This window comes from Bradyrhizobium sp. WSM4872 (genome assembly GCF_055811715.1).
In genome coordinates this window covers 229,597-318,480 of sequence record NZ_JBVVPT010000005.1, presented here as the reverse complement: position 1 = coordinate 318,480, position 88,884 = coordinate 229,597, and the positions used below count along the sequence as shown (strand labels likewise).

Sequence of the window (88,884 nt, the reverse complement as noted above, 5' to 3'; positions counted from 1 at the left end):
CCGACATCGTCGTCTTCCCTGAAACCACGCAGGAGGTCGCGGAGATCGTCAAGCTGTGCGCGGGCGCGAATATGCCCCTCGTGGGCGGGGGGGGGGGCGGCGGCGCGCCCGGGCGCGCCACGTCCTTGTCGATGCCGCCAGTGGCGTTCACGTCGTTGTCGACATCGCCTTCGATCGTGTTCTCGCCCAGAGCGTCCTCGAGGTCCTCAGGCGAGATACCGGCCATCGTTGCGCCCTTCGATCCGCCGATCAGGGGATTTTCGCGCAGATCCTTTTCAGTCGGTGCGTCGAGTTTGGGTTGCTTATTGGTCATGTCTCACTTGCCTCCGCCTTTTCCGGCCTCGTCATGCCTGTGGTGTGAATCGTGCTCACCACCTCCGCCGGATACGCGGCTGTGGTTGCGCTGCGGCTCGTCCGCTGGTGGCTTCTTCACTTCAAGCGGTGCCTTCGCGTTCTCATGCGATGCGCCCGGTCCGCCTTGGCGGATGCTGTTCGGTGTCTTGGTGGACGTCGACATGTCCCCTCCTCAGCGATCTTGCTGATAGCCTTGGTTGGTGGTGTTCTGCTTGGCGTTGCCTTGCTGCCCATGCTGGTCCGGATTTTGCGCACGCTGCTGGCCGCGGGCAGTCGAGGACACTTGCTTGCTGTCGCCGGTTCCCTTCGGGCTTTGGTTCTCGGCGGGAACAGGTGGCATCTTGCCGGTCATGATGCTGTCTCCTGTTGTTGGTCTGCGACATCGACCGGAGGAACTCATCGCGGCTTTTGATGTCGCAGAAACAACCAGAGCAACGGCATGCCGTTCCTACCGACGAATGCAGAGAAATTCCGCAAGGGTATAAGGCTCAGTAAGCCGCTGGCTGGGAACGAACCATCATCGATCCAGCTGCTCCGTGACCGTCCGGCACGACAGGGAGGTTCGCGATCGCGCGCATGCCCGGTCGCTTGCGCCAGTGGATCTGAGACACGTCCACAGCAAAGCCAAGTTTTGGCCATCGCACAAAGAGCGCTTCCAGAGCGCACGCGGCCTCGATCCGCGCAAGTTGATGACCGAGGCAGAAATGGATGCCCGTTCCGAAGGACATGTGACGGTTCGGCTTGCGCGCGAGATCGAGGCTCTCGGGACGCTCATGCATCGCCGGGTCCATGTTCGCGGCGGCGAGCATCACCATGACGCGATCGCCCTTGTTGAGACGCACGCCCGCGAGCTCGATATCCCGCCTCACATAGCGCGGCTTGGAGAACTGCACCGGCGACACGAAGCGCAGGAATTCCTCCACCGCGAACCCGACGCGGCTCCAGTCCTGGGCCAGCCAGTCGCGGACGCCGGGATTTCTGAGGAGTTCGTAGACAGAACCGCTGATGAGATGCGTGGTGGTCTCGGAGCCAGCCGCGAGCAGCAGGAACACCATCGACACCATTTCGTCCGGCGTGATCTGGCCGCCCTCGCGCTCGACCTGGACCAGCTCCGCGATCAGGCCCTCGCCGCCCCGCACCCGCGCAATCTGTAACTGCCGTTCGAGGTAGGCTCGCATCTTGCGGAACGCGAACAGCAGGCGGAAGAAGCTGGCAACGTTCGTGAGAGAGGACATCGTATTGGCCCAGGCGATGAAGCGAGGGCGATCGGCCAGCGGCAATCCGAGCAGCTCGGAGATCACCGCGAGCGGCAGGATGCGGGCGTAGCGCTGCACGAGATCGGCCGGGCTTCCCGCCGAGAACAGCTCGTCGGCGAGACCGTCCGCGATGGCGCGGATGCGCGGCTCCATCGCGACGATCGCGCGGCGCCGGAACGCCTCGTCCACGATGCTGCGCAGCCTTGTGTGGTCGGGCTCGTCCATCGTCAGCATATTGTTGGCGATGGTTCTAACGGAGTTCGGCATCCACCAGCGCAAACCTGCGACGTTGCCATCCTCCTTGCGCAGCGTGAAACTGGTGCCGTCCTTCAGGACTTGCGCCGTGGCCTCATGGGTCGTGGTGATCCAGACATCCCCGACGAACGGAAATCGCGCCGCGACCACAGGACCGGACATGCGCAACGTTGCGATCGCCTTGGGCGGATCGCGAAAGAAAGCCTCGCTGGTGAAATCGAGGCGTGGTGCCATGTGATCACCGGAGCGGTTGATGGCGCCTCACCGAAATGGTGCGCGTCATTGCCCGCGCAAGGGGTACGGAACTTCGCTTCGGCAGCGCTGGCGTAGCGACGACGAGTCTACCCCCGCCCCGGTGAGCGCGGGCCGATCTTGCGCTGCTGCTGATTGGTGTAAGCGTCCCAATTGCTCCAGCTGCCGTTGCTGAGGCTCTGCAGGTCGGTAGTGAGCGGACGGCGCGTGCGCTTGTCGTGATCGGCGATGGCGCGCTCGGACTGCGCGATCTTGCGCTTGAGTTCCCCGACCGCCTTCTGGGTTTGGCCGTTCCGCTTCGAAGACGCGATCTCGCCCATCGTGAAGCGCGCGGTCTCGAGCGCCTTCAGCTCGGCGCGGTTCTTCTTCAACTGAACCCGGTGCCAGGCGATGTTGCTGTCGCTGTCCGCAACCATGTGGGAACTCCGCTGATTCGCTCCCGCAGTGTATCGCGCGCCGAATCGGCGCCGCAACGGGCGTCCGGCGGCGAAAATACGGTCTTATTGCGTGAAAATTCCGGGCCTAGCGTTCGGCGAAGGCCTTTTCGACCACGAATTGGGCCGGCTCGCCGTGATTGCCCTCGACAAGCCCCCGCTCGCCGAGGAGCACGCGCGTATCCGCCACCAGCGCCGGGCTGCCGCAGATCATGACGCGGTCGTGGGCGGCTTCAAGTGCCGGCAGGCCGATATCGGAAAACAGCTTGCCCGAGGTGATGAGGTCGGTGATGCGGCCGCGATTGCGGAAGGGATCGCGCGTCACGGTCGGATAGTAGATCAACTGATTGCGGATGTACTCGCCGATCAGCTCGTCCTTGGGCAGCGTTTCGGTGATCATCTCGCCATAGGCGAGCTCCTTGACGTGCCGGCAACCGTGCAGCAGCACGACCTTCTCGAACCGCTCGTAGGTTTCGGGGTCCTTGATCACGCTCAGGAACGGCGCAAGGCCCGTACCGGTGCCGATGAGGTAGAGGTTGCGGCCGTCCTCCAGATTGTCGATGACCAGCGTGCCGGTGGCCTTGCGGCTGACGATGATCTCGTCGCCTTCCTTCAGATGCTGGAGCCGGGAGGTGAGCGGGCCGTCCGGCACCTTGATCGAGAAGAACTCCAGCGTGTCCTCGTAATTGGCGCTGGCGACGCTGTAGGCCCGCAGCAGCGGCTTCTCGCCGACCTTGAGCCCGATCATGGTGAATTCGCCGTTGCGGAAGCGGAAGGTCGGGCTGCGGGTGGTCTTGAAGGAAAACAGCGTGTCGGTCCAGTGGTGGACGCTTAAAACGGCTTCCTGATTGAAATTGCTCATCTCACCCTTCCGTGGCGTGTCGTGGCGGTTTTCAAGGCGGCAGCTATGCGTCGTTTGTACACGATCATTTGTATACTAATGAATAATCCGGCTTGATCCCGCGGTCAAGGCTGCCCAAGATCGGAAGCGTTGCAGTTAAGGACAAGGACCCATTCCATGGCGCATGACGCACCCCAGGCCACCGGACCCTCGAAGCTCGTGATCCGCAATATCGGCCTGATCCTGTCCGGCGCGCTGGAAAAGCCGATCCTGGACGGCGACACCATCGTCGCCGAGAACGGCAAGATCACCGCGATCGGCCGCTTCAAGGACCTCAACACCGAAGGCGCGACCACCATCGTCGAGGCCAACGGCACCACGGTGGCGCCCGGCCTGATCGACAGCCATGTCCACCCGGTTGCGGGCGACTGGACGCCGCGCCAGAACCAGATCGGCTGGATCGACAGCAATTTGCATGGCGGCGTCACCACGATGATTTCCGCCGGCGAAGTGCATATGCCCGGCCGCCCGCGCGACGTCGTCGGGTTGAAGGCGATGGCCATCTTCGCACAGCGCGCATTCTGGAATCTGCGGCCCGGCGGGGTGAAGGTTCACGCCGGCGCGCCTGTGATCGAATGCGAGATGGTGGAGGAGGACTTCAAGGAGTTGGCCGCAGCCGGCGTCAAGCTGCTCGGCGAAGTCGGCCTGGGCGGCGTCAAGGACGGCCCCACGGCGCGAAAAATGGTCGGCTGGGCCCGCAAATATGGCATCCAGAGCACCATCCACACCGGCGGTCCCTCGATCCCCGGCTCCGGATTGATCGACAAGGACGTGGTGCTGGAGGCCGACACCGATGTGGTCGGCCACATCAATGGTGGCCACACGGCGCTTCCCGACGATCAGATCCGCTGCATCTGCGAGGGCTGCAAGCGCGGCCTCGAGCTCGTGCACAACGGCAATGAGCGCTCGGCGCTGTTCACGTTGCGCATTGCGCGCGAGATGGGCGATCTGCACCGCGTCATCCTCGGCACCGATGCGCCGGCCGGCTCCGGCGTGCAGCCGCTCGGCATTCTGCGCATGGTGTCGATGCTGTCCTCGCTTGGCGACCTACCGGCCGAGGTCGCGTTTTGCCTTGCCACCGGCAACACGGCGCGGATGCGCGAGCTCGATTGCGGCCTCATCGAAGTCGGCCGTTCCGCCGACTTCGTCATCATGGACAAGGCGCAGCATTCGGCCGGCAAGAACATTTTGGACAGCGTCCAGCTCGGCGACCTCCCCGGCATCGGTATGACCATCATCGATGGTATCGTGCGCACGCAGCGCAGCCGCAACACCCCGCCGGCCGGCCGGGTGCCGGAGGTGGTGGCGAAGTGACGCAGCCGGAGCGGTTCACCGCTCCGCGCGGTCCCTCGGGAAAAGCTGATCACCCAATCAACGGCGCTTTGCGATTTCGCAACGCACGTAGGTCTGGCGCTTGCCTGGCCCGACCGGGCTGTTGTCCATCACCAGCTTGCCATCCGCGGCAATGGAAACCCGGGGACTAGAGCGATACTTCTCGCCCTCGCCTTCGCAGGCGAGCTTCATTTTCCAGCTGAGCTTTCCATCGGCGGTGATCTCGCTGGCGCGGCACCTGGTCTCGTACCAATAGAGGCGGTTGCCGCCCTCGATGCTCATGCGGTTGGCGCTGTCCTGGTCGCGGCAGTCCTTTTTGGTTGACGCCCAGAACCCCTCATAGGCTTGCGCCGCCAGGGCGGGCGCACACTGGCCCGCCAGCACCGCACTCATACTCAGAACCATCGCAAAGCGGGTCGCCGCTCTCATACCGAAAAACCTCGACAAGACCTTCATCGAGGTTAGTCGCGCCTCACCGCAGCTTGTTCAACAGCGCCATGAGCATATCGCGCTCCCTTGCCTCGAGCGGGGCCAGCGTCTCCCGTGTGATCGCGAGCGCATTCGGAGCGACCTTTTCCGCCAGCTGCTGCCCCGCGCGCGTCAGGCTGACCAGAAGCCGTCGTCCGTCCTCGGGATCCTGGCTGGTCTCGGTGAGGCCGCGCGCCGTCAAACGATCGATCACGCCCTTGATGGTCGCCACATCCATCGCCGTGAGGCGCCCGAGCTGGTTCTGCGAGCATGGCCCGGCCTCGGCCAGCTTCGATAGCGCTGCCCATTGCGTCGGCGTGATATTGGTGCCGATCTCGCGAGAGAAGATCGCGCTGTGGCGCTGCCAGACCTGGCGAAGGATGAAGCCAACCTGCTCATCGAGCACGTAAGGCGGCTTTGCTGGTTTGACGCTTTTCTTCGCCGCGACGCTTCTCGCCATCCGCTCGATACCCTTGCCCTTTGCCTTCACAACGACAAATGTGCGTCGCGGATATCCGGACGCGCGTCGAGCTCGGCCATGGTGCCGCCGAAACAGATGCGGCCGCGCTCGATGATATAGGCGCGATCGGAGATCAGCCGCGCAAAGTGCAGATTCTGCTCGGAGACGACGATGCTGACGCCCTCCTTCTTCATGGTCAGGATGGCATCGACCATCTGCTCCACGATCTTCGGCGACAGGCCTTCCGAGGGCTCGTCCAGCAGCACCAGCGACGGATTGCCCATCAGTGTGCGTGCGATGGTGAGCATCTGCTGCTCGCCGCCGCTCATGCGCCCGCCCGGGCGATTTTTCATCTCGCCGAGGTTTGGGAACAACGAAAACAGCTTGTCGCGGGTCCAGTGCGGCGCGTTCGGGCGCTTCGGCTGGCGGCCCACCTCCAGATTCTCTTCGACCGTCAAATCAGTGAAGATGCGCCGCTCCTCCGGCACGTAGCCAAGCCCATCCCGCACGATCTCATGTGTGGGACGTGCCGAGACGTCCTTGCCTTCGAACATGATCCGTCCCGAGCGCTGCGCGACAAGTCCGACGATCGAACGGAACGTCGTCGACTTGCCGGCGCCGTTGCGGCCGAGCAACGCCACGACTTCCCCCTCGCCGACCTCGAAGCCGATGTCGAACAGGATATGGGCCGGGCCGTAGTGACTATTGAGGTCCTGCACCGTGAGCTTCATGCCGATGCTCCCTCGCGATGCCCGGCCTCGTAAAGCAGGCCCTCGCCGAGATAGACCGCCTGCACCTGCGGATTGCCGCGGACCTCGGCGGGCGAGCCCTCGGCGATCAGCGTGCCGCGGTTGAGCACGATGATACGATCGGCATGCTCGAACACCACGTCCATGTCGTGCTCGGTGAAGAGAACGCCGATCGATTTTTCCCGGGCGATCTGCGCGGTCAGTCGCATCAAGTCGACGCGCTCGCGCGGCGCCATGCCGGCGGTCGGCTCGTCCATCAGCAGCAGCTTTGGCTGGTTGGCGAGCGCGACGGCAAGCTCGAGCCGCTTGAGATCGCCATAGGCAAGCTCGCCGCAAGGGCGATCCGCATAGCCGCCCATGCCGACCAGCTCGAGCAGTCGCCCGGCTTCGCCGCGGTCGAAGTTCGGCGCCGAGCCCCAAAGATTGTACAATTGCTTGCCGTGCGAGATCAGCGCGACCTGCACATTCTCCCGCACCGTCATGGTCGCGAAGGTCGCGGTGATCTGGAAGGTGCGGCCCACGCCCATCCGCCAGATCTCGCGCGGCTTCCTGCCGGTTGTGTCCTCGCCGAGCAGGCGGACGTGGCCGGTATCAGGCTTGTTCTGTCCGTTGAGCATGTCGAAACAGGTGCTCTTGCCCGCACCGTTCGGCCCGATCAGCGCCAGGATTTCGCCTGATCTCAACGAGAAGGAGACGCCGCGCACGGCGTGCACGCCGCCATAGGATTTGGTCAGTCCTTCGACCGCGAGAAGTGGTGGGGCGACGCTCATTCGGCGGACTCGATCGGCTTGGCAAGCAAGGGTGATCCCGGCGGCGATGCTTTCCTGCGGCGCTGCGCCAGCATCTCCAGCATACCGACGATGCCCTTGGGGAAGACGACGACGATCAGAACGATGAAGCCGCCTAGCACGAGTTTTGACAGATCGGTCTGGCTGACCAGCCAGATGTTCAAGGCCTTGTAGACGATGGCGCCGATCACCGCGCCCGAGACCGTCTCGACGCCGCCGAGCAGCACCATGACGAGCGCATCGACCGAGAGCGAGATGCCGAGATTCTCCGGGAAGACGCTGCCCTTGAGGTAGGCGAACAGCGCACCGCCGATGCCCGCGGTCGTGCCCGCGATCACGAAGGCCGTCCACTGGATGCGCTTGGCGTTGATGCCGACCGCTTCGCTGCGTAGCAGCGAGTCGCGCGTCGCCCTTAGCGCATAGCCGAACGGCGAGAACACCATCGCCCGCAACGCGATCGTCACGAGCGCCGCAACGCCGAGCGACAGCCAATAGAAATGCGATGGGCTCGCGGCCCAGCTCGCGGGCCAGACGCCCAGAATGCCGTTGTCACCGCCGGTGACGCTCACCCATTGGAACGCGATCGACCAGACGATCTGCGCGAAGGCGAGCGTCAGCATGGCGAAATAGACGCCGGAGAGCTGTACCGCGAAGAAGCCGAACACGGCAGCGCCCATGCAGCCGAGCAGCGGACCGAGTAAGAGGCAGACGATCATCGGCAGTCCCGCCATCTTGGCGAGGAAAGCGACGCCGTAGGCGCCGAGGCCGAAATAGGCGGCGTGACCAAAGGAGGCAAGCCCGCCGACCGACATCAGGAAATGCAGGCTGACGGCGAAGATCACTGAGATCGCGATCTCCGAGCCGACGGTCAGCGCATAGTTGCCGGCAAACAGCGGCAGCGTCGCCGCGATGACAAGCGCTGCAAGCGCAGCAACCCGCTCATGCGACGTCAGCGGCCGCCAGGGATTGACGGTGAGGCCCGGTGTCTTGCGCGCCGGCGCCTCGGGCCTGCCGAACAGGCCCCAGGGCCGCACGATCAGCACCGCCGCCATCACCAGGAAGACCAGGATGATGGAGATTTTTGGAAAGATCAGGATGCCGAAGGCATTGAGCTCGGAGACCAGCACCGCTGCGACGAAAGCACCGATGATGCTGCCGAGGCCTCCGATCACCACGACAACGAAGACCTCGACGATGATGCGCAAATCCATCGCATGATGCACGGCATCGCGCGGGATCTGGAGCGCACCGCCGAGAGCGGCGAGGAAAACGCCGACCGCAAACACGCTCGTGAACAGCCATTTCTGATTGACGCCGAGCGCTGCGACCATGTCGCGGTCCTGCGTCGCTGCGCGCACCAGCACGCCCCAGCGCGTGCGCTGGAACAGGAGCCAGAGAATGCCGAGCACGACCGGGCTGAGCACGATCAGGAACAAATCATAGCTCGGGATGTTTTGGCCGAAAAAGTCGATCGCCCCCTTGAATCCGGGTGCACGGCGCCCGACGAGATCGTCTGGGCCCCAGATCAGGACGACCAGGTCCTCGACCATCAAGGTCAGGCCGAAGGTCGCAAGCAGCTGGAACAGCTCGGGCGCGTGATAGATGCGCCGGAGTAGCACCATCTCGACAATGACGCCGATCACCGCCACGGCAAGCGCTGCGATGACGATCCCGCCCCAGAAGCCGAACGTCCCCGATAGGCGCTCCGTCAGCGTGAAGGCGATATAGGCGCCGATCATGTAGAAGGCACCATGCGCGAAATTCACGATCCGCGTCACGCCAAAGATGATCGACAGGCCCGACGCCACCAGGAACAGCGATGCTGCGCTCGCGAGACCGGTCAGAAACTGTACGACGTAAAAGGCCATCGGCGGTCCGGGTTAAGCATAGTTCTCAATATTGGGCTTCATCCTTCGAGACGGCGCTACGCGCCTCCTCAGGATGAGGTCCGGGACCCTCATGGTGAGGGGCGCGGCTGCGCCGCGCGTCTCGAACCATGAGGCCCCGGTCTCTCTTTGCATCAATCCTTCGGACGCAGCTTCTCGACTTCGGCATCACTTGGCAGATAGTCCGCGCCCTTCTTGTAGGACGAGTCCACCATCACGCCCTTGCCGTCCTTCAGCGCGGTCTTGCCGACATAGGCACCAAGCGTCGACTGGTGATCGATCTTGCGGAAGGTGATCTCGCCCAGCGGCGACGGCATCGACAGTCCTTCCGCCGCAGTGATCAGCTTCTCCGGATCGGTCGAATTGGCCTTCGCCAGGATCGCCGCAGCCGACTTGATGGTCTGGTAGCCGACGATCGAGCCGAGGCGCGGATAGTCGTTGTACTTGGCCCGATAGGCCTTCAGGAACGCGTCGTGCTCGGGCGTCTTGATCGAGTACCAGGGATAGCCGGTGACGATCCAGCCCTCGGGCGTCTCCTCCTTGAGCGGGTCGAGATATTCGGGCTCGCCGGTGAGGAACGAGACCACCTCGCGTCCCTTGAACAGACCGCGGGTGTTGCCCTCACGTACGAGCTTGACGAGATCCGCGCCGAAGGTGACGTTGAGGATCGCTTCCGGATTGGCCGCGGCAACCGCCTGCACCACCGGACCGGCGTCGATCTTGCCCTGCGGCGGCCACTGCTCGTCGACCCACTGGATGTCGGGCCGCTTCTCCGACATCAGCTTCTTGAATACGGCAACCGCCGATTGGCCGTATTCATAGTTCGGCGCGATCGTCGCCCAGCGCTTTGCCGGTAGCTTGCTGGCTGCTTCCACCAGCATCGCCGCCTGCATGTAATTGGAAGGACGCAGTCGGAACGTGTACTTGTTGCCCTTCGACCAGGTGATGGCGTCCGTCAGAGGCTCGGCCGCCAGGAAGAACACCTTCTTCTGGTTGGCGAAATCGCTGACCGCAAGACCGATGTTCGACAGGAACGTACCCGTCAGCATCGCCACGCCCTCGCTCGACACCAGCTCGTTGGCCGCGGTCTGCGCATCCGCCGGCTTGCCGCCGTCGTCCTTGGACACGACGACGAGCTTCTTGCCGTTGATGCCGCCGGCTGCGTTGATCTCTTCGACCGCGAGCTGCCAGCCCTTGCGATAGGGCTCGGTGAACGCCGGCAGCAGCGAATAACTATTGATCTCGCCGATCTTGATGTCCTGCGCCAGGGCCGAATGAGCCATGCCGCTTGCCAACAGCGCGAACGCCGCACCGACAAAATACTTCTTTGCTTGCATCCCAACCTCCACTTTTCTGAAAAGATTAACGCAGTCCGTCTTCGCCCTTGATCTCCGCAGCCGTCAGCCCGCCGACCCGCGGCAAAGGACGCCCGCTGTCGGTGACGGCAACCGCGACCATGATCTCGTTGGCGCGCGGCGCGTCGTTGATCTGCACTTCCATGCCGTCGAAATGACTGCGCACGAAAGCTGCATCCTTGTGGCCCAGCGGAATGTCCAACGTCGTGCCGGGTCCACTGCGCTTCTTCGACGACGGGATCAGCGCAGCGCCCTTGCTCAGCACTTTACGCACCGGCGCGCCCATTTTTGGGTGAAGGATGGCGGCTGCATGCTCCAGCTCGCCGTTTTCGCCGACGGCCGCAGCCTTGCCATAGCTCTGCGCCTTGGACCCGTCGATGCCGAGCGCCGCCACCGCACGCTTCGACAGCAGCTCGCCGAGCTCCTCGCCAATCGCGATCAGCGGCGAGAGATCCTCGACATACTTTCCAGCAAACGGGTTCTCGATCACGGCGATTGCCGCCGCACGCCGCGTCGGCGGCGAGACCTGGCGGCCCATCTCCATCTGCGTCTCTTCGACGACGGTGACGATCTTGCGGATGATCGCGCTCATGATTGTTTCCTCAAGCCGCTTCCCTGTTCAGGCATGAACCGCGATTTCCGGCACAAGCGGGTGCGATCGTTGCCGTTCAATATCTTTGGTCCCGATGACAAGCATATCACCACAAAGCTGCAACACGGCACCCTCGATCAATCCGCGATCGAATAGTTGCCGTGCACATTCCGCGCCAGATTCGAGCGCGGTGGTGATCTCGTTCTGCGACAATCCCCTGACGTCACGGGTCACGAGCCGCGCGCCGAGATCGCTGTCGGGCTGAAGCTCGCTGGCTGGCTTGCGGACGATGGCGGGATGCCCCGGCAAATCGACGGCGTTCGCAATGATCGTCGCGGCGGCATCGGCTTGCGACGCCGTTCCGGCCAACACGGTCACCGCATCGGCAATCCCGAGCGAAAAGCTGCGGCCGTGCCGCCCACTGGTCGCGATGCCGCGCACGGGATCATCGGCGCCCACCTTGATTGTCCGCATCACCCCGTCGCGATCGGGCCGGTCCATGAGGCCGACCGAAAAATGCTGGTCGTCGCAGAGATGCAGGGCGATGTCGCCGCCATTGTTGACATAGGCCCGTTCGAGCGCCGCAACGTTCAGCATCGCGCCCAACACCTCCTCCGCCACGCTGCCGGCCACAGCGGCCATCGGCGTGATGAAGCCGTCAGCGGCATAGGGCGCCACCGCGGCGTGCATACGACGCGCCACAACGCCTCTCAACGAAGTTGGGCCGTCGACGGCGGTCCGCAGTTCCGGCAGTTCCGCGCAGAGTTCGTCGAGTAACCCCGTGAAGCGCCGGGCGGCAGCCTCATAGGCTGCACGCACTGCGTCGGCGGCCCCCGTCGCCTCGGCGACCAAATCAATCGGTCCATCCTGCAAATGCAGCCGCCGGCCGTCAGACAGCAACGCGATTTGCGGGAGCCTTGTCATGCCCGAGGTCCCGGAATCGGGTTCTGCCACGGCAATTGGCGGACGTCGTCGCCGCGCTGAACTTCGGCGAGCGGTTTCACATAATCCATGTGCCCGCCGAGCGCCGCATAGTCCGACAGCTTCATCGTGAATTCGATCGGCGCGACCAGCGCCGGCGTCGGCACGTAACCGAATGCGCCCGCCGGCATCTGCGTCACATCGACCATGTAGGTGATGCCGCCGCCCGGCCAGACATAAACAGGTGCGCCGCCACTTGTGACGCGCGTCAGAGCGTCCTTCACCGAGCGCGTCAGCCGCACCGGATTATCGGTCACGCCCGCCCGCAAGGAACCACCGGCGCCCGCCATGAACAGCACCGTACACAGCGCCGGCTCGCAATTCTCCTGAATGCGCTCGACCGAAAACTTGAGGTCATCCGGCATCTCGGTCTCGACCGGCTTCAAGGCTTCGTCGAGCACGTAATAGGACGAATGCTCGCCCGTCGTGGAGACCATCAGCATGGAGAGGCCAGGCCTGGCCTCCGTCGCGTCGAACGGCCCGAGGATCGCGAGCGGATCGGAGATATTGGTGCCGCCCCAACCCGTGCCGGGATCGGCGACCTGGAAATAGCGGCCGGGCGTCGAGCGGCGCCCCTTCATCTTGATGCCGGTGTCGGCGATGTCGAGCAGCTTGCCGGCCTGGTGCTCCGAGAGCACGCCGGTGATATGGTCGTCGACCACGACGACCTCGTCGACCTTGCCGTGCCATTGCTTGGCGAACATGCCGATCGTCGCCGAGCCGCAGCCGACGCGCATGCGCTCTTCTTTCATGCCGTTGACGATCGGCGGCTGGCCGGCCTGCACCACCACGCTCGCGCCGCCGTCGATGGTGAGCTCGACCGCCTTGCAATTTGCGAGGTCCATCAGCGTGTCGCAGGTGACGCGGCCTTCCTTCTTGGAGCCGCCGGTCAGATGGTGCACGCCGCCGAGCGACAGCATCTGCGAACCGTATTCGCTGGTGGTGACATGACCGACCACCTCGCCTTGTGCACGGACGGTCGCGGTCTCCGGCCCGAGATAGCGGTCGGTGTCGATCTTCACCTTGATGCCGCAATAGGAGAAGATGCCCTCGGTGACGACAGTCACCATGTCGACGCCGTCGACCTCCGCCGAGACGATGAACGGCGCCGGCTTGTAGTCGGGATAGGTCGTACCCGCGCCGATCGCCGTTACAAAGGTGGAAGGCTCGTGGACGATCTTGCCGTCCCAATCCTCGGTGCGGCTGAACGGAACGAGCTTGCCGCCATGCGACACGGTGCGCTCCAGGATCACATGCGGATCGACGCGGACGAGCTTGCCCTCGTGATTGGCATAGCGGTCGCAGGCGCCCGCCGCGCCCGGCTTGATGTAGCACATCACCGGACACGCATCGCAGCGGATCTTGTCGATGGCGGCGCTCGTAGGTTCAGTCACCATGTCAAAGCCAGCCGACAGTGCAGTTATCATTTGTACACGAACGATGTTGCGCGCCCTCCCGATGACTGTCAAGCGGCGGTGCGGCGCAAAACATAGGCCTGCCGCATAAAACCTCATTTGCCTATCCGCCCTGTCCACAAAGAAGGCATTCGCGCTGCACTGCGGCATGCACCGCTTGCACGTTTGTGTACAAACGGTATCGTCGCAACGTAGATTTTGAGCGGACTTGGAATTTCGCGAAGCTTTGGCCGCGGCGCTCAACGAGTCGATTTGGGAACGAGGATGACGCAGACACCGATCCGCATCACCGTGAACGGCAGGATCCACGAGATCACTGCGGCGCGAGACACGCCGCTGCTCTACGTGCTGCGCAACGATCTCGCGCTCAACGGCCCGAAATACGGTTGCGGCCTCGGTGAATGCGGCACCTGCACTGTCCTGATCGATGGCGCGGCGGCGCGCTCCTGCGTCATTCCGATCAGCGGCTGTGGCGGCCGCGACATCGTGACGCTCGAGGGGCTCGGCACCCGCGACAAGCCGGATGTGGTGCAGCAGGCTTTCATCGACGAGCAGGCCGCGCAATGCGGCTACTGCCTCAACGGCATGATCATGACCACCAAGGCGCTGCTTGCGACCAACCCGCGGCCCACCGAGCAGGAGGCGTTGGCGGCGCTGCGCTACAATCTCTGTCGCTGCGGCACGCATATCGAAATCCTTCGCGCCGTAATGCGTGCGTCTGGCCAGCTCGCCGAGGCCGGTGATTGATGGCCTCCCCGCATCCGAACGGAGCTGAGCTGCAATCCGGCTCGCTCGTCGTCGTCCGCACCGTGGACGAGTGCACATCCGAGACCTTCGTCCGCATCACCGCGGACGGTTCGGTCACAGCCTACAATGGTCATGTCGATCTCGGCACCGGCATCCGCACGGCGCTTGGCCAGATCGTGGCTGAAGAGCTCGACGTCTCCTTTGCCCGCGTCGTCGTGGTGCTCGGCGATACCGCGGTGGTGCCGAACCAGGGCGCGACGATCGCGAGCGAGACCATCCAGATCACCGCCGTTCCCCTGCGCAAGGCCGCCGCGCAGGCGCGACACTTCCTGATCGCACGTGCGGCCGAGCGCCTGGAGCTGCCGGCAGCCGATCTCAGGATCGAAGACGGCCTTGTGCGCGGGCACGACAATCGCAGCGTCAGCTATGGCGAGTTGATCGGCGGAGAGACCATTCGTCTCGAGCTTGCCGACGACGTCGCCGTCAAGCCGGTCGGCGATTACGCCATTGTCGGCCAATCGATGCCCCGCGTTGACCTGCCGGCCAAGGCCACGGGTGAGCTGGCCTTCGTGCACGACATCCGTGTGTCAGGCATGCTGCACGGCCGCGTGGTGCGCCCGCCCTATGCCGGCGTTGACGCCGGCCCGTTCGTCGGCACCAGCCTGATTTCGGTCGATGAATCCTCGGTGCGCGACATTCCCGGCATCATAGCCGTGGTGCGCATCGGCGATTTCGTCGGCGTCGTCGCGGAGCGCGAGGAGAACGCGATCCGAGCGGCGGAGCAGCTTGCGGTGAGCTGGCGACCGACGCCTGAACTGAGGGATCTCGCCGACGTCGAGACGGCGCTTCGCGCCAATCCATCGACGCCGCGCACGCTGATCGAGAAGGGCGACGTCGATGCTGCCATTGCCGGCGCGGCCAAGCCGATGCAGCGCACTTACGTCTGGCCATATCAGATGCATGCCTCGATCGGCCCGTCCTGCGCGGTCGCCGACTTCCAGGACGGCAACATCCGCGTCTGGTCGGGCACGCAAAACCCGCACTTGCTGCGCGCAGACCTGGCGCTGCTGATCGAGCGTCCCGACAGCGAGATCGAGGTGATCAGGCTGGAGGCCGCCGGCTGCTACGGCCGCAACTGCGCCGACGATGTCACTGCGGACGCGCTGTTGCTCTCGCGCGCCGTCGGCCGGCCCGTGCGCGTGCAGCTGACGCGCGAACAGGAACACGCCTGGGAGCCCAAGGGCGCCGCGCAGCTCATCGACGTCAATGGCGGCCTGGACGCGGCGGGCGACATCGCTGCTTACGATCTCGCCACGCGCTATCCGTCGAATGCCGCTCCGACGTTGGCGCTGTTGCTGACGGGGCGGATATCGCCGAAGCCGGACGTCCTCCAGATGGGCGACCGCACCGCGATTCCGCCTTACGATTACGACCACATGCGCGTCGTGGCGCACGACATGGCGCCGATCGTGCGCGCGTCCTGGTTTCGCGGCGTCTCGGCCCTGCCGAACACCTTTGCGCATGAATCCTATATCGACGAAGCCGCGACTGAGGCCGGCGTCGACCCGATCGAATATCGCCTGCGTTACCTGAAGGACCAGCGTGCCGTCGATCTCGTCCACGCGGTCGCCGAGCGCGCGGGCTGGACGCCGCGACCGGTGCGCGAAGAGAAAGACGGCGAGATCGTCCATGGGCGCGGCTTTGCCTATGCGCTCTACGTCCACAGCAAATTTCCCGGCTATGGCGCGGCGTGGTCGGCCTGGGTCACCGACGTTGCCGTGAACAAGGCGACCGGCGACGTCAGCGTGACGCGCGTGGTCGCCGGGCAGGACTCCGGATTGATGATCAACCCGGACGGCGTGCGCCACCAGATCCACGGCAACGTCATCCAGTCCACCAGCCGCGCGCTGATGGAGGAGGTCTCGTTCGAGCGCGGCGCAGTCGTGGCGCGGGAATGGGGCGCCTACCCGATCATCCCCTTCCCTGACGTGCCCAAGATCGACGTGTTGTTGCTGCCGCGGCCGGACCAGCCGCCGCTCGGCGTCGGCGAATCCGCCTCGGTCCCGAGTGCGGCTGCGATTGCGAACGCGATCTTCGATGCCACCGGCGTGCGATTTCGCGAGCCGCCGTTCACGCCCGAGCGCATCCTGAAGGGGCTGCACGGCGGCGCACCGGCCACGCCGCAGGCGCTGCCCGCTCCGCCTGCGCCACAACCGTCCCGTATCTGGGAGAATCCGTTCGCCAAACGCGCCGGCATCTTCGCGACCATCGCGGCGATCTGCACCGCGGCGATCAGCATCGGCGCGGCTCTTTTGCCTGGCCGCGCCATCGCGCCGATCGCGCGGCCTGACCCATCGGTCTATTCCGCAGCGACGATCGCGCGCGGGCAACAACTGGCCGCACTCGGCAATTGCGCGGAGTGCCACACCATGATCGGCGGCGCGCTCAACGCCGGTGGCCGCGCGCTGGAGACGCCGTTCGGCACGATCTACGCGACCAACATCACGCCCGACGTCGAGACCGGCATCGGCGCCTGGTCCTATCCAGCGTTCGAGCGCGCGATGCGCGACGGGCTGCATCGCGACGGACGGCAACTCTATCCCGCCTTCCCCTACACGCATTTTTCGAAGACCGGCGACGCCGACATGCAGGCGCTTTATGCCTACCTGATGGCACAGCCGGCGGTGCGCACGACGCAGCCTGCGAATACGCTCGCCTTCCCGTTCAATCTCCGTCCGCTACTTGCCGGATGGAATGCGCTGTTCCACCAGACGCGGGAGTTCAAGCCCGACCCTGCCAAGTCCGAAGTCTGGAATCGCGGCGCTTATCTCGTCGAAGGTCTCGGCCATTGCAGCGCCTGCCATTCGCCGCGCAACGCGCTCGGCGCCGAGCAGCGTGGCGCCTATCTCGCCGGCGGCTTTGCGGAGGGCTGGGAGGCGCCGCCGCTGACCTCGCTCTCGCATGCGCCGATCCCATGGAGCGAGGACGAGCTTTTCGCCTATTTGCGCACGGGCCACTCGCGATATCATGGTGTCGCCGCCGGACCGATGGCGCCGATCGTCAGGGATCTCGCGGCCCTGCCCGACCAGGACATCCGCGCCATGGCCGTCTATCTCAACTCGTTCAATGATGCCGCGACCGACGGGAAAGCCCAGGATGCGATTGCTCTGAAGCTTGAAGCTTCAACGCAAGTCGGGATGGCGTCCTCAACCGGCGCGCGACTCTATCAGGGCGCCTGCGCCGTCTGCCACGAGGTCGGCGGCCTGCCGCTGTTCGGCAGCCGCCCCTCGCTCGCGCTCAACAGCAATCTGCACAGCGCGACATCGGACAATCTCGTACAGATCATCCTGCACGGCATCGCCGAGCCGGTGTCGAGCGATCTCGGCTACATGCCGGCCTTCAAGAACAGCATGAGCGATGGGCAGGTCGCGGAACTCGTCACCTTCCTGCGCAAGCAGTTCGCACCGGACAGGCCGGCATGGACCGGCGTGCGCGAGACAGTCACGCGCCTCCGGACCTCAGCACATTAAGCGTGCTTCTTCACGTCCACCGGCGGCGTGCCGTGCGTATGGAACGACTCGATCGTCTTCAGGCCCCACGCCTGCCCCTTCTTGCGTTCTTCTTCGGTCCACACGATTGGCTTCCAGTCCGGTGCGAGAATGAGGCGCGCGCCCGCATTAGCGACCTCGACGCGGTTGCCGCCGGGTTCGTAGACATAGAGGAAGAAGGTTTGCTGGATCGCGTGCTTGTGCGGCCCGGTCTCGATGTGGATGCCGTTCTCCAGGAAGATGTCGGCGGCGCGAAGAATCTCTTCGCGGCTGTCGAGCGCGTAGGTGACGTGGTGGAAGCGGCCGGGCGTGCCGGAATGGTCGAGCGAATAGGCGAAATCGTAGCTCTTGTTCGACATGGTCAGCCACATCGCCGCTTCGCGGCCATCGTTCAGCACGATCTGCTCGGTGAGCCGGCAGCCGAGATAGTTCTCGAAGAACTCGCGGTTGGCCTTGATGTCGGTGGCGAGGCAGTTGAGGTGGTCGAGGCGGCGGACGTTGACGCCGCGCGCGGGAAAGCGCTGCGCCTGGTTCTTCAGCGCCGGCTTCAGCTCGGGCGGCGCCTGATACCATTCGGTCTCGTAATAGAGCTCGACGATGTGGCCATCGGGATCGCGGCAGCGGAAGGTCGGCCCCTGCCCCATGTCGCCGTCGATCCAGCCGATGTCGAAACCGGACCCCTTCAGCGCCGCGACGCGTCGCTCAAGCGCCTGCTGGCTGCGCGCGCGCAATGCCATGTGCTCCATGCCTGATGTCTTCGACGCCGTCAGTTTGAGCGAATAGCGCTCGTAATCGTCCCAGCCGCGCAAATAGACCGAGTCGCCCTTTTGTCCGCTGACGGTCATGCCCATTACGTCGACGAAGAATTTCAGGCTCTCGTCCGGCTTCGGCGTCAGCAGTTCCATGTGGCCGAGATGAGCGAGATCGAGGATCGGTTCGGGCTGCATGGTGTCCTCCAAGACGTGGCTTGCGATCCGCTGGACCGGATCCCCGCGATCCGGCGCAGGCTGCAATCCGCTCACGCCCCGGTGGGCGATACCGAGGCCGGTTCATTTGTACCAATGTACAAATGATTAGGTTCCGTCAACAAACCAAACATCGCCCCCGAGAGCGAATGACGGGCCATCCAGGATGACAACCCGTCTCAGGACGGCGGACCGACTGCCCGAATGGTAAAATCTTCCTTAAACACTCCCAAGCCCCGCCGGCCGGGAAAAAGCAGCATTTTCCGACCGCTTCTGCCTGAAAGTATGCATTGGGAACAAACTTCTCACCCGAATTGTCGCGGATTTAACGAAGCGCCGGCGCCTCCCGTTTAACCGTTTGTCCAGCGACGGCCGTGCATAGTCCAGGACAACCCGTTGCTCTTGCCAGGTTCATTCATTGTGACATCCTTTGGACGCGTGATTTCAGTTCGCGGGTCGCTCGCCCGGGTCGGGCTGCTGGCTGAAAGCCGGATGCCGGTCTCGGAAGTTCGGGCCACTGTCGGACGTTTCGTCAGCATACGCTGCGCCAGCTCGGTCATCGTCGCGATGATTACCGAGGTGTCGTGCGAGAACCTCTCGAGCAACGACAATTTGATCGCCATCGCCTCGGTCGACCTGCTGGGCGAAATTCTCAACGCGACCGGCAAGGCCAAATTCCAGCGCGGCGTCACCAACTATCCGACCATCGGCGATTCCGTCGACCTGATCACGAGCCAAGAGCTGCGCACGATCTACGCGCCCACCGGTTCCGACCAGATCAATGTCGGCTTCCTTCAGCAGGACAGCTCCGTCGTCGCCTATGTCGACATCGAGGAAATGCTCTCCAAGCACTTTGCCGTGCTGGGGTCGACCGGCGTCGGTAAATCGACTGGCGTGTCGCTGTTGCTCAACGAGATCCTCAAGGCACGCCCGAATTTGCGCATCTTCCTGCTCGATGTGCACAACGAATATGGCCGCTGTTTCGGCGACCGCGCGCTGGTGCTCAACCCGCGCAATTTGAAACTGCCGTTCTGGCTGTTCAATTTCGAGGAAATCGTCGACGTGCTGTTCGGTGGCCGCGCCGGCGTGCCCGAGGAGCTCGACGTCCTCGCCGAGGTCATTCCGCTCGCCAAGGGCGTCTACACCCAGTACCAGAACGCCGACCGCATTGGCCTGAAGCGCATCGATCCCAAGCAGATCGGCTACACCGTCGATACGCCGGTGCCCTATCGCTTAGTCGATCTGATGTCGCTGATCGACGAGCGCATGGGCAAGCTCGAGAACCGCTCCTCGCGCATCATCTATCACAAGCTGATCTCCCGCATCGAGGCGGTCCGCAACGACCCGCGCTACGCCTTCATGTTCGACAACGCCAATGTCGGCGGTGACACCATGGCCGAGGTGATCAGTCATCTGTTTCGCCTGCCGGCCAACGGCAAGCCGATGACGGTGATGCAGCTCGCCGGCTTCCCGGCCGAGGTCATCGATTCCGTCGTCTCGGTGCTCTGCCGCATGGCCTTCGACTTCGGCCTGTGGAGCGACGGCGTTTCGCCGATGCTGTTCGTCTGCGAAGAGGCTCACCGTTATGCCTCCGCCGATCGCAATGTCGGCTTCGGGCCGACCCGCAAGGCGGTGTCGCGCATCGCCAAGGAAGGCCGCAAATACGGAGTCTATCTCGGCCTCATCACCCAGCGTCCGGCCGAGCTCGACGCCACCATCATCTCCCAGTGCAACACGCTGTTCACGATGCGCCTTGCCAACGAGCGCGACCAGGCGCTGCTGCGCGCCGCGGTGTCGGACGCGGCCGCGAACCTGCTCTCGTTCGTGCCCTCGCTCGGCACCCGCGAAGTGCTGGCCTTCGGCGAAGGTGTCGCGCTGCCGACGCGGCTGCGCTTCAAGGAGGTGCCGCCGCATCAATTGCCGCGCGGCGAAGCCACCATCAGCAGCGTGCCGTCCGTCACCTCCGGTCACGACATGCATTTCGTCGGCGCCGTGCTCGAGCGCTGGCGCGGTGCCACCTCGCAGCGCGACGTGCCGAACGATCCGGTGTTCTCGGCGCCGCCCGCGAAGACGCTCTCCAACGTCGAAGCCCCGATGCTGCAACCGTCTATGGGGCTGGATCCGGACCGCTTCTCGCTGCTGAAGAAGCCGCTGCGGTAAGGGGCGGATACCGCTTCGGCAAACTCCGCCGTCATGCCCGCGAAAGCGGGCATCCAGTACGCCGCGGCTTCTCCGCATCCCATCGCTGTCTCTGGAATACTGGATCGCCCGATTAAATCGGGCGATGACACTGAGTGTGTGGCACGTTGAGGCGACCGCCAGCATCGACTAATGTTCGGTGCCCCCGATCCGGAAAACAAGCCAATGACAAAAACCGCCGCGCAACGCTTCGCCGCTCCCGCCCTCGATGCGCTCCCCGACGACATCCGCACACGTCTCCTCGCCGTGCAGGAGAAGAGCGGCTTCGTGCCGAACGTATTCTTGACGCTCGCCTACCGCCCGGATGAGTTCCGTGCCTTCTTCGCCTATCACGACGCACTGATGGAGAAGGACGGCGGCCTCACCAAGACCGAGCGCGAGATGATCGTGGTCGCGACCTCGGCAGCCAATCAGTGCCAGTATTGCGTGATTGCGCATGGCGCGATCCTGCGCATCCGCGCCAAGAACCCGCTGATCGCCGACCAGATCGCCACGAACTACCGCAAGGCCGACATCACGCCGCGGCAAAAGGCGATGCTCGACTTCGCGATGAAGGTCTCGGCCGATGCGCAGCGGATTTCCGAGGACGATTTCACCGCGCTCGCGCCGCACGGCTTCAACGACGACGACATCTGGGACATCGCCGCAATCTCCGCCTTCTTTGCGCTGTCGAACCGGCTGGCGAATTTCACCGGCATGCGGCCGAACGACGAATTCTATCTGATGGGACGGCTGCCGAAGAAATGATCGACCGCCGCAAGCGCGGAAGGAACGCATAGCCGACAAACGCAGTGGATGAGTTCCCGTTTGACGGGAACTCTGCGTTTTCGCAATCGTACACGTTTAATTAAGAATCTCACCCTCAACTAGCACAAACGCTTTGGCACAACTTGCGCAGTTTCCGTCAACGGGGACGCGGATGAGTCGTGCCTGTTGGGGGCTTCTCATGAACGTGCGGGCATTTGTGATCGCGACCTGTATCGGCACGGCATTCTTCGCGGCCGGATACGCATGGAACTATCAGCCGGAGATCATCAACGCGAACGAGATATGGAGCATGTTCGAATCGGAGCATGGCAAGGCACGGGCTGCCGTCTTACGCGTCCTCATTGCGCCGAATTCAGCTCACTTCAACGGCCTGCGAACGATCGATGCAGACCAGGCAAAATACGTATGCGGCTCCGTAAAGGCGTTGGACAAGGAGAGGCAGTATGTCGAGGCCGCGTTCGTTTATACCGTCGCGATCGATTTTGCGCGTATCGACGACGACGGCCGGATGACGTCGCAGCGTTCTCCTTACAAGCCCTGCCCAGGCGCGGCCGATGACAAAATTGCCGACCAGAACACGCTGATATCGCCAGGCGCGCTGTCGATGATCAAGACCGTCGAAAAAATCATCCCCAAGTCCAGCGGCGGAACGATGGAGCAACAGCTTGGCCAGCTAGCGGGACAGACAGCGGCGGTCGCGCCAGGTTCGGCGGTCCCGCGGAGATCAACCGGCTCGTCAGGTTCGGCAGCCTCAGCAGGGGCAGGATGGGCGCCAGCAGCACAGCATTCAAATTCGGCGGTGGAGGCGCGACAAGCAGATGAACTGACATGGCGTGTCGACCAACCGCCAGCCGCATGGCCGAATTTCCCCTCGGACCATCCGCTGGCGAAATCGACCCAGAAGCGGACGAGCGCCGAGGCCCTGGCTTTCGCGAAAGATATCGAGGGTCGATGGGAGCAAGCCAAGTCATCCGGGACTCCGGCCAAGCGTCCTTCGCCTGAGGAGATCAAGGAAGCATGCCGCGCGCTACTTGCGATTGATCCCACGGACAAGGATTATCCGCGGGCCTGGGCCGCCTTTGTGCGGCTGCGCAAAATCGATCACGACGCTGCTGGTTGAACCGACGGGCCTCGCTCACGCCTTGCGCCGCAGGCTCCAAAGGCTCCCGAGAGCCACGACGTCGCAACTGCATTGCCAGCGGCTGCGCAGCACTATGGCGCTGGACTAGCGCTTCGCCATCAACTCGAGCGCCGGGGCAAAGCGCTCGGAAAACGTCAACGTCTTGGCATGGTGAACTGCGGCAAATGATGCCGAGATCCCGGCTGAAGCAACCACGAGCAGGGCAACGGCGAAAACCAGACGGCGCATTTCGGCCTCCTGTGTGAGCTCGACACTCGTACAGATGGCACGGCTTTGTTTCAGCACGGCTTCGTGCGGACGGAAGATGGTTTCGCTCAAGAGGCTGTGATCAGATCCGGCTTGCCGGGCCGCATGCCGGACTGCTGCGAGCGTTGCGCCTAATCATCCTCCGCCGGTCCGCACCAGCCGGGCAGATAGATCGCGTCCTTGCTCTTGGCTGAGAACATCGCCTTCTCGAGCGCCTTGTCGAAATTGGCATCCACGGCCTTGCGCGACAGCTTTCGGCGCAGATAATCGGCCCACAGGAATTCGGAGAAGGGCGTGGTGTCCTTGGCGAAGCCGCCCATACGGCGCAGCTCGCCGGCAAGGCTCCGAAAGGGATCGTCCTTGAGATCGACGACGGATTTGGGCAAATCGCGGAATGGTCGCCGTTCGCCTTTGGCGTCGTAGGGGTAAACCCAGCGCTTGTTGTCCATCACGCCCCAGAACGCTTCGCGCTCGACCATCCTGAGGTCACCGACGATGGTGACCAGCACCTCCTTGACGCCCTCGTCGTGCAGCGCGCGACCGAGATGATGATGGTCGATCACGTAATAGCGCTCGTCGGGGCCGTGCACGACGGGGATCATATGCTTGCCGAGCAGATCGGCCTGCTTCTTCTTGTCGTGCTCGCGCCAGCGCTTGCGCTTCTCCTTGACCTCGCGCATCCCGACCGTCATCTGCGTCGGCCGCAGCGACAGGATCGGCACCGGATGCACTCTCGGTTCGCGCGTATTGGTCATGATCGAAAGGCCCTTAATATGGTTGCAGCTGCGTGGTCAGGTTCCCTGGACTATGCCATGGGCATCGCGCCGGCAATGCATTCGGCTCGGCGGAGATTATTGCATCGCACCCTCTGCATGCCGGAACGATCAGGGTTCCGCGGTCCTTCGTTCGCAGCCCTGCAGGATAGTGCAAACGCGCAATGTACGTGCGTGTTGAGAAGATTTTCTGCAACGCGTTCACCACGTATGCTATCTAAAAATCGCTGCTTCGGAGTGATCCCTGCGCCATGACAACCCAGCGGCCCATAAGCTCGGATGACGAGCACCGGGTGCTCCAGTTCAGGCCGCGCACCTCGCCTTCCCCGACGGGCTACCGCGGCAACGGTAGCGTGCAGCAATTGCGCGTCGCGCCCGAGCCGCTCGACCTGTCGCGCTACGAGCAGCCCCGCAGTGAGCCGGACGATTTCCGCCATCGCATGCTCGCCAACATCGCGGCGCTAGCCTTCACCATTGCACTGACCGCGATCGGGATATGGCTCGCGGTGAGCATCGCCGACCTGCGCCGGACCCAGGATTGCGTGCTGATGGGCCGCCGCGACTGCGTCAAAATCACGACGCCGCACATCTAGGCAAAACATTTGGCAGGCAAGACGTCTGGCGCGGCCCGCCGACGGTGCTTCGGCGGAAACGGCTCAGCCTGGCATCCCCAGCCCTGTGCCCACACCCGCCGGCTCCATTGAACTCAGGGCGGCGCTCCGATATACGGGCTTTCGACCCGGCCAGAGGGGGGGGTGAGGGCGTCATCGGGGCGCGATGCCCACCCACCGTTCCACTCTGGAAAATCTGACAAATATCTGCAATATATCAAAGGCTTAGTGATGTCCTCCACATTCGATCAGGTCGCTACGATCATCGCTGAAACCTGCGACATCCCGCGCGACACGATCACGCCGGATAGCCATGCCATCGATGACCTCGGCATCGACAGCCTCGATTTCCTGGACATCGCGTTCGCGATCGACAAGCAGTTCGGTATCAAGCTGCCGCTGGAAAAGTGGACCCAGGAGGTCAACGACGGCAAAGCGACCACCGAGCAGTATTTCGTGCTGAAAAACCTGTGCGCCCGCATCGACGAACTGGTTGCGGCCAAGGGCGCGAGCGCCTAAGCGCGCGGTCATGCAACTCGAATACTTCCACATGATAGATCGCGTCGTCGACCTCAACGTCGACGCGAAGACGATTGTCGTCGAGGCTCAGGTCCCGATGGAGAGCACCATCTTCGAGGGGCACTTCCCGGGCTATCCCCTGATGCCCGGCGTGCTCCTGATCGAATCGATGGCGCAGGCCTCGGGCTGGCTTCAGCTTGGCGTGCTCAAATTCGAGCGCATGCCGATCCTGGCTGCCGTCAAGGAGGCCAAGGTCCGCGGCTCGGTCTTCCCCGGCGATCTCATGAGCATCGAGGCGAGCCTGGCCCATCAGGGCTCGGGCTACGCCGTGACCGAAGCCAAGATCAAGGTCGGCGGCAAGCTGCGCGCGAATTCGACGCTGACCTTCACGCAGATTCCCTTTCCCCATGCGGATATGCGTGCCCACATGGACGCGGTCGCCAAACGCGTCGGCTTTCCGCAACAGGCCGTATCGCCATGACCGAGACTGCTTCGAAGCCCGCCCAGACGGAAGTCTGGATCACGGGCATTGGCCTGGCCACTTCGCTCGGCGAGGGCCTGGACGCCAACTGGGCCGCGCTTCAGGAGAAGCGCATCAATGTCGACGAGAAGGGGTTTGCGCCCTACATCGTGCACCCCCTGATGCCCGTTACCTTCGACAGCCAGATTCCGAAGAAGGGCGACCAGCGCCAGATGGAAGCCTGGCAGCGCATCGGCACCTATGCGGCCGGGCTTGCGCTCGACTCCGCCGGGATCAAGGGCAACAAGGATATCCTGTCGAAGATCGACATGGTGGTCGCCGCCGGCGGCGGCGAGCGCGATCTCAACGTCGACACCGGTGTGCTCACGGCCGAGGCCAAGGGCGCCAACGCGCCGGGCTTCCTCAACGAGCGGCTGATGAGCGATCTCAGGCCGACGCTGTTCCTGGCCCAGCTCTCCAACCTGCTCGCCGGCAACATCGCCATCGTGCACGGCATTGGCGGCACCTCCCGCACCTTCATGGGTGAAGAGGTTGCCGGCGCCGATGCCGCCCGCATCGCATTGTCGCGCATCGCCTCCGGCGAGAGCGACATCGCGTTGATCGGCGGCTCGCACAATGGCGAGCGCAAGGACCTGATGGTCCTCTACGAATTCGGCGACTTCAATCTGAAGGACAACTTCGCCCCCGTGTGGGCGCGCAAGGACCACGCCGGTTTCGCGCTCGGCTCGGCTGGCGCGTTCCTGGTGCTGGAATCGAAGGCGCATGCGGAAGCGCGCGGCGCAAAGCCGTTCGCAAAGCTGTCGAGCGTCGTTGCCGACCTCGCCCGGCGCAAGACCCCCGGCGACATGGCGGCGACGCTGGAGAAGCTTTGGGCAAAGTTGCCGAAGCGCGACGGCAAGGGCGCGATCATATCCGGTGCGACCGGCGCCGAGCCGGCGACATCAGAAGAGCGCGGATTCCTGAAGGGCCACGCCGAGTTCCCGGTGCGCTCGACCGGCACGATGTTCGGCCACACCATGGAGACGCAATTCCCGCTCGGCATCGCGCTCGCCGCGCTGTCGATCTCTCGCGGCGCGCTGTTTCCGCCGAACGATTCCACGGGCACCGAGATTGAAATGCAGGGAGCGCCCACCCAGATTGTGGTGGTGGGGGCCGGACACTGGCGCGGCGAAGGCATGGCGCTGGTCGAGGCAGTAAGCTAAAGCGCGTTGCGCTTTGGCGGGTTATTGTTTGGGCATGATCTTCTCGAAAAACCGCGTCACGCTTTTTCGGATCATGCTCCAGCTCAAGCGGGGATCGACATGACTGCACCACGCGACAAACTCGGGCGTCCCGTCGTCGTCGTCACCGGCATGGGCATCATGACCTCGCTCGGCAACGGCAAGACCGACAATTGGGCGAAGCTCGTCGCCGGCGAATCCGGCATCCGCACCATCACGCGCTTTCCGGTCGACGGCCTGAAAACCACGATGGCCGGCACGGTGGATTTCGTCAGCGTCGATCCGTTCTCCTCCACCGCCCTGTCGGAGCGGATGGCCGAACTGGTGACGCAGGAGGCGCTGGACCAGGCCGGCATCGGCGCCAAGGCGGATTTCCCGGGTCCTCTCTTCCTTGCGGTCGCACCTGTCGAAGTCGAATGGCCGCAGCGCCGCGAGCTCGGCCGTGCTGTCGGTAAGCTCGACTTCAATTATGACGATCTGCTGCGCATCTCCGGGGGCGGCAAGTACAGCGCCTATCACCACCGCTTCATGTTCGGTTCGGTCGCGGCCTACCTCGCCGAGACTTTCGGCACCAAGGGCTCGCCGATCTCGTTGTCGACGGCCTGTGCTTCGGGCGCAACCTCGATCCAGCTCGGCGTCGAGGCGATCCGCCGCGGCGAGACCGATGCCGCGCTGTGCGTGGCGACCGACGGCACCGTGAATCCGGAGGCGCTGGTGCGCTTCTCGCTGCTCTCGGCGCTGTCGACCCAGAACGATCCGCCGCAGGCGGCCTCCCGTCCCTTCTCCAAGAACCGCGACGGTTTTGTCATGGCCGAAGGCGCAGGTGCGCTGGTACTCGAGAGCTATGAAGCCGCCACCGCGCGCGGCGCAAAAATTCTCGGCGTGATCGCCGGCTGCGGCGAGCTCACCGATTCCTTCCATCGTACCCGCTCCTCGCCCGACGGCAAGCCGATCATCGGCTGCATGAACAAGACGCTGGCCGATGCCGGCATGTTGCCGGACCAGATCGACCACATCAACGCGCACGGCACCGCGACGCCCGAGAACGACAAGATGGAGTACAACACGACATCGGCCGTGTTCGGCGATCTCATCTCGAAGATTCCGGTCACCTCCAACAAGTCGATGGTCGGCCACACCATCTCGGCCGCCGGCGCGGTCGAGGCGATCTTCTCGCTGCTGACGCTGGAGCATCAGCGTATCCCGCCGACGATCAACTACGACAATCCGGATCCCACGATCCTGTTCGACGTCGTCGGCAACAAGGCACGCGATGCCCGCGTCACCGCAGTGATGTCGAACTCGTTCGGCTTCGGTGGCCAGAACGCCTCGCTGATCCTGACCCGCGAACCGGCCTGACCGGACGCATGGCGCTGCTTCCTGCGAGGACGAAGGCCCGCGCGCGGGAGACGGCCAAGTCGATTGGTGGAGGCCTGATCGGCGCTGCCACCGTCGGCATGTTGCGCACCACGCGTTATTTCGATCCGGCCAAGACCTCGGACTTTTTCGCACGCGTCACCAAGCTGATCGGGCCCCGCCTTCGCGAGCACCGCATCGGCCGCGCCAACCTCGCCGCTGCGTTTCCGGACAAGTCGCCCGAAGAAATCGAATCCATCCTGATGGGCGTCTGGGACAATCTCGGTCGCGTCGGCGCCGAATTCGCCCATATGGATCACGTCTGGGATTACGACCGCGATCATCCGGAAAACAGTCGGATCGAACTGCCCAGCCGCAGCATCGAGCTGTTCGACTGCATCCGTGACGACGGCAAGCCGGCGCTGATCTTCGCCGCGCATCTGGCCAATTGGGAATTGCCGGCGCTCGCCGCCGTCGCACACGGGCTCGACGCGGCGATCCTCTACCGGCGCCCGAATATTGCGTCTGCCGACCGCATCATCCAGGAGATGCGCCAGGTCAACATGGGCACGCTGATCCCGGCGGGGCGCGACGCGCCGCTGCGGCTCGCGCAGGCGCTCAAGGACGGCAAGCACGTCGCCATGCTGATCGACCAGTATCTGACCGGCGGGGTCGAGGTCACCTTCTTCGGCCGCAAGACCCGCGCCAATCCGATGCTGGCGCGCCTGTTGCGCCAGGTCGAATGCCCAATCCACGGCGTCCGCGTCATCCGCCTGCCCGGCGGCCGCTTCACCGCCGAGATCACCGAAGAGGTCCAGCCGGTGCGCGACGCCGACGGCAAGATCGACATCCAGGGCACCACGCAGGCGATCACGAGCGTGGTGGAAGGCTGGGTCCGCGAGCATCCGGAGCAGTGGTTGTGGCTGCACCGCAGGTGGCGGTAGCGGTCGCGGGCGCAACTCTTCCCGTCATGGCCGGGCCTGTTCCGGCCATCCACGCATCGCCACACAGCAGGAAAGACGTGGATGCCCGGGACAAGCCCGGGCACGACGACTGAGCAAGGTGTGCGTCCGCTTCCTGTCAGCGTCTTACCGCCCCGTCTTCACCCTGGTCCAGAGCCTATTGATGACCCGCTGGGTCGCCGGCTCGCGCGCCGTGATGACGAACAGGTTTGCGAGCGTTGCCTCGTCCGGATAGATATTCTTGTCGTTCAGGATCTTCGGATCGACCAGCTTCTGGCTGGCGAAATTGCCGTTGGCGTAGGACAGGAAGTCCGTATTCCTGGCGGCCACGTCCGGACGGTAGAGATAGTTGATCAGCTCGTAGGCTTCCCTAACGTTCCTGGCGTCCGCGGGGATTGCGAGATTGTCGAAGAACATCTGCGCGCCCTCCTTCGGGATGGCGAAGCCGATCTCGATGCCGCTTTTGGCTTCGGAAGCGCGGGCGCGGGCCTGCATGATGTCGCCGGACCAGCCGACCACGAAGCAGATCTCGCCGGTCGCGAGCGCGCTTAGATATTCGGACGAATGAAACTTGCGCACGGAGGGCCGCACCTTGGCGACGACGTCGGCGGCCTTCTCGAGGTCGGCCTGCTTGGTCGAGTTCGGATCGAGCCCGAGATAATTCAACGCCGCCGGAAAGATGTCGTCGGCGGAATCCAGCATGTGGACGCCGCAGTCCTTGAATTTCGCGAGGTTCTCCGGCTTGAACACGATGTCCCAGCTCTCGATCTTCGCATCTGCTCCGAGAATCTGCTTCAGCTTGGCGACGTTGTAGCCGATGCCCGTCGTGCCCCACATGTAATTGGCGGCGTAGACATTGCCGGGGTCGTAGATCGCGAGACGTTCGGTCACCACCGGCCAGGCATTGGCCAGGTTCGGCAGCTTCGACTTGTCGAGCTTCTGGAAGATGTTGGCCTTGATCTGGCGCTGGAGGAAATAGGCGGTGGGCACCACGACGTCATAGCCGGACTTGCCGGCCATCAGGCGCGTCTCTAGCGTCTCGTTGGCGTCAAAGGTGTCGTAGACCACCTTGATGCCGGTCTCCCTGGTGAAGGCCTCGAGGACGTCGGGCGCCACGTAGTTCGACCAATTGTAGAAGTTGACGACCCGCTCCTCGGCCCCGGCGGGGGCGGAGAGCAACGTCAGCGCGGCGGCGATCGCGAGGCCAAAACCAAAGCGGCTGACGTTGATCATCTCCCTACCTCTTGCGCCCGCGCACCGCGTCCGACAGCCGCTCCAGCGCGGTGTCGAGCGTCTCGTCCTTCTTGGCAAAGCAGAAGCGCACCACCGAGGTCACCGGGTCCTGCTCGTAGAAGGCCGACACCGGAATTGCCGCGACCTTGTAGTCCTTCACGATCCGCCAGCAGAATTCGGTGTCGCTCTCGTTCAGCCCGAGCGGGGACAGGTCGACGGTGAGGAAGTAGGTGCCCTGTGACTTCAGCACCGGGAAGCCGAGGCTCTCCAGCCCCTTGGCGAGGCGGTCCCTGCTCCGCGCCAGGTCCTTGCGCATCGACAGGAAGTAATCGTCGGGCTTGCCGAGGCCATACGCGACGGCGGCCTGGAGGTTCGGCGCGGTGGTGAAGGTCAGGAACTGGTGCACCTTGGCGGCAACGCGCAGCAACGGCGGCGCGGCGCAGACGAAGCCGATCTTCCAGCCGGTCAACGAGAAGATCTTGCCGGCAGAGCCGACCTTGATCGTGCGGTCCCGCATGCCGGGGATGGTGATCAGCGGGATGTGCTTGTGCTCGTCGAAAGTGACGTGCTCCCAGACCTCGTCGCAGATCGCGATGACGTCGAACTCCTGGCAGTAGCGCGCCAGCAGCTCGAGGTCCTCGCGCGGAAACACCACCGCAGACGGATTCAGGGGATTGTTGAAGAGCACCGCCTTGGTCTTTGAATTGAAGACGCTTTTCAGCATGTCCTCATTCAGCCGCCAGTGCGGCGGCTCGAGCCGGACCAGGCGCGGAATGCCGCCGGCCTGCCGGATGATCGGCAGATAGGAATCGTAAACCGGCTGGAAGCACACCACCTCGTCGCCGGGCTGGACAACGGCGAGGATGGCCGAGGTCAGGGCCTCGGTGCCGCCGGAGGTCACCATCACCTCGCTCATCGGATCGAGCTCGAGGCCATGCCAGTGGCCGTAATGGGTCGCGATCGCCTGGCGTAGTTCCGGCAGGCCCATCATTGACGGGTACTGATTGTAGCCGTTCAGTGAGGCCTCGGCCGCAGCGCGGCGGATGTCCTCAGGCCCGGGATCGTCGGGAAAGCCCTGCCCGAGATTGATGGCGGCATTGTCGCGCGCGGCCTGCGACATTGCCTCGAAGATGGTGACGGGAAGGTCCGCGAAGACCTTGTTGAGGGACGAGCTCCTGGACATCGGCGGGGTCAGCCGCCGACCTTGCTGGGAAGACCCGCCGCCTTCCAGCCGAGCATGCCGCCCGCCAGATGCTTGTCGTAAGGCAGGCCCACGGCCTGCGCCGCCAGCGAGGCCGTCACCGAACGCTTGCCCGAGCGGCAGGCGAACACGACCTCCTTACCCTCGGGATCGGGGATCGCTTTGGGATCGAAGGTCGAGAGCGGCACGACCACACCGTAGGGATAGGCCTCGGCCTCGACCTCGTTCGGCTCGCGCACGTCGACGAGGAGATAGCGCCCTTCCGCGACACCCTTGGAGACCTCGTCCGGGGTCAGATCCTGTACTTGATTTGCCACATCATCCTCCAACGTCGCGGGCCGCTGCCGGGGCGATCCCGGCGGGCGGCAACCTCGCCTCTCGGCCGGTGAAAATCAAGCGCTACAAAGGCTTGAGCTGCCTTGCGCAAGTTAAAGCTAAATCGCAGCGACTTGAAGCGCGACCTTCAGATGGAGGATCAGATCGTCACTTCAGATGGTGACCTGGGTGCCGACCTCGACGACGCGGCCGGAGGGGATCTGGAAATAGTCGGTGGCGTCGTTGGCGGAACGGCTGAGCGAGATGAACAGCCGGTCCTGCCAGCGTGGCATGCCGGAATGGGCCGCCGGCTTGAGCGCCCGCCGCGAGAGGAAGAACGAGGTGGACATGATGTCGAACTGCCAGCCGAGCTTGCGGGCGATCGCCAGTGCCTTCGGCACGTTGGGCGATTCCATGAAGCCGAACTTCAGCGTCACCTTGGAGAAGGTCGGCGAGATCTGTTCCAGCTTCACCCGCTCGGCCGGATCGATGCGCGGGGTCTGCGCGGTCTCGATGGTCAGAATGACATTCTTCTCGTGCAGCACCTTGTAGTGCTTCAAACTATGCATCAAGGCGGTCGGGGCACTGAGGGGATCGCTGGTCAGGAACACGGCGGTGCCGGGCACGCGCTGCGGCGGCCGCTTCTCCAGCATGGCCACGAGGTCGGCGAGCGGGAATTCGAGCTTGCGCGACTTCTCGAACAGCAGCCGGCTGCCGCGCCGCCACGTGTACATCAGGATGATCATGAGCGCGCCGAGCGCCAGCGGCACCCAGCCGCCCTCGAACACCTTGAGCAGATTGGCGGCGAGGAAGGTGAGGTCGAGGAACAGGAACGGCGCGATCAGGGCGGCAGCCGTGAACGGCGACCACCGCCAGACCTTCCAGATCACCACGAAGCCCATCAACGCCGTGACCACCATGGTCCCGGTAACGGAGATGCCGTAGGCCGAGGCCAGCGCGCTGGAGGAGCGGAACAAAAGCACCAGCAGGACCACCGCGACCAGCAGGAGCTGGTTGATGCGCGGGATGAAGATCTGGCCCGAATGGGCTTCAGACGTATGGCGAATTTCAAAGCGCGGCAACAGGCCGAGCTGGATCGCCTGACGCGTCAGCGAATAGGCACCGGTGATGACCGCCTGGCTCGCGATAACCGTTGCGGCGGTCGCCAGCACGACCATGCAGCCGCGGAAAAAACCTTGCGGAAAGAGCTGGAAGAACGGGCTCACGATCGCGCCGGGGTCGCCGAGCACGAGGGCACCCTGCCCCAGATAGTTCAATGCCAGCGACGGCACCACGATGAACAGCCAGGCGGTCTGGATCGGCCGCTTGCCGAAATGGCCGAGGTCGGCGTAGAGCGCCTCGGCACCGGTGACCGCCAGGAACACCGCGCCGAGCGTCACGAAGCCGATGATGCCGTGGTGGATCATGAAGGACACGGCGTAGAGCGGATTCAGCGCGAACAGCACCTGCGGCTGCTGGATGATCGGGTGGATCGCCGCGATCGCGATCACCGCGAACCAGACGCACATGATCGGGCCGAAGAAGGCGGCGACGCGCGCGGTGCCGCGGGACTGCACGGCAAACAGACCGACCAGGATGATCACGGTCAGCGGTACGATGTAGGGCTCGAAGTGCAGCGTGATATCCTTCATGCCTTCGATCGCCGACAGCACCGAGAGCGCCGGCGTGATCACGGCGTCGCCGTAGAACAGGGCGCCGGAAATGATGCCGAGCATGACGATGGTTGTTCCGCGGGTGCCGACTGCGCGCTGGGCCAGCGCCATCAGCGCCAGCGTGCCGCCCTCGCCGTTGTTGTCCGCGCGGAGCAGGATCACGACGTATTTGAGCGTCACCACGACGATGAGCGCCCACAGGATCAGGGAGAGCACGCCGAGCACCGCCGCCGGCGTCGGCAACCCCTCCGCGCCAGAAGCCGCCATCACCGCCTCGCGGAACGCGTAGAGCGGACTGGTGCCGATGTCACCGTAGACGACGCCGATGCTGCCGAGCGTCAGCGCACCGAAGCCGGCGGTGGTGTGGGCATCGCCATGCCCATTGGCCGCCGCCGTTTCCGGGGCGGAAATCGCTACGTCACTTGTCATGGGAGAGCCTGATGGCCTCTAAAAATGCTTCGCTGCACAACGGCGAGGAGCGCGCGGCTTATAGGCCTGCGCTGCCGGCATAGCCTAGCCCGATTTCGGGCCTTAGACATGCAATTTTGCATGCCTCTGCCGATCGCCGTTTAGATGGTGACTTGGGTTCCGACTTCAACCACGCGTCCGGTGGGAATCTGGAAATAGTCGGTAGCGTCGTTGGCGGACCGGCTCAGCGCGATGAACAAATGGTCCTGCCAAAGCGGCATGCCGGACTGCGCCGACGCCTTCAGCGAACGCCGCGACACGAAGAACGAGGTCGACATGATGTCGAACTGCCAGCCCTGCTTGCGCGCGATCGCGAGCGCCTTGGGCACGTTCGGCTGCTCCATGTAGCCGAAGCGCAGGCGGACCTTGAAGAACTTGTCGCTGATCTTCTCCATCCGGAAACGCTCCGACAGGTCGACCCGCGGCGTATGCGCGGTCTCGATGGTCAGGACCACGTTGTGCTCGTGCAGCACCTTATTGTGCTTGAGATTGTGCAGCAGCGCGGTCGGCACGAAGGAGGGATCGCTGGTCAGGAATACCGCGGTGCCCTTGACGATGTGCGGCGGCCGCTTCTCCAGGCTCCGGATCAGATCGTCCAGCGGCACCTCGATACGGCGCGTTTTCTGGATCAGGATCCCGGACCCTCGCCGCCAGGTCCAGATTGTCCCGGCCATGATCACGCCGAACAGCAGCGGCACCCAGGCGCCTTCCAGCAGCTTCAGAAGGTTCGCGCTGAAGAAGCTGATGTCGACCACGACGAAGGGCAGGATCACGGCTGCGGCCGTCGCGGCGCGCCAGTTCCACAATTTCCAGATCACGATGAAGCCCATGATGCCGTCGGCAACCATGGTGGTGGAAACCGCAATGCCGTAGGCCGAAGCCAGATTGCTGGGGGTGTGGAACAACAGCACCAGCAGCATCACACCGATCAGGAGCAGCCGGTTGACACGCGGCAGATAGATCTGGCCGGCATGAGTTTCCGAGGTGAAGCGCACCTCGAAGCGCGGCAGGAGACCGAGCTGCACAGCCTGATAGACCAGAGAATAGGCCCCTGTGATCACCGCCTGGCTCGCGATCACGGTCGCGGCGGTCGCAAGCCCGACCAGTGGCAGCACGAAATGCTCGGGCACCATGCGATAGAAAGAGTGCTCGATCGCGCTGGGATCTGACAGCACCAGCGCGCCCTGCCCGAAATAGTTGATCAGGAGCGAGGGCAGCACGAAGAACATCCAGGCCGACTGGATCGGCTTGCGGCCGAAATGGCCCAGATCTGCGTAGAGCGCCTCACCGCCGGTCACCGCGAGGAACACCGCGCCCAGCGTCACCAGGCCGATGGTGCCGTGCGACAGCAGGAATTGCAGCGCGTAATAGGGATTGATCGCTGCCAGCACCGACGGATCGTCGGCGATGTGAATGGCGCCCAACACGGCAAGAACGGTGAACCAGACGACCATCACCGGCCCGAAGGCCGAGGCGACCAGCGCCGTCCCCTTGCTCTGCACCGCGAACAGCAGCGCCAGGATGAGAACGGTCAGGGGAACGACATAGTGCTCGAAGGCGGGGGTCGCGAGCTTCAGACCCTCGACCGCCGACAGCACCGAGATCGCCGGCGTGATCATGGAATCGCCAATGAACATGGAGGCGCCGACAACGCCGAGCGCCATCAGGAACCAGCTCCGCCGCCCGAGCGCGCGCTGGCCGAGCGCCATGAGGGAAAGCGTGCCGCCCTCCCCGTTGTTGTCGGCGCGCAGCAGCAGCAGCACGTATTTGGCGGTGACGACGATCAGCAGCGCCCAGAGGATCAGCGAGAGCACGCCGAGCACCATGACGCGCGAGACCGGCTGACCGTGGGCCGCGCCCCTGACGGCCTCGTGGAATGCGTAGAGCGGCGAGGTGCCGATGTCGCCGAAGACAACGCCGATGCTCCCGAGCGTCAGGCCCCAGAAACCCGAGGTGACCGGCCCGTCCGGAGCTTCGGTCGATGTGATGCTCGCCGTCATATGAAACTGGAACGCTTCTGCCCGAGAATTGATCCGGCGCCTTTTGACGGTTCCGGCGCGCCTGTCAATTGGCACGTCACCATAGCAGGCGCCGGGGCGGATGCTGTGACGACGCAGCAACGGTCGCCGCCCACGCGACGACATGCCTCAGGTAAGATGGTGGCACAACAGCCCTGAGACTTTCCGTCCCCGACTGAAGGGGGATTGGCTCTACATGCTTGTTTTGTCGTGCTTTCTTCGTACGAAACGGGGTCCACTTCGCTCGAATGCGCCCTACGGCTTCAGATTCGGGGGCAGCGGCGGATCTTCGCGCATCAGGGTGATGGTCACCCGCCGGTTGGCCGCGAGCGAGGGATCGTCCGGAAACAGCGGCTGGGTGTCCGCCTTGCCGGAGACTGCAAAGACATGGGCGCCCGGCAGGCCCTCGCGTTCGAGAATCTGACGCACGGCATTGGCGCGGTCGGCCGACAGGTCGAAGGCGCCGTAGTCGCTGCGGGTCGGCACGAACCCAGCCGCGGTGTGGCCGGCGATGGAGACGCGCAGCGGCGTCGCCTTGAGCGGGACAGCGAGCTTCTCGATCAGGCGCCGGGTGCGGTCATAGGGCACTTTGGAGCCGTCGGCGAACATCGAGCGGCCGTCCTGGTCCACGATCTCGAGGTTGAGGCCCTGCTTGGTCTCCTCAAACATGATGTGCTTGGACATCTCGGTCAGTTCCGGCATGTCCTGCAGCGCCTGGCGCAGCGACGCCGCCGCCAGTGCAAAATTGCGGTCGACCTTGATCTTCGCGCCCGACGTGCGGTCACGATCCTCCTGGTCCGGCGTCGGCGTATTGGAGGAGTCCTCAGGCTGAATGTGATCGACGTTCTTCAGCCGAGGGCGGGTCGGCAGCCCGTCGGACTCGACAATGCCGGAATAGCGCGCTTCGGTCTGGACACCGAAGGCGTCGCGCATGGAGCCCGCGACGACCTTCAGCTTGTTGGCATCCTGGGTCGAAAACGCGACGAGCATCACGAAGAAGCTCATCATCAGGCCCATCAGGTCGGCGAAGGTCACGAACCAGCCGTGACCGCCTCCGTGTGAATCGCCGCGCTTCTTCTTGGCCATATCTCAAACCCCGACGCGCGGCCTCAGGCCGGCACCGGCTCGCCTTCGGCGTGGCGGTGCTTCTCGGGCAGATAGGCCAGCAGCATTTCCCGGACCAGCGTCGGGCTCTTGGAATCGCGGATCATCAGGATGCCGTCGATGATCAGCGTGCGGTTGGTCTCTTCGTCCAGGAGCTTGCCATGCAGCTTGTCGGCGATCGGGATACAGAACAGGTTGGCGACCAGCGCGCCGTAGAGAGTCGCGAGCAGCGCGGTCGCCATGAACGGGCCGAGCTTTGACGGGTCGGTCATGTTTGCGAACATCTGCACCATGCCGATCAGCGTGCCGACCATGCCGAAGGCCGGCGCGCAGTCGCCGATCGCGCGGTAGATCTTGCTGCCTTCGTCCAGATGCATCAGGAAATTGTCGCGGTCGCGCTCGAGATTGTCGCGAATGAAATCGAGGTCGTAGCCGTCGGCGACGTAGCGGATGCCTTTGGCGAGGAACGGCTCGTCGGTCTCGACCTTTTCCAAACCCACCGGCCCCTGCTTGCGGGCGATCTCGGCGATGCGGGCGAGCTCGTCGACCAGATCGTGCGCCGACAGACGGCTCATCGTGAAGGCAAACTTGGCGCCGAGCGGCAGGCCGTGGATCAGCGTCGAGAGCGGAAAGCGGATCATGGTCGCAGCGGTCGAGCCGCCGAAGATGATGATCATCGCATGCTCGGAAATGAACATGTGGAGATCGCCGCCCAGCAGCATCATCGTCGCGATGACGACAATGCCCGCCACGAGCCCGATGCTCGTCATGATATCCATGGGAGACTCCAACGCGAACGCAACAACGGCCGTCCTGGCCGATGGCGCGGCCCAACCCCGAACCGCATCGGAACCCTAGTGAGCCGCGATTAAAGACGCGTAAAGGTTAAGTCGAGCCGGCGCGCCGGGCGGCCGTAGCGCGCTGAAAGGCGCCGGCTTTTGCCGACCGCCGACACTGATTTCAACAATTTGCTAACCATACGGCGGCGCGCGCACCGATCACTCAAGGCCGCGCGCGCGAAGTCTTCGGATGCGCTGCCGCGGTGCTCGGTGAGCCGGATCAGGCCGCCCTATTCCTGACGGAACAGAGCAGCCTGCGAGCAGCGTCGCAGCCGTAGATCGTTCCGGTCCGGCCGTTAGTGGATCTCCGCAGAGCGCTTCAGCGCAGCCTTCAACTTCTCCAGCGAGAAGTCCGGGCTGCGGGCGATCTCGAGGATCGGCGTCTCGCGGCGGCCACAGAGCTCGGCAGCCTCAGGCAGCTTTGCGGCGATATCGTGCGGAATCACGATGGCGCCGTGCAGATCGGCGTGGATCAAATCGTCCGACTTCACGGTCATGCCGGCGACGCGCACCTCGCCGCCAAAGCTCTCGGCATGCACCCATGCATGCGACGGGCCGATCGAGCCGGCCAGCGCCTGGAAACCCGGTGCCCATTGCGGGATGTCGCGGATCGAACCGTCGGTGATGACGCCGAGGCAGCCGAGCGCCTTGTGCACGTTGCTCTGCACCTCGCCCCAGAACGCTCCGTAGCCGACGTCGGGACCGTCGATGTCCTGGATCACCGAGATGCGCGGACCGTGGCCTGTACCGACATATTCGTAATAGTCGATGCGGCGCTTGGACTGCTCTTCCGGCGGTAGCGAATTTTTCAGCACCGAGCGGATCGCGACCGTGCGGGCATAGCCGACGATCGGGGGCAGATCGGGAAATGGGCAGACCAGCGGCTTGGTGGTGTAGCCGATCAGCCGGCGCTCGGGCGCCACGATCTCCATGGCATTGCAGATCGTCGGCGTGTCATAGCGGCCCAGCGCTTCGAGGACGGAAGCGGGCAGCGGCCCGGTCGCGTTATTCGTCACGGCGTTCTCTCCCAGATTGGCGGCCGCTGTTGGCGCGGTGCCGCCGTCATCAGGCGATATAGCCGAGATCGGGCCTCAACCCAACTCAGGGCGCCTCATGGCAGATATCCAAGTCTCGCTGCTCGAGGTTTTGCCGCTCAGGGCCTTGCCGTTCAGTGCAGCCGGTCGGGCCGGTCATCGTCCCGCGGCGGCTCCGACAGGTTTGTCAGCGTCGGTGCCGACGGCGGCGACGAGACCTCGCCTCCCGCCGGCGCGGTGGCTTCCATCGCGCGCGCCTGGTCGCGATAGGATTTGTAGCCGAGCGGCAATGCGAGCAGATACAGCACCGTGCCGATCGACAGCACGTGCCAGGGATAGGCGATCAGCAGCGCGATGAAGACGATCACCGCGACGAACGCAGGCAGCACCAGTTCGGGCGGCACGCGCATGCGCTTGGTCTTGCCTGAGAACACCGGCAGGCGCGACACCATCAGGAAGGCGATCAGCAGCGTATACGCAGCCGTCACCGCCGCAGGCAGCCGGCCGAGATCGAGGAACGCGACATAGATCGGCAGCAGCACCGTGATCGCGCCCGCCGGCGCCGGCACGCCGGTGAAGAAATTGGCGGCGAAGGCCGGCTTGTTGGGATCGTCCATGGTGGCATTGAAGCGCGCCAGGCGGAGGCCACCGGAGATCGCAAACACCATGGCGGCGATCCAGCCGGCATTGCCAAGCTCGTGCAGCTGCCAGAAATACAGCATCAGGCCGGGCGCCACGCCGAAATTGACGAAGTCGGCGAGGCTGTCGAGCTCGGCGCCGAACTTGGACTGCCCCTTGATCATGCGCGCGATGCGGCCGTCGATGCCGTCGAGCGCCGCCGCGAACACGATGGCGTAGACCGCGAGCGACATCCGCCCTTCGATCGAGAGCCGGATCGAGGTCAGGCCGGCGCAGATCGCCAGCAGCGTGATGACGTTGGGCACCAGCATGCGCACCGGGATCGGGCGGAACCGCCGGCGGCGCACGTCAGGATCTTTGAAGTCATAGGGCGTCATGGCTCGTCCTCACCTTGGGGCGAGATATAGCAAGCCGCGTTCCCCTCCGCCATTGCGGCGGAAGACCCCTCGGGCCGACTTATTGGTTAATTGGAGCGGTAGGCGCGGCTCGGGTCATCTCCGGCGAGATCGGCCAGAATCGTCTCGCCGGCGATCGCGGTCTGCCCTTCCGAGACCAGCGCCCTGGTGCCCAGCGGCAAATAGACGTCGAGCCGTGAGCCGAAGCGGATCAAACCGAAGCGCTCACCGGCGCCGATTGCCTGCCCCTCTTTGACGAAGCAGACGATGCGCTTGGCGACGAGCCCTGCGATCTGGACCACGCCGATCCGCGCCGTCGGCGTCGTGATCGCCAGCGAGTTGCGCTCATTGTCCTCGCTCGCCTTGTCCAGCTCGGCATTGATGAAGAGGCCGGGCCGGTAGGCGATACGGTCCACCCGGCCTGCGATCGGGCTGCGGTTCACATGGCAGTTGAACACGCTCATGAACACCGAGATGCGCGGCAGCGGCCGATCGCCGAGCCCGAGTTCGGCGGGCGGCAGCGCCATGGTGATCATCGAGACGCGGCCGTCGGCTGGCGACACCACGAGCCCCTCGCGCACCGGGGTCACGCGCACCGGATCGCGGAAGAACAGCGCGCACCACACGGTCAGGATGGTGCCGATCCACCCCAACGGCGACCAAAGCCAGAACAGGATCAGGCTTGCCAGCGCAAAGCCTCCGATGAAGGGATAACCCTCCTTGTGGATCGGCGGGATCTGACGCTGGATCGAATCGAGAATGGACATCGTTATCTGCCGCTCAGGGTTGATGGCGCAGGTCGTCCCGCGCGGTGGTGTTGTTTAGGCCAGAGTTGGGACCGGAGACAAGGTCACTCCGCCGCCGCAGGCGCCGTCAGGACATCGGCAACCGGCGGTGGCTCCCGGTTCGGCGCCTCGCCGGAATCGGCCATCCTGGCCAGTTTCTCGCGCGCCGCCTCGGCCTCGCGCTGCCTGTTCCACATGCTGGCGTAAAGGCCCCCCTCCGCGAGCAGTTTCGCGTGGGTGCCGCGCTCCGCGATGCGACCCTGGTCCAGCACGATGATCTCGTCGGCGCCGACGATGGTCGAGAGCCGATGGGCGATCACCAGCGAGGTGCGGTTCTTCGCCACGCGTTCGAGCGCCCCCTGGATTTCGTGCTCGGTGTGGGTGTCCAGCGCGGAGGTCGCCTCGTCCAGCACCAGGATCGGCGGCGCCTTCAAAACGGTGCGCGCGATCGCGACCCGTTGTTTTTCACCACCGGACAATTTCAGCCCGCGCTCGCCGACCTGGGTCTCGTAGCCTTTCGGCGCCATGCGGATGAAATGATCGATCTGCGCCAGCTGCGCCGCCTGCTCGACCTCGGCATCGCTGGCGTCCCAACGGCCGTAGCGGATGTTGTAGCGGATGGTGTCGTTGAACAGCACCGTGTCCTGCGGCACCATACCGATGGACGCGCGCAAGCTCGCCTGCGTGACTTCGCGAATATCCTGGCCGTCGATCAGGATCTTGCCGCCGGAGATGTCGTAGAGCCGAAACAAAAGCCGCGAGATGGTCGACTTGCCCGCACCGGATGGGCCGACGATCGCGACCGTCTTGCCGGCCGGCACCTCGAAGCTGATGCCCTTGAGGATCGGACGGGACGGCTCATAGGCAAAGCGCACGTCCTCGAAACGCACATTGCCCGCGGAGACCGCCAGCGGCTTCGCGCCCGGCGCATCCTTGATCTCGGCCTCGCGCCCCAGCACGTTGAACATCTTCTCGATATCGATGATCGCCTGCTTGATCTCGCGATAGACCATGCCCATGAAGTTCAAGGGCTGGTAAAGCTGGATCATCATGGCGTTGACCAGCACGAAATCGCCGACGGTGTTGGTGCCGTTGCGCACGCCGATCGCGCACATCAGCATGGTCGCGGTCAGCCCCAGCGTGAAGATCACGGCTTGCCCGGTGTTGAGCACGGCCAGCGAAGTGTAAGCCTGGACGCTCGACTCCTCGTAACGCGCGACCGATCGGTCGTAGCGCTGCGACTCACGGGCCTCGGCGCTGAAATATTTGACGGTCTCATAGTTGAGCAGCGAGTCGATCGCCTTGGTGTTCGCCTCGGTGTCGGCATCGTTCATCTTGCGGCGGATGCCGATCCGCCACTCGGTCGCGATGTAGGTGTAGTACATGTAGACCGCGACAGTGACGAGGGTCGCGAGCACGTAGCGCCAATCGAACTGCCACAGCAGCACGGCCATCAGCAGCGAGACCTCGACGATGGTCGGGATCAGCTGCAGGATCACCATGCGTACGATGACCTCGATGCCCTCGCGGCCGCGCTCGAGCACGCGCGTCAGGCCGCCGGTCTTGCGCTCCAGGTGGAAGCGCAGCGACAGCTCGTGCATGTGGATGAAGGTGATAGTGGCGAGCTTGCGCACCGCATGCATGGCAACGCGCGCGAAAATGCCGTCGCGCCATTGCGTCAGCACTGCCATCAGGATGCGCATCACGCCGTAGCTGGCGGTCAGCAGCAGCGGCGAGGCGATCACCCAGAGGTGCCAATTGTCGGCCTGCACCGGCGCGGTGTTGGCGCCGGTCAGCGCATCGGTCGCCCATTTGAAACTGAAAGGAACCGTGAGCGTGATCAGCTTGGCGGCGAGCAGCAACACCATCGACCAGACCACGCGCATCTTCAGGTCGAAGCGGTCGCCCGGCCAGATATAGGGCCACAGGTGCGCCAGCGTGCCCATCAGCGTGGCCCGCTCCAGCGGCCCCCCGGCGGGATCAGGAACGTTGGGGCCGGCGGGCAATTGAGCTTGGTCCATCAAGAAGCCTGAAAAGCCCGTCGGATGCGGGCTGCGTTGCCATTAAGGATTTTCGCTTGTCATATAGAGCCTTACCGATGCCCATGCACCCCGCCAGATGGCGAATCTTCGATTGTTCTTCGCCGTTTACCGGTAGATTTCCGGAAGTCCCGAATCACCGATTGGGCTTGACGCCTCTCCGCTGCAATGCATCATGGCACCAATGAGCACGATCAAAACCGTCTGTGTCTATTGCGGCTCCGGCCCAGGAACCAATCCCCGTTTCACCGAAGGCGCCAAGGCGTTCGGCAAGGCGCTCGCCGAGAACAACATCCGCCTCGTCTATGGCGGCGGCTCGCTCGGCCTGATGGGCTCGGTTGCCACCTCCGTGCTCGACCACGGCGGCACCGTCACCGGCATCATCCCCGACTTCCTGCGGATGCGCGAAAACGCGCTGACGCGCGTGCAGGAGATGATCGTCACCCCCGACATGCACGAGCGCAAGCGCTTGATGTTCGAACGCTCCGACGCCTTCGTGGCGCTCCCGGGCGGCGTCGGCACGCTGGAAGAGCTGGTCGAGCAATTGACCTGGAAGCAGCTGGGACGTCACGCCAAGCCGGTGCTGCTTGCCAACATCGACAATTTCTGGGAGCCGCTGTTCTCGCTACTGTCGCACATGCGCCAGACCGAGTTCATCCGCGCCGGGCTTTCGGTCGACATCCTCAAGGCCGATCGGATCGAAGAGATTTTGCCGAAGCTGAAATCGGCTGCGGCGCAGATCGAAGACGCGGAAAAGCAGCTCGCCCCGGAAATGGCGCGCAAGCTTTAGTCCGCAGGAAACGTCACCGCCTCGATCCGGTTGCCATCGGGGTCGACGACGAAGGCTGCGTAATAACGCACGCGATCGTGCGGGCGGATACCCGGCGCGCCGTCGGACGCGCCGCCGGCGGACAGCGCTGCCGCGTGAAATGCATCGACCTCGGCGGTCGTCCTGGCCCGCAGGCAGATATGCACGCCGCTCTCCGGCGGCACGCGCGGCATGCCCTCGCGCAGATTGATCCAGAATTCGGGATAGGCCTTGCCAAAGCCGATCGTCCGCGGTCGCGCGACGACGCGCGTGAGCCCGAGGGCCCCGAGCGTTGTTTCGTAAAATGTCGCCGAGCGTTCGAGATCGCTGACGCCGACGGAGATGTGATCGATCATGCCTTGGTCCCTCCTCACCCCCAGCTGTCATCGCCCGGCTTGACCGGGCGATCCAGTATTCCGAGACGCCAGAGAGCTACGGAGAAGCCACGGTGTACTGGATACCCCGCTTTCGCGGGGTATGACAGCCATTGTGGGTCCTAAGCCGGCGCGCCCGACTTCACCAGCTTGTAGATCACCGAATCCATCAATGCCTGAAACGAGGCGTCGATGATGTTGGGGGACACCCCGACCGTGGTCCAGCTGTCGCCGTTCTCGTCCTCGCTCTCGATCAGGACGCGCGTGACCGCGCCGGTGCCGCCGTTGAGGATACGCACGCGATAGTCGATCAGCGTCAGGCCTTCGATATATTTCTGGTACTTGCCGAGATCCTTGCGCAACGCGACGTCGAGCGCGTTGACGGGACCGTTGCCTTCGGCCGCCGAAATCAGATGCTCGCCGGCAACGTCGACCTTGACCACCGCCAGCGCCACGGTGACGCGCTCGCCATGCGAATTGTAGCGCTGCTCGACATTGACGTCGAACTGCTCCACCTCGAAATAATGCGGCACCTTGCCGAGCGTGCGCCGCGCCAGCAGCTCGAACGAGGCGTTGGCGGATTCATAGGCGTAGCCCTGGGCTTCGCGCTCCTTCAACTCCTCGACCAGCCGCGACAGCTTCGGATCACTCTTCTCATAAGCGATGCCGGCGCGGTCGAGCTCGGCGATGACGTTGGAGCGGCCGGCCTGGTCGGACACCAGCACCTTGCGGTGATTGCCGATCAGCTCCGGCAAGACATGCTCGTAGGTCTGCGGATCCTTCAGCACGGCGGAGGCATGGATGCCGGTCTTGGTGACGAAGGCGCTCTCGCCGACATAGGCTGCATGCCGGTTCGGTACGCGGTTGAGCATGTCATCGAGCGTGCGCGACACCTTGACCAGCGTTGCGAGCTTCTCCGCCGTGACGCCGATCTCGAAGGCGTCGGCAAACTCGGCCTTCAGCTTCAAGGTCGGGATCAGCGAGCACAAATTGGCGTTGCCGCAGCGCTCGCCGAGGCCGTTCAGCGTGCCCTGGATCTGCCGCACCCCGGCGCGTACCGCGGCGAGCGAATTCGCCACCGCCTGCTCGGTATCGTTATGGGCGTGGATGCCGAGATGATCGCCGGGGATGTGCTTGGTCACCTCAGTGACGATGGCCTCCACCTCGTTCGGCATGGTGCCGCCGTTGGTGTCGCACAGCACCACCCAGCGCGCGCCGGCTTCATAGGCGGCTTTCGCGCAGGCGAGCGCGAAACTGGAATCCTCCTTGTAACCGTCGAAGAAATGTTCGCAATCGAGCATCACCTCGCGGCCGGCGGCCTTTGCTGCTGCGACGCTGTCGCGGATCGAGGCGAGGTTCTCCTCCTTCGTCGTCTCCAGCGCGACGCGCACTTGGTAAGCCGAAGCTTTTGCGACGAAGCAAATCGCGTCGGCTTTGGCTTCCAGCAGCCCGGCCACGCCCGGATCGTTGGAGACCGAGCGCCCCGCCCGCCGCGTCATGCCGAACGCAGTGAAGCGCGCATGCGAAAACTTCGGCTTGGTGCCGAAGAACTCGGTGTCGGTCGGATTGGCGCCGGGATAGCCGCCCTCGACATAGTCGATGCCGAGTTCATCGAGCATCGCCGCGATGATTTGCTTGTCGGTCAGCGTGAAGTCGACCCCATTGGTCTGCGCGCCGTCGCGCAGCGTGGTGTCGAACAGATAGAGACGCTCCTTGCTCATTGCAGCGCTCCCGACGCAGGGCCGCTGCCGAGCGTCTTTTGCATGGTGGTGTTGGCCAGCCACTCGTCGTTGACGGTGATGCTGTTGCGCTGCATGGCGACATAGCCGCGCTTGGCAAAAAAGCCCTGCGCGTTGTCGCTGGCATCGACCGTCAGCTTGTCGGCGCCGCGGCCGCCCGCAAGCTTTTCCAGCGCATCGACCAGCATGGTCGCCAGGCCCTGCCCGGCCACGGCCGGATGCACATAGAGCATGCGGACATGATCCTTGCCGCGGAGCGAGGCAAAGCCCACCGGTGATCCCTCCAGCGTTGCGATCAGCGTCAGGTCGGAGGCGAGCCCCTTGCCGAATTCTTCGTCCTCGGCTGCGGCCATCCAGGCCTGCTGCTGCGCTTCGCTATAGTCCTCGCCGGTCAGCTCTTCGATGCTGGCCGTGAAGATCGCGGCGAGAACCGGCACGTCCTCCGGCAGGAAGGGCCGCAAGCCAGGCTTTGGGAGTGCTTGTGCCATCGTCTTCACCACATCCCATAGAGTTTCAGCGCCAGCGCCACGGCGGCGCCGAGCAGCAGGATTTTCAGCGCGATGTAATAGAACCAGTGCCGCGGAAAAGGCGTGTCGGGCCGCTTCATCGTGCGACCTCCCACGTGGTCCCTTCTTTGGAATCCTTGATCGCGACGCCCATCGCGGCAAGCAGATCGCGGATACGATCGGAATCCGCAAAGTCCTTGCGCTCACGCGCCGCCGTCCGCTCCGAGATCAGGCGCTCGACTTCCTTGGCATCGACGCCACTCGCCTGCTGCTTGCGTCCTTCCCACTGCGCGGCACTCTCGGAGAGAAAGCCGAGCAGACGCAACGAACCCGCGAGGGCACCAACGTCGCTGCCGCGCAACCCATGCAGCGCCGCGATGGCGAGCGGCGTGTTGAGGTCGTCGAGCAGCGGCTCGACCACTGACAGGGCGGGCTTGCTGGGCGCGATGTCAGCCGCAACTCGATACCAGTCGTCGAGCGTCTTCGCGCTCTCCTCCAGCGACTTCATCGTCCAGTCGATCGGCGAGCGGTAATGCGTCTTGAGCATATTCAGGCGCAGCACTTCGCCCGGCCAGTCGGTGAGCAGCTCATGGATGGTGATGAAGTTGCCGAGCGATTTCGACATCTTCTCGCTTTCGACCTGCAGGAAGCCGTTATGCATCCAGTAGTTCGCCATGCGCTCCCGATGGAAGGCGCAGCAGGTCTGCGCGACCTCGTTCTCGTGATGCGGAAACACGAGATCGATGCCGCCGCCATGGATGTCGAAGTGCTCGCCGAGATGCCTCCAGGCCATGGCCGAGCACTCGACGTGCCAGCCCGGCCGCCCCTGCGCGGCGACGCCGGCCGGTGACGGCCATGACGGCTCGCCGGGCTTGGACGGCTTCCACAGCACGAAGTCGGTGTTACCCTTCTTGTAGGGCGCGACATCGACGCGGGCGCCGGCGACCATCTCGTCCAGCGAACGGTTGGACAGCGCGCCATAGCGCGGCAGCCCGGAATCGGCCGCGTTCATCGCCTGCGGCGAGAACAACACGTGATCCTCGGCGACATAGGCAAAGCCGCCGGCGACCAGCCGCTCGATGATATCGCGCATCTCGCCGATATGCTCGGTGGCCCGCGGCTCGACGCTCGGCCGCAGCGCACCGAGCGCATCGACGTCGGCGTGAAACTGCTCGCCGGTCTGCTCGGTGACTTTCCGGATCGCCTCGTTCAGCGGCAGGCCGGGGAAATCCCGCGCGGCGCGGTCGTTGATCTTGTCGTCGACGTCGGTGATGTTGCGGACATATTTGACGTGCGCCTCACCATAGATATGGCGCAGCAGCCGAAACAGCACGTCGAACACGATCACGGGCCGGGCGTTGCCGATATGGGCGAAGTCATAGACCGTCGGTCCGCAGACATACATGCGGACGTTCTTCGCATCGAGCGGCACGAAGGTGCGCTTTTCCCGGCTCAGCGTATCGTAAAGGCGCAATTCCATATGGATACCCGTCGGCTGTTGGCCGGGCGTCCAGTGCTCTCAATGGTTTTGAGAAAAGACGGCTCCAGCCAGCGAATCGCTAGCTCGTAATCTCGCGGCAAATGGCGCAAATGACGAGGAGACCGTTCATGAGGGAACATATGGGCTATGAGGCGGCCCTGCGTCAAGAGAGCCGCGAAAATGCCGTTTTATCTCCGGAATGCGCAGCCGCCACGCACAGATGGTTCATCTCCTTAACCATTTGAGTCCATTCTGGAACTGGCAGTTCCTTTGTTTTTTGCCCCGGTGTTTTCATGCGATCATTGCTCGCGCTCATTTCCTGCGCCTCCATCCTTGCGGCTTCCAGCGCTCTCGCCGAGACCCGCGTCTTCATCATCCCTAACCAGGCCGATGGCTACGGCGTCGATCAGTGTCTGGCCAAGAGCGACAAATGCGGCGCGCAGGTCGCCCGCACCTACTGCCAGTCACGCGATTTTGCCCAGGCTTCGGCCTATCGCCGGGTCGATCCCGACGAAATTACCGGCTCTGTCCCCAAATCCGGCGCAAACTGCTCCCATGGCCATTGCGATGAATATGTCGCAATCACCTGCCAGCGCTGAATTCGCTCGGAACTGGCGTACCTTAGGCCCAATCGCTGGCCTCTGAAACGACGTGACGATGCCGCAGGAAGCGGCTATGGGAGGGCGCGCTTCGGCCCCCCACATCACGCGTGGCCGTGACCTCGCTAGAATGGCGGATATGCCTGAATTTTTGTCTCTCTCCCGTGCTCGCTCGATCCTTGCCTGCGCCGTGCTCTTGAGCACGGTCGCGCTCGCCAATGGTGCTTCCGCACAGGCCGGACCGCCGGGACCGCCGCCTCAACCCGGCCAGAACGGGCTCGGACCCAACCCGATGTGTGCGCGCCTGGAAGGCCAGCTCGCCGGTCTCGATCGTGGCGGCGGCGGTGATCCCGCGCGCGAAGACCAGATCCGCCGCTATCAGGAATCCCAGAGCAAGCAGCAGGCCGAGCTCGACCGCGTCACCATGCAGGCCAAGCGCATGGGTTGCGATTCCTCCGGCTTCTTCTCGTTGTTCAGCGGCCAGTCGGCGCAATGCGGTCCGGTCAACACCCAGATCCAACAGATGCGCGCCAATCTGGACCAGATCACCGGCAATCTCGAACGCCTGCGCGGCGGCGGTCCCGGCGGCTTCAGTCCCGAGCGTGACAACCAGCGCCGCTCGGTGCTGGCAGCGCTGGCCCAGAACAATTGCGGCCCGCAATATGCCAACGCCGCGCAGTCGCAAGGCGGCGGCAACTTCCTGAGCAATCTGTTCGGCGGCAACAACCCCAACAATCCGCAAGGCGTGCCGCCGTCCGATCTCGGCCCGCAATCAGGCACCTATCGCACCGTGTGCGTGCGCACCTGCGACGGCGCGTATTTCCCGGTTTCGTTTGCGACCGTGCCGGCGCGCTTCCCCGACGACGAGAAGACCTGCAAGGCGCTGTGCCCGGCCGCCGAAGCCGTGCTCTACACCCATCGCAATCCCGGCGAGGACATGAACTCCGCGGTCTCCACCAGCGGCCAGCCCTACACGGCACTGCCGACCGCGTTCAAATTCCGCAGCGAGTTCAATCCATCCTGCTCCTGCAAGGCGGCGGGCCAGACCTGGGCCGACGCGCTCAAATCCGCCGACGACAAGGCCTCGGCCGAGCAGCAGGGTGACATCATCGTCACCGAGGAGAGCGCCAAGAAGATGCAGCAGCGGCAGCTCACCAAGGGCACGCCTGCGAATGCCAAGAAGGGCGCAGCGCCGGCGCCGACGACGGCTGGCGCGCCGGCAGCAACGCCGCCGGCGGAAACCGGCACCACTGCGACCTCATCCGAGAACAAGCCGATCCGTTCGGTCGGCCCGAGCTTCCTGCCGCAACAGCAGAAGTAGGCGGCCACAAATTCAACTGTCATGCCCGCGAAGGCGGGCATCCAGTACTCCGCGGCGGCAGTTTGGGTTTCGACAACGTCCGCCGCGGCGTACTGGATCATCCGCCTTCGCGGATGATGACAGCGTCGTACGTGACGAACCGTCCATCCCACGACGTTCGGCCAGCCTCACCCCTCGAACGCGTCGATCGAGGCTTTGCTCCCACGCGACACCAGCGTCTCATCCGGGGCGGCGAGCTGCTCGCCTTTGTCGCGAAAGCGGTTGGTGATGGGATAGCGGCGGTCGCGGCCGAAATTCCTGGCCGTGACCTTGACGCCGGGCGCGGCCTGGCGGCGCTTGTATTCGGCGACGTTGAGGAGATGATCGATGCGGGTGACCATCTCGCGGTCGAAGCCAGCGGCGATGATCGTGTCGAGCGGCTCTTCGCGCTCGATGAGACGCTCCAGGATGGCATCGAGCACGTCGTAAGCCGGCAACGAATCCTGGTCGGTCTGGTTCTCGCGCAGCTCCGCGGTCGGCGGGCGCGTGATGATGTCGGGCGGGATCACCTCGCCCGCAGGCCCGAGCGCGCCATCCGGCTTCCAGCTGTTGCGCAAGCTTGCCAGCCGAAACACCTGCGTCTTGTAGATGTCCTTGATCGGATTGAAGCCGCCGTTCATGTCGCCGTAGAGCGTGGCATAGCCGACCGACATTTCCGACTTGTTGCCGGTTGTCACCACCATCAGGCCGGTCTTGTTGGAGATCGCCATCAGCAGCGTGCCGCGGGTGCGGGCCTGGAGATTTTCCTCGGTGACATCGGGCGGCAGATTCTTGAAGACGCCGGACAGGATGGTCTCGAATCCGGTCACCGCTTCGGCGATCGGCAGCACCTCGTAGCGGATGCCGAGATGGCCGGCGAGCTCGCCGGCGTCCGCAATCGAGTGTGCCGCAGTGTAGCGATAAGGCAGCATCACGCCGTGCACCTGATCGGCACCCAGCGCATCGACCGCGATCGCTGCGCAGAGGGCAGAGTCGATACCGCCGGAAATGCCGAGCAGCACACCGGGAAAGCCATTCTTGGCGACGTAGTCGCGCAAGCCCAGCACGCAGGCCGCGTAGTCGGCGTGGTCGCCCTCGGGCTGCGCGGCGATCGGACCGGTGCAACGCCAATCGTCGCCGCTTCTCGTAAAGCGCAGTGTGGTGATGCTCTCCGCGAAAGCCGGCAATTGCGCTGCGAGCGAAAGGTCGCCGTTGAGCGCGAAGGAAGCACCGTCGAACACCAGCTCGTCCTGGCCGCAAACCTGGTTGAGATAGACCAGCGGCAGACCGCTCTCGGTGACGCGCGCGACCGCGACCGACAAACGTACGTCAGCCTTGTTGCGGGCGTAAGGAGACCCGTTCGGCACGAGGATGATCTCGGCGCCGGTCTCGGCCAGCGTCTCGACCACGTTCTCGTAGTCCTCGGACTCCTCCAGCCAGATGTCCTCGCAGATCGGCACACCGATGCGCACGCCGCGCACGGTGACGGGGCCGGCCGCGGGGCCACGCGAAAATAGCCGCTTCTCGTCGAACACGCCGTAATTCGGCAGATTGCATTTGAAGCGCAAGCCAGCAATACGGCCGCCATCGAGCAGCACGCAGGCATTGTAGAGCCTGCCCTCCTCGACCCATGGCGTGCCGATCAGCATGGCCGGCCCGCCATCGGCGGTCTCGCGCGCCAACGCTTCGATCGCAGCGCGGCAGGCGGCCTGAAAAGCAGGCTTCTGCACCAGATCTTCCGGCGGATAACCGGCGATGAACAATTCCGGAAACAGCACGAGATCGGCGCCGTCGGCGGCTGCCCGCACGCGCGCCGCGCGCGCTTTCGCGGCATTGCCGTCGATGTCGCCCATGGTCGGATTGAGCTGGGCGAGCGTGACCGCGAATGCGTTGAGACGTTCGGTCATGGCGCTCCGATCAGAGCATGATCCGGAAAAGTGTGAAGCGGCTTTCCGAAAAGATCATGCTCAAAAAAACAGTCTAGAGCGCGATGCGCGCTCTAGAGGAATCCCAATCGCTCGATGATGGCGATGATCCAGAACGCGCCAGCCATCAGGAGCGCAACACCGACCGCGGCCGAGCCCATGTCCTTGACCCGCCCGATCTGCTTGTCGTGATCCATGGTCAGCCGGTCGGCAAGCTTCTCGATTGAAGTATTGAGGAGCTCGACCACCAGGACGAACGCTACCGCGCAGATCAGCTCGACCGCGCGCATCGCCGTCGCGCCGACGAACCAGGCAACGGGCAGCGACAAGAGGAGCGCAACGATCTCCTCGCGGACGGCCTGCTCCGAGCGGAACGCAAAGGCCAGACCGTTACGGGAATTGATCGTGGCCTTCCATATCCGCAGCAAGGTCTTAGAGCCCCGCTGCGGCCGGCATCGGCCTGACCTTGCCGGCGCGTTCCTGCTTGAGCAGTTCCGCGACCAGGAAAGCCATGTCGATGGATTGCTCGGCGTTGAGCCGGGGATCACAGACCGTGTGATAGCGGTCGTTGAGATCCTCGTCGGTGATCGCGCGGGCGCCGCCGAGGCACTCGGTGACGTCCTGGCCAGTCATCTCCAGATGCACACCGCCGGCATGGGTGCCTTCCGCGGCGTGAATCGCGAAGAACGACTTCACCTCCGACAGGATGCGGTCGAAGGGCCGCGTCTTGTAACCCGACGTCGAGGTGATGGTGTTGCCGTGCATGGGATCGCACGACCAGACCACCACTTTGCCCTCGCGCTTCACGGCGCGGATCATGTTCGGCAGGTGCTCGCCGATCTTGTCGGAGCCGAAGCGGCCGATCAGCGTCAGCCGGCCCGGCTCGTTGTCGGGATTGAGCACGTCGATCAGCTTCAGCAGCTCGTCGGGCTTGAGCGATGGGCCGCATTTGAGCCCGATCGGATTCTTGATGCCGCGGAAATATTCGATATGGCCGTGGTCGAGTTGGCGGGTGCGGTCGCCGATCCAGATCATGTGACCCGAGGTCGCGTACCAGTCGCCGGTGGTGGAATCGACGCGGGTCATGGCCTGCTCGTAGCCGAGCAACAGGGCCTCGTGGCTGGTGTAGAAATCGGTGGCGCGCAGCTCGGGGTGGGCCTCGAGATCGAGGCCGCAGGCGCGCATGAAGTTGAGCGCATCGGAGATGCGGTCGGCCAATTCCTTGTAGCGACGGGACTGCGGCGAGTCCTTGAGGAAGCCGAGCATCCACTGATGCACGCTGCCGAGATTGGCGTAGCCGCCGGTGGCGAATGCACGCAGCAGGTTCAGCGTCGCGGCCGACTGGCGATAGGCCATCAGCTGGCGCTGCGGATCGGGGACGCGCGCTTGCTTGGTGAAGGCGATGTCGTTGACGATGTCGCCGCGATAGCTCGGCAGCTCGACGCCGTCGATCTTCTCGGTCGACGAGGAGCGGGGTTTTGCGAACTGGCCGGCGACGCGCCCGACCTTCACCACCGGGACGGCGCCGGCATAGGTCAGCACCACCGCCATCTGGAGCAGCACGCGAAAGAAGTCGCGGATGTTGTTGGCGCCGTGCTCGGCAAAGCTCTCGGCGCAGTCGCCGCCCTGCAGCAGGAAGGCCTCTCCGGCCGCGACCCGCGCTAAGGCCTTCTTCAGATTGCGCGCCTCGCCCGCGAACACCAGCGGCGGAAAGGTCGCAAGCTGCGCCTCGACGTCGGCCAGGGCCTTGGCGTCGGGATAGTCGGGCACCTGTAGCACCGGCTTGCTGCGCCAGGATTCGGGCGTCCACCGCTCGGACATCGCAATCTCTCCGTGAAGCAAAAAGCACAACCTGATCTGTGGGTTGCGAGGGTCGCCTTATACACAGGCTGGCCACCGGCCGCCAGTTGTAAATCCGTTTGGCACTGCAAAGCCTTGCGGGGAAAGCCAAATTCGCATTTGCTGGGAAACGGCGAGGAAACTGGCAGGATACCTTCTGCCCATGGACGTGGCACGGGACGACGTTTTCATCGACGAGATCAGCTTCCCGGCGACCGACGGGTATGCGCTGGCCGGCACGCTATTCCTGCCGCGCGGCACCAAACGTCATGCCGTGTTGGTCAATTCGGCGACCGCCGTCCCGCGAAAAATCTATCGCGGCTTTGCCTCCTATCTCGCCCATCGCGGCTGCGCGGTCCTGACCTACGACTATCGCGGCATCGGCGACTCCCGGCTGCCGGCGATGGTCGGCTACAACCAGCCGAAATCGCTGGTCGGCTTCAAGGCGTCAATGTCGGACTGGGCCGCGCTCGACGTCACCGCCGCAGTGCACTGGATGCGCGATCGCTACAATACCCTGCCCTTGGCCTATGTCGGGCATTCCTTCGGCGGCCAGGCGCTCGGGCTGATCGCGAACAACACGGACATTTCGCGCGCCGCGTTCGTGGCCTCGCAGGCGGCGACCTGGCGGCTGATGACGTCGCCGGAAAAATACCGCGTCTTCGCCTTCATGAATTTTGTCGGCGTGCCGCTCGTCCACGCGCTCGGTTACGCCCCGGGCTGGGCCGGCATCGGCGAGGATCTGCCCAAGGGCGTCTTCCTGCAATGGGCCGAGTGGGTCTCGAGCCCCCGTTATCTCTTCGATTCAAAGCTGCCGGCGCTGGAGAATTTCGCCAAGTTCAAGGGCGAGCTGCGCACACTCTGCTTCTCCGACGATCCCTGGGCGACGCGGCCCGCGGTCGAGCTGCTTGCGAGCGGATTCACCGCAATCAAGCCGGAGGTGCTCAACGTGAAGCCGTCCGACGTCGGCGCCAAGGCGATCGGCCATTTCGGCTTCTTCCGCCCCGACCACCGTGACACGCTGTGGCGTGGCGTCGCGGAATGGATCCAGGGGGAATGAGAATAGAGCACGAAAGGCGTGGACCGACACATACTGCTTCCACGGGTAAAGCAGACCTGCGCACAATGATCCGGCATTTCGTCTTGTGACCCCGGACAAACGTCGGCGCTAGCCGAAAGCAGCTCTGCGTGCTTTGATGCGCCGGGCCAAATATCACATTTTAGAGGCCATTTTGTTAGAGGCCATTTTGACCGGCGAACGTGTGGAACGACGACTTGTAGCGGTATTGGCTGCGGATGTCGCCGGTTACAGCCGTCTCATGGGCGCTGACGAGGAAGGCACGCTGGCGCGGCTGAAGGCAGCTCGAAAGATCGTTGTCGATCCCACGATTGCTGCGCATCGTGGCCGCATCGTCAAGACCACCGGCGACGGCATGCTGGTCGAGTTTGCGAGTGCGGTGGACGCGGCGCGCAGTGCGGTCGAAGTCCAGCGCGGAATGGCGGCGCAGAACGCCGACGTCTCCCCGGCAATGAGGATCGACTTTCGGATCGGCATCCACATCGGCGATATTATCATTGATGATAACGACATCTTCGGCGATGGCGTCAACATCGCCGCGCGCCTTGAAGGGATAGCCGACCCCGGCGGCATCTGTATCTCCGACGATGCTCGTCGGCAGATTCGCGGCAAGATAGACGTCGCCTACGACGATATGGGTCTGCAAGCACTCAACAATATCGCCGAACCGATGCATGCATGGCGCCTCCTTGTCGATGCGAATTCCTCGGCAGCTTCAAAGCCAGGACAAGCGCCTGAAATTGCGCGACCGCTGGCGCTTCCGGACAAGCCATCCATCGCGGTGCTGCCGTTCCAGAACATGAGTTCCGACCCGGACCAAGAGTTCTTCGCCGACGGAATCGCGGAGGATGTCATCACGGCATTGTCGCGATATTCCTCACTGTTCGTCATCGCCCGCAATTCGTCGTTTTCCTTCAAGGGACGTGCGGCAGACGTGAAACAAGTCGGGCGCGAATTGGGCGTTCGCTATGTGCTTGAGGGCGGCCTGCGAAAATCCGGCAACCGCGTCAGAGTCACCGCGCAGCTTGTCGAAGCAGAGACAGGCAATCATGTCTGGGCAGAACGCTACGACCGCGATATTGCGGACATCTTCTCCGTACAGGATGACATCGCGCAATCCACGACCATCGCCATCGCGCCGGTCATTGCCGGCGCCGAGCAACAGCGGGCAATGCGGAAGACACCCGCAAGTCTCGATGCCTGGGGTGCCTACCAGCGTGGGATGTGGCATCTGGGCAAGGCGAGCACCGAGGATGATGCAGTTGCCGGAGAATTCTTTCGGCGGGCCATAGATCTCGATCCAATGTTCGCGCCCGGATATATCGGGCTCTCCACCGTGCTCAGTCGGTCGAAAGGAACACAAGTCGAAGAAGAAGAATTGGCGCGACGCGCTGTCGCTCTGGACCGCGGCAACGCAGACGCTCATTCACGCCTGGCGCTGGCGCTCAACGCTCGGGGCGATCACGGCGGAGCGCGTGCGCAGGCCGAGCGTGCGCTGGAACTCTGCCCGAATCTGGCACCGGCTCACGGAGCGCTGGGCGTCATTCTCGCGTATTCCGGCTGTCCGAAAGTGGGGCTCGCCGCCCTCGAGACGTGTATTCGGCTGGACCCTCGCGACCCATCGCTGGTGAATCGCTTGAACCAGGTCGCATTGGCTCACTATTTTTGCCGGGACTACACCGCCACAGTCGGGGCGGCGGAGCGCGCGATCCGAACATTCCCCGACTTCCCTTCCCCCTACCGCTGGCTTGCCGCAGCTCTCGGTCAACTCGGTCGAACTGCTGAAGCCGACGATGCGCTGCAGAAAGCAATCGCAATTTCACCAGCATCCTTCGAGTTTCAGGTCCGTCAGCGGCCACCGTGGTTTCGGCCGGAAGATCACGCCCTCATGCTGGACGGCCTTCGTAAAGCCGGTTTGGAGGATTGAGGAAGCAGTTGACCGATTTCCATTCACGGCCCGTCGTATCGGTGATGTGGTGCGGAGTCCGGCGTAAGCGGGACGTCACTGGCCTGGGAGCGAACCGCCGCGATTGACCCATCTCCGACATTGGCAGTAACATGCAAATATTGCCCGATGAATGAACTACAACTTCTGACAGAGGTGCACGCGGCGGAATCGTAGCCCCGTGCCGTTACCGAATATTTTGGAGCATCTATATGCAGAGGCTATTGGCAACTTTTCTGATTATCGTTGGTTTTTCTTTGCCGCAACTTGCGAAGGCCGGACCAAACGAAGACGCCGCTGCGGTCAGAACGCAGTGGGAGCAGGTCTACAATTCGGGCGATGCAGACAAGTTCGTTGCTCTCTATACCAGCGATGCAACGCTTTTCGGGTCGGTTGCCCAACTCTTCTCAGGGCCATCGGGCGTGCGTGCCTACTTTAGTAAGCTCCCTCCTGGCATCCAGGTAAAGATGGGAGACCAACAAGCCGTCGCTGTGGTGCCAGACGTCCTACTTAGCTCGGGCTTTGCGAATTTCATTCTCAAGGACGGCACCGTGGTCCCCTACCGTTTGACGCTCGCGATGGTGAAGGTAGACGGCCGATGGTTGATTGCTCAGCATCACGGCTCGCCCGCCCCAAAATGAGCTAGGGGCGAGACCAGTCTGTTGCTGATGCGGACGCGCTCGCTGACAGCTCCAGCCTCGAAATCTCGCCGTCCCCGGCCTTCTGCCGGGGCAGTCGGAACGATGAGTGTGCGCCCTAGCGAATGATCGTCGTCAGCGACGAGTAGCGCTTGTTCAGCTTGACTTCGCCCGGCGCGAATTGCGCAAACGCCTCGCTGACGCGGACGGCCGGCGGCGTATCGCCGGCGAAACGAAACTCCATCGGCCGCGGCGCGTAGAAGCTGGCGCTGTAATAGGCTTCGTCGAAGCGCGCCTCGCCGATCCCGAACATTGCGTCGCACGCGAACAGAAGTGCGTAGACTCCCGCGACCGCGACGACGACCTCCCTGAGAACTGACATGCTGATGCCCCACCCTGTTGCAGGCAGGATGCACGCCGGTTCCAAAGCCGGGGTTTAAGGCCGCACAGTTCTTGTCCGCAGGGTTTGCCGCAGCTGAGCAGAATGCAGACAATTTTATCGATCTCGAAAAAAGAGCCCGCCGACCGGGTGATCTGGCGGGCTCCAGGTTTGGTCGCTCGGGAGGTATCAGACGACCAAATTCATCCAGACAGCCTTGGGCTCGGTGAAATTGTCGAGCGCGGCGGTGCCGTGCTCGCGGCCGAGGCCGGAGTCGCGCTCGCCGCCCCAGGGCAGACGCACGTCGGTATAGCCATAGGTGTTCATCCAGACCGTGCCCGCGCGCGCCCGCTTGGCGAAGCGCTGCAGCTTGCCGATGTCGCGGCTCCAGACGCCAGCGGCGAGGCTGTAAGCCGTGCCGTTGGCAATCCGCAAAGCATCGGCTTCATCCTTGAACTTGATGACGCTGACGACGGGGCCAAAGATCTCCTCCTGTGAGATCCGCATCTCGTGCGCGACATTCGCGAACACCGCCGGGCTGATGAAGTAGCCGCGATCGCCCACCTTCTCGCCACCGGTGACGAGGGTCGCGCCCTCCTTCCGGCCGATCTCGACATAATCGACGACCGATTTCATCTGCTTCTCGGATATGACCGGGCCGAGCGTCGTCCTGCGATCGAGCGGGTCGCCGATCCTGAGCGACTTTGCGCGCGCAGCGATCCGCTCGACGACCTCGTCATAGGCCTTGTCCTGCACCAGCACGCGGGAGCCGGCCGAGCAGACTTGGCCGGCATTGAAGAAGATGCCGGAAGCCGCAGCTTTCGATGCGGCTTCGAGATCGGCATCGTCGAAAATGACGTTGGCCGACTTGCCGCCCAGCTCGAGCGAGACGCGCTTGAAATTGCTTGCGGCGCTCTTCATGATTCCCCGCCCCACACCGGGAGAGCCGGTGAAAGTGACCTTGTCGACGTCGGGGTGATTGACCAGAGCGTCGCCGACGACGCGGCCGGGGCCGGTAACGACGTTGAAGACGCCCGCCGGCAGGCCGGCCTCCAGCGCGAGTTCGGCGATCCGCAGCGCCGACAGCGAAGTCAGCTCGGCCGGCTTCATCACGATGGTGCAGCCGCAGGCCAGCGCCGGCGCGAGCTTCCACATCCCGATCATCAGCGGGAAATTCCACGGCACGATCGCGGCGACCACGCCGACCGGCTCGCGCACGGTGTAGGTCAGGGCATCATCGCGCACGGGCACGACGTCGCCGCTGATCTTGTCGGCCCAACCGGCGTAGTAAATCAGCGTGTCGACGGCGGCCGGAAAATCCTGCCGCGATGTCGCGGCGATCGGCTTGCCCGCATCGATCGACTCGAGCTCGATGATCTCCTCTGCGTGAGCCTTGAGCAGGTCAGCCCAGCGCAGCAGGATCTGGCCGCGCTCGGACGCCCGCATCGTGCGCCATGGGCCTTCGAAAGCCCGGCGCGCGGCGGCGACCGCATGCTCCACATCGGCCTCGTTGCCTTCGGCGACGACGGCGATGACCTGCCCAGTGGCCGGGCTGAGCGACTTGAAGGTGCGCCCGGAGCTTGCGGGGACGCGGCGGCCGTCGATCAGCAGATGCTGTGGCCGGGACATGAACTCGGTGGCCGGCGAGTGTGCAAAGTCATATGCAACAGACATCATATTTCTCCAGTTCTGGTATGCCAGACTAGGCGCACAGAGACGGGAGTAAATATGATACGAATTGCGAGTGGACGGCCAGCATATGAAGTACAATTCATAAGGAAGACCAATGCTTCAGATCGAGATCGAGGCCGTATGGCGGTTTCGGCGCGAGGGCAATCCGCGCACCGCCATCATCATGCTCGGTGTCCTCAACGAGATCAGGAGAACGGGGAAGATCACCAGCGCGGCCAAGGACGCGCACCTCTCCTATCGCCATGTCTGGAATCTGATCGAGCAATGGTCGGAGTTCTTAGGCACGCCGCTCGTGGAAACGCAGCGCGGCAAAGGTTCGAAACTCACGCCCTTCGGCGAGCGGCTGGTGTGGGCGGGCGAGCGCATGCAGGCTCGGCTGGGACCTCAGCTCGAGAATCTGGCGCAGGAACTGGCGAGCGAGATCAAACCGTTCCTCGAGCAGCGCCCGTCGGTGATCCGCGTGCATGCCAGCCACGGCTTTGCGGTCGCAAAACTGCGCGAATTCCTCGACCGCGAGCCGGGCATCGGCGTCGATCTGCGCTATGTCAGCAACCAGCATTCGCTGGTCTCGCTGGCGCAGGGCGCCTGCGATCTCTCCGGCCTGCACCTACCGCACGGCGCCCTGCGCGCCCAGGGCATCAAGGCTGCGCGCGAATGGCTCGATCCGCGCGAGGATCGAATTATCAGCTTCGTCACACGCGAAATGGGATTGATGGTCGCGCGCGGCAATCCGCTGCGCATCGCTTCGCTTGATGATCTCACCGGACCAAAAGTCCGTTTCGTCAACCGCGACCACGATTCCGGCACGCGGCTTCTGTTCGACCAACTGCTCGCGGCAAGCGGAATTGACGAGAGCCGCATCAACGGCGCGCAGCAGATCGAATTCACCCACGCCGCGGTCGCGGCTTATGTCGCGAGCGGCATGGCGGACGCGAGTTTTGGCGTCGAGGCGGCTGCGCGCCATTTCGGCCTCGATTTCATCCGGCTCCTGACCGAGGATTATTTCTTTGTCTGCAAGCGCGCGTTCCTGGACACCGGGCCGATGCAGCGCATCCTGGAGATCATCCGCAGCGCCGATTTTCGCGCGGTCGTCGCCACCCTGCCGGGTTATGTGCCGTCGGACACCGGCACCGTCACCGGCGTGAAAGCGTTTCTGGAGATGCACGCCGTGCGATGATGCCGAAGGATGCCGTCGCCTTGTCCGCGCCGGTCAGATCGGCGGCTCGTCCTTCAGCGCCGACATAACCTGCTCGCCCTGCGCGGTCAGGCGATACGTCACCAGCGGACGGCTCGACGGCGGCTTTCGCGCGAGCTCGACGATGTAGCCGCGCACCATCAGCGCTTCGAAGCTGCCGTAGTAGCCGAACATGCTGAGCTGGTTCTGCCTGAGCAGTTTGAACTCGCGCAAGAGACGTATCTCGTTGCCCGACAGCAGCGACCGGCGCACGCGCTGAACGAACCGCGCGCGCTGCTCGAACCAAGCCTGGTCCGGCAGTTCGTGCGAGGCCGGTGCCGGGGTCCGTTCGCAGGGGCGTGCGTCCTGCGCGATCTCGACCGTCACCTGCGGCCGGCACGGCATGCTGCTGCTGACAACCGCGTCCTTCGCCACGTCGAGCAACGCGAGCGGCCAGCGCCGCTTGTTGTCCACCATGACAGGCGGTGGCACGACGCTGTCGCGCACCAGCTGCTCGAAGCGTCCGGCGGTCACGCCGACATAGGCCGCCGCGCGACGGCGATCGACCAGACGCCTATCCGGCGCGACCTCGCAAACAATGTTCTCGTCCACCCTGGATCCCCTGGCGCCTCGTTGCGCATGGCATGACGGTCCGCGGGACCGGCCGAGCCGGGCGGGAACCTAGGTGGGAGGAACGCGCTCGAAAAGCACAAAATTTCGTGCATGTTGATGCCGTTTCAGCAACAGCTATAGTCCGGCCGGGGGTCCCATGCGCTTTCACTCACCGGCCATCCAGTACTTCCACGCCGTACGCCGCACCGGTTCGATTCGGGCCGCGGCGCGTTTGCTGAACGTTGCCTCGTCGGCCGTAAGCCGCCAGATTCTCAAGCTTGAACAAGAGGTTGGGTCACCTTTGTTCGAGCGCAATGCGCGCGGCCTGACGCTGACGACGGTCGGCGAGATGTTGGCCCGGCACGTCATGAACGTGCTCCAGGACCTCGACCGCTTCCGCTCGGACGTCGCGTCCCTGTCGGGGACGTGGCACGGCACCGTCAGCATTGCCTGCATCGAGTCGCTCACGGAGTCGGTGCTGCCGGACCTGATCGCCTCCCATCGTGGCCGCGCCCGGCGCGTCAGCTTCACCACCGAGGTGAAGGGATCGTCGGATGTGCTGGAGGCCCTGAGCCGCGGCGAGGCCGACATCGGCATCGCCATGGCGCTGCGCCATCCGCCGGACCTGCGCCAGGTCGCCCTGAAACGATTTCGCCTCGGCGCGGTCGTCGCGCGCGAGCATCCGCTGGCGCGCGGCAAGACGGTCACGCTAACCCAATGTCTCGCCTTTCCCGTCATCCACGCGCTGCCGGAGCTGTCGATCTATCATCTGCTCCAGCCGCTGATCGCGCAGCTCTCCGAGACGCCGGAGCCTGCCATCCAGGCCAACTCGATCGACCTGATGCGCGAGCTCGCCGCGCGCGGCGTCGGCGTCGCCTTCCAGACCCAGCTCGGTATCAGCAGGCTGTCGCGCGATAGCCAGCTCGTCTTCCTGCCGCTCGACAACGCCGGGAGTCCAGTGTGGTCAGATCTCGGCATCTACGTTCGCGCCGAGCGCACCCTGCCCGCCCACACGGAATCCTTCCTCCAGGAGCTGGTGCGCGAACTGGGCGAGCGCGAGCGGCAGGAAAACGCGGCCTACCCGCAAGTTGCGTGATCAAGCGTCGCAGTAGTTTCCCGGGATAGGGCCGATGGACGACCATCTGATACCGTTTGTATTTTGCGGCTCATCCCTCACGCCAGGATCCCGAAATGCCGCTATGTCGGCTGAAGCCTTCGCGAGTCCTCGGCATCGAGCGCTTCTCGGATTTCGCCGAGTTTCGCGCCAACGAGGTGCTCGGCCTCGGCATCAGCACGCCGCTCCGCCCGCGCGAATTCTCGCTATCTCGCGCCATCCTGCCGCTCCAGGATGGGCTGTTCGTGCTCCAGCGCTCCTTTGCACGGCGGTTTGAGGCCGAGATCGGCACGGACAATGGTGTCGGCCTCGTTGTCCCCCTCACGTTTCACTCCACCTCCAACGGCCGCGAGGTCGACAATTCGACCATTGCCATCATGCGCGGCAAAGCCCCCGTCGACGCGATCGAGCATCATCCCAACACTTACCTGATGCTGCGCTTCAACTCGGACATGCGTCATCGCGGCTGGACGGATTTCGACACGGGCCTCGCATATGTTCGCGCACAGGACCATCCGATGGTGCGATTGCGCGCCGCTATCCTGGAGATGTTCTCACTCGCCTCGGCGTGCAACGATCCCCGCCAATTCGAGGCGCTCAACCGACCCATCCAGGAGACGCTGCTCGCCTGCCTCGACGACGCCATAGCGCCGGCCGGCGGGCTGACCGCGCGACGCGGATCGTTCGCCAAGCACCGCAAGCTGATCGCGCGCCTCGACGAAATGGTCATGTGGTCCGGCAGCAAGGCACTCTACAGTGACGACCTGGCCTCTGCGCTCGGCGTATCCGTGCGTACGCTCCAGACCGCCGCGCACGCGGTGCACGGCGTCAGCCTGCACCACTATCTACGCCTCAAGCGGCTGTGGTCCGCCCGCATCCAGCTCATGATCGGAGGCGGCGGCATGAGCGTCAAGGCCGCAGCGCTCGGCAACGGCTTCTGGCATCTTGGTGAGTTCTCGCGCGGCTACAGATTGGCGTTCGGCGAGGCACCCTCCGAGACGCTGGCGCAGAGCCGACGTCCCTGAGCGCAGCCTTCGGCGTTTGAGCGGCCGCGTCTGTCACGCTCAGCCGTGGCCGGCTCCCTTGCGCTGGCCCCCCTCGCTGAGGCGGTCGACCCAGGCGATGCCGATCGCGGAGATGATGAAGGTCAGATGGATCAGCACCTGCCACATCACGCCGCTCTCGGTGAAATTGCTGCGCGTCGTGCCGAGATTGCCCGCCTCGATGAAGGTCCTGAGCAGCGAGATCGAGGAGATGCCGATGATCGCCATCGCAAGCTTGATCTTGAGCACGCTGGCGTTGACGTGGCTGAGCCATTCCGGCTCGTCCGGATGACCGCTGAGGTTCAGGCGCGAGACGAAGGTCTCGTAACCGCCGACGATCACCATCACCAGCAGGTTCGAGATCATCACGACGTCGATCAGCCCGAGCACGACCAGCATGATCTGCTGCTCGCTGGCGTCGAACGAGTGCACGACCAGGTGCCAGAGCTCCTTCAGGAACAAGAGCACATAGACAGCCTGCGCGACGATCAGGCCGACATAAAGCGGGACCTGCAGCCAGCGAGAGCCAAAGATGAGTTGGGCAAACGGGCCGATTTGCGGTGCCCGCACGGAAACCGCCGAAGGTGCTTTGGATTCGGACGTCATTGATCACTCCGGATGATGGACAGGCGCGTTGCCTCAGAGACTCGCGATCACAGGCGCGAGCTCGAGCGATCCGCGATAGATCATCTCGAAGGCGACGTAAACGATGATGGCGAGGCCGACATAGCCGATCCAGCGCTGCTTCTGGAGCACGCGGCCGAGCAAATCGGCGGCGACGCCCATCAGCGCGACCGACAACAGCAGGCCGAAGGCGAGGATGTAGGGATGCTCGCGCGCAGCGCCCGCGACCGCGAGCACGTTGTCGAGCGACATCGAGACGTCGGCGGCGACGATCTGCACCGCCGCCTGTCTGAAAGTCTTTTGGGAGGCAGGCGCAGCGCTGCTGCTGCCATGGCTGAACGCGAGCTCGTTCGCGTGCGCGGACTGCTCGCGCAGCTCCCGCCACATCTTCCAGCAGACCCAGAGCAGCAGCACGCCGCCGGCGAGCAAGAGGCCGATCACCTGCAGAAGCTGGGTCGCGACGCCGGCAAAGACGATGCGCAAGGCGGTGGCGGCGATGATGCCGACGACGATGGCGCGCCGGCGCTGCTCGGCCGGCAGGCCGGCTGCGGCAAGGCCGATGACGACGGCATTGTCGCCGGCGAGCACCAGGTCGATCAGGACGACCTGAAACAGCGCGGTCAGCGCTTCGGTGGTGATGAATTCAGTCATGATTGGTCATTTTTCGGTACGGACGGATCGAGCCATTGCGGCTTCTTCCGCTCGACCCAATCCAGAACCTTGCCGCGCGAGGATCGCAGCGCGGGCACGTCTTCCGCGAGCAAAGCGAGGCCGAGCGGGAGCATCCAGAGGCCGAGCACCGGCAGGAAGGAGAGCACGCCACCGACAATCAGCAGCGCGCCCGAGGGGATTCTCACCCAGCGGCTGGACGGCTTGAGCAGATAGGTGACGGTGTCACCCACGCGCGGCGGCAGGCGACGGACAAGCTTGTCGAGGCGCGGGTCGCCGCCGGCCATCTGGCCGGTGGCGCCCGCAGTCCCTGTCTTATCCTCGTCCGAAACTACGCTCATGCTTACTCCTCGGCGGCGATGCGCTGTTCGGCGCGCACTGCATCTGGTGTCACCTGCTTTGCGCGGGGCAGCACCAGAGTCAGCAGGCGCAACAGGTTGATCGCCTGCACTTCGTGGGGATGCACGTCCTCGTCCGCGGCCGCGACGCGCTCCGACAGCTCCATCAAATGAGCCGACAGCGGCAGGTCCGAAACCGGACGCAAATTCTCGATCACCACATTGGCGAAATCCGGTTCCTCGAGTCGTTCGGCAAGCTCGTCGAACATCGCGTAGAGCCGGTCGTCCGAGATGTGCGGTGCCAGCTTGCGATCCCGGATGAAACGGACCACCTCGTCGCGTTCGACCGACGAAACTTGCCGGTCGGCGACGGCAACCAGCGCGCCGACGATCACCAGCGCCACCGCCGCCTGCTCGTTCAGGCTCGACGGCTCGGTGATCTCGATTTCGATCGGATTTGAATGCTTGGCGTCGGACATCGTTGCTCCCTTATCTTGCGAAATACCGCACGGAGCTGCGATGGGGACGATTGGGTCGGAGAGACTCTCAAGAAGGCCCGACGATCGGCCGATCCATCGCATTCGCGCGGGACAGGTCATCCGACATCACGAGGTTTGCCGACAGCGTCGGCGTCCTCGCCAGAGGGGCCCGGATTCTTGTTCCTTCCACACATAAAGATGGGACTGTCGGAATCAAGGCGACGCGACTGCGACCAGCCGCCGCATCGGGTTCCGTGTTGCGACCGAGCCGGTGTTATCCCGCCCGCTCGACAAGATGCGCCCGCGAGGGCGACGGCTCGAACCTGTCGCCGAAATACTGCGTCTCGTGCGCCACCAGGCCGTCGCGAAATTCCATGATGCTCACGACGTAAGACGGCACCCCGTCATAAGTCAGCACGAATTCGCTCACCCAGAGATCGTTACCGCCGACGATCCGCCGAACCGTGAAGCGCTTCTTGTTCGGCTGCACGAATCGGCTCTGCTGGATATTGCTGCGACCGCGGATGCGTTCGCCGGATTGCGGATAGTCGAGCACCGCGTCCTCGCGATAGATGTCGTGCTCGGCCTCGAAATCGTTCGCGTCCGAAGCGTCCCAATGGCGCTGGAGCGCGGCCAGCTTGCCCTGATCATCCATCGTGATCTCCCGTTGTCGCGACTGCGTTCTCGTTACGCCATTTCAGATTGGCCTCAAGGCCGCCGGTGGCAAGGCTTGCTCGCAACCTCTAACAACGACTAACGAGCCAAAAACCCCATCCGGATGCAAGGATGATGGCAGAACCACGCAGCCAGATCGGGAACACGCAATGACACGTCTGCTTTCGGTCAATGTCGGCCTGCCGCGCGACATCGCCTGGCAGGGTCGGGCCGTCCACACCGGCATCTGGAAGGCGCAGGTCACAGGCCCGCGCAGGGTGCGCCGGCTCAACATCGAGGGCGACGGCCAGGGCGACACGGCCGGACATGGCGGCGAACATCGTGCCGTATTCGTTTATCAGGACGAATCCTATCGGTACTGGCAGGAGCATCTGGGTCGATCGAACCTCGTTCATGGCCAGTTCGGCGAGAACTTTACGGTCGAGGGCCTCGCCGACACCGGCGTGTGCATCGGAGACCGCTACAGGATCGGCTCTGCCCTGTTCGAAGTGACGCAGCCGCGCGTCACCTGCTACCGGCTCGGCATTCGCATGGACGAGCCGGACATGGCTGCGCTGCTCGTCAGGCACGGCCGGCCCGGATTCTATTTTCGTGTGATCGAGGAAGGCGACGTCGAGGCCGGTGACGAGATCACACAGATCGCCGCGGGACCCGAGCGCATGAGCGTGTTCGAGATCAATGCGCTGCTTTACCTGCCGCCGCATCCGCGCGAACGCCTGGAGCGCGCGCTGCGGATTCCCGCGCTGAGCCGCGGGTGGCACCGTTCATTCGAGGCGCTGCTCGAGCAGCAGAAGGATAACAAGGCCGCGGGAAACGCCGGGCTTGGGCCGGCGGCGAGCCCTCCTCCGGCCTGGCGCGGGTTCCGCTCCTTTCGCGTGGCGCGCAAGATCGCGGAAAGCGGCAACGTGACGTCGCTGATTCTCGAACCCGTCGACGGACATCCGGTGGCGGTCGCTCTGCCCGGTCAGTTCGTCGTCATCAGGCTCGAACCTTCCACTGCGCAGGCAATGACGCGCAGCTATTCGCTCTCGAGCGGCGCCGATGCCGCGTCCTATCGCGTCAGCATCAAGCGCGAAGCGCACGGCGCCGCCAGCCGTTACATTGCTGACGAGCTGGTGGACGGCGCTGCCGTGCAGCTCGGTGCACCACGCGGCAGTTTCACGCTACGACCGGGCACCCGGCCCGTCGTCCTGCTGAGCGCCGGTATCGGCGTCACCCCGGTGCTCGCGATGCTCCACGCGCTCGCCGCGGAAGCGACGACTCGCGACGTCTGGTGGCTGCACGGCACCCGCAACGGCCGCGAACATGCGTTCGCCGCCGAGGCGCGCGAGTTGCTAGGTGGGCTCTCTCGTCACCATAGCCATATCTGCTACAGCGCGCCTGACCCGGACGATCGTCTCAACGTGGAGTTCGATACAGTCGGACATCTCGACGCACGCCTGCTCCAGACTCTGAGCGTGCCGCGTGACGGCGATTTCTATCTGTGCGGACCGGCAGCTTTCATGAGCGATCTGAAAGCTGGCCTCACCACGTTGGGTATCGCACCGGATCGCGTCCACACCGAATTGTTCGGCGCCGGACCATCCTTGACGCCCGGCATAGCGCCCTCCCCCCAGAAGCGAGCGCACTCGCCGGTCGGCGCACCCGGCCCCGGCCCGATGGTTTCGTTCGCCCGCAGTGGCCTCAACGTGTGCTGGGCACCGGCCTACGCCAGCCTGCTGGAATTGGCCGAGGCGTGCGACGTCCCCGTGCGCTGGTCGTGCCGGACCGGCGTCTGCCACAATTGCGAGAGCGGATTGATCGCGGGGACGGTCGACTATGCGCCGGATCCGCTCGATCCGCCGGCGGACGGCAATGTCCTGATCTGCTGCGCGCGGCCGCGAAACGACGTCGTGATTGATCTGTAAAACCGGGAGAGCGTAATGCGACCTGACATGATGCCGGGAGTAACCTTCCCGGATTACGAACTCAGCGACCACACCGGCAAGCATCGAAAGCTCTCCGAGCTGCAGGGGGGTGACCCCATGGTGCTCGTGCTCGGCCGCGGCGGATTCTGTCCGAAGGATCGCCGCCAGGCCGAAGGCTTGCTGCAGCTCCATCGCGAGATGGAGGTGGGCTATTGCCGGATGGTCACGATCACGACCGACAACATCACCCAGACCAGCGAATATCGCAGCGGCGTCGGAGCGCACTGGCCCTTCCTCTCGGATTCGCGGCGCCTCGTTCAGAAGGATCTCGACATTGCCGAATACACCGACCCCGTCCACAATCCGATGATTCCGCACGTGATCGTGCTCGAGCCCGGCCTTGTCATTCACAAGATCTACAACGGCTACTGGTTTTTCGGCCGTCCAACCGTCGAAGAACTCCGCCAGGACCTCAGGGCAGTCGGCGTGAAGTGCCGGCCTGATTGGGACATCACGGCGCCCGGCCTCAGGGCCCTGTGGGACCAGGGCCGCAAGGAGCATTTTCATCCCTACGGCAAGGCTTACGTCGAAACTCTCGGCGAACGGGATTAGAACCACATTCCGACATGGTCCGCTCGGGCGAATGCCGGCTTGGAATGTGGATGACCCAGATGAAGACCAATCCTGCGTCCCGTGCCGACCGCATGGGTGCGCGCCAGATCTACGAGGCCCTGAGAGATCAGATCGTGGCGCGGGTGTACGGGATCGACGGCTTGCTGCCGTCCTCCCGCGCGCTGGCCGGCGAGATGGGCGTGGCACGCTCGACCGTCACGATCGCCTACGAACAGCTCGCCGCCGAGGGCTTCATCGAGACACGCCATGGCGTGCGGCCGCGGGTGGCTCGCGCCGTCGTCGAGCGGGGACACACGCGCGTAGCATCGCGGCCGCCGGCGCGGAAGGTGCGGCTGTCGGCCTTCGGGGACCGGTTGCTTCAAGACCCGCCGCGCTGGACCGAGCCGCCGCGCGGGCTTGTCGCGAACTTCCGCTATGGCGAGCTCGCGCCGTCGGATTTCCCGGTAGTGGCCTGGAAGAAGGCCGTGACTGCCGCGATGGCCCGCAAGCCCGAGCGGCTGGCCTATGACGATCCCTGCGGCGCGCTGCGGCTGCGGACCGCGCTCCAAGGCTATCTCTGGCGGTCGCGCAGCGTCCGCTGCGAGGTCGATCAGATCGTTGTCGTCAACGGCTCGCAGCAGGGCCTCGACATCTGCGCGCGCCTGCTGCTCGATGCCGGCGACCGCTTCGTGATGGAGGATCCCGGCTACCAGATGGCGCGGCATACTTTCGCGGCGACGGGCGCGGAGACGATCCCGATTCCCGTCGACGCGGATGGACTGGAGACAGCGCGGCTCGATGGCGTCGAAGCCCGCCTCGCCTATGTCACGCCCTCGCACCAATATCCGCTCGGCGGCGTCATGCCGATCGGACGCCGGCACCAATTGCTCGCCTGGGCCAGGGCAAACGACGCCTACGTGATCGAGGACGATTACGACAGCGAGTATCGCTACGATACCAAGCCGATTCCGCCCCTGCACGCGCTGGAAGGCGGCGGCAACGTGATCTATCTCGGCACCGTCTCCAAGACGCTCTCCCCGACCTTGCGGATCGGCTATCTGGTGGTGCCCGCCGCCCTGCGATCCCTGTTCGCCGCCGCCAAGCAGATCATGGACCGGCACACGCCGCTGATCGAACAGGACGCACTCGCGTCGATGCTGGAAAGCGGCGCCTATGACGGCCACATCAGACGCGTGCGCCGGCGCAACGCCGAACGCCAGCGCACGCTGCTCGACGCGCTTCGCCGCCGGTTCGGGGATCGCGTCCGGATCGAGGGCACGGCCGCCGGCCTGCACATCGTGGCGTGGTTCGACAACCTGCCGCAGAAGCGAGAGGACGCGTTGATCAAGGCAGCCCAGGCAAAGGGCGTCGGCATCTATCCCGTCTCGGCACTGTTCGTCGGACCTCGCCGACCGCGGAAGACAATCGGCCTCGTCATGGGCTATTCGGCACTGGAGGTGTCACAGATCGAGCGCGGCTGCAGGCTTCTCGCACAGGCCGTCGCCGAACTGGACTGATCAAATAGACGATAACTGGCAGTTTCTTACAGACCAGATTTCGGCTATCTCCAGATCAACACCGGAGATAGACCATGTACATCCCTCCCGCCTTCAAGGACGATATCGAGAGCATCCGGGCGACCATTCGCGGCGCCCGCCTCGCCAGTCTGGTCACGGCCACCACCGAAGGCCCGGTCGCCACACCGCTGCCGCTCTTTCTCGATGAGAGCGAAGGCGAGCATGGCGTGCTGTACGGACATGTGGCGAAAGCCAATCCGCAATGGAAACTGCCGCCGATCGGAGATGCGCTGGCAATCTTCAGCGGTCCCGACGCCTATGTGACGCCGTCGTGGTACGCGACCAAGCAGGAGACCGAAAAGGTCGTGCCGACCTGGAACTACGTCGCGGTGCATGCCTATGGCCCGGTCGAATTCTTCCAGGACCCCGAGCGTCTGCTCGAGGCCGTGACGCGGCTCACGAACAGGCATGAAGGATCGCGTGCCAAGCCCTGGGCCGTCACGGATGCCCCTGCGGATTTCATCGCCGCGCAGTTGCGTGGAATCGTTGGCGTGCGCATTCCCGTCGTGCGGTTCGAAGGCAAGCGCAAGATGAGTCAGAACCGTCCCGAGGCTGACCGTGTCGGCGTCGCGCAAGGTCTCGCAGCGAGCGAGAACGCAGGTGATCGCGAGGTTGCGCCATTGATTCCGGTTCCGGTGTAGTGACCACTAGGTTCCCGGCACTCGCTGTCGGGAACCATCGTCCTGTCAGGCTCGTTGATACATCTCAGCAAGCATCTCCTGACAGGATTCCCATGTGCCGCTGGATCGCATACCGGGGCGAGACCACGTCTTTCGAACCCTACGTCACCGAGCCCGAGCATTCGCTGATCGCGCAAAGCATCCGCTCGCTCCAGTCGACCGCCGGCTCGAATGGCGACGGCTTTGGTCTCGGCTGGTACGGCGAGCATCCGGAGCCTGGTCTTTATCGTGAAACACGCCCGGCCTGGTCGGACGAAAATCTCCGCTATCTCTGCCGGCATCTGCGCTCGCATCTGTTCTTCGCCCATGTGCGTGCCGCCACCGGCACGGCGGTGACGCGGCAGAACTGTCATCCCTTTGCCTGCGGCCACTGGATGTTCATGCACAACGGTTTCGTCGGCAGCTGGAATCGCCTGCGGCGCAAGGTCGAGGCGCTGATCCCCGACGCCTACTATCCTTCGCGGACAGGCACGACCGATTCGGAAGCCGTGTTTCTCGCCATGATGGGCGCGGGGCTCGATGCCGATCCGCTCGGCGCAACGCATCGCCTGCTGCGAGCCCTCGTCCGCCTCGTCAACGAAGGCGAGCTTCGCGAGCGGCTACGCTTCACCAGCGCCATCGCCAACGGGCGGGATCTCTATGCGTTCAGGGTTGCGGTCAACGATGCCGCCAACACGCTGTATTTCCGCGAGGCTGGCGGCCAGGTCATCGTCGTGTCCGAGCCGTTCGACAAGGAAACGGACTGGACGGAAGTGCCCGCGAATCACGCGCTGGTCGCACGTGCGTCCGAAAGCGCGAAGATTGTTCCGTTCGACCTTGCAATTTCCGGTGGGGCCGATGCGGAACCCGCCCCTGTCAGAAGGATTATCGCCCGCGGGTAAATACCTTGGTCGGGTGGCACGATGACATTGGCGTCAGACGTCTTGAAACTGCTGCGACTCGATTCCTCCGACAGGCAGCACCTCGTCATTCGCTCGGCCGGCGGACGCGGCAAGGCCGCGGAATATTCGTTCGGTATCGAGGAGGAATACTTTCTCGCCGATCGCCGCAGCCTGGAGGTCGCGATCCAGACCCCCAATGAGCTATTCGAATCTGCGAGTTGGTCGACAGGCGGCCAGGCCATGCGGGAGATGTTGCAGTCGCAACTCGAGGTCGCCACCAACGTTCATGTCGACGTCGCCGACGCGCGCGAAGAACTTCGCTTCCTGCGTCGCGAAGTCGCAAACGTCGCGGCACAATACGGCTTCGTGATCATGGCCTGCGGCACGCATCCGACCGCGGTCTGGCGCATGTCGCAGCCGAGCCCGAAACCGCGCTACGAGGAGATGATCGAGGATCTGCGCAGCATCGGCCACCGCAACCTGATGTGCGGTATGCACGTGCACGTCCAGTTGCCCGACCCCGAGAAGCGCATAGCGGTGATGCGAGCGATGCTGCCGCATCTGCCCTTGTTCATCGCCCTGTCGGCCTCCTCCCCATTCTGGAATTCACACAAGACCGGACTGAAGGGCTATCGGCTCGCCGCCTATTCCGAGCTGCCGCGCACCGGCCTGCCCGAATTGTTCGAGAGCCGGCAGGACTACGACGGATATGTCGGCGCGTTGCAGCGCTCCGGCGTGATCCCTGATGAAAGCCACATCTGGTGGGCCATGCGCCCCTCCATGAAGCACCCCACCCTCGAGCTGCGTGCGCCCGATACCTGCACCTTCGTCGACGATGCCGTTGCCATTGCCTCGCTCTATCGCTGCCTGACGCGCTATCTCTACCTGCGACCTCATCTCTCGAAAGAGGTCACCGCGGTCGAACGCGCGATTGCGGTGGAGAACAAATGGCGCGCCCAGCGCTACGGCACCGATTGCATCTTTGCCTCCAAGGACGGGCCGGTCGAGATCTCCGAGCTGCTCTCCCGCGTGATCAAGGACATCGCCGAAGACGCCGCGGCGCTGAACTGCGCGGCCGAGGTCGAACACTGCCGCACCATCGTCGAGCGTGGCAGCTCGGCGGAATTTCAGCTTCGCGCTTTCCGCGACAATGCGGAAGAGATCGCCGCCGTGTCGCGCTGGATCGCAGACGCGACGATCGCGGGCACGAGCGCCCCGGCGACAGGCGTCGCTGCGCCCTCATAGCGCCCGCGCAAGCTTCGGGAGCAACAATGTCGCTCCTGAATTCGGAAGGTCGCGGAGAGAACCATGAATCGCGTCAAATGTTGCGCCGGCTGCGGCCATGGCCTCATTCCGATGCTCTCGGCCAAAGGGCGCGCAGAGCTCAGCTGCCTGTGGTGCGAGCTCATCGAGGCGCGTGCAGTGGACATGGCGAAGTGGGCCGACAGCCCGTACGGCAAGCCCGAGCGGACCGTCCGTCGATCTTTCGACTGAACGGTGAGACACCGCCGACTTCCCTGGTCGGCGCGGCTGCACGTCCGCGCCAGAATGCCGACAAATTAGACAAGACACCTCTCGTCGCCAGGCTTGCAGATTGGGCGAACATGGCCATGCAGGCTGGCGAAGCGTGTCATCTAACCTCAGGTGCAACCTCGATTTTTCTTCGCGTGGCGGCTCGTCGCAAAGCCTTGCGTGCCGCCCGGCGCCTCGACTGGCCCAGAATTCGCAAGGCAGCATCAGGCCTGATCCCCTGCTCTCCCGATTGGAGCAGCAAGATGCGTGTGCCGAGAGACCGGGTGAGCGGCCCAGATCGGAGAATGCCATGAACGTGCATGCCGCCGGCGATCTCAAAATCACCGGCCTCACCCGCCCGGACGGCGCCCCCCTTCGCCTCAACGACCGGGATTTCGTGGCGATCGACCGCGACCGGAATGCGAAGTTCGAGGCGACGTACCGGCCGCAAGCCCTCTACAATCGCGCCAACGAAGGCTTTCACGCCAACAACGAAACCTTCCTGCTGCACGAGGTCGCGACCAATCTGCCGATCTATCTGCCCGACACCGGTCCGACAGATTTCCATCTTCATTTGCCCCCAGGTGGCTTTCAGCTCGTGCTGGTCACCTCGGGCGCGTTCACCTTCGACTATGACGGCCGCTTCTACAATGTCGGCCCCGGCGCGGTGATGCTGCAAAGCGCGATCGTGCACCGCCAGCTATTCTACACCTGGTCGGGACTGTCGACCGAAGAGAATTTGAAGACACCACAAACGGTGGCGCCGGATCCAATTTCCATGGGCTATTCCGGCAAATTCCTCGAAGCCTTCATCACCGATCCGACGACCTTTCCAAACCCGACCATTGTCGGTCCGGACCAGATCAACGAAGACGAGACGCCACGGGTGGCATGGAGCCATTCTCTGCATGATCGACCTGCGGACGCAAGCTTTTGGCTCCAGGACCCGCTGGCGCTCGATGCGCTGTTCAAGCCGCTCACCGACAGCCCGGTCAAATCATCCATGCCGGTCTATGTGCGCGACATCGGCATCGAAGTGCCGAGCGGGCATCTCGTCGCCGGCCACATCATCGCAACCGACCCGCGCGGCCAATCGCTCCTGCCCAAGAGCACGTCGGCAGCGGCGGACACCACATGTTTCGGCAAGGGCGAGGTTGTGATCTACCGCGTCATCCGCGGCACGGCCGAATTCAGGAACAGGACTGGTGAGACCTTTGAGCTCACGGCCGGCGACGTGGTGACGGCAGGCAAGAATGCCACGACCCTCGTCGGTATCGGTGAGAACACGCAGGTCCTTCGGCTCGGCCTTCTCAAAGGCATGAACGACCTCCGCAGCTGGACGCCGACCCAACGCGACGAGATCGACGGCCTCGCCGGTCAGATCATCACACAGAAGGACATCCGTCCCCTGCGCACCGAGGGCAAGCCGGTCGGGTATCTCTACGACTGAGCGGAGTTACTCCGCCGCCTGGCGGACGTGGCGGGCGGTCGGGGTGCGCATGGTGACGAGCTCTTCGGCCGCCGTCGGATGCAGCGCAATCGTCGCATCGAAATCGGCCTTGGTCGCCTTCATCTTCACCGCAATCGCGGCCGCCTGGGTGATCTCGGCCGCGGCATCGCCGACGATGTGACAGCCGAGCACGCGGTCGGTTGAACCATCGACGACGAGCTTCATCAGCACGCGGGTATCGCGGCCCGACATCGTCGCCTTGATGGGCCGGAACGTGGTCTTGTAGATGTCGACATGGCTGAATTGCGCGCGGGCCTCGGTCTCGGTGAGGCCGACGGTGCCAACCTCCGGCTGCGAGAACACGGCGGTCGGGATGTTGGCGTGATCCACCTGAACCTCGCGCTTGCCGAACACGGTGTCGGCGAACGCATGGCCCTCGCGGATCGCGACCGGCGTCAGGTTGAAGCGATGGGTGACGTCGCCGATCGCATAGATGCTGTCGACCGAGCTCTTCGAGAAATGGTCGACGGCGATGCCGCCGTTCCTGGGGTTGATGGCGACGCCGGCCTTCTCCAGGCCGAGATTGGCCACCGCCGGATGGCGGCCGATCGCGAACATCACCTGGTCGGAGGCGAGGCTCGACCCGTTCGACAGATGCGTGGTGAATTCCTCGCCGTGCCGATCCACCTTCGCCACCGTGCAGCCGGTGAGAATGGTGATTCCCTGCTTCTCCATCTCGGCGCGGACGTGGCCGCGAACATCCTCGTCAAACCCGCGAAGAATGTTGTCGCCGCGATAGATGACGGTGACGTCGGAGCCAAAGCCGGCGAAGATGCCGGCGAACTCCAGCGCGATGTAGCCGCCGCCCTGGATCACGATCCGCTTCGGCAGCTTGGTCAGGTGAAACGCCTCGTTGGAGGAGATCACGTGCTCGATGCCGGGAATCGGAGCGCCGTGATTGGGCGCGCCGCCGGTGGCGATCAAAATGTATTTTGCGGTGATCTTCCTGTCGTTCTCGAGCAGGCGGACGGTGTGCTTGTCCTCGATCACCGCGCGGCTCTTGACGATCTGCGCGCCCGACTTCTCGACATTGGCGGTGTAAGCCGCCTCGAGACGCGCGATCTCCTTGTCCTTGTTGGCGATCAGCGTCGGCCAGTCGAAGGTCGCAGGCGGAACGGTCCAGCCAAAACCGGCGGCGTCCTCGATCTCATGGCGGAAATGCGAGCCGATGACGAACAGCTTCTTCGGCACGCAGCCGCGGATAACACAGGTCCCGCCCATGCGGTACTCTTCCGCGATCATCACGCGGGCACCGTAACCGGCCGCGATGCGGGCGGCACGCACGCCGCCCGAACCGCCACCGATGACAAAGAGGTCGACGTCGAATTCAGCCATTGTCCACTCCGACCTCTTTCACAACATGATCCGGATTCTGATCAGATAGGAACTGTCAGATCTCCTTGCCACGCTTGCGCATCTCGGCGCGGAAGTTGCCCATCACCGTCTCGGAGAAGTTCTGGGCCCAGGAGTTCATGAAGGCCATGCTCAGGCCGATCGCGCGCGGCTCGGCCTCGATCAGTTTCTTGCCCAGTGGCGACTTGTAGAAGGTGACGAGATCCTTCAGCTCCTGCTCGGTGAACTCGCTGGCATAGACCTGCGCCATGCCATCACCGATCTCGCTCTCGCGGCCCTTGAGCTGCTGGGCGACGATCTGGGCGACCTCGGTGAGATCCTTCTGATAGTTGAGGTTCTGCTGGATCAGCGCGATCTTGGTCTTATCGACCAGACCGGGCACGGCGTTGGCGTACATCGCACTGGCGTTCTTGATCGCCAGGATCTCCTTGGCCGCCGCGATGGCGGCCGGCGACGATTTCGGCGCCGCGGCCTGCTGGGCCCCGGCCGGGACGACCGAGAGGGCCAGTCCCACAGCGAGAGTCGCGACCGGCAACAATTTCAAAACGCTCTTCATTCCTAGTCTCCTTTCGGCTTTCGCCGTTCAATCACGCGAATTCCCTCGCCACCCGCCAAAACAGCCGAGCTGGCCAAGCCGATGAACAAACCATGCTCGACCACGCCGGGGATCGCGCTCAACGCCGTGGCGAGGCGAGCGGGATCCTCAATTTTTTCGAGCTGGGCATCGACGATCCAGTGGCCGCCATCGGTGACGAAAACGTGGCCGTCCTTGCCGTTGCGGACCGCCATCGGCCCGGAAACGCCGCATTCCGTGAACGCCTTCTCGATCGCGCGTCGCGTTGCGCCAAGCCCGAACGGGATGACTTCGACCGGCAGCGGAAAGCGGCCGAGTGTCGGCACCCATTTGGTGTCGTCGGCAATCACGATCATGCGATCCGAGGCAGCCGCGACGATCTTCTCGCGCAACAGCGCGCCGCCGCCGCCCTTGATCAGATTGAGTTCGGGGTCGATCTCGTCGGCGCCGTCGACGGTGATGTCGAGATGGTCGATCTCGTCCAGCGTGGTCAGCGGCACGCCGCAGCGGATTGCATCGAGGCGCGTCGCCTCGGAGGTCGGCACGCCGATCACTTTCAGCCCGGCGCGGACCCGCTCGCCGAGCAGCTCGACGAAATGTTTTGCGGTCGAGCCGGTGCCGAGCCCGAGCTGCATGCCGTCACGGACCTCCTCGAGGGCGCGCGCCGCAGCCTGCCGCTTCAACTGGTCCATGTTCACGTTTGCGCCGTCCCTGAATGACGAGTGTGCCGGTAGGCTTGCGGCGGCCTGTGTAGCCTCGTTTTCCCTCGGAGAACAGGGTCTGGGGGAACAGGCCTCCGAGCCCACCTTATAAGGTGATCTTATGGCTTCGGCCCTTGCGCGGGCGGAGCCGGGCCGGTAGCGCTGGACCATGACCCCCTCCCACACCATCGTCTTCGATCTCGACGGCACGCTTGTGGATACGGCGCCCGACCTGATCACCGCCCTCAATTACGTGCTCGACCGCGAAGGCCTGCCGCCCGTGCCGATGGCCTCGGCCCGCAACATGATCGGCGCCGGTGCCCGCAAGCTGATCGAGCGGGGGCTGGAGGCCGAGGGCCGCAGCGTCACGGTTGCCGACATGGACCGGATGACGGCCGATTTCATCGCCTATTACGCCGACAATATCGCGGTCGAATCCCGGCCCTTCGAGGGGCTGGAGGCCGCGCTCGACCATTTTGCGGCCCAGGGCCATCGCCTCGCGGTCTGCACCAACAAGCTGGAATGGTTGTCGAAGCGCCTGCTGGACCAGCTTGACCTGAGCCGGCGCTTCGCCGCGATCTGCGGCGCCGACACTTTTGGCGTCCAAAAGCCCGATCCGACCATTTTCCGCGAAACGGTGGCGCGGGCCGGCGGCGAGGTCAAAGCCAGCATCATGGTCGGCGACGCCGGACCCGATGTCGGCGTGGCCCGGCGCGCCGGAGTTCCCGTGATCGGGGTCAGCTTCGGCTATACGGACGTGCCGATCGCCGAGCTGAAGCCGGACCGGCTGATCCATCACATGCGCGACCTGCCGGCCGCCGCCAGCAGCCTGATGATTGCGCAGGAAGCTCTCAAGTAGCTGACAGAGCTTAGTTATTCCGCGGAATCCCGCGTTAACCATCTGCTAACTATGCACCGGCCGCCGATTGCTTGCTTGGAACGACGCTCCTAAGTTCGCCCGGGGATGTGGCGGTTCGTCGCACTAGGTGGATGGTCATGCGTCGTGTCATCGCGATTGCGTTAGCTGGGGTAAGCCTCCTGGGAGCAACGAGCCTTGCCGGCTGCTCCTCGATGTCTTCGGTTTCCTGGGACATGTTCAAATCGGCCCCGCCGATGGTCCAGGTCCGGCTCGAATCCAATCCTCCGGGTGCTGACGCCACGACCTCGCTCGGTGGAGGCTGCAAGACCCCCTGCTCCGTGTCGGTTCCCGCCCCCGACATCCCCTTCACGGTCGCTTTCGCGCTGCCGAAACACCAGCCTGTCAGCGTGCCGGTGAACGTCATCAGGAATCCCGGGGACTTCACCACGCCCGCCTCGATCACCACCGACCCAAACCCGGTTTTCGCGGAGCTCCAGCCGGCCGTTCCGCCAAAACCGGTCCGCAAGCCGCACCGGCCGAAGAAACCGAAACCGGCGGCGCCCGCCGCTGCCCCGGCGGCTGCTGCCGCACCGATCTCGGGCTCGCCGTTCCCCGATCCGAACACGGGCAAGCGCTGACCTCTACGAACGCCCCAATTGTCTCTGACGCTTCCGATGCTTAGATTGCGTCCAGGGCGCCGCTGAAGCAAAGCTGCTCCGGTCGCCGCAAGTGACAAGGCATTTGGTATGAACGGACTTTCCGCGAGCCCCCGCGCCGCGCTGTCGAGCGCGATGACCGATCCGTTCGGACGGACCATCTCGTATTTGCGCGTCTCCGTCACCGACCGCTGCGACCTGCGCTGCTTCTACTGCATGTCGGAAGACATGACGTTCCTGCCCAAGGCAGACCTGCTGACGCTGGAGGAACTCGACCGGCTCTGCTCGGCCTTCATCGCCAAGGGCGTGAAGAAGCTGCGGCTCACGGGCGGCGAACCGCTGGTCCGCCGCAACGTGATGACATTGGTGCGCTCGCTGTCGCGGCATCTCGAGAGCGGCGCGTTGAGCGAGCTGACGCTGACCACCAACGGCACCCAGCTTGCGAAACACGCGAGCGAACTCGCCGATTGCGGCGTCCGCCGCATCAACGTTTCGCTCGACACGCTCGATCCGCAGAAGTTTCGCGAGATCACCCGCTGGGGCGAGATCGACAAGGTGCTGGAAGGTATCGAGGCCGCGCGTACTGCGGGCCTCGCGGTCAAGATCAACGCCGTTGCGCTGAAGAACCTCAACGAGGACGAACTTCCCGACCTGATGCGCTGGGCCCACGGCAAGGGCATGGGGCTGACGCTGATCGAGGTCATGCCGATGGGCGAGATCGGGTCGGGACGAATCGACCAGTACCTGCCGCTGTCGCTGGTGCGCGCGCGCCTGGCCCAGCAGTTCACGCTGACCGATCTGGCCGAGAGCACCGGGGGGCCGGCGCGCTATGTCAGCGTCGCCGAGACCGGCGGCAAGCTCGGCTTCATCACCCCGATGACCCACAATTTCTGCGAATCCTGCAACCGCGTGCGCGTCACCTGCACGGGAACGCTGCACACCTGCCTCGGCCACGAGGATGCCTCCGATTTGCGCAAACCTTTGCGTGCATCCGATGACGATTCGCTGCTTGCGGATGCGATCGACCGCGCCATTGGGCTGAAGCCCAAGGGCCACGATTTCATCATCGACCGCCGCCACGACCGCCCCAGCGTCTCTAGGCACATGAGCGTCACCGGCGGCTAGCATCGGCTGCCCGGCCGCGGCTTATTCCCCTTAACTATCAACAAACTTCCGATTGACTGGCGGCAAACTCGCTGGTTTGGTGCGGCTGCCTCATGCCTGCGCGGCGAGACAAGCCAACGCGCCACTCGGCGCAGTCAAGACGGCCGGGGCAAATCGGGGAGGACCAATCTTGCAAGCGCTCCTGAAGCTGAGCAATGGAATTGACGCGTTCACACGTTGGACCGGCAAACGTCTGGCGTGGCTGATTCTGCTCGCCGTCGTCATCTCGGCGCTGAATGCGATCATTCGGAAGACGTTGGACACGTCCTCCAACTCCTGGCTCGAGCTGCAATGGGTGCTTTTCAGCATCGTGTTCCTGCTGTGCGCGTCCTGGACGCTGCTCGATAACGAGCACATCCGGATCGACATCTTCAACAGCATGATGCCGAAGCGGGCTCGCAACATCATCGACATCATCGGGCACATCTTCTTCCTGATCCCGCTGACCATTGTCATGATCGTGACCGGGATACCGTTCTTCCTGCGCTCGCTTCAGATCAACGAGCAATCCGGCAATGCGGGCGGCCTGCCGCAATGGCCGGCAAAAGCGCTGATCATGATCGGCTTCACCCTCCTGCTGGTTCAAGGCATCTCCGAGCTGATCAAGCGAATCGCCATCATGCGCGGAATGATCCCGGATCCTCACGAGTCGCAGGTCTCCGCACTGGAGGCCGAGGTCGAGCACCTCGTCGAAGCGATCGAAAAGAAGTAGCCGCTGGCGACGGTTTAGGGGGAAGTCATGACCGCGTTTATTATCGCCAATCTGGCGCCCATCATGTTCGCGACGCTCGTCGTCGTGCTGCTGCTCGGCTATCCGGCGGCCTTTTCGCTCGGCGCCGTCGGCCTGTTCTTCGCCATCATCGGCGTCGAGCTCGGGCAATTCCACCCGGACTTTCTGCAGGCCCTGCCCGAGCGCGTCTACGGCGTGATGAACAACGACACGCTGCTCGCCATTCCCTTCTTTACCTTCATGGGACTGGTGCTCGAGCGCTCCGGCATGGCCGAGGATCTGCTCGACACCATCGGCCAGTTGTTCGGCACCATCCGCGGCGGCCTCGCCTACGCGGTGGTGTTCGTCGGCGCCCTGCTTGCGGCGACGACCGGCGTCGTGGCGGCCTCGGTGATCTCGATGGGCCTGATCTCGCTGCCGATCATGCTGCGTTACGGCTACGACCGCCGCGTGGCGACCGGCATCATCGCGGCCTCCGGCACGCTGGCGCAGATCATTCCACCGTCGCTCGTCCTGATCGTGATGGCCGACCAGCTCGGCAAGTCGGTCGGCGACATGTACGAGGGCGCTTTCATTCCGGGCTTGGTGCTCGCCGGCCTCTATGCGACTTACGCGTTCCTCGTGACCATGATTTTCCCGAAGGCCGCCCCGGGCCTGCCGAAGGAAGCCATCGGTTTCCGCGAGGAGAGCGGCGACCGCGGCCTGAAGTCCCTCGGCGTGCTGTTCCTGGCGAGCTGCGTGTTCGGCTGGTTCATGATGCGGAATTCGGAGACACACGGCGCCGACTTCGTCGTGCTCAGCATGTTCTTCGGCATCCTCTTCGCGTTCTTCGTCGCCATCGCGAACTGGGTCCTCGACAAGCTGACGGGCTTCCGTTTCCTTTCGAAGATGGCGCAACAGACCACCTTCGTCATGGTGCCGCCGCTGTTCCTGATCTTCCTGGTGCTGGGCACGATCTTCATCGGTGTCGCGACGCCCACCGAAGGCGGTGCGATGGGCGCGGCCGGCGCCCTCATTCTCGGAGCCGCGAAGCGGCGCCTGACCTGGGACCTCGTTCGTCAAGCCACCGAATCGACGGCGAAGCTGTCCGCCTTCGTCGTCTTCATCCTGGTCGGCGCGCGCGTGTTCTCGCTCACCTTCTACGGCGTCAGCGGCCACGTCTGGGTCGAGCACCTGCTGACCTCGCTGCCCGGCGGCCAGGTCGGCTTCCTGATCTTCGTCAACGCCTTCGTGTTCGTGCTGGCGTTCTTCCTCGACTTCTTCGAACTGGCTTTCATTGTGATCCCGCTGCTCGGGCCGGCGGCCGAGCATCTCGGCATCGATCTGATCTGGTTCGGCGTCATCCTCGGCGTCAACATGCAGACGTCGTTCATGCATCCGCCGTTCGGATTTGCGCTGTTCTATTTGCGCTCGGTGGCGCCGAAGGAGCGCTATACCGATCGCGTCACGGGCAAGCGCATGGAGCCGGTCACGACGGGACAGATCTATTGGGGCGCGGTGCCGTTCGTCGTCATCCAGATGATCATGGTGCTGCTGGTGATCATGTTCCCGTCGATGGTGATGCACTACAAGGGCGTGCAATCCACCGTCGATCCCAACAGCATCAAGATCGACATTCCCCAGATCGATCTGCCGCCGCTCGACTTCGGCCAACCGAAGCAATAGCGCCCGGCCGGCCCCGCAAAAAAGAAACCCGGAGCTTTCGCTCCGGGTTTTTTCGTTTGGGCGGATCGTGCGCTCTGCGATCAGCTCTGCGAGTTGCGCGCCATGAAGTTGTCATAGCCGACTTCGGCGACCTGGAACCACTGATATCCGTTGTTCGAGAACGCGGTCAGCGATTCGTAGACCTTCTTGAAATCCGCGTTGGTGGCGGAGACTTCGGTGTGCAGCTCCTTTGCCGCCTTGAAGCAGGCCTGCATGACCTCTGGCGAGAACGGATGCAGCTTGGCTCCGGCCGCGAGCAGACGCCGCAACGCCGGTGGATTAGACTGGTCATACTTCGCCATCATCCAGTTGTTGGCGTAGTGCCCCGCCTGCTCGAGGATGCTCTGATAGTGCTTCGGCAGCGCATTCCACTTGTCCTGGTTGACGAAGGCGAGAAGCATGGGCCCGCCTTCCCACCAGCCCGGGAAGTAATAATGCGGCGCGACTTTCACGAAGCCGAGCTTCTCGTCGTCATAGGGCCCGACCCATTCCGCCGCGTCGATGGTGCCCTTCTCCAGCGCCGGATAGATGTCGCCGCCGGCGATCTGCTGCGGCACCGCGCCGAGTTTGGCCATCACTTTTCCGGCGAAGCCGCCGATGCGGAATTTCAACCCGCTGAAGTCCTGAGGCGTCTTGACCTCCTTGCGGAACCAGCCACCCATCTGACAGCCGGTGTTGCCGGCAAGCAGCGAGACGACGTTGTACTTCTTGTAGAACTCGTTGAGAATCTCCCTGCCGCCGCCCAGCATGTACCAGGCCTGGTTGATGCGCATGTTCGGTCCGAACGGTACAGCCGAGCCGAAGGTGAAGGTCGGGTCCTTGCCGAAGTAATAGTAGGACGCGGTGTGGCCGATTTCGCAGGTGCCGTTCTGCACGGCATCGAGCACCTGAAGGCCCGGCACGATCTCGCCGCCGGCAAATGTCTGAATCTGGAATTTGTTGTCGGTCGCTTCGGCGACCATCTTGGCCATCATCTCGGCGCCGCCATAGAGCGTATCGAGTGATTTCGGCCAGCTCGTCGGCATACGCCATTTGATCTCGGGCGTCGTCTGCGCGATCGCTGGAGCGGCGAGCGTGGCGACACCCGCCGCACCAAGCCCGGTGACCTTGATGAAATCTCGTCTTTTCATGATTTCCTACCCTGATGGATTGTGATGATGGGCCTTCTTGCCGAGGCTTGGAGGCCAGCATGGAACAAGTGTCATCCGATTTCCATCCCTCACGATGTGAGGGACGAAAATGCTCAGCTCCCGCGCCATCCGATCCTACGACTTTAGGCTTAGGCGGCCGGCCGCCCTGGCCCTTCCCATCACGTCCGCCTCGGCGGGGCATGACGGGTGCCCCGGACGCGTGACAAGCGCCGGAAACACGGGCATACCGCGCCATCCCCCAACCCAAGGCCGCCGCGCATGCCTCGATCGCACCCTGCTCCATCGCTCGTTGGTCCCTTGATCGCGTCGCTCTGGCTGGCCTGTGCGGCAATGACGGCGCATGCCGAGCCCAGCGCGAATGTCATGGCCGACGTCCATGCGCTGGCGCAAAAGGAGCAGCAGCCGCTGCTCGACACGCTGCGCGATCTCGTCAGCATCGAATCCGGCAGCAAGGATGTCGAAGGCCTGAACCAGATCGCCGAGCGCGTTGCCGGCCAGCTCAAGCAGCTCGGCGGCACGGTGGAGATCCTGCAACCCGCCGACGTCTATCGCCTCGACGACACGCCCGAGAAGATCGGCCCGGCCGTACACGCCGTATTCAAGGGCACAGGCACCAAGAAGATCATGCTGATCGCCCACATGGACACCGTGTACCTGAAGGGCATGCTGAAGGATCAACCGTTCCGCATCGACGGCGACAAGGCCTACGGCCTCGGCATTGCCGACGACAAGCAGGGCGTCGCGCTCATTCTCCATACCGTGGCGGTGCTGCAGAAGCTGAGCTTCCGGGATTACGGCACGCTCACGGTGCTCACCAATGGCGACGAGGAGATCTCGTCACCCGGCTGGCGCAGCACCATCACCAGGTTCGCCGCAGATCAGGACGTGGTGTTCTCGTTTGAAGGCGGCGGCACCGACGGCACGCTGCGGCTGGCCACCAGCGGCATCGGCTCGGCCTACCTCACGGTGCAGGGCAAGTCGTCGCATGCGGGCTCCCGGCCCGAGGGCGGCGTCAATGCACTGTACGAACTCTCGCATCAGGTGCTGCAGATGAAGGACCTGTCCAAACCGGAGCAAGGCCTGAAACTGAACTGGACGGTCTCCAAGGCCGGCACCAACCGCAACGTCATCCCCGCGGAGGCCACGGCCCAGGCGGACGCGCGCGCGCTCAAGGTCGCCGATTTCGACGAGCTGGAGAAAGCGCTACAGGACAAGATCAAGAACCACCTGCTGCCCGACTCCAAGGTCGCGCTCAAATTCGAGGTGCGTCGCCCGCCGCTCGAGGCCAACGACGCCTCACGGCGCGTGGCGGCCTACGGCAAGACGATCTATGGGGAGCTTGGACTGCCTCTCAAGGTCGACGAGAAGGCGACCGGCGGCGGCACCGACGCCGCGTTTGCCGCGCTGAAGACCAGCGGAGCCGTGGTCGAAGGCATGGGCCTGTCGGGCTTCGGCGCGCATTCCAACGACGCCGAATATGTGCAGCTCAACAGCATCGTGCCGCGGCTTTATCTGACCACGCGCATGATCATGGATTTGTCCACCGGCAAGCTGAAATAAGCGCTCTCTTCCTTCTCCCCTCATATCCGCCGAAGCCTTGGCGAAGGCGGATGTGGGAGAAGGTGGCGCGTCAGTGCCGCACCACGTTCAATTCAACCTCGCCCGACTTCTCCGCCAGCCTGAACCGCAGCGTGAACTGCGCGCCGCCGCCCGGAAGATTCTCCACCGCAACCGTCGCCACGTGATCATCCGCCACCGCGCGCACGATCGACAGCCCGAGGCCGGCGCCGTCGCTGCGCTGGCGGTCGGCGCGCCAGAAGCGCTGGAAGATCAATTCGCGCTGGGCTTCCGCAATTCCCGGTCCGCAATCGCGCACGCGCACCGCACCATCCTCGCTCACATCGACATCGACCGACGTGTCCTTTGCCGTGAACTTGATGGCGTTTTCGGCGAGGTTGAAGATCGCGCGCTGGAGCATCACGGAATTGCCGTGGATCAGCACCGGAGCCTCGGTGCCCTTCAGCGCGATATCCTTGTGCTGCGCGATCGCGAACGGCGCGATCGAACCGACCACCTCGGCGCAGACCGCACGCAAATCCGCGGTCTCGCCGGGATCGAGCACCAGCGTGTCGAGTTCGGCGATCTCCAGCAGCTGCGCGACGATGCGGCTCATGCCCTCGATATCGGCATGCAGCGCCTGCTTTGCAGCGCCGTCGCCGAGCGTCTCGATCCGCGTGCGCAGGATCGCGAGCGGCGTGCGCAATTGGTGCGCGGCGTCGGCGGTGAACTGCCGCTGCACCCGAAAGCCGTCCTCGAGGCGGTCGAGCGCCTGGTTGACAGCGGTAACCAGCGGCATGATCTCGCGCGGGATCTGCTCCGTCGGCAGGCGGATGTCGGTGCGCGCCGGGCCGATATTGCTCGCCTCCTCGGAGGCCTTCCACAGCGGCGCGACAGCGCGGCGAAAGATGATGATGTCGATGCCGAGCAGGACCAGCAGGATCGGGATGGTGATCCACCCGACCCGCCGGAAGAAGTTCGAGACAATGTCGTCGATGATGACGTCGCGGTGCGCGAGGTCCTCCGCGACGCGAATGCGTATCACCTTGCCGTCGATGGTGCGGGTGACGCCGGCGCCGGAAATCGTCTCGGAGAGCGGCGGAGGCGCGGCCGTGGCAGTGCCGGTCTTGCGCCGCGACGAAAACAGCAGATTCCCCTCGGCATCGCGAATGTCGTACTGGTAGCGGCCATAGGCTTCCGAATAAAGGCCCTTGAGACTGTCCGGCAGGTTGAACGTCAACAGCCCGTCGGGCTGGGCGACGATGCGCTCGGCCAACACCTCGGCCTGCGCGCGCATGGCATCGCGATGCAGCTGGTCGATCTCGGAATTGAGCAGCCAGAATAGCACCAGCGGCAGGAAGATCGCGACCACAGCGACCGCCACGATGTGCAGGAACACGATGCGCCAGATCAGCGATTTGAACGTCGGCGACCTCGCATGAATTCCGGCGCGAGATCCGATCCGGGCCACGCTATTTCTCCTCGGCCATGAGATAGCCGACGCCACGGATGGTGTGGATCACGACCTTGGCGCCGTGCTCGGCGAGCTGCTTGCGCAACCGCGAGACGTAGACCTCGACCGCGTTGGAGGCGACCTCGCCGTCGAGCCCGAAGATGTGGTCCTCGACATTCTTCTTCGGCACCACCCTGCCCTGCCGGCGCAGCAGGATCTCAAGCACCGAGGTCTCGCGCGCGGAAATGATGCGCGGCTGGTCGTCGACGAAGATCTGGCGGCTTTCGGTGTCATAGACGAGGTTGGCGAGGCGCAGCGAGCGGCCGAGCAACTGGCCCGGACGGCGCAGGATCGCCTCCAGCCGCGCCACCAGTTCCTCCATCGCGAACGGTTTGGCGAGATAGTCGTCGGCACCGCTGCGCAGGCCGCTGACGCGGTCCTGCAAGCCGCCGCGCGCGGTCAGCACCAGCACCGGCAACGGCTCCATCTGCCGGCGCAGCTCGCGCAGCACCGAGAGGCCATCGCCGTCGGGAAGTCCGAGGTCCAGGATCATCGCGGCATAGCTGACGCTGCTGACCGCCTCGCGCGCTTCGGCGGCGCTGCCGACGATGTCGCTCTCATAGCCGGCCGCCGACAGCCCGCCGGCAACGAGCCGCGACAGTTCGGCATTGTCCTCGACGATCAGAAGGCGCATCGCATTGTCCCGCGGGATGTTCCGGTGTCACCGCACGGCTCGGGCCGCATCTTCGCTGTCTTCCACCATCCGGGGCATCTCGGCCAGCGAAAAAGCATCCCCCCGCGGGCGGCCGCTCCCTTCCGTCAGGTTCCTGTAAGCCAATCAGGGCACCTGCGGATGAGGTCGCGGATGGCGCGGACGTTTGCTTCCTTGGGCCCCGCCGCCGGCGCCGCATCGATCCTGCCAAGGAACGAACACCCCGGAGAACCGTTTAACTCAGCTGCAACATTTCTCATTTGATGGGGCGTCGTGCAGACCACCTAAGGTAATGCACATGCGCCTTGCACGACGAACACGTCCCAGCTCCCTTCTATCCGATTGCTTGACCGCCATCACGCGACATCCGGGCGCCGCCGCGCTTGCTGCCGCAGGTACCCTCGTTGCGGCTACCGCAATCATAAATCGGCGGCTCGCGAACAAAGCGCAACGCGATAACCCTCCGCAGGGTCGGTTCATCGACGTCGAGGGCGTTCGCCTGCACTATTTGGAACGCGGCAAGGGCAAGCCGCTGGTTTTGTTTCACGGCAATGGCAGCATGGTCCAAGATTTCGATTCGAGTGGATTGATCGATCTCGCAGCCGGGAACTACAGGGTCATCGTGTTCGATCGCCCCGGTTTTGGGCATAGCTCGCGGCCAAGACATGTCGTCTGGACCCCGGATGCTCAAGCGGACCTGTTCAAGAAGGCGCTCGATCAGTTGGGCGTCTCTCAAGCGATTGTCCTTGGCCATTCGTGGGGAGCGTCGGTTGCGGTTGCGCTGGCGAAAAGACATCCTTCGTTCGTACAGGCTCTCGTGCTGGGCTCGGGTTATTATTTCCCGACGCCCCGCTCGGACAGCGCGACGTCGGTGCTGTCCGCCCTACCAGTGGTCGGGGACCTCATCAGCTATACGATCTCGCCGCTAGTCGGTCGGATGATGTGGCCCGCGATGTTGCGCAAGCTGTTTGGCCCCCGGCCGGTCCCTAACAAGTTCACGGGCTTTCCGAAAGGAATGGCGCTCCGCCCATCACAGATGCGAGCCGCAGCGGCCGAAGCGACGATGTTGGTCCCCGCCGCATTCTCAGGCTCGAAGACTTACGGTGAACTCAAGATGCCGACGATCATTATCGCGGGCCAGGGCGACCGTATGATCGATGTCAAGCAGTCGGCCAGGCTGCATGGCGAGATCAAGCAGAGTAAATTGCGCCGGATCGACGGAGCGGGACACATGATTCATCATTCCGCAACTGCTGAAGTCATGGCGGCCATCGACGAAGCTGCTGCCGAGGCCGTGTTGACCCATGGACGGGAAGGTCCGGGCGTACAGCAGCCCCGAGAGACTTCCGGCGCCTGAGGGCGGATTGTTGACGAGAAAGCGGCTGCACGGAATTTCCGAAGAAGAAGTCGAGAGATCCATGGGACGCGATGACCCCGCATAGCGCCATCGTCCAGTGACGATGGGCCACCAGTTCGTAGATGTGCTCAACACCGAGATCACCTGAACGATCATTCGTGAAGCAATTCGTAATCGCTGACGAACAACTCCGCTTGTGGCCGTCGGCGAACCTCACGGCTCGTTTGCCGAGGATCGCCTCTGAGCCAACTCGGTCGCGGGGTACACTTCAACCTGCCCTTTCGATCGAACCGACACCTTCCGACCGGGTATGCTATCTGTCAATCACTGCCTAGGACTGCTCGTCGGGACACCATCGTGCGATCAGGAACGAGCCGCCGGCAACGGTGGCAAGCAGCAACGCCACTG

Annotated in this window: 87 protein-coding genes (1 of these 87 only partly in view); 36 read left to right on the top strand and 51 right to left on the bottom strand. The window is 64.0% G+C overall.

Translation table 11 applies throughout. The features are described from left to right. The 6 genes from AC0L3C_RS10505 to AC0L3C_RS10480 all read right to left on the bottom strand — a co-directional run. A partial coding sequence (locus AC0L3C_RS10505; RefSeq protein ID WP_473407871.1) for a hypothetical protein occupies nt 1-313 on the bottom strand: 313 nt, incomplete at its 3' end. A gap of 3 nt (nt 314-316) precedes the next feature. Then, nucleotides 317-517, bottom strand: coding sequence for a hypothetical protein (locus tag AC0L3C_RS10500; protein ID WP_473407870.1), 201 nt, complete (start codon nt 515-517; stop codon nt 317-319). Between the two features lie 9 nt (nt 518-526). Then, on the bottom strand, nt 527-706 hold the full coding sequence (locus AC0L3C_RS10495; RefSeq protein WP_473407869.1) for a hypothetical protein: 180 nt from the start codon (nt 704-706) through the stop codon (nt 527-529). Between the two features lie 136 nt (nt 707-842). Then, on the bottom strand, nt 843-2,099 hold the full coding sequence (locus tag AC0L3C_RS10490) for a cytochrome P450 (protein ID WP_473257643.1): 1,257 nt from the start codon (nt 2,097-2,099) through the stop codon (nt 843-845). A 107-nt stretch (nt 2,100-2,206) separates the two neighbouring features. Then, on the bottom strand, nt 2,207-2,533 hold the full coding sequence (locus AC0L3C_RS10485; RefSeq protein WP_473257645.1) for a hypothetical protein: 327 nt from the start codon (nt 2,531-2,533) through the stop codon (nt 2,207-2,209). A 106-nt stretch (nt 2,534-2,639) separates the two neighbouring features. Next, nucleotides 2,640-3,413 (bottom strand): ferredoxin--NADP reductase, encoded by a 774-nt coding sequence (locus tag AC0L3C_RS10480; RefSeq protein ID WP_106943076.1) that lies wholly within the window; start codon nt 3,411-3,413, stop codon nt 2,640-2,642. A gap of 156 nt (nt 3,414-3,569) precedes the next feature. Here AC0L3C_RS10480 and AC0L3C_RS10475 point away from each other — a divergent pair, with 156 nt between their 5' ends. Continuing rightward, on the top strand, nt 3,570-4,766 hold the full coding sequence (locus AC0L3C_RS10475; RefSeq protein WP_018459312.1) for an amidohydrolase family protein: 1,197 nt from the start codon (nt 3,570-3,572) through the stop codon (nt 4,764-4,766). A gap of 57 nt (nt 4,767-4,823) precedes the next feature. Here the strand turns inward: AC0L3C_RS10475 and AC0L3C_RS10470 are convergent, their stop codons facing one another. From AC0L3C_RS10470 to AC0L3C_RS10430, 9 genes are all read right to left on the bottom strand, one after another. Then, nucleotides 4,824-5,213, bottom strand: a complete 390-nt coding sequence (locus tag AC0L3C_RS10470) for a hypothetical protein (RefSeq protein ID WP_473407868.1) — start codon at nt 5,211-5,213, stop codon at nt 4,824-4,826. A gap of 43 nt (nt 5,214-5,256) precedes the next feature. Further along, nucleotides 5,257-5,712, bottom strand: a complete 456-nt coding sequence (locus AC0L3C_RS10465; RefSeq protein ID WP_473257651.1) for a MarR family winged helix-turn-helix transcriptional regulator — start codon at nt 5,710-5,712, stop codon at nt 5,257-5,259. Between the two features lie 26 nt (nt 5,713-5,738). Then, on the bottom strand, nt 5,739-6,443 hold the full coding sequence (locus AC0L3C_RS10460; protein ID WP_027569464.1) for an ABC transporter ATP-binding protein: 705 nt from the start codon (nt 6,441-6,443) through the stop codon (nt 5,739-5,741). Next, nucleotides 6,440-7,231, bottom strand: a complete 792-nt coding sequence (locus tag AC0L3C_RS10455) for an ABC transporter ATP-binding protein (protein ID WP_473257653.1) — start codon at nt 7,229-7,231, stop codon at nt 6,440-6,442. The genes AC0L3C_RS10460 and AC0L3C_RS10455 overlap by 4 nt, the downstream gene beginning before the upstream one ends. Next, nucleotides 7,228-9,117: an ABC transporter permease gene (locus AC0L3C_RS10450; protein WP_473407867.1), complete on the bottom strand. Its 1,890-nt coding sequence runs from the start codon at nt 9,115-9,117 to the stop codon at nt 7,228-7,230. The genes AC0L3C_RS10455 and AC0L3C_RS10450 overlap by 4 nt, the downstream gene beginning before the upstream one ends. A 152-nt stretch (nt 9,118-9,269) precedes the next feature. Further along, on the bottom strand, nt 9,270-10,472 hold the full coding sequence (locus tag AC0L3C_RS10445) for an ABC transporter substrate-binding protein (protein ID WP_473407866.1): 1,203 nt from the start codon (nt 10,470-10,472) through the stop codon (nt 9,270-9,272). Nucleotides 10,473-10,497: 25 nt separating this feature from the next. Continuing rightward, the gene (locus AC0L3C_RS10440; protein WP_211399699.1) at nt 10,498-11,082 is read right to left on the bottom strand and encodes an amino acid synthesis family protein; all 585 of its coding nucleotides are present in this window, start codon (nt 11,080-11,082) and stop codon (nt 10,498-10,500) included. A gap of 27 nt (nt 11,083-11,109) precedes the next feature. Continuing rightward, the gene (locus AC0L3C_RS10435) at nt 11,110-12,006 is read right to left on the bottom strand and encodes a UPF0280 family protein (RefSeq protein ID WP_473407865.1); all 897 of its coding nucleotides are present in this window, start codon (nt 12,004-12,006) and stop codon (nt 11,110-11,112) included. After that, nucleotides 12,003-13,460, bottom strand: a complete 1,458-nt coding sequence (locus AC0L3C_RS10430; protein ID WP_473407864.1) for a 6-hydroxynicotinate reductase — start codon at nt 13,458-13,460, stop codon at nt 12,003-12,005. The genes AC0L3C_RS10435 and AC0L3C_RS10430 overlap by 4 nt, the downstream gene beginning before the upstream one ends. A 282-nt stretch (nt 13,461-13,742) precedes the next feature. On the opposite strand from AC0L3C_RS10430, the gene AC0L3C_RS10425 reads away from it, so the two are divergent. Together AC0L3C_RS10425 and AC0L3C_RS10420 are read left to right on the top strand one after the other, a co-directional pair. Continuing rightward, nucleotides 13,743-14,225 carry a (2Fe-2S)-binding protein gene (locus tag AC0L3C_RS10425; protein ID WP_473407863.1) on the top strand — a complete coding sequence of 161 codons (483 nt, stop codon included), beginning with the start codon at nt 13,743-13,745 and terminating at the stop codon, nt 14,223-14,225. Continuing rightward, complete coding sequence (locus AC0L3C_RS10420) at nt 14,225-17,755, top strand: molybdopterin cofactor-binding domain-containing protein (protein WP_473407862.1); 3,531 nt, start codon at nt 14,225-14,227, stop codon at nt 17,753-17,755. Before AC0L3C_RS10425 ends, AC0L3C_RS10420 begins: the two co-directional genes overlap by 1 nt. On the opposite strand, the gene AC0L3C_RS10415 is transcribed toward AC0L3C_RS10420, so the two are convergent. After that, entirely contained in the window at nt 17,752-18,720 is a 969-nt protein-coding gene (locus tag AC0L3C_RS10415; protein ID WP_473257671.1) for a catechol 2,3-dioxygenase, read from the bottom strand. The genes AC0L3C_RS10420 and AC0L3C_RS10415 overlap by 4 nt on opposite strands. A gap of 438 nt (nt 18,721-19,158) precedes the next feature. Here AC0L3C_RS10415 and AC0L3C_RS10410 point away from each other — a divergent pair, with 438 nt between their 5' ends. From AC0L3C_RS10410 to AC0L3C_RS10400, 3 genes are all read left to right on the top strand, one after another. Beyond that, nucleotides 19,159-20,898, top strand: coding sequence for an ATP-binding protein (locus AC0L3C_RS10410; RefSeq protein ID WP_007592463.1), 1,740 nt, complete (start codon nt 19,159-19,161; stop codon nt 20,896-20,898). Nucleotides 20,899-21,102: 204 nt separating this feature from the next. Then, on the top strand, nt 21,103-21,684 hold the full coding sequence (locus tag AC0L3C_RS10405; protein ID WP_473407861.1) for a peroxidase-related enzyme: 582 nt from the start codon (nt 21,103-21,105) through the stop codon (nt 21,682-21,684). 199 nt (nt 21,685-21,883) lie between these two features. Beyond that, nucleotides 21,884-22,825, top strand: a complete 942-nt coding sequence (locus AC0L3C_RS10400) for a hypothetical protein (RefSeq protein WP_473257677.1) — start codon at nt 21,884-21,886, stop codon at nt 22,823-22,825. A 105-nt stretch (nt 22,826-22,930) separates the two neighbouring features. Here the strand turns inward: AC0L3C_RS10400 and AC0L3C_RS10395 are convergent, their stop codons facing one another. Both AC0L3C_RS10395 and AC0L3C_RS10390 read right to left on the bottom strand, forming a co-directional pair. After that, complete coding sequence (locus AC0L3C_RS10395; RefSeq protein WP_473257681.1) at nt 22,931-23,164, bottom strand: hypothetical protein; 234 nt, start codon at nt 23,162-23,164, stop codon at nt 22,931-22,933. A gap of 59 nt (nt 23,165-23,223) precedes the next feature. Beyond that, complete coding sequence (locus AC0L3C_RS10390; protein WP_473257683.1) at nt 23,224-23,847, bottom strand: ParB-like protein; 624 nt, start codon at nt 23,845-23,847, stop codon at nt 23,224-23,226. 269 nt (nt 23,848-24,116) lie between these two features. Here AC0L3C_RS10390 and AC0L3C_RS10385 point away from each other — a divergent pair, with 269 nt between their 5' ends. The 6 genes from AC0L3C_RS10385 to AC0L3C_RS10360 all read left to right on the top strand — a co-directional run bounded on the left by AC0L3C_RS10385 (nt 24,117) and on the right by AC0L3C_RS10360 (nt 28,996). Further along, nucleotides 24,117-24,458 (top strand): hypothetical protein, encoded by a 342-nt coding sequence (locus AC0L3C_RS10385; RefSeq protein ID WP_473278300.1) that lies wholly within the window; start codon nt 24,117-24,119, stop codon nt 24,456-24,458. 249 nt (nt 24,459-24,707) lie between these two features. Continuing rightward, nucleotides 24,708-24,995, top strand: a complete 288-nt coding sequence (locus tag AC0L3C_RS10380; RefSeq protein WP_007592476.1) for an acyl carrier protein — start codon at nt 24,708-24,710, stop codon at nt 24,993-24,995. 10 nt (nt 24,996-25,005) lie between these two features. Then, complete coding sequence (locus tag AC0L3C_RS10375; RefSeq protein ID WP_007608856.1) at nt 25,006-25,476, top strand: 3-hydroxyacyl-ACP dehydratase FabZ family protein; 471 nt, start codon at nt 25,006-25,008, stop codon at nt 25,474-25,476. Further along, nucleotides 25,473-26,678, top strand: a complete 1,206-nt coding sequence (locus AC0L3C_RS10370) for a beta-ketoacyl-ACP synthase (RefSeq protein WP_473407860.1) — start codon at nt 25,473-25,475, stop codon at nt 26,676-26,678. The genes AC0L3C_RS10375 and AC0L3C_RS10370 overlap by 4 nt, the downstream gene beginning before the upstream one ends. Nucleotides 26,679-26,777: 99 nt before the next feature. Further along, a complete protein-coding gene (locus AC0L3C_RS10365) occupies nt 26,778-28,055 on the top strand; it encodes a beta-ketoacyl-ACP synthase (RefSeq protein ID WP_473278299.1) in 1,278 nt (425 codons plus the stop codon). A gap of 8 nt (nt 28,056-28,063) precedes the next feature. After that, entirely contained in the window at nt 28,064-28,996 is a 933-nt protein-coding gene (locus AC0L3C_RS10360) for a lipid A biosynthesis lauroyl acyltransferase (RefSeq protein WP_473407859.1), read from the top strand. A 144-nt stretch (nt 28,997-29,140) separates the two neighbouring features. Here AC0L3C_RS10360 and AC0L3C_RS10355 read toward each other — a convergent pair whose 3' ends face one another. The 11 genes from AC0L3C_RS10355 to AC0L3C_RS10305 form a co-directional block, all read right to left on the bottom strand. Continuing rightward, nucleotides 29,141-30,247: a polyamine ABC transporter substrate-binding protein gene (locus AC0L3C_RS10355; protein ID WP_473278297.1), complete on the bottom strand. Its 1,107-nt coding sequence runs from the start codon at nt 30,245-30,247 to the stop codon at nt 29,141-29,143. Between the two features lie 4 nt (nt 30,248-30,251). Then, the gene (locus tag AC0L3C_RS10350) at nt 30,252-31,430 is read right to left on the bottom strand and encodes an aminotransferase (protein ID WP_473407858.1); all 1,179 of its coding nucleotides are present in this window, start codon (nt 31,428-31,430) and stop codon (nt 30,252-30,254) included. A gap of 8 nt (nt 31,431-31,438) precedes the next feature. Next, a complete protein-coding gene (locus AC0L3C_RS10345) occupies nt 31,439-31,765 on the bottom strand; it encodes a rhodanese-like domain-containing protein (RefSeq protein WP_473257697.1) in 327 nt (108 codons plus the stop codon). A 171-nt stretch (nt 31,766-31,936) separates the two neighbouring features. After that, nucleotides 31,937-33,865, bottom strand: a complete 1,929-nt coding sequence (locus tag AC0L3C_RS10340; protein ID WP_473278296.1) for a potassium transporter Kup — start codon at nt 33,863-33,865, stop codon at nt 31,937-31,939. Nucleotides 33,866-34,005: 140 nt separating this feature from the next. Further along, nucleotides 34,006-35,904: a potassium transporter Kup gene (locus AC0L3C_RS10335; RefSeq protein ID WP_007608836.1), complete on the bottom strand. Its 1,899-nt coding sequence runs from the start codon at nt 35,902-35,904 to the stop codon at nt 34,006-34,008. A 273-nt stretch (nt 35,905-36,177) separates the two neighbouring features. Then, entirely contained in the window at nt 36,178-37,008 is an 831-nt protein-coding gene (locus AC0L3C_RS10330) for an OmpA/MotB family protein (RefSeq protein ID WP_007608835.1), read from the bottom strand. A gap of 23 nt (nt 37,009-37,031) precedes the next feature. Beyond that, nucleotides 37,032-37,805 carry a motility protein A gene (locus AC0L3C_RS10325; RefSeq protein ID WP_007592499.1) on the bottom strand — a complete coding sequence of 258 codons (774 nt, stop codon included), beginning with the start codon at nt 37,803-37,805 and terminating at the stop codon, nt 37,032-37,034. A 356-nt stretch (nt 37,806-38,161) separates the two neighbouring features. After that, the gene (locus AC0L3C_RS10320; protein ID WP_473257703.1) at nt 38,162-38,881 is read right to left on the bottom strand and encodes an RraA family protein; all 720 of its coding nucleotides are present in this window, start codon (nt 38,879-38,881) and stop codon (nt 38,162-38,164) included. A gap of 152 nt (nt 38,882-39,033) precedes the next feature. Continuing rightward, nucleotides 39,034-39,915: a CDP-alcohol phosphatidyltransferase family protein gene (locus AC0L3C_RS10315; RefSeq protein ID WP_473407857.1), complete on the bottom strand. Its 882-nt coding sequence runs from the start codon at nt 39,913-39,915 to the stop codon at nt 39,034-39,036. Nucleotides 39,916-40,001: 86 nt separating this feature from the next. Beyond that, on the bottom strand, nt 40,002-40,706 hold the full coding sequence (locus tag AC0L3C_RS10310; RefSeq protein WP_473278372.1) for a phosphatidylserine decarboxylase: 705 nt from the start codon (nt 40,704-40,706) through the stop codon (nt 40,002-40,004). A gap of 77 nt (nt 40,707-40,783) precedes the next feature. Continuing rightward, entirely contained in the window at nt 40,784-42,739 is a 1,956-nt protein-coding gene (locus AC0L3C_RS10305; RefSeq protein ID WP_473407856.1) for an ABCB family ABC transporter ATP-binding protein/permease, read from the bottom strand. A 202-nt stretch (nt 42,740-42,941) separates the two neighbouring features. Here AC0L3C_RS10305 and AC0L3C_RS10300 point away from each other — a divergent pair, with 202 nt between their 5' ends. Then, entirely contained in the window at nt 42,942-43,547 is a 606-nt protein-coding gene (locus tag AC0L3C_RS10300; protein WP_018459347.1) for an LOG family protein, read from the top strand. Here AC0L3C_RS10300 and AC0L3C_RS10295 read toward each other — a convergent pair. The 4 genes from AC0L3C_RS10295 to cysS all read right to left on the bottom strand — a co-directional run bounded on the left by AC0L3C_RS10295 (nt 43,544) and on the right by cysS (nt 47,664). Next, nucleotides 43,544-43,921, bottom strand: coding sequence for a VOC family protein (locus AC0L3C_RS10295; protein ID WP_473257713.1), 378 nt, complete (start codon nt 43,919-43,921; stop codon nt 43,544-43,546). The two genes, AC0L3C_RS10300 and AC0L3C_RS10295, sit on opposite strands and share 4 nt — an antisense overlap. A gap of 140 nt (nt 43,922-44,061) precedes the next feature. Beyond that, the gene (cimA, locus tag AC0L3C_RS10290; RefSeq protein WP_473407854.1) at nt 44,062-45,660 is read right to left on the bottom strand and encodes a citramalate synthase; all 1,599 of its coding nucleotides are present in this window, start codon (nt 45,658-45,660) and stop codon (nt 44,062-44,064) included. Continuing rightward, nucleotides 45,657-46,166 (bottom strand): GNAT family N-acetyltransferase, encoded by a 510-nt coding sequence (locus AC0L3C_RS10285; RefSeq protein WP_473257718.1) that lies wholly within the window; start codon nt 46,164-46,166, stop codon nt 45,657-45,659. Before AC0L3C_RS10285 ends, cimA begins: the two co-directional genes overlap by 4 nt. 115 nt (nt 46,167-46,281) lie before the next feature. Further along, the gene (cysS, locus tag AC0L3C_RS10280) at nt 46,282-47,664 is read right to left on the bottom strand and encodes a cysteine--tRNA ligase (protein WP_473407853.1); all 1,383 of its coding nucleotides are present in this window, start codon (nt 47,662-47,664) and stop codon (nt 46,282-46,284) included. A 293-nt stretch (nt 47,665-47,957) separates the two neighbouring features. On the opposite strand from cysS, the gene AC0L3C_RS10275 reads away from it, so the two are divergent. Next, nucleotides 47,958-48,263 carry a hypothetical protein gene (locus AC0L3C_RS10275; RefSeq protein ID WP_106943048.1) on the top strand — a complete coding sequence of 102 codons (306 nt, stop codon included), beginning with the start codon at nt 47,958-47,960 and terminating at the stop codon, nt 48,261-48,263. 130 nt (nt 48,264-48,393) lie between these two features. Continuing rightward, nucleotides 48,394-49,584 (top strand): DUF2865 domain-containing protein, encoded by a 1,191-nt coding sequence (locus tag AC0L3C_RS10270; protein WP_473278291.1) that lies wholly within the window; start codon nt 48,394-48,396, stop codon nt 49,582-49,584. Nucleotides 49,585-49,751: 167 nt separating this feature from the next. Here AC0L3C_RS10270 and AC0L3C_RS10265 read toward each other — a convergent pair whose 3' ends face one another. From AC0L3C_RS10265 to AC0L3C_RS10255, 3 genes are all read right to left on the bottom strand, one after another. Further along, on the bottom strand, nt 49,752-51,509 hold the full coding sequence (locus AC0L3C_RS10265; RefSeq protein WP_473407852.1) for an NAD+ synthase: 1,758 nt from the start codon (nt 51,507-51,509) through the stop codon (nt 49,752-49,754). Between the two features lie 92 nt (nt 51,510-51,601). Continuing rightward, nucleotides 51,602-51,955, bottom strand: a complete 354-nt coding sequence (locus tag AC0L3C_RS10260) for a diacylglycerol kinase (protein ID WP_473257728.1) — start codon at nt 51,953-51,955, stop codon at nt 51,602-51,604. Nucleotides 51,956-51,959: 4 nt separating this feature from the next. Continuing rightward, nucleotides 51,960-53,348, bottom strand: a complete 1,389-nt coding sequence (locus AC0L3C_RS10255) for a class II 3-deoxy-7-phosphoheptulonate synthase (protein ID WP_354204316.1) — start codon at nt 53,346-53,348, stop codon at nt 51,960-51,962. A 181-nt stretch (nt 53,349-53,529) separates the two neighbouring features. Between AC0L3C_RS10255 and AC0L3C_RS10250 the strand changes: the two genes are divergently transcribed. The 3 genes from AC0L3C_RS10250 (at nt 53,530) to AC0L3C_RS10240 (ending at nt 57,030) form a co-directional block, all read left to right on the top strand. After that, nucleotides 53,530-54,426, top strand: a complete 897-nt coding sequence (locus tag AC0L3C_RS10250; protein WP_473278289.1) for an alpha/beta hydrolase family protein — start codon at nt 53,530-53,532, stop codon at nt 54,424-54,426. A gap of 136 nt (nt 54,427-54,562) precedes the next feature. Next, entirely contained in the window at nt 54,563-56,371 is a 1,809-nt protein-coding gene (locus tag AC0L3C_RS10245; RefSeq protein ID WP_473407851.1) for an adenylate/guanylate cyclase domain-containing protein, read from the top strand. A 230-nt stretch (nt 56,372-56,601) separates the two neighbouring features. Further along, nucleotides 56,602-57,030, top strand: a complete 429-nt coding sequence (locus AC0L3C_RS10240) for an SgcJ/EcaC family oxidoreductase (RefSeq protein ID WP_473278287.1) — start codon at nt 56,602-56,604, stop codon at nt 57,028-57,030. Nucleotides 57,031-57,145: 115 nt separating this feature from the next. Here the strand turns inward: AC0L3C_RS10240 and AC0L3C_RS10235 are convergent, their stop codons facing one another. Both AC0L3C_RS10235 and AC0L3C_RS10230 read right to left on the bottom strand, forming a co-directional pair. Beyond that, on the bottom strand, nt 57,146-57,409 hold the full coding sequence (locus AC0L3C_RS10235; RefSeq protein WP_473257734.1) for a hypothetical protein: 264 nt from the start codon (nt 57,407-57,409) through the stop codon (nt 57,146-57,148). 186 nt (nt 57,410-57,595) lie between these two features. Further along, entirely contained in the window at nt 57,596-59,080 is a 1,485-nt protein-coding gene (locus AC0L3C_RS10230) for an aldehyde dehydrogenase family protein (protein WP_473407875.1), read from the bottom strand. 112 nt (nt 59,081-59,192) lie between these two features. On the opposite strand from AC0L3C_RS10230, the gene AC0L3C_RS10225 reads away from it, so the two are divergent. After that, on the top strand, nt 59,193-60,275 hold the full coding sequence (locus tag AC0L3C_RS10225) for a substrate-binding domain-containing protein (RefSeq protein WP_473278285.1): 1,083 nt from the start codon (nt 59,193-59,195) through the stop codon (nt 60,273-60,275). A gap of 33 nt (nt 60,276-60,308) precedes the next feature. Here AC0L3C_RS10225 and AC0L3C_RS10220 read toward each other — a convergent pair whose 3' ends face one another. Beyond that, nucleotides 60,309-60,884 carry a hypothetical protein gene (locus tag AC0L3C_RS10220; protein ID WP_473278284.1) on the bottom strand — a complete coding sequence of 192 codons (576 nt, stop codon included), beginning with the start codon at nt 60,882-60,884 and terminating at the stop codon, nt 60,309-60,311. A gap of 157 nt (nt 60,885-61,041) precedes the next feature. On the opposite strand from AC0L3C_RS10220, the gene AC0L3C_RS10215 reads away from it, so the two are divergent. Next, nucleotides 61,042-61,980, top strand: a complete 939-nt coding sequence (locus AC0L3C_RS10215; protein WP_473278283.1) for a LysR family transcriptional regulator — start codon at nt 61,042-61,044, stop codon at nt 61,978-61,980. Between the two features lie 95 nt (nt 61,981-62,075). Further along, nucleotides 62,076-63,023 (top strand): helix-turn-helix domain-containing protein, encoded by a 948-nt coding sequence (locus AC0L3C_RS10210; protein ID WP_473407850.1) that lies wholly within the window; start codon nt 62,076-62,078, stop codon nt 63,021-63,023. A gap of 39 nt (nt 63,024-63,062) precedes the next feature. Here AC0L3C_RS10210 and AC0L3C_RS10205 read toward each other — a convergent pair whose 3' ends face one another. The 5 genes from AC0L3C_RS10205 to AC0L3C_RS10185 form a co-directional block, all read right to left on the bottom strand. Next, nucleotides 63,063-63,647, bottom strand: a complete 585-nt coding sequence (locus tag AC0L3C_RS10205) for a TIGR00645 family protein (RefSeq protein ID WP_473257748.1) — start codon at nt 63,645-63,647, stop codon at nt 63,063-63,065. Nucleotides 63,648-63,680: 33 nt separating this feature from the next. Beyond that, nucleotides 63,681-64,316: a TerC family protein gene (locus tag AC0L3C_RS10200; protein WP_473278281.1), complete on the bottom strand. Its 636-nt coding sequence runs from the start codon at nt 64,314-64,316 to the stop codon at nt 63,681-63,683. Then, nucleotides 64,313-64,675, bottom strand: coding sequence for a hypothetical protein (locus AC0L3C_RS10195; protein WP_473407849.1), 363 nt, complete (start codon nt 64,673-64,675; stop codon nt 64,313-64,315). The genes AC0L3C_RS10200 and AC0L3C_RS10195 overlap by 4 nt, the downstream gene beginning before the upstream one ends. Nucleotides 64,676-64,677: 2 nt before the next feature. Then, nucleotides 64,678-65,151 (bottom strand): TerB family tellurite resistance protein, encoded by a 474-nt coding sequence (locus AC0L3C_RS10190; RefSeq protein ID WP_473257760.1) that lies wholly within the window; start codon nt 65,149-65,151, stop codon nt 64,678-64,680. Nucleotides 65,152-65,425: 274 nt separating this feature from the next. Further along, the gene (locus AC0L3C_RS10185; RefSeq protein WP_473407848.1) at nt 65,426-65,806 is read right to left on the bottom strand and encodes a nuclear transport factor 2 family protein; all 381 of its coding nucleotides are present in this window, start codon (nt 65,804-65,806) and stop codon (nt 65,426-65,428) included. 169 nt (nt 65,807-65,975) lie between these two features. Between AC0L3C_RS10185 and AC0L3C_RS10180 the strand changes: the two genes are divergently transcribed. The 8 genes from AC0L3C_RS10180 (at nt 65,976) to AC0L3C_RS10145 (ending at nt 74,445) form a co-directional block, all read left to right on the top strand. Further along, entirely contained in the window at nt 65,976-67,733 is a 1,758-nt protein-coding gene (locus AC0L3C_RS10180; RefSeq protein WP_473407847.1) for an MOSC domain-containing protein, read from the top strand. A 15-nt stretch (nt 67,734-67,748) separates the two neighbouring features. Further along, nucleotides 67,749-68,345, top strand: a complete 597-nt coding sequence (locus AC0L3C_RS10175) for a redoxin domain-containing protein (RefSeq protein ID WP_473407846.1) — start codon at nt 67,749-67,751, stop codon at nt 68,343-68,345. A 50-nt stretch (nt 68,346-68,395) separates the two neighbouring features. Continuing rightward, a complete protein-coding gene (gene pdxR, locus AC0L3C_RS10170; RefSeq protein WP_473407845.1) occupies nt 68,396-69,862 on the top strand; it encodes a MocR-like pyridoxine biosynthesis transcription factor PdxR in 1,467 nt (488 codons plus the stop codon). Between the two features lie 74 nt (nt 69,863-69,936). Then, nucleotides 69,937-70,563, top strand: a complete 627-nt coding sequence (locus AC0L3C_RS10165) for an FMN-binding negative transcriptional regulator (protein WP_473278277.1) — start codon at nt 69,937-69,939, stop codon at nt 70,561-70,563. A 92-nt stretch (nt 70,564-70,655) separates the two neighbouring features. Next, nucleotides 70,656-71,483: a class II glutamine amidotransferase gene (locus tag AC0L3C_RS10160; RefSeq protein ID WP_473407844.1), complete on the top strand. Its 828-nt coding sequence runs from the start codon at nt 70,656-70,658 to the stop codon at nt 71,481-71,483. Nucleotides 71,484-71,504: 21 nt separating this feature from the next. Further along, complete coding sequence (locus AC0L3C_RS10155; protein WP_473257777.1) at nt 71,505-72,728, top strand: carboxylate-amine ligase; 1,224 nt, start codon at nt 71,505-71,507, stop codon at nt 72,726-72,728. A gap of 63 nt (nt 72,729-72,791) precedes the next feature. After that, the gene (locus tag AC0L3C_RS10150) at nt 72,792-72,977 is read left to right on the top strand and encodes a hypothetical protein (RefSeq protein ID WP_007608779.1); all 186 of its coding nucleotides are present in this window, start codon (nt 72,792-72,794) and stop codon (nt 72,975-72,977) included. A 328-nt stretch (nt 72,978-73,305) separates the two neighbouring features. Further along, a complete protein-coding gene (locus AC0L3C_RS10145) occupies nt 73,306-74,445 on the top strand; it encodes a hypothetical protein (protein ID WP_473278274.1) in 1,140 nt (379 codons plus the stop codon). Nucleotides 74,446-74,451: 6 nt separating this feature from the next. Here the strand turns inward: AC0L3C_RS10145 and gor are convergent, their stop codons facing one another. Genes gor through rpiA form a run of 3 tightly spaced genes read right to left on the bottom strand, consistent with a single transcriptional unit; the run spans nt 74,452 to nt 77,130 of the window. Continuing rightward, nucleotides 74,452-75,840, bottom strand: coding sequence for a glutathione-disulfide reductase (gene gor, locus AC0L3C_RS10140; protein ID WP_473407843.1), 1,389 nt, complete (start codon nt 75,838-75,840; stop codon nt 74,452-74,454). Nucleotides 75,841-75,895: 55 nt separating this feature from the next. Continuing rightward, nucleotides 75,896-76,414: a DUF2059 domain-containing protein gene (locus tag AC0L3C_RS10135; RefSeq protein WP_473257789.1), complete on the bottom strand. Its 519-nt coding sequence runs from the start codon at nt 76,412-76,414 to the stop codon at nt 75,896-75,898. Nucleotides 76,415-76,416: 2 nt separating this feature from the next. Then, nucleotides 76,417-77,130 carry a ribose-5-phosphate isomerase RpiA gene (gene rpiA, locus AC0L3C_RS10130; protein ID WP_473257792.1) on the bottom strand — a complete coding sequence of 238 codons (714 nt, stop codon included), beginning with the start codon at nt 77,128-77,130 and terminating at the stop codon, nt 76,417-76,419. 172 nt (nt 77,131-77,302) lie between these two features. Here rpiA and AC0L3C_RS10125 point away from each other — a divergent pair, with 172 nt between their 5' ends. The 5 genes from AC0L3C_RS10125 (at nt 77,303) to AC0L3C_RS10105 (ending at nt 82,207) form a co-directional block, all read left to right on the top strand. Continuing rightward, a complete protein-coding gene (locus tag AC0L3C_RS10125) occupies nt 77,303-77,992 on the top strand; it encodes an HAD-IA family hydrolase (RefSeq protein ID WP_473407842.1) in 690 nt (229 codons plus the stop codon). Between the two features lie 137 nt (nt 77,993-78,129). Next, complete coding sequence (locus AC0L3C_RS10120) at nt 78,130-78,630, top strand: hypothetical protein (protein ID WP_473407841.1); 501 nt, start codon at nt 78,130-78,132, stop codon at nt 78,628-78,630. Between the two features lie 108 nt (nt 78,631-78,738). Further along, nucleotides 78,739-79,773 carry a GTP 3',8-cyclase MoaA gene (gene moaA, locus AC0L3C_RS10115; protein WP_473257800.1) on the top strand — a complete coding sequence of 345 codons (1,035 nt, stop codon included), beginning with the start codon at nt 78,739-78,741 and terminating at the stop codon, nt 79,771-79,773. 169 nt (nt 79,774-79,942) lie between these two features. Further along, on the top strand, nt 79,943-80,524 hold the full coding sequence (locus AC0L3C_RS10110; RefSeq protein WP_473257803.1) for a TRAP transporter small permease subunit: 582 nt from the start codon (nt 79,943-79,945) through the stop codon (nt 80,522-80,524). 27 nt (nt 80,525-80,551) lie between these two features. Beyond that, on the top strand, nt 80,552-82,207 hold the full coding sequence (locus AC0L3C_RS10105; RefSeq protein WP_473257806.1) for a TRAP transporter large permease: 1,656 nt from the start codon (nt 80,552-80,554) through the stop codon (nt 82,205-82,207). 80 nt (nt 82,208-82,287) lie between these two features. Here the strand turns inward: AC0L3C_RS10105 and AC0L3C_RS10100 are convergent, their stop codons facing one another. Continuing rightward, nucleotides 82,288-83,376 (bottom strand): TRAP transporter substrate-binding protein, encoded by a 1,089-nt coding sequence (locus AC0L3C_RS10100; RefSeq protein ID WP_085352726.1) that lies wholly within the window; start codon nt 83,374-83,376, stop codon nt 82,288-82,290. 279 nt (nt 83,377-83,655) lie between these two features. On the opposite strand from AC0L3C_RS10100, the gene AC0L3C_RS10095 reads away from it, so the two are divergent. After that, nucleotides 83,656-84,957, top strand: a complete 1,302-nt coding sequence (locus AC0L3C_RS10095; RefSeq protein ID WP_473407839.1) for a M20/M25/M40 family metallo-hydrolase — start codon at nt 83,656-83,658, stop codon at nt 84,955-84,957. Between the two features lie 70 nt (nt 84,958-85,027). Here the strand turns inward: AC0L3C_RS10095 and AC0L3C_RS10090 are convergent, their stop codons facing one another. Together AC0L3C_RS10090 and AC0L3C_RS10085 are read right to left on the bottom strand one after the other, a co-directional pair. Beyond that, complete coding sequence (locus AC0L3C_RS10090; protein ID WP_473257814.1) at nt 85,028-86,425, bottom strand: sensor histidine kinase; 1,398 nt, start codon at nt 86,423-86,425, stop codon at nt 85,028-85,030. A 1-nt stretch (nt 86,426) separates the two neighbouring features. Next, on the bottom strand, nt 86,427-87,101 hold the full coding sequence (locus tag AC0L3C_RS10085; protein ID WP_007592584.1) for a response regulator transcription factor: 675 nt from the start codon (nt 87,099-87,101) through the stop codon (nt 86,427-86,429). Nucleotides 87,102-87,417: 316 nt separating this feature from the next. Between AC0L3C_RS10085 and AC0L3C_RS10080 the strand changes: the two genes are divergently transcribed. Continuing rightward, a complete protein-coding gene (locus AC0L3C_RS10080; RefSeq protein WP_473407838.1) occupies nt 87,418-88,476 on the top strand; it encodes an alpha/beta fold hydrolase in 1,059 nt (352 codons plus the stop codon). A gap of 331 nt (nt 88,477-88,807) precedes the next feature. Here AC0L3C_RS10080 and AC0L3C_RS10075 read toward each other — a convergent pair whose 3' ends face one another. Further along, nucleotides 88,808-88,884, bottom strand: partial view of a hypothetical protein gene (locus AC0L3C_RS10075; protein WP_473278266.1) — the end only. The gene runs 247 nt beyond the window's last position; 77 of the gene's 324 nt are visible here — the last part of the coding sequence; its start codon lies off the right edge, out of view; it ends in the stop codon at nt 88,808-88,810.

Coding starts and splice junctions, on each gene's coding strand:
- AC0L3C_RS10295 (WP_473257713.1), bottom strand. CDS start 43,921: ATGATCGATCACATCTCCGTCGGCGTCAGCGATCTCGAACGCTCGGCG.
- AC0L3C_RS10365 (WP_473278299.1), top strand. CDS start 26,778: ATGACTGCACCACGCGACAAACTCGGGCGTCCCGTCGTCGTCGTCACC.
- AC0L3C_RS10120 (WP_473407841.1), top strand. CDS start 78,130: ATGCGTCGTGTCATCGCGATTGCGTTAGCTGGGGTAAGCCTCCTGGGA.
- pdxR (WP_473407845.1), top strand. CDS start 68,396: ATGACCCAGATGAAGACCAATCCTGCGTCCCGTGCCGACCGCATGGGT.
- AC0L3C_RS10200 (WP_473278281.1), bottom strand. CDS start 64,316: ATGACTGAATTCATCACCACCGAAGCGCTGACCGCGCTGTTTCAGGTC.
- AC0L3C_RS10265 (WP_473407852.1), bottom strand. CDS start 51,509: ATGACCGAACGTCTCAACGCATTCGCGGTCACGCTCGCCCAGCTCAAT.
- AC0L3C_RS10385 (WP_473278300.1), top strand. CDS start 24,117: ATGACAACCCAGCGGCCCATAAGCTCGGATGACGAGCACCGGGTGCTC.
- AC0L3C_RS10135 (WP_473257789.1), bottom strand. CDS start 76,414: ATGAAGAGCGTTTTGAAATTGTTGCCGGTCGCGACTCTCGCTGTGGGA.
- AC0L3C_RS10380 (WP_007592476.1), top strand. CDS start 24,708: ATGTCCTCCACATTCGATCAGGTCGCTACGATCATCGCTGAAACCTGC.
- AC0L3C_RS10445 (WP_473407866.1), bottom strand. CDS start 10,472: ATGCAAGCAAAGAAGTATTTTGTCGGTGCGGCGTTCGCGCTGTTGGCA.
- AC0L3C_RS10165 (WP_473278277.1), top strand. CDS start 69,937: ATGTACATCCCTCCCGCCTTCAAGGACGATATCGAGAGCATCCGGGCG.
- AC0L3C_RS10205 (WP_473257748.1), bottom strand. CDS start 63,647: ATGACGTCCGAATCCAAAGCACCTTCGGCGGTTTCCGTGCGGGCACCG.
- AC0L3C_RS10125 (WP_473407842.1), top strand. CDS start 77,303: ATGACCCCCTCCCACACCATCGTCTTCGATCTCGACGGCACGCTTGTG.
- AC0L3C_RS10145 (WP_473278274.1), top strand. CDS start 73,306: ATGAACGTGCATGCCGCCGGCGATCTCAAAATCACCGGCCTCACCCGC.
- AC0L3C_RS10435 (WP_473407865.1), bottom strand. CDS start 12,006: ATGACAAGGCTCCCGCAAATCGCGTTGCTGTCTGACGGCCGGCGGCTG.
- AC0L3C_RS10405 (WP_473407861.1), top strand. CDS start 21,103: ATGACAAAAACCGCCGCGCAACGCTTCGCCGCTCCCGCCCTCGATGCG.
- AC0L3C_RS10180 (WP_473407847.1), top strand. CDS start 65,976: ATGACACGTCTGCTTTCGGTCAATGTCGGCCTGCCGCGCGACATCGCC.
- AC0L3C_RS10355 (WP_473278297.1), bottom strand. CDS start 30,247: ATGATCAACGTCAGCCGCTTTGGTTTTGGCCTCGCGATCGCCGCCGCG.
- AC0L3C_RS10080 (WP_473407838.1), top strand. CDS start 87,418: ATGCGCCTTGCACGACGAACACGTCCCAGCTCCCTTCTATCCGATTGC.
- AC0L3C_RS10340 (WP_473278296.1), bottom strand. CDS start 33,865: ATGACAAGTGACGTAGCGATTTCCGCCCCGGAAACGGCGGCGGCCAAT.
- AC0L3C_RS10350 (WP_473407858.1), bottom strand. CDS start 31,430: ATGTCCAGGAGCTCGTCCCTCAACAAGGTCTTCGCGGACCTTCCCGTC.
- AC0L3C_RS10105 (WP_473257806.1), top strand. CDS start 80,552: ATGACCGCGTTTATTATCGCCAATCTGGCGCCCATCATGTTCGCGACG.
- AC0L3C_RS10305 (WP_473407856.1), bottom strand. CDS start 42,739: ATGGACCAAGCTCAATTGCCCGCCGGCCCCAACGTTCCTGATCCCGCC.
- AC0L3C_RS10485 (WP_473257645.1), bottom strand. CDS start 2,533: ATGGTTGCGGACAGCGACAGCAACATCGCCTGGCACCGGGTTCAGTTG.
- AC0L3C_RS10420 (WP_473407862.1), top strand. CDS start 14,225: ATGGCCTCCCCGCATCCGAACGGAGCTGAGCTGCAATCCGGCTCGCTC.
- AC0L3C_RS10240 (WP_473278287.1), top strand. CDS start 56,602: ATGCAGAGGCTATTGGCAACTTTTCTGATTATCGTTGGTTTTTCTTTG.
- AC0L3C_RS10330 (WP_007608835.1), bottom strand. CDS start 37,008: ATGGCCAAGAAGAAGCGCGGCGATTCACACGGAGGCGGTCACGGCTGG.
- AC0L3C_RS10190 (WP_473257760.1), bottom strand. CDS start 65,151: ATGTCCGACGCCAAGCATTCAAATCCGATCGAAATCGAGATCACCGAG.
- AC0L3C_RS10210 (WP_473407850.1), top strand. CDS start 62,076: ATGCCGCTATGTCGGCTGAAGCCTTCGCGAGTCCTCGGCATCGAGCGC.
- AC0L3C_RS10400 (WP_473257677.1), top strand. CDS start 21,884: ATGAACGTGCGGGCATTTGTGATCGCGACCTGTATCGGCACGGCATTC.
- AC0L3C_RS10315 (WP_473407857.1), bottom strand. CDS start 39,915: ATGACGCCCTATGACTTCAAAGATCCTGACGTGCGCCGCCGGCGGTTC.
- gor (WP_473407843.1), bottom strand. CDS start 75,840: ATGGCTGAATTCGACGTCGACCTCTTTGTCATCGGTGGCGGTTCGGGC.
- moaA (WP_473257800.1), top strand. CDS start 78,739: ATGAACGGACTTTCCGCGAGCCCCCGCGCCGCGCTGTCGAGCGCGATG.
- AC0L3C_RS10500 (WP_473407870.1), bottom strand. CDS start 517: ATGTCGACGTCCACCAAGACACCGAACAGCATCCGCCAAGGCGGACCG.
- AC0L3C_RS10325 (WP_007592499.1), bottom strand. CDS start 37,805: ATGGATATCATGACGAGCATCGGGCTCGTGGCGGGCATTGTCGTCATC.
- AC0L3C_RS10230 (WP_473407875.1), bottom strand. CDS start 59,080: ATGTCTGTTGCATATGACTTTGCACACTCGCCGGCCACCGAGTTCATG.
- AC0L3C_RS10250 (WP_473278289.1), top strand. CDS start 53,530: ATGGACGTGGCACGGGACGACGTTTTCATCGACGAGATCAGCTTCCCG.
- AC0L3C_RS10155 (WP_473257777.1), top strand. CDS start 71,505: ATGACATTGGCGTCAGACGTCTTGAAACTGCTGCGACTCGATTCCTCC.
- AC0L3C_RS10270 (WP_473278291.1), top strand. CDS start 48,394: ATGGCGGATATGCCTGAATTTTTGTCTCTCTCCCGTGCTCGCTCGATC.
- AC0L3C_RS10195 (WP_473407849.1), bottom strand. CDS start 64,675: ATGAGCGTAGTTTCGGACGAGGATAAGACAGGGACTGCGGGCGCCACC.
- AC0L3C_RS10455 (WP_473257653.1), bottom strand. CDS start 7,231: ATGAGCGTCGCCCCACCACTTCTCGCGGTCGAAGGACTGACCAAATCC.
- AC0L3C_RS10255 (WP_354204316.1), bottom strand. CDS start 53,348: ATGTCCGAGCGGTGGACGCCCGAATCCTGGCGCAGCAAGCCGGTGCTA.
- AC0L3C_RS10300 (WP_018459347.1), top strand. CDS start 42,942: ATGAGCACGATCAAAACCGTCTGTGTCTATTGCGGCTCCGGCCCAGGA.
- AC0L3C_RS10470 (WP_473407868.1), bottom strand. CDS start 5,213: ATGAGAGCGGCGACCCGCTTTGCGATGGTTCTGAGTATGAGTGCGGTG.
- AC0L3C_RS10185 (WP_473407848.1), bottom strand. CDS start 65,806: ATGGATGATCAGGGCAAGCTGGCCGCGCTCCAGCGCCATTGGGACGCT.
- AC0L3C_RS10390 (WP_473257683.1), bottom strand. CDS start 23,847: ATGACCAATACGCGCGAACCGAGAGTGCATCCGGTGCCGATCCTGTCG.
- AC0L3C_RS10490 (WP_473257643.1), bottom strand. CDS start 2,099: ATGGCACCACGCCTCGATTTCACCAGCGAGGCTTTCTTTCGCGATCCG.
- AC0L3C_RS10425 (WP_473407863.1), top strand. CDS start 13,743: ATGACGCAGACACCGATCCGCATCACCGTGAACGGCAGGATCCACGAG.
- AC0L3C_RS10460 (WP_027569464.1), bottom strand. CDS start 6,443: ATGAAGCTCACGGTGCAGGACCTCAATAGTCACTACGGCCCGGCCCAT.
- AC0L3C_RS10360 (WP_473407859.1), top strand. CDS start 28,064: ATGGCGCTGCTTCCTGCGAGGACGAAGGCCCGCGCGCGGGAGACGGCC.
- AC0L3C_RS10440 (WP_211399699.1), bottom strand. CDS start 11,082: ATGAGCGCGATCATCCGCAAGATCGTCACCGTCGTCGAAGAGACGCAG.
- AC0L3C_RS10095 (WP_473407839.1), top strand. CDS start 83,656: ATGCCTCGATCGCACCCTGCTCCATCGCTCGTTGGTCCCTTGATCGCG.
- AC0L3C_RS10495 (WP_473407869.1), bottom strand. CDS start 706: ATGACCGGCAAGATGCCACCTGTTCCCGCCGAGAACCAAAGCCCGAAG.
- AC0L3C_RS10215 (WP_473278283.1), top strand. CDS start 61,042: ATGCGCTTTCACTCACCGGCCATCCAGTACTTCCACGCCGTACGCCGC.
- AC0L3C_RS10480 (WP_106943076.1), bottom strand. CDS start 3,413: ATGAGCAATTTCAATCAGGAAGCCGTTTTAAGCGTCCACCACTGGACC.
- AC0L3C_RS10370 (WP_473407860.1), top strand. CDS start 25,473: ATGACCGAGACTGCTTCGAAGCCCGCCCAGACGGAAGTCTGGATCACG.
- cimA (WP_473407854.1), bottom strand. CDS start 45,660: ATGAGCAAGGAGCGTCTCTATCTGTTCGACACCACGCTGCGCGACGGC.
- AC0L3C_RS10275 (WP_106943048.1), top strand. CDS start 47,958: ATGCGATCATTGCTCGCGCTCATTTCCTGCGCCTCCATCCTTGCGGCT.
- AC0L3C_RS10375 (WP_007608856.1), top strand. CDS start 25,006: ATGCAACTCGAATACTTCCACATGATAGATCGCGTCGTCGACCTCAAC.
- AC0L3C_RS10415 (WP_473257671.1), bottom strand. CDS start 18,720: ATGCAGCCCGAACCGATCCTCGATCTCGCTCATCTCGGCCACATGGAA.
- AC0L3C_RS10160 (WP_473407844.1), top strand. CDS start 70,656: ATGTGCCGCTGGATCGCATACCGGGGCGAGACCACGTCTTTCGAACCC.
- AC0L3C_RS10285 (WP_473257718.1), bottom strand. CDS start 46,166: ATGGCACAAGCACTCCCAAAGCCTGGCTTGCGGCCCTTCCTGCCGGAG.
- AC0L3C_RS10335 (WP_007608836.1), bottom strand. CDS start 35,904: ATGACGGCGAGCATCACATCGACCGAAGCTCCGGACGGGCCGGTCACC.
- AC0L3C_RS10175 (WP_473407846.1), top strand. CDS start 67,749: ATGCGACCTGACATGATGCCGGGAGTAACCTTCCCGGATTACGAACTC.
- AC0L3C_RS10465 (WP_473257651.1), bottom strand. CDS start 5,712: ATGGCGAGAAGCGTCGCGGCGAAGAAAAGCGTCAAACCAGCAAAGCCG.
- AC0L3C_RS10085 (WP_007592584.1), bottom strand. CDS start 87,101: ATGCGCCTTCTGATCGTCGAGGACAATGCCGAACTGTCGCGGCTCGTT.
- AC0L3C_RS10235 (WP_473257734.1), bottom strand. CDS start 57,409: ATGTCAGTTCTCAGGGAGGTCGTCGTCGCGGTCGCGGGAGTCTACGCA.
- AC0L3C_RS10430 (WP_473407864.1), bottom strand. CDS start 13,460: ATGGTGACTGAACCTACGAGCGCCGCCATCGACAAGATCCGCTGCGAT.
- AC0L3C_RS10245 (WP_473407851.1), top strand. CDS start 54,563: ATGCGCCGGGCCAAATATCACATTTTAGAGGCCATTTTGTTAGAGGCC.
- AC0L3C_RS10450 (WP_473407867.1), bottom strand. CDS start 9,117: ATGGCCTTTTACGTCGTACAGTTTCTGACCGGTCTCGCGAGCGCAGCA.
- AC0L3C_RS10100 (WP_085352726.1), bottom strand. CDS start 83,376: ATGAAAAGACGAGATTTCATCAAGGTCACCGGGCTTGGTGCGGCGGGT.
- AC0L3C_RS10475 (WP_018459312.1), top strand. CDS start 3,570: ATGGCGCATGACGCACCCCAGGCCACCGGACCCTCGAAGCTCGTGATC.
- AC0L3C_RS10225 (WP_473278285.1), top strand. CDS start 59,193: ATGCTTCAGATCGAGATCGAGGCCGTATGGCGGTTTCGGCGCGAGGGC.
- cysS (WP_473407853.1), bottom strand. CDS start 47,664: ATGGAATTGCGCCTTTACGATACGCTGAGCCGGGAAAAGCGCACCTTC.
- AC0L3C_RS10150 (WP_007608779.1), top strand. CDS start 72,792: ATGAATCGCGTCAAATGTTGCGCCGGCTGCGGCCATGGCCTCATTCCG.